Here is a 115,343-nt window from a genome sequence, read left to right as displayed (position 1 = left end):
TGATAAATGTTGTTTAAACAACTTCATTCCAGATGGTTGTGAAAACTGTGAAAGGATTGCAGAGATGAGTGTCACAAAAAACACAATTTTCCACGTTCCAAACATAAGCGTAATTAATACAGCGAATACTGAAATGGAACTTAACGTTTCACACCATATCATTGTCTTCTTTGGCTTCCACCTATCAGCAAAGGTACCGCCAATAAATGAAAAAATAAAAATTGGAGCGAATTCAGCAACTGAAATCATAGAAATAGCAAAAGCATCACCTTTTGTCATTTCCATTACATATAGTAATACCGCAAAGTTTCGAACCCATATTCCTATTTGTAAAAATAATGCTGATGCTAAAATCCCTTGTACAAACCGATTTTTTAATACTTGTGATACCCCATTGTTTTGTTTCGTTACTACATTTGTCGACATAAAAAAGCCTCCTATTTCATGTTCTGAACAGGAGGCAGCACAAATCATATAAAAAGACTATATATTCGCAGAGCGAAATACATCCCTTTTCTATAAATGTACAGACTAACCCTATTCAGAAGAATATTTCGTTTTTTAACGAAGATCTCTTACAAATAGAATTAGTTGATCATTGGGATGTCTTCACCCTTCCGTTTCGAATTTAAATAACACATACATACTCTATGTAAATCATTTTCGATGTATGCATGTCTCCTTTTAACTATTCTAGAAAGTTAAAGGTAATTCCTCTAAAGAACGCATTAAATAGTTACCTTGCCATTTAATTTCTTCACGATTCCCTTTTATTTGTAGTTCAGGCATTCGATTAAACAAAGTAGTAATAGCAATCTTTGCTTCTAACCTCGCAAGTGGAGCTCCTAAGCAGAAATGACTACCATGACCAAAGGCAATGTGACGGTTGTTCTCCCGTGTAATATCAAATATTTCTGGATTTTCAAATACTGTTTCATCACGGTTCGCTGAAGCCAATGCAATAATAACCATATCTCCTTTCTGTATTGTTTGATGGTGAATTTGAAAAGGTTCCGCTGCCCATCTTGCAGTTGTAACCTCAACTGGAGAATAATAACGCAATCCTTCCTCAATAGCCGAATCAATTAGTTTGGGATTATCTTTTAATAACTGTAATTGATTTGGATTTTCAAGAAGTGCTAATACCGTATTTGTAATTAAATTCACTGTCGTCTCATGTCCTGCGACAATTAATAGCATTATCATTGAATATAGTTCCCGAGCGCTAAGTTTATGCCCTTCACTCTCTGCAAGTATTAAAGCACTCACCAAGTCTTCTTTTGGCTCTTTTCTTTTAATATCAACTAAATATTGAAGATATGTAATAAACTCAGATAGTTGTTTTTCGGTCTCTTTTATTTCTTCAGGTGTTTCTGGTGATGCAATAACAGCATGAGACCAAATTCTAAATTTCGCTTGATCTTCTTTTGGAATACCGAGCATTTCACTTATTACAATGATCGGTAAAGGGAATGAATAATCATCCACAAGATTTAATGTACCTTTTCGCTCTATATTACTTATCAAATCATCTGCTATTCTCTGAATTCTTCCGTCTAATTGTGCAATCATCTTCGGTGTAAAAGCTTTTTGAACTAAAGATCGTAAACGACTGTGGTTAGGTGGATCTGAATTTAGCATATGTGTTGTTAAGTGGTCACTATTATCAACGGAAAGATACATGTTCTTTGTATCTTGAGAAAATACATTTGTCCAATCTTTTTTTAAACGATTATCTTTTAAAAGTGGCAGAGCATCTTCATATCTAGTAATGAGCCATTCTTTACCGATTTCAACTTGGTTTACAAATAATATAGGTTGTTTTTTTCGCGATTCTTTATAAATTTCATACGCATCTTCTTTAAATTGAGCTGAAGCTAAATTAATGCCATCCTCTATGCTTAACCCAACTTTGTTTTTCATTGACATTGTATTCCCTCACTCTCATTTGTTTTTGAAAACCAACCAACATATGCATTATACTCTAATAAAAACGTGAAAATTGTAAATTTTTAATCAAAATCTTACTTCGTATATTGAAAAATAAAAAAGTGAGAAAGTAAAATCGTTTCACTCTCCCACTTCTCTTTATGCGAAGCACATAAAATTACTAATTTGTTGATAGCGATAACTTACTTTACGACGACGACCACCCTGCCAAGTGTAACCTGATACTCCGTTTCTTCTCACTTCAGTCGGAAAGAACCATAAATCTCTTCCAAAAGGCCCAGGTCGATGTAAACGTAAATAGCCCCATCTTCCTAAACAGTTACACATCCATGATTTCATATTGCCTGGTTGTGCCGGAGAAGCAAATGTAGACGGTAACGATGGCGCTTGTGACGGTGGTGGTGACGTTGGAGCATCCTCCGCATCATCTGGTCTGTAATCTTCTTGTTCAATATCTCTCACTTCATTTGTAGGTTCATACCCGTAGTTTTGTGGATTATAATACATCGCTTGATCATATGGATAATTTTGTTGGTTATACATATTAACAAATCACCTTCTTTTCATTCATTACCTTTATCATTCATATGTGATATGCCCTCTCTAGGAAGCTTATGTATAGCCCAAATTCAACTTAAAAAGCTCGTATTATTAAAAATACGAGCCTTTCAAAAATAGAATGTGTTTATTATTTCCTTAACTTCACACTATAAAAACGCATTTCATCTAACGAACCTTCAAATTCAAATACTTCTTGTTTAATTAATTGTTTCAAGCGATATTCTAAGAATGTATCTCCAACCAATTGTTCAACAAGACCAAGTGCTTCACCAATTACTCTAGGAGCTTTGAGGAACTCTCGATCAGCACCCACACTTTTCGCGCATTCAATTATAAATTGATCAAAATAATCTTCTTGTACAAAATGCACTTCATTTTCTTTCCACACTCTTAAACATTCTATGCTTTCCGAGAATCTATCCCACTCATGTTCAAACTTCATTCGCTTCTCTTCAGTTAAATAAGGTAACTTTATAAAACTTTTTTGGAATAGAGCTAAACTTTCAGGTGGTAATTCTCCCGTTCCACGAATATCATACTCTTGTTTTAATATTTCTCTACTTGCTTCAGACGTATTAATAACTCGAATGTTTTTCTTATCCTTTAATTGTGCTATTACAAAACTTAGGCCTACATGTTCATGTGCATTATCAGCCTTCCAAATTGTAATAGGTGTTTCAACAGGAATAGTATGTAGTTCTTCTATAGTTGCTATAAATCTTGATAAATATTCTTCTTCAAAATAACTATCATAAGCAGTTAAGTTATTTATTAACCACTCCTGTCTTGCTAGTTGCCCCTCATTCGTATGCAACCTATATATCGGTCCAATTGAAAAAAATTCCGAAAAAGCAACAACACTCTCTTCAAATAATTCTTCTTGACTTGACATATATTTTAAGCAACCAGCCGTTGAATCATCAAAAGCAATATGTACGTGCGTACTTTCTTTTACATTCCTTTTATAAGTAGGATTACTTGTTAATTGTTTCGGAATATCCATCAAATTTTTAATTGTATCTTCACTATAGTTTTCTTCTAATAAGTTTAACTGTATGAGAATACTTTGAAGTAAATCTTTAGCCTCATCTTCGTACATATCCTCTACAGCATTTTTAATTTTATCTATCACACAAATCCCTCTATTCATTTCAAAAATAACGTAGATTATAGTGTATCATTTTAGTATAGTTCTTTAAAGTCAAATCCAGATTACTACAGCAATCTGGATTTTCAACAAAAGCTCTCCTTATATTTTTGAATTGCTAAATATTTTTACTTTGAAAATCCTTGTATCTAAATGTATAATTATATAAAAACAAAAATATAGGAGCTATATTTATGGATAAAGTACTTACAAATTATAAACATTACTTAAAAAATTGGAGATTTATATTTATTTGCATACTACCTGCTATTGCCTTATTCGTTACTTTCGATGTCATCTTTGAACTACTGTTTCATCAAAATTTCTACTTATCTAACTTAATTTCTGCTATCATATTATTTTTAATATTTATTAACGTTAAAGATAAATTTAAAATTAAAGGCTAAAAAACACTATTTCAAAATAGCCCTTTATTATTGCATCCTACTATAAAATAAGGCTCATAGTAGATTTTCATAAAAAATAAGAGCACCCTGCAATTAGCTGCTCTTATGTGATTAGAGGTTTTTTCTGAGTATTAAGTAGGACACGAAGATCTTGTCCTACTACATAATATATGCTTGTACTTATTATTTCGTGCATGTATTAAGCACCATGTTCAGGTACTTAATATATGCACAGTCATTGCTAAAAAATCTACTCAAAATTTCACTGCACAATTTCATATTTATAAATTAAAAAACATCCTCAATGGATGTTTTTTATCTAAAGATTTTAAGCTTCCATAAACTTAGCCGGTACACCAATTTTTTCAACTACAGAAGATATATTAGTAGGATTAATCATTACATTTTCAATACATACTAATTTATTTTCTAATATCCCATTCTCTGTAGTAATAAGTTCTTCAAACCGATCTAAAGTCATTGAGAATTTATGTTCACTTCCACCATTCATACTAACTTTTACATACTTCATAGTGTCACCGCCTTTCATAATAATTTACATTTCGACAAGAAGGCGCTTACATCCTTTTTATTTACTCTTAGATTTCTCACGTTTATATATTTTTTGAGAAAAGAAACTACTATTATTCACTCACAAAATTATTGCTAATAAGAAAGATAAAGATAAAAATGCACAAAGTGGAATATATAAACCGGTATCCATTCTTGCAAAGTGCGTATCTTTTTGTCGTTTAAAGATACCAAAATAGTTAAATTCACCAATTACTCTAATAGAAAAGACGATCATACAAATCCAGGAACCGACTTGAATAATAACATTAGGAACTGCAAAATGAACAATATTTGCTTGTTGCAACAAAATTATTGCTGCCATACTTAATAATAATGCAATGACCAATGTCATTCCGGCACGAGGTGTAAACGCCTTTTCCCCTGCTTTAGTTGGAATAACACTATTTGTCCCCCAATTACCTCCGAAAGCCCAATATACATGTAAAAAACTAACTAAGAATAATATACAAGCAGATATATATGTAATGATAAGCATTTTATCCTCCCCTTATTTCATTTTGGTTCCCACCTATAAAATATGCTGTTCCCCCCCACATTAGCAACCTTCATTTAATTACATAAAAAACCCCGTAATGATTTATCAATATTAAGATAAGTCATTACGGGGTTATTAAACCTCATTATGCATTATACCTATTTCTTCGGCGTTCCATCCTTGTTTGACCTTGAACTGCATTTTCTTTGTATGGATCTATTTGCTCTGTCATTTCATATGTTGCAACTGGTTCTTCGTACTTATACTCATGGATCTTTTCTGGCATTTTACTTTTAGATTCTTTCCCACCAAACTTAAATAGTTTCATCTTTAATTTCGGCAATCTTGGAAGTCGAATCTTAATTGATAATCTTTTGCGTTTCTTTTTTGGTCCAAGTAGATTTATATTTTCTTGATTATCTTTCTCTTTGCGGTGAATGAACATCGCAAGTAATCCTCCTAATACAAGTCCTCCAATTAATAGTAATATATATACATAATGGCTTGTCATTAAACTCGTTATGCGTTCAAGTATGACTAACGACTGTACTTCTTTTATATCCCATAGTAAAGCGGCCCATAATGAGAATAAGCCCAAAGTAAGTCCATATGTACGAAAACGGAATAAACATGGAATTAACGCGACACATGCAGCAATTTTCGCATTTGCTATGATTGAGCTTGTTGCAATATCTTGATGCCAAATAACTAACAGTAGTGTTATAAATGGCGCATACGCTATCCAACTGCATATACGTGAATACATCTTTTTAGCAAAATAACTACCGAAACTAGTAAAAAATAAAAGCCCTCCAATATATATAGATTGTTCTAGAGGGATTTGCTTTGTAAGTCCTGCAATTGGAAAGAGGCCGCTCAATAGCATTAAGAGCACATCTAATTTCTTCACAATTCCCCATTCCTTTCAAATTTTTTCAATTAATAAAAATCGTTTTTCCATATGAAATAGTTTTTGTATTTCTAAAAAACATATTAATCCTGTCTGCACATAAAGTAAATATGTAAACGAAAAGATACTTGACAAAGGATATCCTTATTTACATAAAAAAATGACAAATCCTGATCGATATAACGAGCAGGATTTGTTTACTAGTATTTAAAGTAGAATAATTGAATCTTTCTTTTCTACTTTTACTACATCTACATCCAATTCATCATCAAATTCTTTAAACTCTCTTGCATCTATGTCAGTAATATAACTCTTTATTACTTTTTCCATATGCATGGAATATGTAATGTGTACATTCTTTTTCGAAAGCATACTAGAATTACAGCACATGTAATGTATCATTTTAGCGATATAATCCCTTTCTACAGGTTTTACACCCAATGGTAAAATTTCAAGTATATATCGCTGAAAAATCCCACTACAATTAAGTGAATATTCACCAGTGCTATAATACATCCCTTTTTGATCTGTATATAAGCCAATGCTATCTAGAGCATCATCAGATTCTATTACACCGTAACTTGGTACATCAAAACCTGTATTTATTCTAATAATATTTAAATTTGGAACCTTTAACACCTCTGGAACAATATCAGGTAAAATATCTGTATTAATTTCTTTATTTTGTAACTCTTTTATCCAATACCTTCTCAAATTTGCATCTACAATGAAATAAACTTGTTCATTTTGTTCTTTTGCATATTGTACAATTTCCATTAATGTTTCGGAAACATATTGTTTAAAAAGAGCTCCCATATCATTTCTCTTTGATGGTTGTGGTAAAAATGCATTATGTTTATTTATATTTAATAATACGTAATCAATCGTTTGCCATTCTGTATTCCCATATAATTTATATAAAATTTCTTTTCCTTTTATTTTTGAAAGAATAGGTAAGAAATCAAATTTCGATATTCGTTCAATTGATAAATTAACATATATACAAGGTAAATTTATCTTATTCCAACTACGCTTCAAAAATCCTTTTTGCTCTAATAAACTAAAAACACTATTTACAATTGTTTTACGAGATACACTTTGGCCTATAAATAAATTAATAAATGTTGAAATACGGTTTGCTCGTGCAAATCCCTCTCTAATGATTTGTTTTGGATCAATTTTTTCTCGTCCATCACAATTTTTCAATGCGATTAATGCTAATGTCGCATCACTGCGCTCGCCCGCGGTAGCATAGACAGCTTTCGTAACATCATCTACAAGATTTGTTTTATATTTTTGGCAATATTGCATTTTATATGGATTTTGTAACACCTTTTCAATATTGTATCTCACAATCTTTAATAACACTGGAAAATCTGTATTCAATACATAAGAATTTTCACCAACTTTAGTCAAAACAATTTGACTCTCAAGTAATGTTTGTTCTATTTCCAGCACTATATCTTCAGACCAAACTTCTAATGTTAATGTCTCTAATCCTTTTGGTGCAAATAAAGGAAATAATTCATTTTTGTTATTTGTAGCTACCTTTTTACATTCTGGAAGTATTGTGAAATAAGAGAATTTACGCTGAAATTCTTTAAATAAATACTCTCTTTCCTTTACTGTTATACCCGGTTCTATTTTAGTACCTTGAACTTTATAAATTCTCTCATTGTATGGAAATAACACCCTTTTATTTTCTCCTACAATATAATCTTTCGGATATTGGAGAATATGGTCTAAATCCACCTCTCCCCCTATTTGAAAATCATCTTTTAAATTTCTAAATATCTTAATCCATTTCATGCCGGTTGTAGCTTGTTGTATTTTTAGTTTTACAAACCGTATTTTTTTATTATTTGACGCAAACTCTGAGGTAGAAATCAATATCATGCCTCGTTTCCGTCTTAAAAGTAAAGGAATATCTGGGTGATTATATTCTTGATAAAATCTCCGAATCCCTATTGAAATATTTAATAATGGAGCGTTCTCACCACCGCGGGTTATGCATTCGAATCGATATACATAGGAGAAAAAATCTTGTGTTTTTTCATCTTTTATCGGCCCTGACATCGCCTCACAAATATTTTGTGATCTAAGAGGGGAAAAATAGATTTCTTCTTCATTTGTATTTTTTAAATATATAGGACGCTCACAAAAAATATGTGAGATTAAAGCGGGCACCCACTTAGAATACGTTTCATTATCATGTAGTACTGGCAAATTAGAAATCAAATCGGATTGCCATTCATATTTTGGTGGTTCTACTAATCTATTTGGTTTCCAATCATGAATAATCTCATACCAACTTTGAAAAATATAATCGAGCTGCTCTTGTCTAATAGGTTCTTTCGATACAATCCATGGTGTATTTTCATTTAATACGTATGGGTTATGCTGAATAAACAATATATCCGAAAACATATCATACAATCTTTCATTCAAACGTTTCAACTTACTCGTTAATAAAAATGTCTTATAATGTATCTCTACGATGTCCAGCCATTCAATAGGAAAGTATATAAATGATACCTTTTCATTTAAAAGGGGTTCTACTATATTTTCAAATGTTAGCAGCCTTAATTTTTTCATAAAATGATTCCTTCCTTTCTTCAGTTGTCTTGATTATCAAAAAGCTAGAACAATAGTTACTTAATCTAATCCATTTAAACCAAGTATTTAAAAGAAACGTAAAAACTGTTTATCTACATAAATTATTATCAAACCGACTCTTTTAAAAATTCAAAGTAATTATCATGTATAACACCTCTATTATATTTGAATTTCAATACATTCGAATTATACATTATACTTAATGCATTGTACTTATCATTTACAATATCTTTACAAAAAAACCAAAAAAGAACACCTTAATTCGGTGCCCTTTTTACAAATATCAACCTTTATGTAATTGAACATATAGATAACAGTAACCCCCCAAATGAAATTGCTCCTAGTAAACCTACTACAACTCCTGTTAAACAAATACAATCAGCAAGACAAATAGAAGACTGCGATAATGGAACAAATGACCTACTTGTACTCGAACCATATTGTTTTATTTTCTCATAATTCACATCTAACATTAGATGTAAACATGTTACACCATCCTCAATAGTATGTAGAGGTTCTTTTTCTAATTGCTCCAATAATTTACTATCAAAAGCAACTGCTAGAGGGTACTGCTTATCCGATTTCATATTTTGATAAATTAGTTGCAAACGAGATAATATATTATTTTTCTTCTTTTCAGATGTTACTGTACATTTCATTTTATTAAATTCATTTAATAACAGTGTCAATTCATCTCTTTTTCCGTATAAATCTTTAGCTATTTTTCTCTTTAGTTTATACGAATGGATAATAGATTTTAGTTCAATCATATTCATACACTTCCTAATTACATAGTATTTACCCGATTATTTTATAGATAAACAGTACTTTTTAATCTTATTTAAATTACACTCAAGCATCTTCATTTACTATCGATTAACATTACATTAACCTTACAAAGTTGTAATAAATTCGTTAGCTAGAAGGAAGCAATGCCCAAACTAGACAGATATTTAATGACAAAACCATAAGAAAAAAACAATGATTAGATTTTAAATCTAGTCATTGCTTTATCCATCACATCTTGATTACATCTATATATCTTATTGTTACTCTTTCACTTGAATGATTGAATATATCCATTAATAATGGCTATATTCTTTGTCGGCACGTACATATAACTAATGTTTTTTTATTGATAAAGTGAAACTTTAATCAGCTCTCACCAATCGGGCTTTTATGGGCAGTCCGCCACCTAACTTCTCTTTGCTCTCGCTGAATTTTTGGGGGGATGTTACTGCCCGCAACTAGCAAGATAGATGTTATCAATATTCATACGTTACAATAGTACCAGTAGTATCAGTAAAACCATCAAAACAGTTAGAGCAACCACCACAGCCGCCACAACCGCCACAGCCTCCGCAACTAAAACAACCGAAGCAACCAATACAACGGAAGCCACCACAACGGAAGCCGCCACAACGACCTCCACCACAACCGCCACAACGACCACAACCGCCACAGCGACGAGCAGCATCTTCAATATAGTAATATGGATATTGGTTTTGCTGGTCCCAATAGACAATATTTCCAGACCGGTAATCATTAAGGCTTAACGCTTGTAGTTCTTGTTGAAACTGATTCATTTTCATAACCTCCGTTTATAAAATACAACCTCATCGATACTTCCCTATATTCCTGTTCGTTACATCTAAGTAGAAATAGCGCTATAAACTAAGTTCAATACGTACACCAACAAAGTATGACTTATCACTAGATGATGCACCTTGTTCATATACCTATTTTTACTATGGGCTCATTTTTATAAAGTGAAACTTTAATCAGTGGGGTTTTGTTCATCCCCTACCTAACTTCTTTGCTTCCGCTGAATTTTGAGGTGGGGGGCTTACTGCCCGGCAAATAGCGGGGTAAATAAAAATTAAAAAATATGAATTCTAGCGTCATATCTTCATACTTACTAAGTTCAATTAATTTCTCAATAATTATGATGCCATGTCCTATATATTTCCGTCTGCTGCTTAGATTTTTCTGTACTGTAAATGGCTTTCGCTATAACACCTCCAAGTGACCGGTTTCTATGACGGATATGAAATTCCAACAAAAAAAGCCCTAATTAGGGCTTTTCATTCTATTTCTCCAGCAAAACTCTCTATGAAATTGCTAATTGAAAAAAGACACACTTAGATTGATGCGTCTTTTTGTGATGCCTCTTTTGTGAAATCATATAAAGCAATTGCGCCTAAAAGAACAAGTATACCTTGAGGAACATCTAGCAAAATAGTTTTCCAAATTTCTGGAATTACCCATTTGATATCTGCTGCTGTTTCAAGATATGTTTGGAAATAGCTGATTGTAAAATTAATGATTCCTAAAAATACAAACAACGATAAACCAAATCGAATTAATTTCTTATTTGTAAACATATAACACCTCTCAAAATTCATTGGATATTCCTGCTTTTGCTTCTTTATATTTTCATATCTTTATATCTAATTTTAACACATAAAGAACTCAAAAAAATACGATATGCATATTTGCATATCGTATTAACAACACTCCATGATAATATAGAAATTCCTGCAAAGAAAAAACAACTCCGTTACAGCTAACAGCTCGGGTTTCTTTTCTTATTTAACTTCATACCACCAACATTTACGTTCTTTGATTGTAAAATAAATGTGACAGAAGTTTATCCAGTTAATGCGTAGACAAGTAAATGAGCTAAATTATCGATATTCTATTTCGCCATTTCCGTAGCACTAATGACTTTACGCAAATTTGACAAGAAAAAATATATAGATAGGTATGATCCATACCTATCTATAACATTACTTCTATTCTTTATCCAATTACGTCTTTTACGTCTGTATCCACTGGCCACTTTTCTAATGTATAAGCCATTTCCCAAAATGAATATTCATATTGACTGCTAATAATAAAATGCTGTTTCATACGTTTGCGATCTGCCTCTGTTACTTTTTCAGCGATAGTATCTAAACGTGTAATTTGTTCTTCAACTAGCGTACGGAACCAATCAGATCCATAAGCAGAAATCCATTCGTTATAAATTGGCTCTTCCGGCTGGCACTCTTTTAAGCGTTCGCCAATTTCATAATACAACCAATAGCAAGGTAAAATTGCTGCAATGGTATCTCCTAAATGCCCTTCATACGCAGCACGATACATATGTGAAGTATACGCATATGCAGTTGGCGCAGGAATAAAATTATCTTTTTCTTCTTTCGTTATCCCTAGTTTTTTAGCAAAATTCTCATGTAAAGATAACTCGGCCTCATATGTATTTTGAGCATGATGTGCCATACGAGCTGTCGTCTCTAATTCAAGAGCTTTTGCAGCTCCTAAAGTTTGTACTCTAGCAAAATGACTCAAATAATATGAATCTTGAAGCACATAATAGCGAAAACTAGCTAAATCTAATGTTCCTTCACCAAGTTTTTTTACAAAAGGATGGTTAAAACTCGCTTCCCAAATTGAATCTACTTCTTTACGTAATGATTGTGAAAAAGTCATTTAAATCCCTCCAATAATGTATAAAATATAAGTATTTATCCACAATTATTAAAGCTGTAAAATAAAAAACTTTCTTTACAGGCGTAAAGAAAGTGAAATTGACAGTATTTATTTACTCATTAAATAGCAACGTCTTTCCCACTTCCCTACGCTGGCATTAACCAGATCAGGTACTAAGAGTCTCAAAATCACATTTGATCTCAGCCTATAAAAGGCCCCCCTAGTGGATAAATATTTTGTTTTTAATAATGTATTCATCATAGCATACTTCGTGAAACTGTCAAAAAAATTCGTTATATAATTCCCTTAAAACCCTTCTTCTTTTCTAACTTTTAATGATGTTTCAATAATCATATCTAATAGTTTGCTATAACTAATCCCCGCTGCTTCTGCACTTTTTGGCAATAAACTTGATTGTGTCATCCCTGGTAATGTATTAATTTCCATTACATATGGAATTCCGTCCTTCACCATCATATCAACTCTTGCATAAACACTACATTTTAATGCTTTATAACAAGCAAGTGACGCTTTATTTACACGTTCCTTAATTTCTGCTGGAAGTTCGATAACTTCCTCAACTGTACTAGTATCATCATATTTTGCATTGTAGTCAAAGAACTCGGCTGCATGTCGAATTGAAACTATAGGTAACTGTTTTCCATCCAGAATTGAACATGTAATTTCATCACCTTTTATATACTTTTCAATTACTACTTCAGAATCCCATTCGAATACAGTTTCTAGCATTGAGATCAATTCATTTTTATTATAAACGATTTTCACTCCGACACTCGATCCGCCAGAGTTTGGTTTTACTACTAATGGAAATCCTAACTTATCTAACTCATCAAGATTTAGATCCTCCATTTTTGTAAGTTCAATCCAATCTGGTGTTTCTACACCTTCATAACGTAAAATCTTTTTCGAAATATTTTTATCCATACATATACTGCTAGATAACATATTACTTCCGCTATAAGGAATCCCTAAACTCTCCAGTGTTCCTTGAACTGTCCCATCTTCTCCGTATTTTCCGTGTAATGCGAGCAACGCAAAGTCAATGTCTTTCGCTTTTTCAACTAAATCTATTTTTTCATTTAATGTAATTGGAACTATTTCATACTTATTTTTATCTAAATGAGCAATCATTTCATTCCCCGTCATAATTGAAACTTGTTTTTCAGACGATACCCCGCCCATAATAACACCGATTTTCATTTTCTCAACTCCAAATTTCATTTTTTAATGTATCACCAATTATTTTAATTCCCCGAACTATTTCTTCTTCTTTCAAGCGCGAAAAACCTAATCGGAAAGTGTTCGCTCCTTCTCCATCAGAGTAAAAAACATCTCCAGGTGAAAACGTAACGCCTTTCTCATAACACTTTTGTAAAAGTGTGCGGGCATTCATATGCTCTTCTAGCTCTATAAATAAATGCAGCCCACCATCTCCAGTCATTCTTTTAAAAGGAATGTACTGGTTACATGCCCCGACAGCTAACTCATATTTTTTCTTATAAACAGATCTTGCCTTTTTTAAATATTTTTCAAAATATCCCTCATGTAAATATTGAAACAGAACAGCTTGATCTAGCGTAGATGTGTGAATCGTTCTTGCTCTTTTTACGCTTTCTAAATAATGAATCAGCTCTTTATCTGCAATAATCCAGCCTACACGTAAACCAGGGAAAAGTACCTTTGAAAAGCTACTAATATAAATCACATTATTGCCAGCTCCCGCAAAAGTTAATAATGGAGCTAAATGTGAACCTGAATAACGTAATTCTTCATTAAATCCGTCCTCTATAATAGGAACGTTGTATTTTGAAAATAACCTCATCAATTCCGTTCTTTTCTCTGAACTCGTAACAATACCGGTTGGATTATGATAAGAAGGAATTAAATAAGCAAAATCAAAATCTTTTTCACGCAAACTTTTTTCAACTTCATTCGTATCAATACCATCCTCATGCATATCAATCCCATGAACTTCAAGTCCATGTAAACGGAAAAGCTTAAGTGCAGCATGGTGAGTTGGATTCTCACAAATGACACGACCGGATTTTTTTGATAAAGAAGAGAGTACAATATCCAATCCTTCTGTAAATCCATTTGTAATTAGAATATCTTTATTCGAAATGTCTACACCTTTCATTTCCATGTAATGAAGTAAATAATTCATTAACGGTCTATATCCCTTTGCATATCCGTAGTTCAATACGATGTCCCCTTCAATGGACATACGAGTAAGAAAAGCTCTTTTGAAATTTTCAACATCAAATAGCTTCTCATCCGGGGCTATACTATTAAAAACAATCATTCCCTTTTCCCAACGAACACCATGTTTCATTAAATCTAATTCGTCCGCTAATGCGGTCACTGTATTAAGTTTATTTTTCCAATCTATTTCAACAGACGAAGTGTTAGATATATCCACCTTCGCAACAAAGTTCCCTTTTCCTTTAACTGCATAAATGAGTCCTTCTTGCTCTAAATCTGCATAAGCAGCGAGTACAGTGTTTCTACTCACACTTAGTAATTCACTTAGTTCCCTTGTTGATGGGATTTTTTGATCCCCGAGCAAATGCCCTTTCATAATCATTTTCTTCAAATAATCTTTCAATTGAATATAAACGGGACGTTCTTTAACAACTTTAAAATCCTTAAACAATTTCTTACCCCCTGCAATCATTTTTGCATATTTATTTCATTCTCAAAAGGTCCACGGCATATGTATTTTTTATAAAGGGCGGTACGGTCTTACAAATCTTTTCGATATAAGTTTATTACATCTTTTAAAGCTGCAGCTGCAGCGCCTCTTGGATTAGAAGCTCCACCAATTGTAGTAACTTGTCCCATCGTATCTGTAAAGAACGTAATTCCTTTTTCGGTTCCATTTACTTTTGCTAATGGATGATCTTTTTCTATTTGGCACGGTTCAACATTTAAATTCACATTGCCTCCCTCATCCTTATATGTTGATGCTATTAATTTAATAATTTTATGTTGTTCCTTAGCATTTCGAATTTGCTGTTTTGTAACGTGCTCGATTCCTTTTATATGTATATCAGTAAGTGTTTTCTCTGTTTCCATTAAGCTGTTTGTCAAAAGTAACAATTTACACGCACTATCTGAACCACTTATATCTAATATAGGGTTTGTCTCAGCAATTCCTTTATTTTGTGCTTCTTTCAGTGCTTCTTCAAATGTCATATCTTCCTCATACATTTTCGTAAGAATATAATTAGTTGTTCCATTTAATATTCCTTCTATTTTTTCAATACTGCAACCGGCTAAACTAAATTGTCCGATATCTAGTGTCGGTAGTGCAGCGGCTGTTGCACCGCTATATCGAATTCGTATATTTGCGCTTTTTGCTGCTTCATTTATTTCTCTCCAATTTGTAACGAGCGCACCTTTAGAAATTGCTACTATATCCATCTGTTTCTCAATCGCTTGTTTCATATATTGTTTCCCTGGATTTCCATCTTTAAGATTTGTAACCGTTGATTCTACCAATACAGTACCACTTATGCTAGTTGTTGCACGTTCCTTCGGATGATACTCTAAATATTTTTCAATTGCAGCGGTACCGCCACCATACATCAATAAATGATGAAGAGATAAGCCTTCTTCATTATGTATTGCGATATTTCTCCCTAATACGCCGCTTACAACTAATTGAATCCCATATGTTTCATATATATATGAATATTTTTCATTTAATAATTTTATAAACTCTCTACCTACTGTTCCGTATCCTGATAATACAACTTGAATTTTCATAATATCCCCCCATATTTTTCTACCAAATCCCTCTTTCAATATAATATAAAGCGCTCTCGAATTCCATCGAGAGCGCTTTATTATTACCTATTTCGGTAAACGTGATAGCTTTTCAGCAATTGTTCTATAAAACTCTTGAATGCTAGAAAAACCTAACGAGTCTGAAACACTTAACCCTACCATGTCGAGATGGTCCCAATTCGCTTTCGTTTCGATATGATTCCATTTTCCAATCTGTAATGACTCATTATTATTTACAGTAACATTAGAAGATGGTGCAATCATAGAATTTGTATTTACTACACCATCATTTTGCCACCAAGAAGTATCAACTAGCGGACGGTTTTCTTCATATCTCGCATAAGAACCTAAGAAAAATGCATTTCCCATTAACACTTTATTCATCGTTATATGAGGCAAATGTAAACCTGTTATAGGTGCTGCTTGTGATGCATGTCCACTATAGGATAAATAATACACATCTGGTTGCGTCTTTACCCAATTATTTAACTCCTTTGCACCATCTGTACTTAAATCCCATTGACTTATATCTTTTGTATTTTTCCAAAGTGAACTATTTAGAATACGATTACTATATTGGAAAAAGGACTCTCCAGCATTCTTCTTTATACCCCATTGATCCAATTTAAAATCATATAATGATAAATTATTGTTTCCCCCAAAGCTTGCAGCTGTAATGAGTAAATCTTTAACGAACGGCAGTAGAAGACTACCATCCGCAAGTGTTGTACCGTTGTGAGGGGTTGCTAATGTTGTAACACTATGAACATATGATTTTCCGCCTTCAAATAGTGGTGATATTTTGGTGTCTGGGTGATTTTTCACATAATTCTTTTCTTCAAAACTACCTTCTTTTAATAGCTGTACTAATGTTCTAATCGTTTGTCCACCCATGCTATGTCCAACTAAATGAACTTTATTTGTTTCACTCCAATTCGGCGCAAAACCACTATAAGTTCTGCCAAAACGATTATGTCCATGTTTCTCAGCATGGACTGCACCATAGTCTACTGTCCCACCGCTAATTTGTGCATACAATTCACATGCACGATCCCAGTTACTAGAAACAGGTCCAACAGCTGCGGTATGTACCGTATAACCATTTCGTTTCAAATCTTCCTGTATATCATGAACACCACCCCAATATTTTACGCCAAGCATTTCTTCTCTACCCCATCCAGCAAATCCATTCACTAATATGATAGGATAATTATTTTGTTGCCTCTCTTCAGCGTATGATATTTTCGCTGCGAATGAACATACGGTCACTAATGCAAAAAAACATATTTTTAAAAATAACTTCCCCATACTTTCTCCCCCCTAATAAAACGTTTACATTTTTCTTTTTAACTAATTAACAGAATAATTTAACAACTTAAACATAATGTAAAGTATTTTATATACTTTGTATATATAGAAAACATATACAAATGTTGATAAATATTAATTCAAGTAAATATTTACTTTTTACAATATAACTTGTAAATCTATTTATTTAGATTTATAATTAAATATAGATTCCTCATGTTAAAAAGATTTAAAAACCATAAGAAAACTAATCTCATTGCTTGAAAAGGAGGAAAAATCATGCAAATCGGATCAAATATTCATACATTGTCTCAACCTACTAAAATAACTCCATCTCATCTTGAGCATAATACTATCTCTTCTACTAAACTTGAAAGTAAGAAAATAAATGATCCTATCAAGGATGATATTCGTTTATCTGAAAAAGAAATGAAACAGCCTGAGCATAAATTTAATGAATTAGATTTATGGAAGATGCTAAAAGATAAAGGTGTTCCTTTATGGATTATACTTGAAATGCTACAAAAGGCTCGTAAAGAAAAAGAAGCACAAAATAATTCAGTTCAAAATTCAAATGCGATTGAAGAAACGAGTGAGACTCGATTAAATGAAGTAATGTAAGTTATTTAAACGGTATTAAAAAGAGCTCGAGGTTGATAAAGTATCCATCAACCTCGAGCTCTTTTTTAAGATTTTTCTCCAATCGTTACAAACTGAATTGATACCTCATCTCTATAACCTTCAATTAACTTTCTTACTTTTACTTTTTCATTAATCAACGTATTATCTGTCGATATTTTAGGGTTTTCATCACCTAATGACTTTTTCAAGTGTAGAAGTTGCATATTCGTTTCATTTGCTTTTATTTCTTTATACACACTATTTTTCGCCACAACGATATACCATAGTGCTCCATAGTCACGTTTATTGCCAAGCCAAGCATCACTACCATATGTAACAGGTATCTTGTTTCCTTCTATTTCAATACTTTTTATATTCTTTTCTTCTTCATTTATAAATAATAGGGAACTTTCTTTTGGAAAATTCGGCAACGTATCTAACGTTTTAGAAAGGGATGCTTGATTACGTTTACGAAAAAGCTTTGCATTCATCATCGCTTGTGCAGTAGATTCATTTATTATCAGAACCCTTTTTTGGTCAAATCTACCTGTTTTCACTGCAAAAGCTTCCTGTTCTTTCGTGTTTTCCTTATAACGATTCATAATTGCTCCAGTATGATTCTCATCTCCAATGATTAATACACCGTTAGCTGGAAATCTGTTTTCGTTTTTAGAGCATGCACTTACACTTAATAACAATAATATACTTAATATGAAAATAGATAATTGTTTTTTCATCACAGTTCCTTCCATAACTTCAAATTGTTTTTTTACATGCTTTTCTGCAATCTTACTTGCTGATTTTCTCTATTGTTCCATTGTCTTATGAAGCTTTTGTAAATAACGCCAACGAGTTATAAAGAAATATAAAACTTGTATACATATAAATGAAATTAAAATGACGATAGAGCTATTTAGAATAGAAAAATCGACTAATTGTTGTAATGCCATATAAGCGACTACAGTATGTATTACTGCAACGACAATTGGTAAGAAAAACATTAATAATAACTGTCTCGTTACAACTTTCTTTAGCTCCCGTTTACTTAACCCCATTTTCGAAATCATTTTATACTGCTGTTGATCACGATTCAAATCAGTATATAATCGGAAATAAATAAAACTAGCAGCAAATGTGAAGAAAACGATTCCGACTAAAACACTAGCCATAAGTAATAACCCATTCGTTTGTTTTGCACTTAACAACTCTATAGTTAGAGCTCTAAATTCAAAATGTATATCTCTAGGATCTTGATTAAATATATTATTTAATTGGTTTGAAACCTCTTTCGTTTTTATCCAATCATCTACAACAAATCCGTAAGTACGATATTGAATAATATCTTCATTATCTAGACCACTATTAAGTGGAATTCCATCATATACATGATCTTGAATAGCAATATATATCCCTTTCGTATCATGTGGCAAAACTAAATTATCGACAGTTTTTTTCACATGAAATGTCTTTGTCCAATCGCCTTGAATGACTTCAATATTCTTCTTATAATCACCATTTTTAAATTCTTGTTTTTGTGATACCATTCCAGGAATTAATAACATTTCATCTTCTTTTTCAATCGTTTCTTGTTGATACCCTAGTGCTCTCGCAAGTTCGTTATATTCACTTAATTTCATTACATATACATTACTTTCTGTATATATATATGAAGATGAAGCCATTCGATACGGAATATTAGCATCAGCCAGATGGTTTTTTATAATAGAGAGATGTTTATCCGCTATTTTGTTGTTTTCAGGAGCCATGTATAGTAATGTATACGGATTCGTCATCCTTACTAAATCTTTATTTCCAAGAGCAGCTGTCGTGCCAATTGCTGTAAAAGCAACTGCTGATATAATAGATACAATAAAAAACATCGTTGCATTATCTTTCATACGATAAATTAATTCTGAAAATGTTAGTATATTTGTTCTCTTTAAAAAGAAAGTTTCTCTCCTTTTGGCAAGATGCAATATATAAACGCTACACTGTGTATATAAAAAGTACGTTCCAATAATCACCAGGAATACTCCTATTCCTAGCACAATAAAACTATGATTTGGGATAAAGCGAAATACTAAAATATAGCCATACCCTATACTAAATAAAGAAAAAATTGATAATAAAATTGACGATTTTGGTTCAGGTTTTGGCTTTTCTCCTGCTTGAATCAGTTCCACAAGCTCTGTAACTTTTATCATTTTAAATGTAAATAATGAAACAATTAAAAACAAGAAAAGAAATGTAATAACTGTTAATAATACAGCCCGAACTGGTATATAAAAAGGTAAACCATTATTAATCATTAATACACTTGCACTTATCAATAAGACTAGTTTAGAAAATATGAGTCCAATGAAAATCCCTATACAAATTGAACCAAGTCCAATCAACATATTTTCAATTAATAATAATTTCTTAAGCTGTCTCATTGACATACCTTGCATCATTAAAATGCCAAATTCTTTCTTACGCGTCTTTAAAAACGAACTAACTGAATATAAAATGAAGAAAAATGAAAATACAAAAATCAATCCTTGCGAAACTGAAAATCCCAATGTACCAAATGCACTTATTGTTGCACTTGTCGATTTCAACTCACCTTGTAAATCAGGATGAAATAATAAAAGAGCATACGTAAAGAAAATCATAATAGAAAATGCACTACTTAAAAAATGGGCAGCATATGTACGCTTATTGCGAAAAATATTATTAAATGCGAACTGACGAAAAGTCATGCCTTTTCCCTCCTAACAAAGAAAGGACATCCATAATCTTTTGATAAAACGCTTGCCTGCTTTCACCGCAATAAATTTCGTTATATAGTTGACCATCTTTAATAAAGATTACTCGACTGCAAAAACTCGCTGCATACGGATCATGAGTAACTAACATCATCGTAGCTTTTTCTTCTTTATTTAGAGTATCAAGCATCTCCATTACATCATTTGAAGATTTAGAGTCCAAGTTCCCTGTTGGTTCATCTGCAAGTAATAATTGCGGCTTATGAACGATCGCACGAGCGATTGCTGTTCTTTGAGCTTGTCCCCCTGATATTTCAAATGTTCTTTTATTCAAGATATCTGTAATATTTAACTTCTCTGCAATCTCTTCCAATCGCTTGTTCATTTCTTGCACGGAAACACCATCTAAAGTCATCGGCAATACGATGTTTTCTTTTACAGTAAGTGTGCTAAGAAGATTAAATGATTGAAAAACAAATCCTAATTGCTTTCTGCGGAATAACGCTAAATCTTCTGATGATAATTGGAAAGGATTTGTGCCATTTATTAAAATTTCTCCCGATGATGGAGAATCAATAGTAGATACCATATTTAATAACGTTGTTTTTCCACTACCAGATGGCCCCATAATCCCTACAAATTCACCTTCTTGAATTGATAAATCAATATCAACTAATGCTTTATAAGGTACTTTCCCTTTATATACTTTACTAATACTTTTTGCATGTAAAATTTCCATGTATATTCTCCCTTCATTTGCACGTCTCATAACAGAGTGTAAATGAATTGTCTTACAGCTCATATTGATTCGTCTTTCATTTATCTTACACGCTTGTAAGATTTCTAAAAAAACTGATAATAAAACTATTTTCAAACTAAAATTAACGCATAACTATCTTATAATAATTGTATAGTAGTAGGAAATATAATGTATAATAAAGATTTATTATATAAAGGAGTAAAAGACCGATTGCTATCGGTCTTTTACTACCCAACGTTATATTTTTATCCACTCAGATTTTCTCAATATATAATGATTATATATTTGATTTTCTATCCTCTGTTGGGTCTTATAAATAAACCCGCATTTTTCAATAACTTTATTTGATGCTACATTGTTAATTAAAGCAATTGCGTTAAGGACATTTAAATTTGTTTCTTTAAACAAAAAGTCAATTAAACCTTTAGTCGCTTTTGTAGCATAGCCATGATTTTGATGTTCATTTGAGATAGCATACATTATCTCTCTGTTTGGTGAAGGGAGTTCTTCTTTCATACCTGTGCAGCACCATCCAATAAATTCATTTGTGGTTTTCTTAAATATTCCTAGTCTTAATATGTGATCATCTATGTTAGTCGTAGTTCTCACTGCATGAAGAAACGCTTTATTTTCTGGTATTTCATAATTTACAACCCAATTAACCCTTTGTTCTTTCGTCGATTTCCAGTCCGGTAAAAACTTTTCTATTTCCGGTTGATTGGATATGTTATAAATACTCTCTGCATCTTTGACCGTGAACTCTTGTAGGTATATATCTCCACAATCTATTTTAAATAACTTAGTGAATCTCTCTTCATCCATGTTAATCCCCCTTACTTACATTAAAGCTCCTTAATCTGCTTCGTAAGTTCCATAAACCGTTCATCCAGTGCTTTATATTCTTTGTCGTTAGAAGTTAAAAAGCTTAATTTCCCTAGTACTTCTTGTCTCTCTGTTTCTAACGTTAAACGTAGCTCTTCAATATCATCTCTTGTTTTCGTAGGTTCTTCTAGCTGCTTTTGTATCGTATTGTTTGAAAACACGAGTTTTGTGTTAGTTGTTTTCTCCAAAAAATATCGATCGTGAGATACAATTACTAATGTTCCGTTATACTCAGCTAATGTATTTTCAAGTTGTTCACGTGAAGGTAGATCCAAGTGATTCGTCGGTTCGTCTAAAATGAGTACATCTTTTTCATCTAAAATATAAGCCATTAGCTTACATTTTACTCTTTCTCCCATACTCATATGCTCAATCGGCTCTTTCCATTGAGAAGCTTGGAACCCTAAATGTTTCATTAAATTTTGGACTTTTCCTCTTTCTTCAAACGTCTCTTTAAAAAATAAATTTTCTGGTGTTTTATCAAGCGGTAAATCAAAAACTTCTTGTGTTAAATAGCCGATGTTCGCAGATGGTGAAATCCATATTTCTCCTTCAGCAGTTTCCGTTCCCATAATCATCTTCAGTAATGTTGTTTTCCCACTACCGTTTGGTCCAACAATCGCAACTTTCTCACCGTGCTGAATTGTAAAATTAACGTTTTCAAATAATACTTTCCCATGAAAGTCTTTTTTTAATTGCTTCACTTCTAAAAAACGTTTTCCTACTTTTTTGTTCGCTTGAATAGAAAACTCAACTGAATACTCTTCTTTCACACGTTCTACTTTCGCTTTCTCCAGCTCTTTTTCAAGTCGTTTTCGTTTTGACTTCACTTGTGCATCCATTCGCTTCGCTTTTACACGATAGAATTCTTTCACACCTTCTTGTTTTGTAGACTGCGCGTGTGCCTTTTGTGACCATGAACTCAATTCTTTTATATGTGTTTCTACTTGTTCTATCTTTTTTTGCTGCTTTTCATATTCACGCTGCTGCGACTTTCTTTTTTGCTCACGTGCTTTCATGTAGCTCGTATAATTACCACTATGCTCAATTAATTTTTTGTCCTCAATTGACCATATTTTTGTTGCGACAACATCTAAAAAATATCGATCATGCGATACAACGATAACTGTACCTTTCATGTTTTTTATTTGTTTAATGAGAAATCCCGTACTGATCTCATCTAAATGATTTGTCGGTTCGTCTAATATTAAGACATTAGGATTTTCAGCAAATCCTTTTGCCAATCGAATTTTCAGCTTTTCACCACCACTTAAAGTATGAAAATCGTTCGTTGGCACGCCCCATTTTGCAAGAAGTTCTGCTTCTTTTGCAATTACATCATTACTAATAAAAGATTCTATTTCTTGCTCAACATATGCTGTTGTCATATTCATTTGCATCCATTCAACAGTACCTTTTGAAGGTTCAATCTTCCCATTTATTAATTGAAGTAACGTTGATTTACCAGCACCATTTTTACCGATTAATCCGATAACATCCCCTTGTTTTACTGTCACATTCATTTTCTCTAACAACATATTTTCTTTTATTTCAACATAAACATCATTTAATTTTAATAGTTCTTTCATAAATACCGATCCCTTTCATTAAGGGAGAATAAAAAATCCTCCCAAATAAATTTGGCAGGATTAGTCATTACATTATTTATACCCAAATAAGCTATTGCGCAATATAAATAGCAATACCGTTGTATGGAAATTGGGCAGACTAATCCTATTTTTTAGAAATTGAAATTTATTGAATTTCAACATTTAAAAATAAGATTAGTTAATCATCGTCCACCCATCATTCCTTTCCATCGTTAATAACCATATTGTACCATACTAGTACTGTATGAGTAAATGCAATTATATGTGCTGTTAAAAAGATTGCTTTCTTTTAGGTTTATTTATCATTCCTTAACTTCATGTTGAATAAGCACAAATTACATTGATTGTAATACGTCCTTTAGATTTCCCCAGTAGTAAACTTCTAAGCACTCTCTCTTATATAAAGTGAAACTTTAATTAGTGGGGGTTTTCTTCATCCCCACTGATTATTAGTTGAACCAATCGGACTTTTATGGGCAGCCCGACCCCCACCTAATTTCTTTGCTTTCGCTGAATTTTGAGGTGGGGGTCTTACTGCCCATTAAAGCGGGATAAATTTTGTATAAAAACAAAATATTATTCATTACCCAACAATAGATTATTGTTTATCGATAATTTTTTATTGATTATCCCCTTGTAATAAGCTATTATATTTTTACAGAAAATATTAATGTAAGGATTGATTTTATGGACAGGACATTAAAAATCACAAAGTTAAATATGTTTTTAATGATTTTTCTCATCCCGATTATAGTAGGGATAATTGTTGGTATACTAACTAAATTGGGGCAAAGTATACTTCCTGGACATTGGAATTCATTAGCTAATCTAGGAAGCGTTTGGTTAGTTCCATCCTTTTTTGTGGCTAGCTTTAGTTATTCTAAGCGTACAGCTATACTTTCTGGTATCCTTGCACTATTCGGAATGGTATTAGGCTACTATGGTTATGCAATAGTTATTAAAAATATAGCTCACTCTATTTATTTTATATCTGTATGGATTGTATGTGCATGTATAGGAGGAACTATCTTTGGAATTGCAGGTTTTCTATGGAAAGATACTACAAATCCACTTCATAAATTCGGAAGCTCACTTATTAGTGGAGTTTTTGTAACAGATGGACTTCACATTCTTTTAAATTTTGAAGACTATAGTCACATGTTACCTGTTGGATATACCGAAGTCATAGTCGGGATTATCTTGATTCTTGTATTAGAACGCTCTAATGCTCATCGAATTTCTTCTTTCTTAATGATTATTCCTATCACTATTTTGGGATTAATTGGATATAAATTATTAAGTTTGTTTACTTAATTAAAATTCATAAAGCTAGCTCTTTTAAAGGGCGAGCTTTTTTCTTACAATAAACTATTTATATATTAATAAATTATTAAATCCCTCTCATTTAACAGCCTTATTTATTATTGTGTCATTACACATACTTACACGACCTTTTATTAGAATCATACCAGTCTTGTATATCATTTCATTTAATCCATATAAAGTAAGGCTAAAAAACTTATTTCAAAAGTTCTTTAGCCTGAGTCATTTTACACATTAAAAAATATAATACGTACAACGGTACCTTTACCAACTTCTGAATAGATTTCTACACTATGTCCTAATTGCTTCGTAATTTCATATACGAGATATAGCCCCATTCCAGTTGATTCTTTAAAATCTCTACCGTTTTCTCCTGTAAAGAAAGGTTTGAATACTCTTGGTAAATCTTGCTTCGGTATACCTACACCATTATCAGCAATTTCAAGTATAACATTATTACCTTCCTTACAAGCTTTCACTTTAATCTTCTCTCTACTACCAGATGAATATTTAATCGCATTCGATAGTATTTGTCCAATTAAAAATTGTAACCATTTCGCATCACTTTCTACTGTAATGTCCTTATCAATTTCAATATATGGATATACAAAATTCCGGATAAAGAATCGTTTATGCTCATGTACCGAATCATTCACTATTTTATGTAGTTGTACTCTTTCTACATAAAAATCTTGTGTAAATGCTTCTAAACGTGCGACATACAGAGCCATTTCTAATCCCTTTTTTAATCGATCAGTTTCCTCATTTATACTTTCAAAACGTGAATCTACTTCATCCTGTGTAATTAATTCTATTACAGATAAAGGTGTTTTCATTTGATGAATCCACTGATTCATAAAGGTTAAATGGTCATTATTTTTTCTCTCTTGCATTTGCAGCTGATTTTGATAATGTCGATATTGCACCTCAAGTAGTTCTTGAAGAGCAGCCGATACAGCTGCAAAATCAGATTTTTGAACAGATTCATCCAAAGATTGCATCGGGTTTGCTAAGCGCTCATAAAAAGAACGATGTGTAAAATAACGAAACACTAAATAACTTCCCATAAAGAAAACACCTAGAAACATTGCATATAACGCCGTTGTAATATGATTATGCCCATCAAACCAATATACGAGAAATATAGCTAGTAGTTGAATTATAGTAAAGCAAATAAGTGGTATATGATCACGTATAAACAACCTTATCATTTTTCTATACCAGTATCCCAAGTAATATGCAATCTATATCCAACACTACGAATCGTTTCAATCGCACCTTCTATATGTAACGTTTGTAACTTTTTACGCACACGTGTTGTATTTACACTTAATGTATTATCATCAACATAAGATTCGCTATCCCATAATTTATTTAACAACACTTCCCTACTCACAACACGCGGATAATTTTTCATTAATGTCTCTAATAAAATAGCTTCGTTTCTCGTTATATCAATCTCTTCGTTTCTAAGTTTCAATACAAGTCTTTCAGGATATAAACAAAGGCCTTGTTGCTCAATCATTCGCTCTTCTAGTTTCGGTGCATAATCTCCATATGCACGTCTTAAATGACTACGAATTTTCGCCACTACAACTTCATAATGAAAAGGCTTCGGAATAAAATCATCGCCACCGTTTTCTAACGCCATAACTTGATCCATCGTACCTTCACGAGCCGAAATGAATAGTATCGGACATGTAGAAACACTACGAATTTGACGACACCAAAAGTAACCATCAAAACTCGGTAAATTAATATCTAATAAAACTAACTCTGGTTGTTCATCTAAAAAAATGTCTAATACATTTTGAAAGTCCGATACAATAACTCCTTGATAACCATATTTCGCAACATATGTTGATAATAGTTCTGCAATTTTCATATCGTCTTCTACAATCATAATTTTGACCATTATTGAACTCCTTTTTAATCCACAATCTCAAATATACTTATATAAAATAAATACTACCTCTTTTCACAAAATCCGTAAATTAAAAAAAGGATGCTTTTATACAAAAGTATCCTTCTTCTATTATTCTTACTTAATATGAAAGTTACTGCAATTAAAACCTAGCTTCTCCACATAATCCATACTTAGTTCCATTCGTGCCGTTTTAAGTGGATCCACAACTTGACAAACTTTTAAATCACCGGCAGCTGATGTGTGGCACATGAAATGCTCTCTTCTTTCGGTGCAGTACCAATTACACCGATTATTTGATTAATCAGAATTTATAGTTCATTTGAAAACAAAACATGTTCATTATGTATTAAGACGATTTTTATTGTATTTTCATGTAGATCTTCACCCATTACGCCAAGGTTCACCCCTGTAGTTAAAACACCTTGCTCTGCAATTTTTATCTTTTCAATCGTTACAGCTAATATGTCACCAGGTTCTGCACCACTGATATATACAGGTCCAGTCGTCGGATTAATTCGGTTTCAATCAAATTCTTGAAACGCAACATCTTCAGAGTCAATTTGATTCTCAAAGCAATCATATGTTCCAAATATAAGACGACTCCCAATTTCTACTTCCATATGTTGCTTTGAAATAAACTTTGATTAAACATACCTCACAGACTCGTAATTTATGGTAAACAAGAAGAATTCATTTTGAAAAAAGATTGATCAAAATGAATTCTTATCTAACAAATTTAAGTTTCTATACTATAAAAAGTTTGGTCATTTTCTATCTTTATTCTTCAACAAACGCGCCCTTTTCTTGAACAACATGCATCGTATTATAATTTAGACATAAAGACAAAACCCTAAATTACGAAGTGTCTTATAACTCTTTGGTGTGCTCATACACTACCGATTGATACGTTTCCGGATTAATTCTCAAGAATTTCGTGTAACCTCTCAGCAAACTCTTTATGATGCACTGTGTTATAGCCCACATGGTTTCCTGGAAACTCTGCGAATTCTGTTCCGAGGTGTTCTGCCAAGTTGAATGCGCAATGGTAAGGAAAAAATTCTCGTGAAATACTTCCACCGGCTGGACGTACCTGTATCGATGCAGGTTTTAATGAGCGCTTTAATGCATCGATGTTTAAAGTATAGCTGAGAATTCCCGGGATTTCATACTCAGTGAAATAAAACGAATTGCCGAGTAGTCGCTTTGTTAGCATATCCTTCGATAGTCCGGAATTGCTATCATCGATATTTGACAATAACTTCATGACCTCACTTTTATGATTCCCTTTAAGGTCTTCCATGAAATTTATAGCCTGCTTCAACTCATTTTCAGGTAAAAGTTGTAATAAAACCGGTTCGTGTGGGATTAGTAACTGTACCTGCCCAGGATGGCGTATACACAAATCAAGTCCGATGACAGCACCAGAACTACTTCCGAATATATAAGCCGGTTCATTGGTCAAATTGGCTAGCAGCCGGTGAGCGTCTTCACTATGTGTTTGCACATGGTAATCCTCAGTTTTATTGACGAGATTGCTACGGGAATGACCACGACGATCGTAAGTAACAACGGTATACCATTTAGCAAGATGGTCGGCAATATTATGGAACTTGTCGGCATCACCACCCCCACCATGAATCAAAAGAAGAATTGGACCCGAGCCACGCACCTCATAATAGATGCTTGCTCCAATTACTTGCAATGTTCCGTTTTTTACTATACTCATTTGTACATCCTTCCTTTCTTTTGTCATCTCCCTTAACATTACATGATTGGTGAATGATATAAAATGCAGGAAATAACTAAGAAACAAATTCACCATAAGAAAAAGCAATGTGTGGCTTTAAAATAAAGTTTGATTAAAAATATTGTGTTAAACCGTATTCTATGTTGAATAAAAAGAAACCATTTTGAAAAAAGTTTAATCCAAATGGTTTCTTATCCAGCAGGTTTATGTTTATGTTTCTGTTTTATAAAAAAGTTTGATCATATATTTACAATTCTTTGATTAAAGAGATACAGCATCGCAACTTTATTTCAAAACTACACCATACATGGTTTATTCTCTGATGACATCGCGTAAATAATATGGTCTTTATGAATTCGATACATAATACCTCTCCCTTTTATATTTATCTACTATTACTAATTAGCTTTTTTTATACAAGCTCCTCTTAAAATTAAATGTTATTTTTATGTAAAAAAGCACGCAGATTGTTTTATAACATACACTCTTTACTATAACAGAAAGGTGGTATCACTATGCCCCTTATTCCATACAACGAAAGTGATGTTGATTTACTAGCTCGATTAATTCGTGCTGAAGCTGAAGGCGAAGGTCGCCAAGGTGAGGAGTTAGTTGGATGCGTTGTAGTAAACCGTGTATTTTGTGATTGCTTAGATTTTAAACAACTCCGTACCGTACGAGACGCTGTATATCAAAGCCCCGGCGGATTTGAAGCAGTACAATATGGATATTTTTATCAACGCGCTCGTGAATCAGAAAAAGAAATCGCACGAAAAGTTTTACAAGGTCAATGGCGCTGGCCTGCACGATGGGCTCTTTGGTATTTCCGTCCAGTTGGAGCTTGTCCGCCTGAATGGTATAATCAGCCATTTGTAGGACAGTTTAAAAGCCATTGTTTTTATGAACCAAGTGGTGATGAATGTCCGAAAATGTATTCACGATAGTAAAATTTGCAACGCAAGTACTTAGAAATTTTGGTACTTGCGTTGCTTTTAACTGTGTTTTAGAAATCTAATAGTGTGATGAAATTTTCTATGCCTACTACATGTATTAATAATGGTATACGAGGACCATTTGATTGATTCATAATGAGCTTATATATAATAGTGAATAATTGTTTTTGATTTTCTTTCATTATTTTTTTATTTTCATGATGACAAATCGCATATAATTGCTCCATTAAGTTAGAGTAATCTTTATTAGAACGAAGTATTTTACAAACTTCTACTAGCCATTCTTTCTGCCTTTCATCTAATGTGTAGTAAAACTCTGCATTTTTCTCCTCATTTACCGCGATTAATTTTTCAGATTGAAAGTTTCTTATCCAATACTCTGCGCGATTACTTATCGCTCTCATTTCATCTAATGCATAGCTCCTATCTATTTTCTTTAATATCCCCTGTAAAATAGTTGAATCAAAATTTAATAATGGTAACGTTCCTGCTACTTGATTAAATTTCGGATATTCTTTAATCTCACTATCAACTCTAGAGATTCTAATTGCATCAAATAAATCTTCATTTTTGAGCGTTTTATTTTCATAACTATCTTTCAATCGCTCATACTCTGTATAATTACGAATCACATCTTCATCCAACCCAATATAAAAAGCAGCGCCTGGTTTGTATTTTGCAAACATAAAGAGAATTACTTCTGATATATACACTTTCAATAAATTGCTTAGTGTAATACTATTCCCTGAAGAACTAGACATTTTTTCATGATTCCCTTTAATACCAATAAAATCGTAAGCAACGTAATGAGGCGCTTCTCGATTGAATATTTTCCTTGCAATTTCTTTTGATACATTATAACTACCCGTTTCTGATGAATGATCTCTACCGCCCGGTTCAAAAATAACATCCTCTATCATCCATCTCATCGGCCAATCGATTTTCCAGTTTAGTTTCATTTTATTTGTATTTAATACGGATAACTCTTTTTCATTTCCGCATTCACATTCATACCGGACTGTTTTTAATACTTCATCAAAATGTGTAATAGTTGTTGTATCTTTTCCGCATCTCTCACAATATAATGTAGCTGGATAAAAGCTCTCTCGCTCTTCTTCACTACACTCTCTAGTTTTAAAACCCATTAAAATATCATATATTTCTTTTCGTTTATACAAGGCCTCTAATATATTTTCGTTATACCTTCCGCTTCTATATTCATCATGTTGATAAATAAATTCTACTTCAATTCCAAATGCTTGAAGCGATTTTTCAAACTCTTTTTCAAAATGCTCCGCATACGAGTTATGACATCCATACGGATCTGGAATATCACAGTATGGCATACCAATATACTTTGCAAAAGATGGATCAATATTTTTTGGAACTTTTCTAAACCTATCATAATCATCCCACGAAAATATAAAACGAGTCTTTTTCCCTAAATCTTGAAGTGCTCTTACTACGAAATAAGTCGTTACGATTTCACGAAAGTTCCCAATATGAACAGAACCTGACGGACTAATTCCAGATGCACAAACAAACATTTCTTTATTTGGATGTTTCCTAATTAATTCATGTGCTACTTCATACGCCCAATGCATATATTACTCACCTCAATTATTTTTTGTTTCTCATTTCCAGTTTTATGCAACAAAAAAACTCCCACCCCCAAGATTATTCATCTTGAGGACGAGAGTTGTTAGCTTCGCGGTACCACCTCAGTTTGTTAATATGTCACCATATTAACCTCTTCAGGTACGGCAAAATATGCTTATACCCTATCTCTATAACGGGAGAACCCGTCGCACCATCCCTAAATAAATTAGTTCCTTGCGCAGCTCCAAGTCTTTTTTCATTAAGATGTATACCGCTCTTTCTCAGCTACCAGAGCTCTCTGTACGTATTCTTTCTTAACTACTCTTCTCTTCTATGCCTTAAATATTAGTTTTTTAATATGATAATTTATAACACTTTTATTGTCAAACTTTTCCGAATCGAAATCGTAAAATTATCTAAAAAAATTCTTTATCGCTTCTAATTGAATTTTGTGGCTACACTCATCACAACAATATGCCCCTTTTGGTTTCTCTTTAAATCGCTTATATTTTTCACTGCCTTCGTAAACACGAAATATATTCTTACAAGAAAAGCAAACAATCTCATAAAACATCATATGCATTTTCCTCTCCTTGTTTATACACTTTTTTAATCACTTGAGAAGGTCATTTTTCTACAGTATAAATTTTAATATCCTTTGACTAAAAGGTTTACCTCTATTCTTAGCGAATTATATTAATATCTTATAACGCGAGGTGAACATCTTGTTCAGTAATATAGAATTAGTTTTAGATGCTAAAGCAAGTTTAGCTGAAGGACCATGTTGGAATGGAAAAAAGCAACTTTTATATTGGGTTGATATTATGGAGAGAAAATTATGCATATATAATCCTACCGCTAATACGAACCGAGTAATTGTTCTCAATCAACAAATTGGCTGTGTTGTTCCATATTTAGAGGATGTACTACTCTTAGCTATGGAAAACGGCTTTTATTCTATTAATGTAAATACAGAAAAACTGACACATATTTTTGACCCTGAACCACATTTAATAGAAAATCGTTTCAATGATGGAAAATGTGATCCAGCTGGTCGTTTCTGGGCAGGTTCTACAGATACATACGGTATGAATGCTGCAGGTTCCTTGTATTGTTTACATCATAATTTAAGTGTAGAGAAAAAAGTTTCACATGTAAATACATCAAATGGAATTACTTGGTCACCTGATCATACATACTTTTACTTTATAGATACACCTACTAAAAAAGTGGTTCGCTATCAATATAATATACGTACTGGAGACATTCATAATCCAAGTGATGTAATCAATTTCTCTGAAAATGATGGTCTACCTGATGGTATGACAATTGACGAAGAAGGTTGTTTATGGATTGCACATTGGGGAGGTTCAAAAATAACTAGATGGAATCCCTCTACTGGAGAACAAATATTAAGCATTCCAATTCCCGCGTTATATGTAACATCATGTACATTTGGTGGGCCTAATTTAACAGATTTATATGTTACAACAGCCAGAACAAGAATGAGTGATAACGAATTAAAAGAGTATCCACATGCTGGTGGTATTTTTCGAATTCAAACAAATGTTAAAGGCTGTCCCACCTATTCATTTTGCAATAAAAATATTGGAGCTGAAACAATGTGAACCGTATCGATTACATAAGACAAGAAGAAAAGAAATATCACGACCTTTGCTATGAACAATATAAACTGTTTGAAGCTGGCTCTTGGCTTTTCAAACCAGTTAAAACGGTTATGGACTTGATGAACCACTTTGACGGACAAAACAACTTGCAAGTACTTGACCTTGGCTCTGGCGTTGGGAGAAATAGCATTCCAATTGCAAAAAAAATAAAAAATACTAGCGGCACCGTTACATGTGTTGATTTACTTAATTCCGCTTTAACAAAGCTACAAATTTATAGCAAAGAACATGATGTATTCGAGGCTATAAAAACAGAAGAAGCAGCAATTGAAAACTATCATATTGACTCTAACGCTTATGATTATATCGTTGCAGTATCAAGTTTAGAACATGTCAAATCAGAAGAAGATTTTAAAAATGTACTCCACTCTATGAAAAGAGGTACAAAAAACGGCGGTATTAATTGTTTAATTATTAACTCTAACATACAAGAAATTGATTCAATAACGAATGAAGAATTAGAAGCTTTAATTGAAATTAATCTTTCAACCGAAGAAATGATAAGTACTTTAAAAAGCATTTATAAAGAATGGAAAGAACTAAAAGTTGAAATAAAAGAATTAGCTTATGATATTGTTCGAAATGAAAGACACATTCAATTAAAAACAAATGCTATATCGTTTGTAGTTCAGAAATAATCGTATAATAAAGATATGATTATTTCTCTCATATTTATTTTTATTGCACGAAATTTGCAACTATAAATATTTATGAAACAAAAAATAAAAGAGCACTTGTTTCCGCAAGTGCTCTTTTGGGGATTTTGAGATACCCTATTAACGAAAGTTAAGGTTACTTAAAGTTAAAAGGTATTTATATTATATGCTTGTCCTTTTTATTTGTGCATAATCAATATATAAACATCTTTAATCATTCTTAATAACTTTTAGTTATCGTTCTTTCTTACATTTTATCATTAAGAAATTGATTGAAGGTTTATTTGCCATGTTCTTATTTGGTTCATCAATTTCCGAAACTTGTACTAATCTATATTGATTAAAATCTTTTTTTATAGATTCAGAATCATAAAAGAACATTTTTACACCTTCCATTATCTCATAATAATCTTTATCCAACTGTTTTCCTTTTCCGTACATGGGAGCTTTTTTAGAAACAGTTGTAAAAACCATATATCCGCCTGGTTTTAACTGATTATAACAATCTTCAATAAATTTCTCTCTTTCCTGTTCATTCAACAAATGAAGAAGTGCATGACTAAATATCCCATCATACAGTTTATTATCAAAAGGCATTTCGTTTACTGAACCGTGATACATACTAACATCTTCTAGTCCGTTTTCTCTTGCTAAATCGATTGCTGTTTTCGAAATTTCAATACCTGTTACATTTATACCATTATCGATAAAAACCTTTGCATTTCTTCCATATCCAATACCCGGAACTAATATATTCTTAACGTTCTTTTCAAGAAAAAAATCTTTTGTCAAAATTGCAGATTCTGTAGGTTCAAATCCCCACATCGTTTGTTTTTCGATAAAACTTGATTCCCAAAATTCCATTATGTATCTATCTCCTTATTTTCAATCCATTTTTAGTATCACATGAAAAACTTATAAATTTTAACGCTGCGTCTACCTATGCCAAATTAGTTTTTTACCACATTCACTATAAGTCCATTGAATATAGCACAATTATAAGCCTATATCTATTATAATGATTGGTTTAAAATCCACCCTATTTTATTAATCCTTACGTTTGTAGAAAAATAAAAAAGCCAATACTTCCGTTATAGTATTGGCTTTTTCTCACGAGAAATTATCTTTTTATATTGTACCGATCTAATACTTTTTCTAACATTTCTAAAGTTATTGGTTGTGCTTCTTTTATTAATTGATAACCAATACGACCATTCGGTTCCGCTGTAACTTGCTGTAAACTCTTTACGTCATGAATCCCTTTTTCTCTTAATTGCATATAAAGTTGTTGTTCCGACATTTTTGCCTGCATCAAATTCTCTTTTACAATCTCTCCGTTTTCAACAATTATAATGCTACTTCCATTTAAAAATTGTTCCACCTTCCTTGATTTCAATTCAAAGAAATGAATGATAAGTAATATGCTTGCAAATATGATAGCCGCGAATATAGATGGGACTACTTTTCTACTTAATACAGGTTCTACAATAATACGGCCAATTGATACAACTATAATGATTTCAGCTCTTGTCATTTGGCTCACAGATGTACTACCTGTCATTTTCAAAACAATTATTCCAGTAAAAGTTAATATAATACTTTCCCAAATTATATTCATAATAACCCAATCCTTTAATGGTGTATTTTACTATCATTCCCATTAAAGGTATGTTTTACTTACCTATTAAGTTGTTAAATCCTTCAGACCATGATGGAAATAAAGGTGTCCATCCATACTCTTTACGTGCCTTATTATTGGAAGCTCCTCTTTCCCAACTATTTTTCCCATCTTGAACTTTAGGCTTATGTGCCCCTATCGCTGCTGCATATATTGGTAACCATTCTTTACTAGTTGCTGGATAATTATCTACAATATTTACGATTCCTGAAGGCCAATTAAGGGATAGCATAGTAGCTCTTGCAGCATCTTCAACATGTATAAACGAGCTTATCCCGTCTGATGCGATAATTTCATTATTACGAACTTGATTTGCTATTAATCCGTTTTCCGCATACCATGTTCCTGGTCCGTATAATGTGCCGTAACGAAGTATAACCGATTCAGGTAACTCAGTAACAGCTTTTTCTAATTTCAATATGCCATTAACAGTGACTTGCCGAGGCATAGAAGCAGTAATATGTAGTGAGTCTTTTTCAGTCGCAAATGTATCCCCTGGTTCATACGCCCATGAAATACTTTGAGCGATTATTTTCTGTACCCCTACATTTTTAGCGGCATCGATAAGGTTACGAGTGCCTTTTGTTCTAATTTTTGCATTATCCTCAAAATTCCATGATGACAATGACGTTAATTGATGAATAACTACATCGGGATTTGTTTCTTCTAATACAGAAAATACAGCCTCTCTATTAAATACATCAGCTATTACTGGTATGGCACCCACCCTTTTCATTGCTTCTACTTGCGAAGTATTACGAATCATCGCAAACACCGTATGCCCATTTTTTATTAACATTGGCAATAAAGAACGTCCTATTACACCAGTTGCACCTGCTACAAATATTTTCATATATGTTCCTCCTCATTTAATAATCATAAATGTGACGAAACATTTGTAAGGTATGTGACAAATATTTGCTCATTTTTTCGTTATTCATATGAAACATATACTTTTAATGGTTTAATTATCCCTAAACTCAATTCATCAAAACATTGTATGAGTGAAGTATAATGTATTTCATGTTGAAAGATCTCCTCTATAAATGGTGTTTTTCCTATTTCTTCAAAAAACCAATCTGCATGTTTTTGATAATCGTATCCGTCACTTGATCCAATAATTTGTAATTCTTTCTGATAAAAGTTAGCAGTTAATGTTAGTTCTTCTATATTACCATCAGACAGTATACATATTTTACCATTAGTTTTAAGAGCTTTTTGCAAAGTATGGAACCCACTATTTGTAGCAGAACATTCGAAACCATAATTATATGTTTCTATTATTTTCTCTTCTGAATCATATATGTTTTTCGTACCAAACTTCTTTGCAAAATCTCTTCTATTTTTATTAGGCTCAACAACATCCACATGCTCAATGCCTACATAGTATTTTAAGAAATAACAAGCGAGTAAACCAATAACTCCCATTCCAATTATAAGGACTTTTTCATCCTGTCGCGGGTTTAGTTTCAATACTCCTTTAGCGGCATCACATGAAAGAATAGATAATAAAGCAATTTTAGGTTGTATAGAACTAGGCACTCGAATTACTTTATGCGCCTTAACTATCCCTATCGTTTCATGTCCATAAAAAGAAACTACTTTATCACCTACGTTTACATGTGTTACTTGATTACCAACTTCAATCACTTCACCATAACTTTCATATCCAGTTTTTCTTGGATAAAAAGGATGCGGATCTGTAACATCGAATCCATTATACTGTGGTAACTCGGCCCCAATGCTTATCGATCCTGCGATCGTTTTAACGATAATTTCATCGTCCTGTATGTCCTTAATTTCATTTGTTTCCCACTCAAGTTGTTTAGGCCCTTTTACAATTAACTTATATTGTTCCATTTATATCCTCTCTTTTTATAAAGATGTTATAAGTAATATTGTTATCCATCTAAATTTCGACTAAATTTATTTACCTAATAGATGATAAATTACCCTTGCCCACGTTTATACCTTTAATGCTCCTGTACCTTTCTGTTCAGCGTCTAATACTTCAAGATTACTATTCTGATAACATTTTAAGAAAAGTCGTTGCCGCCCAAATGAAATACGCAAGTTGCGTCACGATATACATCGTAATTTCAAAACCTGTAAGCTTTCTTTCCCTTTTTATTTTCTTTAAATATCTATAAAAACAAAATGAACATAAGATCAGTAAAACAATAGACATTTGATATAGATTATCCACTAAAAGAACTGCCATTTATTTCATCACCTTTCCAATAGAAAGCGAGCTATAGTTCAAGCATACCATAAAAAAGGAATTAATTACCATGTAGTCCAGAGCAAATATTACCCAATTAAAACCAGTCACCTTTTTGAATTTATTCAATACAATGTTATGTAATCGACTACACACGATATAATAGGAGATTACTTTCTTTCACTGCAAATGCTTAGGAGGAAGTTGTACATGCAATTGATTCATAACATAAGAAAGGCATTTAATAACCTATGTAACTACGATACGTTCAATTTAATACACACTATTCAATCATTAAATATTTCACTTCATAAAATAGCTCCTTTTATTACTTCACCAGTTAATCTTGAATACGGAAGGAACGTTATCTATCAGTCTGAATTCGTAGAGATTTTAGTATTAAATTTCCCCAGCAAAGCAAAGACCTTTGTGCACGATCATGGAATATCTGTAGGATGTATACTAATAGTCAATGGTACGTTACAAAATATAACGTACGAAAATAATAGCGAGCGGATTGAAGAGTTTACAGAGGGAAATATTTTCACAGTAAAAAAAGATACTGTGCATAAAATGTATAATGCTACAGATTCAGCAGTAATAACTTTCCACGTATATTCCCCACCATTAAAAGATGTCCAAATATATGAATAGTCTTTAGAAGGAGGAAATATGCAAAATTTGAAAGATTACTATATAAAGAGCTTACAAGATGGTCGTAACGTTTGGCTCTATGGACAAAAAGTAGATGTAACTACAGACAAACATTTTGCAGGAACATTAAGTACCATTTCTAATTTATTTACATTGTTTGATGATCCAATACGAAGAGATTCTGTTGGATATGTTAGTCCAAAAACGAAAGAATTTGTCCATACAGCCTTTTTAGTTCCGAATTCCTATAACGAATTATTAATGAGGAGAACCGCTTTTGAAACGTGGAGTTATGCTACAGACGGTGTAATGAGTAGACTATCTGATTACGCAAGATCGAGACTTACTGGCTGGTACGTATCAAAATATTTTTATAAAAAATTCGATGCACAGTTTCCAGATAAAATTACATCTTATTATGAAGAAGCAAGAGATAATCACTTATTCTTAAGCGTAGTTCAACGTGATCCACAAATAAATCGATCTACAGAATCAATGTTGAATACAAACGACTTAGGATCACTAAGAGTTACGAAAAAAACTTCTGATGGAATTTATTTAAGTGGTGCTAAAATGATTGGTACTGCTTCTCCTTATTCAAATGATTTATTAATCTATCCATTAGCAAAACTGACTGATACTCAAAAAGATTTAGCTCACTTTCTCATCGTGGCAGCCAATTCCCCTGGATTACATATGGTTTGTAGAGAACCATTTGCGAATACACATTCAATTACAGTTGATTCCCCTCTTAGCTCACAGTACGATGAAATGGATGCACTATTAATCTTTGATAATGTATTTGTACCATGGGAACGAGTCTTACTATATAACAACCCTGAAGCATTATGGGCAATAAAGTCAGATGTAGCTTCTAGTAGTTTAGCTTATCACCAAGCAATTGTACGATTAGTAGTAAAGCTAGAATTTATAACTGCAATTGCTTGTGAAATTGCTGAAGCGATCGGTGCTACTACTTATTTGCATGTTCAAGAGAAGCTTGGGGAATTAATTATGCAAATCGAAACAATTCGCGCACTTTTAATTGCTGCAGAAGTTGAAGGTACTACAAATGAAACGAAAACTTATTTGCCGAATTTTAAATATATCGAAACTGCAAGGAATCTTGGTTCCAAATATTATCCCCGTGCAATAGAAATTTTACAATTAATTGGAGCAGGTGGGTTCATTCAACTTCCTTCGAGCTCGAATGACTTCCAAAGTCCGATAGCTAATTTATTGAAAAAGCACTTTAAAGGAACGAATATAGATGCCGAACAACGCACAAAATTATTTAAGTTAGCCTGGGATATCATTGGAAGTCCATTAGGATCTAGACACGAATTGTATGAAAGATTTTATGCCGGAGATCCAATACGAAATACAGCTACGCAATATGTAAATTATGATAAAAATCATTTTAAAAAGATGCTAAGTAAATATTTACATTAATGAAAAAGAGCACTCTTTTCTAAGAGCGCTCTTAAAAAACATATAGTTATTCAGTTACATATATAGTTGCTCCGTCCACAACTGCTACTTTTCTCTGTAATGGTTTCATTTTATTCACCTTTAGTTTTCTTCTTACACATGATTCTTATCATATTTTCTCGTATAGACTTCCCCATTCTGAGTAACTAATTTTAATGCAATTTCACCACAAACTCCATGTGGTATTTCAAATTCACCTTGTGCATTTGAAATACTACGCATCTTACTTTCAATTGAATCTTCATAAATTTTCACATTAGTTATAGGTTCGTTATTTTGATCTACGATAATACCTCTTGAATACTTTGCAACTGCTATGCATTGATTCTCTTTTTTTATATTTAGCCACAACCATTACACCAACTACTATAGCGCTACATACAAACAAGAGAATGATTTTTCGCCTCAAAACCAAACAAACCTCCTAATTCAAATTATTCTTTTCTAAACTGAAAATTAAACTGTCTTAATTGCTTGATTTCCCCAATTACTTTACGAATACCTTCTTCAATCTTATCTTCTTTTACATTCGAAACATTTAATTTTAATAGTTTTTCTTTAGGGAAATTCCTCATATAATTCTTATCAATAGTATCGACACTTATTTGCATGTCACCTAATTTTTGTATAAGTGTTTCTGTAACTGTGTTTTTCTGCATTTCTAAACAGGTGTGTATTCCAAATGTGTTTTGTCTATTATATGTAAATAATGATGGATCTTCATTTTGCACTTTTTCTAATGTTTCTGCTAGTTTTATTGATCTATTATAGTAGGAAGAATTAATTTTACTTTTATGACGTTCAAACATACCGCTCTTTATATAAATTTCTAAAGCCGCTTGAGAAATCATCGGACTATCAATATCTAGTATCTTTTTGTATGTATAGAACGCATTTGCAATGGATGGTGGGATGACTGCAACTCCAACCCGTAAACCAGGAAAAATAATCTTCGAATAACTTTTCAAATATATGACATGACTACAATTATCCAAGCTATATAACGGATCTGCTTTTGAATCAGTTTCTAAATCTGCTAAATAATCATCTTCCACTATAAATACATTGTATTTCTTAGCCAATAGTGCGATTTTTTCTTTCTCATCTTTAGAATAAGAAGTTCCAAGCGGATGATGATATCTCGGTATCGTATAAAAGAATTTTATTTTTCCAGTTTGAAATATTTGCTCCAATTCATTCAAATCGATACCTTCATTCGTACGTTTAATACCGATTACAGGAACTTTATTTATTTCTAGATAATCAATATATAGATGATATGTTGGCTGTTCAATTAATACAGTTTCATTTCCATTCGGAAATGGTATAGAAGTTAATATAGCAAGTGCCTGCTGAACACCTGATGTTATAAAAATATTTTCTTCTTTTGTAAAGACTTGATAATTTGCTAGTTGTTTTTGAATAACTGGTATTAAAGATGGTAAGCCTTTCGGCGTTCCATATACAAACAAATCATTTTTATACGTATCAATAGCCTTATTAATACAATGTTGAAAATCTAAATACGGAAAAACATCTGGATCTGGTGCTGAGGAGGCAAAATCAATTATCTCGTTATTTTCTATAGTACTCTCTGATTTTTTAACAACGTAGTATCCACTTTGAGGGACAGAATATATAATGTGACGCTTTTCTAATTCATGAAGAGCACGTATAACTGTTGCCTTATTACATTCATATTGCGTAACGAGTGACCGTATAGACGGTAATTTCTTTCCTTCTCTTATTTCTCCATTTTGAATCATATTTTCTATGTCGTTTAAAATATGTAAATACTTATACATCTTACACCTCCTTCAGTAATTCTATATTTAATTATATCGATTTTTCATTCATATAGCATTCATTCCTCAATTAGTTAATTTTCCGATCATCTATATCGTAAATCCCAATAGCATATGAATCATTTTCAATCCATTTCTTTACTGCTTCTGTTTTAAGTACCCCTTCAACTTCTTTTTCTATTTTCTGTCCAAGTTCTCTCGCCCCTACTTCATCATCGCTAATCTTAGTTTTTATATCAATGGTAACAGGTTGATTCTTTTTATAATTTATTTGCTGAATACCAAACCCTTCATATCCATTTTTTCTGAATACGTCATCAAATATATGTCCAAAAACTTGATTCCATCTACTCTCTGCCTTTACAACTTCTCTATTTCTTTGAGTTATATTGATTTTATAAGACGTTACACCTTGTATCACCAATCTTTTATTAATATCATTTTTTATTTCGTTACTATCTTCGCTATCAGCAATCTCTAAATCTAATATTCTTTCTTTTTCATCTCTTATAGCAGCACTAAAAAAAGATTCCTCCTTTACCGCGGCTGTAGCAATATCCATCACTATAGACTCTTCACTTTTAGCATCTTCAATGTCATTCTCACAGGCACATAATAAAGCAAGTGGAAATAAAAATACAAGTAACTTCTTTCCCTTTCTCATGCAGCACCCCTCCATATATTTTCATTTACGATAAACTTTTTACTTTGACATATAAATACCTTCTTTAATTATTAAATTTAACATTATTTCACATTTACCCCACTTAACAAGGGAATTACAATTAATAAATAGAATATCTCTATGAATAAATAAAAAGTGAGGGATATATAATGCAACGTGTAAATACGATTGATATTAGTAATGTACTACAATTGGAAAAAACTCTTTCGACTTTATTAAATAAAATGATTTCTTCAAAACTAGACCTTGAAAATTGGTTAAAAGAGCAGTCAAAAGTAATTTGGGACATCGAAGAACAATTAAGATCACATTACATCGCCTTTCAATGTAATACGGATGATAAAGAAATAAAGGATACTTTTGAACATGATCAACAATTTGTAAAGCCACTTTTAAAGCGATACCAAAATTTATTGGATAATAAATATTTAGAGTCACCTTTTCGAATGGAATTAGATTCTAATGTATATGGTTTATTAGATACAAAAATAAAAAATGCTCAAAAGTTATTTTGTGAGGAAAATATCGAATTAGAAATAAAGGAAGACAAATTAGTCACAGAGTACTTTGAAATCACTGGAGGATTAAATGGAATTTGGGACGGAGAAGAAAAAACGATAACAGAATTACAATCCTATTTACAAGATTCGAATCGTGACACCCGTAAAAAGGCAAAAACCATTATTTCTGAACAATTTTTATCTGTTGAAAAAGAACTCCAAAACATATTAAATCAATTAATTGAAATTCGCCATCAAAAAGCAAAAAATATTCAACTAGAGAATTATCGCGATTATATGTTCAAAAAATACGAGCGTTTTGATTATTCAGCGATAGATTGCTATGAACTAGCTGAATCCATACGTAAGTATGTTGTGCCTCTTAAAGATAAAATATTGCTAGAGAAAAAAGATAAACTGCAATTGGATACACTTCGCCCGTGGGATGTATCAGCTGTAACTCCAGATCAAAAAGTACTTAAACCTATTGCAAATGAAAATGATTTAATTGAAAAGAGCACTCATATCTTTAATAAACTAGATGTTGAATTTTCAGCACTTTTAAACCGAATGTATAAACACAATTGTCTTGATTTAACAAGCCGCAAAGGAAAAGCAGCTGGTGGCTTTTGTGAGTACTTACCAGCTTCACAATTATCTTATATTTTTATGAACTTAAATTATACACAAGATGATATTGTCACTTTTATACATGAAATGGGTCATAGTATTCATAACGAACTCATAAAACCATTAAAATTACGACAGTATATAGAAATTCCAGCTGAAACAGCTGAGCTAGCCAGTATGACAATGGAGTTATTCTCGCTTAATTATTGGGATACCTTCTATACAGACAAAAAAGATTTAAAACAAGCAAAAATTAACTTCTTTAAAGATGTTATTTCATATTTACCTATTATGCTTATTGTCGATCAATTTCAACACTGGCTGTATGAAAATCCAAGTCATACTTCTAAAGAAAGAAATGAAAAATACTTACAACTTCAAAAACATTATCAGTCTAGCGTCATACATATTGATGGCTACGAAAACTGGATAGCAACGAGTTGGTTACCTGTACTCCATATTTTTGAAGTACCATTTTATTATATTGAATATGCGATCGCCCAACTTGGTGCATTACAAATGTATAAACAATATAAAGAGGATCCTAAGCAAGCGCTAGAAAATTATAAAAAGGCATTATCACTAGGAAGCTCGCAATCTATAAAAGAAGTGTATGATGCAGCCGGTATTCGTTTTGATTTTTCTGGTGAAACAATTAAAGAACTAATGCTATTTGTAGAAAAAGAATTGGAATTACTTGAGCAATTATAAGAAGAAAGCTGCACCTATATTTTTGGTGTAGCTTTCTTCTTTATTTTATTAATCAGTTCTATGTACTGAGTATCTCCATATCCGATTGTAGGAAAAAGATGAAACAACTTCGTTAATAATTCTTGAGTTGATAAATCTTTATTTTTAGAAATGAATTTCATTACTGCATTATCTTCTGTTAACATTTCTAAAAATAAGTCTATAGCCTGATACATTACAGGTGGTACCTTATGGGAGGTCTTTTTATGGTTTACTAATACTTCATTGTATATAGAAGAATACTTCCCCAATTCAAGTTCAATTTGATTTACTTTAAATTCATCCTCTCTAAAGCTATTTAAGTATACCTTCCCTTCATAAACAGACTGTTCAAGGTGAGAAAGTATGGTAAGTAGGTTCATTTGACAAAACACATCTTCACCAAACCATAAAACAATACATTTATAATTTTTCGTAAAAAGTTTTTCTAACGGATCTATAACCTTTTTTGTATAACTTTCTACGGAACTGTTATGTCCTTCCGCTCTTGTTTTAATAAAATCCTCATCAAAAACTTGTGTAGTAGCAGGGTTCACACACATTGCCTCATTAAATGGTGCATAATCAGAATCACCCATTAGCTTTTCGTTTTTAAATTCTTCATACATAACTTGACCATTTAATATGTTAAGTACCTCTTTATCAAATAGCTCACTCTTCCTATCTCGTAACTGTTCAAACTCTATTTTTCTAGAAATATTCATTTTAAACGCCCCTTCTTTATTTAAATTTAGTTTAACAAATGATTGAATAGGCATTTTGTTAAGTTGATATTCTCTTGGATTCATTCCAAAAACATTTTTACATATTCGATTTAGCCGTTCCTATTTATAGTGCGATATAATATCTATTTTCTGGAAATAGAAATATCGTTGACTATGAGTATTCTATTACAAAAACACTATTTGAAGGCTACCAAGAGGAAAATGAACTACCAAAAGAGATGATAGACAAGTTTCCATTATTTATCAAATTAAAGGAGATTTTTGAATATAGCTTTTTCATTATTTCCCCTGCGTTTATAACGCTTCTTTAATGATGTTTATAATGTTTTGTTTCGTTTGACTTAAATAATTGTTATTTTTAGTAGAAATTAATATACCAATCAGGATTTTAGAATTAAAGTCCTTAATCTTAAAAGATAGTATTTCTTCATTCAAAATTGTACCTTTCGGGATAATTCCTATCGCATTTTCAAAAAGCATTTCTGGAATGAGGTTTAAAGCACTACAGTTGTAAATTCTTTTAAAAAATAAATTGTTTTCCGCCAAGAAAGAACTTACAGATTGATAGGAATAACAATTACTTTCTCCTACAATAACTGGATAATCTATAATATCAAATGCTTCAACGGATTCTTTTTGTAACAAAGGATGCTTGGGATTATTCACTATAAATTCAATCTGTTCATCACATATTGGGATGAATTTTACCTTTGATTTATTTTCATTATTTCCGCACACCGCAAAATCAATCTTATTATGTTCTATCATTTCTGATAAAAGTGCTGTATTTCCCACTACAAAATCACAATGTATATATGGTTTTTCAGCATTTAAAAACTTTAATATTATTGGTATTAACCTTTTAGCAACGGATTCTAATAGGCCTATTCTCAAACTTCCTTTCTCTTCATTACTAATACGTTGTGCTTGAGTTATAGAATATTCCCAATGTGTTAATAAGTTTTCTACTTCCTCTGCAAAAAGTTTTCCTTCTTCTGTTAATCTTGCATCCCATCCTCTTTCAAATAACAGAAAACCAATTTCATTTTCCAGCTTTTTTATATGTGTTGTTACTGTTGATTGTGCATAGTTTAATTTTTTAGCAGCTTGTGAAAACGTACCTTCTTCAATAATTTTTTTAAATGTAAGTAACTCTTTTATTTCCATTTCATACACCACCTTCATCGATTTTATTGATAATCAGTTAATATATTTTCAATTATACAAATGGAAATATTGGAAGTAAAATGAAATAAAAAGGAAAGGAGTCATCTACTATGCCATTTGTCACTGTTTATCATCCTGAAAAATTATCCGATAATAAGTTATTAAAAAATGTAAGCAATCAAATTCACCATTCGTTAATTGAACATTTCAATATTCCTGAAAATGATTATTTTCAAATGTTTTTACCTTATCCTTCTCATCAATTTTTTTATAATTCATCTTATCTTTTAAAAGGTTCGTTAAAACGATCCAATAATATGATTTATATTTCTATTACATGTGGACCTGGAAGAACAATTAATCAAAAAAAAGATTTATATAAAGCTATAGCCACTAGTACGGCTAATATTTTACAAATCTCTACTGCTGATGTTTTCATTACACTACACGAGACACCTATGGAGAATTGGTCATTTGGTCAAGGAATAGCTCAAATGTTAAATCAACATAATAACTAGACTTTAATTTTCCTTAAAACAAAATAAACTTACCGCTTTCTATAACTATATAGAAAGCGGTAAGTTTATTTTACTAGGAATATCGGAATGAAACTCTGGTGTATACACAATAGAAAATGTATATCCCTGCTCAATAAATGATACTTCATTATGTTTACATTCAAAGGGAATATTATTTTTCTTAAAGTTATTTTGGATGCGCCGTAAAAATGCTGGATTCGGTGTTCCAAAAGAAACGTGTACTTTCGGTGGTAAAGCTTTCATCGCGATTGGAATCCAAGGTCGCTGCCACCAAGTCGCGACGATATATGCAGTGCCACCTATAACAAAGTTAAAAATATCCCCATCTTCCATCGTTTTCATATTTAGATTTGATTTTAACCATTCCGTAAAAACAGGTACACTCTTAACGGGAAGACCAATTTCCCTTACATATAAAATGTTTAAAGGTGACTGCGGTACTAATACATCTTCTTTAACATAACTATGCGCGATAATTTCGAGTAGATTTCCATCTCCGTCTTTAAAGTATAAATTGAATCGACCATCCTCTTCATCAATTATATGACCATCTTTCCATTTCACAACGAGTAATCCAGACTCCTCAAGCCATCTTGCTGTTTCATGAAATTTTGAATATGGGATTTCAAAAGCAAAGTGCGCAGGTGCAATTGGTTCATACACTTCTTGAAAAATAATTGTTGTATAAGGTGTTACTTCAAATTGAATGAAGGATGCTGTTTCTTTTTTTATCGGAAAAGATATTTTGAGATATTAACAAAATAAAAAAAGGCATAAAACATGCCTTTTTTTATTACTTATTTGTTTATTGGATAACAAACTTCTGTAACCCACTTATTAGGATCCAATTCCATCGCTGGGCTCACATGATAAATATTAAACATCGGGCCTGTTAATTTGTAACCCTCTGTCTCAATCCATTTTGCCGCAGCCTCATTTACAGCTGTCATCTGTTCATAACTTCCATTAACTGTTATAGAAGCTACATTAGTCGATTCCATATTTTTAAATGTAACGTCTTTTGTATTTTCGTGCTTACCTAGAATACTTAGCTGTATTTCTATATCTACATCATTTTCTTTGTATTCATGATCATGGAAAACCGCAATACTATAACTCGGTTGGGCAATACTAATATTTTTCATTTGAATTTCTTGCATTAATACACTCCATAAATCACCTTCGCAATTATACGATGGAATAATCTTTCTAACACTAGCTACAGTTCTTTCTGGAATTTCTTTTATTGAAACATGATAATTCATCTCAACAACATCCTCTCTCATCGTTTTCATTGAGTCTTCGAGGAGACGTAATTGTTTTTGGAGGTTATTCATGTCTTCTTTAATTTGAGCACTACGATTTAAAAATTGCTCTTTTATGGTATCTATATTATCGCATTCTATTATTTCTTTGATGGTAGCAATATTAAACCCCATAGCTTTTAACGTTTGAATTTGATTTACTTTTTTTAATTGGTCTGCTGAATAAAATCGATATCCACTCTGCTCATCGACTTTTACTGGTTGTAGTAATTCCACTTTATCGTAGTGTCTCAACATTCGTATACTAATGGAAGATAGTTTTGAAAAATCCCCTATTTTAAACATGATTTCCTCCTATAAGTTACATCTACTTTGAAGCTCAACTTTATCTTAAACAATGACATTGTGTGAGGGTCAACTGTTTATAACGTTTGAATTATATTTCTTTAATTATTTACCCTTATACACTCTTCTGTCTTATACCTATAAAGATTGATAATAATCCGTTCACAGCTAATAAAATTACTATAATACTTGTAAGTAAACCTACATCTGCCGCAAATATTTTTATCGTACGCCATGGTGAGCTTGTACAATAAGTAAGAAGTGGGATGAAAATAATAGATAATAGTAGGAATAGAGTCCCTACGAATAACCAAGTTAATTTTTTTACAGTTTTCTTATGTTTATATTTTTTAATTAACATAATTGATGAAATGAAAAGCGCGAGTATAACTGTAGACATAACAATTTGTGTAAATGGTATGCTTTTATGGGGATCAACCGGTTCTTCTTCATTCAAAATATTAATAATCCCCTTTTTTAATACTGAAAGTGCTGGTTCTTCTAATACATGATTTTTATTTGTTAAAATCACACCACCCCAGCCACTTTTATTTAAAGTAAATATTTCTGTACGAGCATCGGGCGTTGATCCTGAATGCCAAATCATCGTTTCGCTTTCATTTATACTTGTTGTTCTTAATCCAAAACCATAGCTTTTTTCTGAATTTATGTTATAAAGTGGTGTAAGATAAAGGTCGATGTTTTCTTTCTTTAAAAATTGAGTATCTTCTTGTCGATTCAAAAACATAATAAATTGAATCATATCTTCCAAATTTGCGGTAATATAACCATACGGTGCCCCGGCATTATCATAGGACACTACACTTTTTCTTGGTATGCCAAACCATGACTGATAACCTGTTAAATAGCCTTTTTCATATGCAGTTTCTTTACTTGCTGCCGCACCATTCATATTTAATAGCTGAAAAACATGTTTTTCCATATATGAGGAATATGTATCATTTGTAATTTCCTCAATAAGTGCACCTAAAACAATATAATTCGCATTACTATATTGATATTTTTCTCCTGGTAGAGCAGTTAATTTTACATTTGAAAGTCTCATTACATTTTCTTTTAATGCTGTAGAACTTTTGGATTGCTTATCTGATATTAATAAGCCTTCATATGTGTTTATTCCGCTTGTATGAGTTAAAAGGTGTTGGATTGTTATAGATGAGGATATTTGAGAATCTTTTAGTTTAAACCAAGGAAGATGTTGTTGAACTGAATCCTCTAATTTTATCTTTTTGTCTTCTATTAATTTCACTATAGCTAAAGCTGTTAAAGATTTGCTTATTGATCCGATTGCAAATGGTGTTTTACTAGTTATTTTTTTTTTCAGATTCCCCAGTAATCCCCCACGTTTTAGTGAAGAATACATCTTTATTATGTACAATTGCAACAGCAGCCCCTGGAATATTCTGTTCTTTTATAAATTTTTCAATATACTTATCTAAAGTAGCTTTAATATCTTGCTGAGCATATGATTTTGGATGAATGATACATAATACTATTACATTACAAAGAATATAGATTTGAAATAGTTTATAGATAGTTTTCTTCATTATACTTTAGATAGCTTTCTTTTTTTATAACTTACTAAGCTAATAAACACTACTACAGAGAGCATAAAGCTAATCATTATTAATAAAACGTTCCACCATTGATTCTCTGATATGCGATATAAAATATTATAATTAAATGTATTTTTGCTATTAGTTGAATTAAATGATTCAGTTAAAAATATTGAAAATGTAGTTTGCGAGATGAGGTAAGTAATAAATGCGATGAATATGCCACGTAAGATAAATGTGTTGAATTTTCCTTTTTCATTTTGAAGTTGTTTCATTTTAACTTGTAAATCAATTTCATTTATTTCTATAAAATCTTTAACAAATAATTGAGGGGTACCTAAATCATCTATACTGTCTTCACCATGTTCACGACACTCTTGAATATGTTCTAATATTTGTCGCTTAATATTTTCCCTTTCTTCTAAACTAATATCGTATTGCTTTAATTCCTTAAGTACGTCTCTTAAAAATTGCTTTTCTTTACCTATCAATTTATTCCTCATTTCAGAAGGTCTCCTTTCAAACCGCTTTTTAATAATGTTTGAATGTCCAATTGCAATTCTAACCACTCATTAATTTTCTTCTCAAGACGTATTTTCCCATTTTCATTAATTTCATAATAAATCCTTACTTTACCACTGTCTGTTACCTCTTGATAAGTATTAACCCACTCTTGATTTTTCAACTTAGTTAAAATAGGATAAATACTTCCTACTCCTTTCAATTTTAAATTGTTTATTTCAAGTTCTTTCATAATCTCATAACCATAACTTTTCTTTTTCGACAAAATAGATAATACACACATTTCTAAATGACCTTTAATTAAACTTGTTCTATCCATAGGATAAATTTAACAGAAATATATACTTCATTCAAGTATATATTTTTGTTAAATTTAAAAAATCAGACAATGCAAAATAGATTAACAAACAAAATATATCACTTACGAACCGTTTTCAACCTTAATTTTAGCTTTTATAATATAATAATTACATAATATATTAATCGTTTATCACTATTAGTTTTTTATCTCTCCTTCCATATTACTTCTTTTCTTATCGAAAAATATTGTATGGAGGCATAAAAATACTAAAAGATCCAATTTCTTAATTTTGATATTAAGAAATTGGATCTTCTTTCATTACCTTCATTACCTTGTATTAATTATACTGCGCTAATATATACATTATAAAGAATATATGTTTTATTAATTTATATTAATAAAATTTACTGATTACTCTCAAGACATTCATAAACCGCCATCATATCTCGTTTATCCAACTCACGTATGCGATTAAAAATTGGTATTTGTCCAACAGCTTCTGTTAATAAGCTTTCATTCACAACATCACTTACTTTTCCAGTTAACCACGTTTGTACATCCACGCCCTCAACAACTTCTTTTAACCCTTCGTCATTAATACCACTTGCATTACAAGTTACACATGGAATTGTTAGTTTAAAGACACCATCATGTAGATTATCTTCGGTTATCACTTTCTTACCTTTACAAAATGGACATGGATTACTTTTTTTAATTTTATTAATTTGAGTAACTAATTTTTTGTATCCAAACGCTTCGTATACATACGTTAGTTTTTTATATTTACCATTTGTGAAATACTTATCTATAATGGCTTCTCTCGTTTCATAAACATTAGGGAAATCACAAACAGTTACCTGATTATTAACACTAATGGATTCGATATTTCCTTTTATTTCGCTCCAGAATGGTAAGACATTTTGTAACACCATTTCATAGTTTGAAAAGCTTGCTTGTTCTAATTCAAACATTTTCAATGCAACTTGTGCTTTTCTTGGCAATAAAGAAACATCTTCCGTCAATACCATATCGCCACCAACAATAGACTTCAATTTAACAAGTGCCGGTAAATCACCTACTGTTTTCAATACTTTATTAATAGGCTGATTGATTATTTCACGAATATCTACGTTACCAAATTTAAGTGGCTTATGATGATTTAAAACCGTCCCCTCACAAATTGGACATTTCATCATTTTTTTTGAACTCTTAATTTCTTCTTTAATAGGTGCTTTTGAAATAACAATATATCCACCAATAATTGTATTAAATCCTACCCATGTTCTGCGTGTCTTTCCTTTTTTATCATAAAATGATTTTTCAAAATATCCGTACCAAAACGTATGCTTTTCTTCTTCTGACATATCATTATAGCTCTTTGACAAATCGTGACCAAGCTCATTTTTTATTTCTTCGAATAGAAATTCTATTTTTTCATGCTGATAAAATTTTAATACCTTCATGATTTCTGGATCGAATAGCCCATCCCAAAATGGAACACTTTTATCTTGAATGGCAATATCTTTATCAAAAACTTCAATTTGAAGACGTCCAGAACAAGATGGACAATGATTGTCCTGTGAATAGAAATCAAAACTTCTCGTATCTTTATTAATTGGATGAGCAGCTACAATATGATTAATTAATCCACCAATCTCATATAAGAAACTATATTGACTATATAAATGTCTTTCAAGATCAATAGCAATAACAGGTGCGATTGTATCAGATTCATATTCACCATAAATTAACCTAGCCATTGATGATAAACTTTTTAAAATACCGCCCTTATAAACATTTTCGGCATTTTTAAAATAGTTAATATGATTTTCTTCTAAATAGTGAACTCCTTTTTTCTGCTTAAGCATTGAAGAGATATTTATTTTCTTTGTGCTATTCACATTACTTTTTTGACGATAGTAATCCTCATGATTAACAACATCCAAATGCTCTACAGATTCATTCTGCCTTTTTCCAAAATCAACTATATAATCAGAGCTTTCTAACATGTAACGATTATGCTCAATCATAATGATAGAAACTGATTCATCTTGCAGAATACCTCTAATACTATCGATAAATTGATTTAAAATATTTTGTGATAAACCTTTTGAAGGCTCATCAAAAATGAATAATGTATGTGGATTTCTAGTGTTTGCAAATAATTCCGAAACTAAATGAACACATTGAAACTCACCTGTCGATAATGTTTGTGTTTTTCTCTCTAATGTTAAATAGCCAAGTCCTAATTTAATTAGTAGGCTCAAACGTTTATAAGCGATATCTTCATTTGGAAGTTCATCAATAATATCCTCAATCGAGCGCTCAAAAATATCATCAATGTCTTCACTATACTTTGTCAGTTTCTTTTTAATATCTAGGAAAGTTGCTACAGTTGATCGACTTGTAATTGATTGATTTCGGTCTTGTCCTACCATAACTAATTTATCTTTTGGATATCGTTTCAAAAAATCTGTAGCTAGACATTCGTTGACAAGTGTAGATTTCCCACATCCTGATTCTCCTGTAACTGTTACAAGCCTGTTTTTAGGAATTTGAAACTCAGCTATTTGGATATTACGGCAATATAAATCATAGAATGTATAAAATTCTGTTGGTATTTCTTTATTTCCATCCCACAGTATTGACTTTGGTCTTGGTGATTCTTCCACAATTTTCCCGCCATATTTTCCGCTACCAGGTCCAAAGAACAATTGCTCATCAGATGTATCTAGTACTGTATCTGAATGATCAATAAGCCAAATTTGATTTTTACACCCTAATCGTTTAATCTCTTCTAAAATTTGTAATAAAGTTTCATGATCAAGTCCAACTGAAATCTCATCAATAATAATTACAGCATTTTCACTTACTGCCATGAATTCGGCCAAATAAAGTCGTGTTAACTCTCCACCTGATAACGTACCCATAATTCGATTTAATGTTAAATAACCAATGTTCATATTAATAATATTTTGCAGTATATGCTGTTTTTCTTCACTAATATTTAACTCTTTTGCTAGTGAAAGAATAGATTCAATACTTAAATCATTAATATTTGAGATTGAATGTGGCTTGTCCAGCAAATTAATTTCATGTTGTTCAATTTCTTCACTATAACGTTTTCCCTTACATTTTTTACACTCAACATTTTTTGTAGTACCACGGCCTTTACAACCAGTACACCAGCCTAATTGATTATTAAATGAAAAGACCTCTGGAGAAAGATTAAATACTTCAGCAAGTTTTTCCCGAACCTCTGTAAAAACACCAGTATGAGTACCAATCGTTGAACGCGGATTAGACGAAATCGATGATTTTCCTAGAAAAAGTACTAAAGGCATTTCTTCCATCTTAATGGCACTAAAATTTGTTTCCATAATGTTAGGAAATAAATATTGATATTCAGCCTTTGGTAATAAAGAAACTAATCGTTTTTTTGATTCTTCACCAATTGTTTGGCAAAAAGTTGTTTTACCCGATCCAGATAAACCAGCAATTCCAAACGATTTATTAAACGGTATAGTTGCATCTAATTTATTTATGTTATTAGCAATTAATTGATTTACTTTCATATTAACCTCTATTCTTATTTATTCACAAAAGCATTTTTACAATATAATAATTACATAATGAATATTACCTATTATGCAATTATCCTCTCACTTCATGAATCTTATCCTTGTATATTTCAAACCACTGTTGCCATTCATCTTTAGAAAATTCTTTCTCTTCTCCTTCTAAAACGAAAGAAAAAAGATTTAAACAAATATGCCAACCAGCTACATCTCTCGGTGTATGATCTGTTAATTCATGAATGTACTCTTTAAGAAGTAAAAGAGTACCATTTTCCTCATTATGTATTTCAAATCTGACACGGTCTTTATCCCAAGTAAATTCAAGTACTGAGTTTAGTTGACACTCTAAAATATCAATATTTATGAATGAACCGTCCATCATGTCGAACTTTATTATTCCAGCAGTTTTAAGGCTTTCAATCTGTAAATTGGGCATCCATTTTTTCAGCTTACTGTTTTCTGTTAATACAGACCAAACTTCTTCTGCCGTATATGGAAATTGGCGTTCAAATTTTACAATATATCCATCAGTTAGTTTCCTAATTTCAGCTATCATTTTGATTGTCTCCTTATATAGAATATATGTTCCCATTTCATTTTACACGAATATAAATATAAAATAAATATTTATGTCAACGAAGTGTTAATTTAAAGTGAATGGTGCTGAGAAAAACTTAAATATTTTCTAAATCGAGTTATATAATATTGAAAATTAAATATAGATTTATGTACAAATAAAAAAGCCGCATTTGCGACTTATGAAATCATAGGATTAACTCCTTTTTTGTTGAATGATTAGCGCTTAATCGCATCGACAATTAGCGATGGAAAACCAAGTTTATCGCCTTTATTTCTAGAATCATACCTTTTCGAACGGAAAATAACACCGTCGTTTGCATCCCATTCGTTGTAATAAAACTGACCATTTTCATCACAATATTCAAGTAAAACTACCTCGAATCCAGCAGTTTCAAACATTTTCGTTAATGTTATATAATTATGAACGATTTTATGACTTGCTGCTGGATGATCTTTCGGACCGGGGCCCCCTATTTGAACTATATTTTGATATGCCTCATCCTGAAAGAATGCATCAGGGACTCCGCATCGAATATGACCAGATGGTTTTAAAAATTCATAACAAATTTCAGCTGCTCTTACACCTTCTTCAAAAGTAAGGTGTTCCCATACATGCTCAGCTAAAATAGCTGAAATAGAGTTGTATTCAAATCTTCCTTCCCACGTAGCTTTATCTAGTAATTTAAGTTCATCTTCTTGCGTTTGAATCCAACCTGGATTATTATTAAACACTCCAGCTCCGACAACTACTTTAATTTCGTCTTGTTTTATTGCCACCATGTTCACCTCTTGAATATTTTAATTCATTAACATATTCTATGTTTACTATTATCCTTCCTCCTTCAACAAATTTAGTAACATGAGTCCAGTACAATACCGAACTCATGTCCTAAAAACTCTCTAACGCAACGATCTGTCTAACTCTATAAAATTAGTTCATAATATACGATTTTTCTTATAGAAATATAGCACAGCAAACATTAGCATAATACCAATTACGTAAAAAATTGTTGTTCCACTCCCACCAGTATTAGGAATTACCCAGTTATTCTTCGCATTTTTCACTGTTATTTTTTGTGTCTTTACTGCTTCTGTAATTTCTATTTCTATTGGATCTCTAAGTAACATGTATCCGTTCGGTGCTTTTATTTCTTTAATCGTATACTTTCCAATTGCTAATTGGTTGGAAATCACCTTTCCTTTTTCATCCGTTATTAATCTACTAACTTCTTTCCCTTCTTTATCTAACACTTGAAATACAGCGCCTTTTAGCTTTAATTCACTATCCATATCATCAACTTTTTCAATTTCAAATTGCCCAGTCGGATCTGGCAATTTCTTATTTCCTATTTTAATTTCTACTACTGCATCTTTTTCTATTTTTACAGTTATTTTTTCTTTTAATAATTCGTAACCTTTAGGTGCTTCTACTTCCACTAAGGTATAGTTTCCTATTGGTAAGTCTTTTGATATTGCTTCTCCTTCTTCATTTGTTACTAGTTCTCCAACTATTTTTCCTTTTGAATCTTCTATTTTAAACTTTGCTCTTGCTAGTTTTTTATTTTTATCACTTATGTCTACTTTCACAAGCTTCATTTTCCCCATTGGATCTGGCAATTTCTTATTTCCTATTTTAATTTCTACTACTGCATCTTTTTCTATTTTTACAGTTATTTTTTCTTTTAATAATTCGTAACCTTTAGGTGCTTCTTTTTCCACTAAGGTATAGTTTCCTATTGGTAAGTCTTTTGATATCACTTCTCCTTCTTCATTTGTTACTAGTTCTCCAACTATTTTTCCTTTTGAATCTTCTATTTTAAACTTTGCTCTTGCTAGTTTTTTATTTTTATCACTTATGTCTACTTTCACAAGCTTCATTTTCCCCATTAGATCTGGCAATTTCTTATTTCCTATTTTAATTTCTACTACTGCATCTTTTTCTATTTTTACAGTTATGTTATCTTTTAATAATTCGTAACCTTTAGGTGCTTCTTTTTCCACTAAGGTATAGTTTCCTATTGGTAAGTCTTTTGATATCGCTTCTCCTTCTTCATTTGTTACTAGTTCTCCAACTATTTTTCCTTTTGAATCTTCAATTTTAAACTTTGCTCCCTCCAATTTTTTATTATCATTATTACTATCAACCTTTTTTATTTTTACTTTTCCTGTACTAGGCTTGTTCCAATGTTGCCAGTTAAATTTGAAATTGTGAAATTCAAATCCACCAGTTTGTTGTACCGCACCGACAAATGCTTGTCCATTAATCGAACCGCCTTTTGTTTCTAATACAGCATTGGGAGCAAACACACTACCAACGACACCATATCCCTCTGTTATAATTTTTTTCGCATTTGGAAAAAACCAAATCACTTTCCCATATAGCTCAGTAAACGGGGAATTAGGAGAATATGGTTGTGATGTAGGAACTATATCTGTAGCCCTTCCAATATTGTTCTTGTCATATAGAATAGACCCATTTTTAAATGTAACCTCTGTTGCATCCGAATACATAACAATAAAATCTTTGTCCTTAGCATTTGGTAAAAATACATCTCTTATATCTAAATTAATTTTCCCTGTCAATTCTGATGAAACATAAATATTAGGATTGTTTATATCTTTTCCGATTCCATGACTCATATTTGGAATTGGGGTATTCGTTTTATATTGACCTGCATTTTTACTGACTTGGTTCACTATATTGCGAAATTCATTAAATTTCGCGTCAATTTCTAGTTTTTCTTTATAAACGATACGATCATAAGAGGATTGTATGATGCGATCTGGATCACTCTCTTTTGTCATTACGACTATTCCGTTTTGAATGATAAAAGATTCTTCTCTTGATTTCTTAAATTTTCCAGACAATAACAAGGACGGATATCCCTCATCACCCCATTTTTCACCTACTATATTAGATGTTCCCGCTGCAGCACCTACAATCGTATACCCCGATGCATCCATATCACCTTGAACCGCAATTGCTCCTTCAATGTCGCCACCTATTGCTTTATGGTTACCAAAGACAACAGCATTATAACGCGATATATCTCCTAGACCTTCTAAGTTAGTCGTGGATCCATATGCTTCTTTTGGTACATATACGACAAAACTTACACTTAACATTAACAAAACAATAAAATGAATACTTACCAGCTTTAATCGTAGCCTCAATTCCTTTGTTCCCACCTTTACCGTATTTTTTCTATAGTCGAATAAAATGAAATTTTTATTAATGATGATTTACTTCAATCCCCTATATACCTTCTTTACTTATCTCTGAATTTACGGTCCCACTTCCCATTAATGCGGGATAAATACATACATTCTATCGAGTAAACCTTTTCTTATAAATTACGACTAGAAACACACATAACAATAGGAGTGGAACTATTACAGTCCACTTATTAAACATAAATATCTCTGTACTCACTTTTGGTTTTTCTTTCTCGTTTAACTCCACACGCTCACCTCGAACTAGCAATCTATTGGTGTTTACTCCATAAGGCGTACACGTAATTAAAGTTGTATAATCTTTATTTTCTACAATTTGTAGATCTTCCATTTCGTGTGGTAACACTACTTTAATTTGATCTACTTTATAAGCAAGAACTTTGTCTAAAGAATGAATATAAAAAAGATCTCCTTCACTCAACTTATCTAAATCTGTAAATAATTTTGCTGATGGTAAACCACGATGCCCTGTTAAAATAGTGTGCGTATTTTCTCCACCTACCGGGAGCGAAGAAAAATCTAAATGACCTATCCCGCGACTTAATACTTCCTCAGAGGTCCCTTGATAGATTGGCAGTTTTATATTAATTTTCGATATTTCAATATACCCCATTACATCTCCTAAATTTAACGCATCAGCATACGCTTGATGATTACTTTTTTTTTCAGAAAATGGATCTGTAAATGTTTTCGCAGAAGTTTGAACTTGTTTATTATATTCGGCTGCTTCTTTTTCCCTACGTTCGACTTCTTTCTTTTGTAATGCTTTAATCTTCTTATCGTAAGAGCTAATCTCAGAATAATGTGCACGGGTCGCCAACCAATTACTAATAGTAGGATATAAAAAAATACCTAATCCAAATAAGAAAATACCTCCCAAAACAAGATTTCGTTTCATATTTCCACCTCTGTATACGCTTAAATATCGAAAAGAGGAAAGCATTTTGCTTCTCCCCTTTTCATATGGTTACATGTTCCTAAAATCTTAATTTCTAGCAAACTTTTTTCTAAAGAAAACAAATGCCGCTGTAAGCATTAAAGTAAGGCCTATTACAGTAAAAAGAGTCGTTCCTATACCACCCGTTACCGGAAGAATCCATCCACTTTTATTATTTTCAATCGTCAATTTAACCGTTTGATTATTTTCACTAATCTTTACATCAATGGGGTCTTTTAATAATTGATAAGATGCTTTTGTACCATCTTCTTTTGTATATGTTGGTGCTTTCGTTTCAAAAATTTGATAGTCTCCATATGGAATGTTAGACCATTTAATAACACCATTTTCATCTGATACACCTGTTACTTCTTTTCCTGCTACGACAACTATTTTTCCATTATTATCTTTAAGTACAAACTCTGCACCTTTTAATTTATTCTTATTAGCACCATCAATTTTTGTTAACTCAATTATTCCAGTTGTCGGAATAACAACTACAGGTTTAGATTCCTTTTCTCCAATTACATCATTTTTATTTGTAAAATGTATTTTTGCTGTATTTAAAATTTCCGAACCAGATGGTACTCCTTCTTTTACTTGGGATTTAATTTGCAAATGAAATTCTTTTTTACCATCTAATTTTGTGAAATCTTTTACTGTAGCTGTTACTTTTTGACCTTCTATAGCTACCTCAACAACGTTTGCATTTACTTCTGCTCCATCAATTTTCACGATTGGCTTTCCTTGAATCACTAAACGATTATCCAAAGTATCTGTTACCACATATTTTTTGTATTCCTTAATGTCTTCTGGAATTAATGTTTTAATATCATAATTATAATTAGTTAACGGATTGATTGGTAACGCTTCCAATTTTCCGTTAATCTTTTTATCAATTGTTGGTTCTTCATAGTTTTTCACTTCTAATTTAACTACTGTACCAGAAGTAATAGTTCCATCTTCATTAATTGTTCCGGAGTTCTTAACAAAAAACTCACGTTTAGTTGGATCTATTACATAGCCTTTCGGAGCTTTTGTTTCTTGGAAATAGTATTCTCCATACACCAATCCTTGCACGCGAATATGACCATTAGCATCTGTTACTAACTCTTTTTTCACTTCTGTACCGTCTTTTTTAAATAAAGAGAATACTGCACCTGCTAATGCTTTTTCATTTACACCAGTTTTTATTAAATCAACTGCACCACGTTTAACCTCATTTTTAGGATACATGTGAACATCATAGTTTAGCACCTTACCCTCTTTATTCGTTAATGGGATATCTACTGTATACGTATTGGGATTTAGATTAACATGTGGAGGTCCTGCCACTTCTTTCACCTCATAACGTCCTAGCGGAAGATCTTTTAATACAGCTTGTCCGTTATCATCTGTTACTACTTGATTGGGAGTGGCTCCCATTACAGGTTTCACGTCTTCTTTTACGATTTTCCCATCGTTTGAAATTTTTTCAAAAGAAGCAACCTTTTTTACTTCAAACGTTACACCTTTTAATGGTTTCGCATCTTTTGGCACCTCTTGATTTGCAGAACCGTCACCTTCTAGTCCCTGCGCTCCATCTTTTTCTTGTTCATACTTATGAATCGTTAAAGTACCTTTAGATGGTGAATCCGCCTTTACTAATACACTAGACCATGTAGAAAATGTTAAGAAAAACACTAAAAGCACACTAAATATTTTTTTCATTTCTCTTATCCCCTTTACTACTTCTATCATTTTAAAAATTTCTTTATTACTATTACCTTCTTAAAAGCAATAGTGTGCCAAGTATCAGATTTAAACGAATAACATAAAACATAGTCGTCCAACAATCCATTGTTTACAATCACTTATTCACTTTTCTTATCTTCTATTATTACGTTGTCTCTCCACATGATATATGTAATTTTCTCCCCTAAATTACACTTATATCCCTATTTCAAGAATCATTACATTTGTTACACAATAGCTTTCACTACTAATTTCGACTAGTCACTTACTGTCAATCTATTCATTTCTCACTTCCTATCCCTATTTAAAATCCAATCTTAATCATTTTTTAATACATATAAGTAATAACCAACAAATAAGTGTGACGATTCATATTTTACGCTACTGTCCAAAACTGTTACCTGTATATTCAAATAATATGTGCTATTCATGTTAAATTATGGTATTATTCTTAGAAGTTTATAACTTTTATTTATATTTTTTATTAATAAAGGTTTTCCGTATCTACTTATGAAAAAGGAATATATGTTTATTTAACTATTACGCATAACTGTAAGGAGGAAGAATATGACTAAAAAACTCAGTCTAGTTGAGATAGAGTACATTTGCAATATGTTTTTTCAATCTTTCGAAATTCCAGTTTGTTTTTTAGATTGTAACAAAAATATTCTTTTAGAATTTAAATCAAAAAATGATTCACATTCGTTATATACATCAAAAATAGAAGAGTTACATATGCTTTTTCAGAGAAATGATACATATAATTCCCCCATCTTCAGAACTCACGAATATCTAGGGCACTTTATTTTAATTCACATAAAGAGCGATTATATGGTGAACGGTACTGTTATTATTGGGCCCTTGACACATGTGAATTCTTCTACAAGTAAAGCGGATAGTAACCTTAATTTTATTCCAAATTATAAAAGAACAAGAGACCATTATTTTTCATTGTCAGTCAAAGATCAAAATTTCTTTGTAAATATAGCGATATTGTTCTATAACATTCTCTATAAAAAAAATTCAGATGTAAGCACCTTTTCAAATAACAGTGACTCACTTCATATAAGTCATAGCAGCATCTTAAACGAAGATGTATATATTTCAATGCAAAAAGACGAATCCATTTATCATAATTTATATATAGAGCAGCAACTACTTAGTTCTATAGAACACGGGGATAAAGAAACCGTACTCAAATATTATTACGAATTCCAACAAGAGACTCTTTCATCTTTATCTTCATTCCATCAATTAAGACGTCATAAAAACATTTGTATTTCATCCATCACGCTCGCTACTAGATATGCGATAAAAGGGGGACTTCCATCTGGGATTGCTTACAAAATTTATGATTTACATATTCAAAGAACAGAAGATTTAAAAGACAAAGAATCTGTTTGGGATTTATTAAAAAATGCTTTTTGTACCTTTGCAGACCGTGTAAAGGCACAAAAAACACAGCAACATTCACAGACTATTGCTATTTGCAAAAACTACATTTTTAAAAATATTTACAATCCAATATCTGTTAAACAAGTTGCTAAATTTGCAAATGTGAATTCAGATTATTTATCTATATTATTTAAAAAAGAAGTCGGTATTTCATTAATTGAGTACATTCAACGTGAACGAATCGAAGAAGCAAAGAAATTATTAACTTTCACCACCTATCCTTTATCAGACATATGCGCTTCGCTTAATTTTAGCGATCAAAGTTATTTCACTAAAATTTTTAAAAAATTCACCAATGAAACACCTGGTAAATATCGAAAATCTCATGTTGTCATTTAGAGTGAAACTTCCATTAAAACAAAATGTTTTCAGTAACTCATCAATGGCAGATTAGAAGCACTCCCAGATTCATGAACTATAGGATTTATGCTTTTTCCAAACCAAAAAACACGTTACTATTCTTTTATTTTAATGAGAATAGTAACGTGTTTTTTATGTAATGTAGTTTTGTAGACAGAACATGATCCAACTACAAATTTTTATAGAAGCCAAATGCACCGCTTAACTACTAAAATCTTATTAAGTAAAAAATCCATATTTTGTTTTACTTACTTTCTACTTTATTTCTTTTGAATAATGAACTCTTTTCTTCAAACGAATGATCCCTACTATTATTTTTGTATCTTTCTAAATTTGCGAACAAAAGTGAGTACTGTGCCTGTAATAATCATCAATATGCCGATTGCTGCACTGTTAGTTGTACTTACACCCGTCTTTGGAAGCTCCTTATATGTATATTCTTTTTTATCGCTATTACTGTTGTTTGAGATATTACTCTTATTTTCCTTATTAGCAAGGCCATTAGCTTTGCTAGTTTCTTTATCTTTCACTAATACTTTTTGTATTGCATTTACCTCATTACCCACGGAATCTCTAACACTATATATTATTTCATAAGTACCAGCTTTAGTTGTATCTATAGTTCCTTCATACGCTACTTTAGAAATAAGGTCACCGTCCTCTTTATCAGTAGCTGATACCCCTACCAATGAATCAAATTGATCACCCTCAGTAATTGAAGTTGTAGCAGGTACTTTTAGTATTGGTTTATCATTTTTAACTTCTTCTCTAACTTTGACCGTTACAGTTTGCTTCGCCGTTACTTCATGACCTTTAGAATCTGTAACCGTGTACGTTAATACGTAAGTACCGGCTTTAGTTGTATCTACTTCACCATCAACTTTGATTTTAGAAGTGAGATCACCGTCTTCTTTATCGATAGCTAATACTTCTGCCATTGGAACAAATGAATCTCCAACATGAATTGTCGCTCCAACAGGCACTGTTAATTTAGGTTCTAAATCTGATGTTTCTCCATTTCCCTCTACAATTACAGTCTGTGTTGCCGTTGCATTCCGTCCTTGAGAATCAACAACCATGTATTCCACAATGTATGTACCTGGTTTTGAAGTATCTACATCGCCTTTATGCTTTACTTTATTTGTTAAATCACCATCTTCTTTATCAACAGCTTTTACATTTCTCATTGAATCAAACGTATCACCTACACGTAGTGTAATCGTAAACGGTACAGTTAACTCTGGAGCTTGGTTTTCTGCTGTTTTTTCGTTCTCTTTCACCGTTCCTGTAATTTTTGCCGCATCAAAAGCATTTTGGACTGCTTGAACTTCAATTGAGTTCGCTCCATATTTATTAGTTGCCACTTTAAGGCATGCCAATTTCAATTCAGAGAAATTAGAAGTCATATTTAATTCATCAGTATTTGCATAATAGAAAATATCAAACATTCTATCTTCACCAATACCATTTACATTTACACCGTTATGAGTACCACCTTGTGCCATTAAATACGCAACTTTATTAATAATACTTGAGTTAAAATGAACGCCTCCATAATCCTCTCCATTTAAATCATTATATTTACTATAATCATCCGGATACGGTAGTCCTTCTGAAAAATTAATTGCAGTTGGATTTTTCATATTACGAAAAGTCGATCCAGTTTGTTCTCCTATTGTCCAGTTAAATTCCCCATTATTTATGTATTTCTCTATAGCCGTTCCCATAATATCCGATAATGCCTCGTTAATTGCCCCAGATTCTCCTGAAAATTCAAGGTTAGATTCACTTGATGTAACTGCATGTGTAAATTCATGACCGGCTATATCGAACGCTTTTACCATGGGATCTCCATATAAAAGCATACTAATGTTATTAATATTAGTACTAAATGCATTCTCCCAATTTTCAGGATCATTTGTTCCTCCAGAATCCCATGCATGTACAACTGAAACTACTTTTTTTCCTTTATTATCAAAACTATTACGCTTATATTTTTCTTTATAAAAATCGTATACCTTTGTTGCTAAGAAATGAGCGCTTACCGCCTTTGGATCATTAAATGTTGTTGAAACACTAGTTGCTAGTATACCAGGATAATAACTTTCTTCATTTGTAATATCTCTATAATTTACATCATATGTCTCAATTCCTTGTCCTCTTGTGTAATCAGCAAGCGCATAATTCCCACTGGTCTGTTTAGAAATACCAAATGTACGAGTTACGCCTAAATCATCTTTTCCCGTTCCAGTTAATGATGTAAAATTGCTAGTTTTATTTTCCTTAACGGATTCAACATACTCTTCACTTATTTTCAAACTTGATTCTTGTACCATATCTTTTAACATTTCACCATTATGAGCATTCACTAAATAAGTTCCAGATACATAATTTGGTGTTGTAGCAGCAAATGTAACTTGATATGCATTGCTAGCCTGCCCATGATTTTCATCAACAAAAATAACTGCCTTAACTTCTGGCTCAGAAATAAATTTAGTATCGTTTCCGTACTTTTTATAAATATATTGTTTTGCTTCTTCTTTTGATAAATTAATAGGTTTCTTTAAATCTTCTTGTGTTAAATTTTGTGCGCTAGCTCCTGAAATGCTTTTAATAATACCTTTTTTATCTACGTGAGCAGTCAACTGGTGGCCATATACTTCTTTTCCTTCATATATTTGTTGCATGCGCACAAGTGTAGTTCCATCATAAGAACCACGTTTTTGAAGAACCTTGTAATCTACTCCTGTTTCTGCACTAACTTGTTTTGGAGACAAAGCATGCTCCGTATTTTCCTTAAGTGCATCTTTCACTACATTCTCTGGTGCCTTTTTTGATGGTTGTGTCAGATCACCTGTACGGAACGAATCCTCTTGAATTTCAACTTGCATTTGACCAGGTTCCTCTGCATGACCTACTCCATATGGTGTTACACTTGTTAAAACGAATCCTGTAGTTAATGCAACTATAGCTATTTCTTTTTTATTTCCCATGATATTTACCTCGTATAAATTTCTATTATTTATATGAAACTGCTAAAATGTATACAATCTATTCCTAACATAAAAAGATGACTTTTGTAATCTACAAAAGCCACCTCTTCAATATGTAATATCCCTAAAATGTTTTTAATACATAATTTCTATACGAACAGAAAAAAGCATTCATTAACGAGCATTTTGCAATACTTTTATTAGGTCATTTATATTTTCAACTTTCTGCTGAAACTGATCAAGTCTGCTATGTAACAATGAAGGATTTTTATCTTCAGTTGAAATAACTTGTTTTAATTCGTTTTCTAATTTATCATACATATCAAAGAAATTATCAAATTCTACACTTACAAGCTCTTCATTTTCGCGATAGAATCTTTTTGCTTCTATATAAGTCATATATGATTTATTTAAAAATCCTAATGAAATTAAATATTTAGAAGTGTTTTCTTGATAAATAGCAATATCACACGCTATTTTAATATCAGAATAAGTCTTTTGAACGAGACAATGCAATTCAAAAATCTTAAACTTTAATCCATTATTCATTTCATCCCCTCTCATCGTATCTATTCTACATAAAATTAGAATATTATACAAAGAAAATTATTAGCATGAAATTGACAATTTAAAAAATAACTTAAGGATAAACAAAATCCCTCTCATTATAAATTATAGTTGCGGAGCATTTACCAACGTAACAGCAAAATAAAAAGCGAAAAGAATAAATCTTTCCGCTCTTAGAGTAATAAATACATTTCATATTGCGCTAAAGAATTCTTTTCAAATCCACATTTCTTAAGAAAACCTTCCAGTAAATTATTGTTAGGAAACCCAATTGATAAACTTGATAAATTTAATTCTTCTCTTGCTATTTGTAATAATTTCATCCCAACACCAATATTTCTATAATCTTTGTCTACGAAAATAAAACTAATTTTACCTTGTTTATTTACACATAGAGAGCCTTTTAAGTCATTATCGACATATGCACCATAAAATACATTATTTGTTTTTTTGATATAATCAATATCATTTTGCCAATTTATATGGAAGTTTAACCATTTCTGAATTTCATCTTTAAAAGTTGGAAATTCTAATTGTTTTACTTCAATATCCTTACAATCTTTATTCATTATTTTAGTCAAATCATTTAAATTATAATAAGAAAGATCGTACACTTTTTCATAGCCCAACTTATTATAAAAATGAATCGCTCGGTCATTTCCTACAATGACTTCGAGAAAAAGTTGCTTACATCCATGTTGAATCGCCTCTTCTTTATGCAGTTCAAATAATTTTTGACTCACACCAATACCGCGGTAATTAGGATGAACCGCTAATGTTCCACAGCGCATAGTCTTAATACTTTCATAATCCTTTATACCACCTAGTATTACGCCAACAGGTTTGCCTTCTTCTAAAGCAAGAAAAGAATGTTCTAGCAAATTACCTTCTGGTCCCAAAAAACGTTGTATAAAATCCCCTTTTGAAACTTCCATTTTAATAATGTAATCTGAAAATCCAACTTTAAAAGCTTCATATACTAAATCAATATTTACATCACTACACCTTTTATATTGAATCATAATATAATTATGCCTCCAATTACTTATGTTAAAACCCTCTAACTATCTATTATTTACTACATTAATCTCATAAACACGTAAAAAGGCAATTAAATGCTCACATGCTCTTTCGCATGCTAGCATTTTAAAGATTTTTTGTTCTTCTTTCGTTTTATCATTTGCTTGATCTGAAGCAGCTTTTAAACAGAGAAATGGTTTTTTATTTATTTGACACACATAGGCGAAAGCTGCTACTTCTTGATCAACTGCCAATGCTCCATATACGGTATGGAGTAAATATCTCATTTCTGAACTACGAATACGTTGATCTCCGGATAAAAATGTACCGAAATGTATTGGATCATATGATCGTATTTTTTTTATTCTTCTTACAAGTGATTTTGTTGTTTCAATAGGTGCTGTTCTACCGTTATATAAATTAAAAACATCTTCCCCTGAGCCAGCTGCAGTAACATCGTGTTGTATTGCGTTTAGTGCCACTACAATATGACCGTTTTTCACCTTGTTTGATAAACTTCCGCATATTCCTGTCATAAACAACTCATCTGGCTGAAACTCACTAATTAACAATTGTACACAACTAGCGCAGCTTACTTTACCGACACCAGTAACAACTGATATAATTTCCAGCTCATTAATAGTATGAAAATGAAATTCCCAAGCTGCTCTTTTTTCAACACGTTCACTCGGATAATGTTGATGCAAATACGTCAGTTCTGGTTCCCATGCAGATACAATTGCAATACGTTTCATTACACGCTTCACTTCCCCTATTGTCATTTAAATAAGTTATCTATACTTTCTCGTTCATAATCTGGAATCCATTCTTTGTATTTCTTATATGAATCTCGTATTATTTCTTTATTCTTCGCAATTACTTCACATCCTCTATCATTATACATAAACATCACAATATCTTTCTTTGCATTTATGAGAAATACATCTGGATAAGAGATTTCTTTTTTTCGTCCAAATCGAAGATACAGATCAGAAAAATCCTCATGATTAGCAGCTTGTATCAGCGGTTCATATTTAATATCTTCCGCAAGACATTTAAAAGAAAATTGATATGTACAATATAAAGTGAAACTTTAATCAGTGGGGGGTCTTACTGCCCGGCAAATAGCGGGATAAATCTGCTTCTTCATCTTCAAATAAAAACGGTAACGTTTCTTATCTTATATGAAATCTTAAATCTCTTTGCTTAATATATTTATTGTATATATTTATTTTCTGTGAAGTTTTTATGTTTTCCTTTTTAAATCTATAAACATTTGTCACTACAAACACTACATCTTCTTTTGAAAATATGTCTTCAAAGTTGAGAAAAGTATTCCATATTTAAATCGTCGGTTCCTTCTACAATTTGATATTTATCTTTTCCGAAATCAAAATGTAAATGATTTTCCCACTGAGAATATAAGTAGGATCCTAATGTAACTCCTGGAAATGTTTGATTCATATATTCTTTTAATTGCATTTCCTTGTCCTTTCTACTGTACAATTCTTTTTAAATCCCAATATGCTTCTTCTAGCCACGGATGTATAACTTTCAATGTATCTTTCCTTTCCCACAAATATGAAATATATACAAAAGCTGCTTTTTCCAAAGATTTTCCCAATTCTTTTTTTATTTCTATTAAATATGGTGGTGTCCCTTTTTGATCCCATTCTATTTTATCTGCAACAAATAATACTAAATCCATCTTCGTTGCATGTTTACGCAACGTTGTATGGCAACAAATTGCATTTAAAATCTCTTCATCTTCGACTTTAAATATTTCTTTTGCGATTACCCTCGATAATTTTTGATGAATAATCATAGGAAACTTTCTTTCCGCTTCCACTATTGCTACACCAAATTCTTCAGCAACTGCAATCCGCTCCTCGTTTGGAAAAATGCCACTAATATCATGTAAATATCCTGCAATTGCTGCTTTTTCTTTATCTACGTGAAACTTTTCTGCAATCTTTTTTGCCTCATTTGCCACACGAATTGAATGTTTATATGTAAACTCTTTATTATATTTTAGTAGAAAAGCTTTAATATCATTGTCTATTTTTCCAGTTAGAGTAAATGAATATATATCATTACATAACATAGAAAATCCCCCTTATAACTAACTTTCATTATAATGTAGAATCTAAATATCCTTGTTATTTTATATTCGTTATTAATCTTTTTACTCCTTTTTAATACGTTACATGAAATTTTATACATAATCATCGCTACAAGTACATAAATGTTTGATATTATAGTAATGTTGATGATTTGTAAGGAAAGGAACTACACAATGAATAAAAATATATTAATTATTGATGATGATAAAGAAATTGTTGAATTACTTGCTGTTTATTTGCGAAATGAAGGCTATAACATTTATAAAGCTTATGATGGCGATGAAGCATTGCAAAAGGTTTCTACATATGAAGTTGACCTTATGATTTTGGATATTATGATGCCAAAACGAAACGGATTAGAAGTTTGTCAGGAAGTGCGTGAAAATAATACTGTACCAATTCTAATGCTTAGTGCAAAAGCAGAAGATATGGATAAAATATTAGGCCTTATGACAGGTGCTGATGATTATATGATCAAACCATTCAATCCATTAGAATTAGTAGCTAGAGTGAAAGCTTTATTACGAAGATCCTCTTTCCAAAATGCTACTTCGCAAAAGAATGAAGATGGTATTATTCGTATTCGCTCTGTTGAAATACACAAACATAATCATACAGTTAAAGTAAATGGAGAGTACATTAAACTAACCTCTATTGAATTCGATATTTTATATTTACTTGCGAGTAATACAGGAAGAGTATTTAGTTCAGAAGAAATTTTCGAACGCGTTTGGAATGAAGATGGTTATGGTTCAAATAAGACGGTAATGGTCCATATTAGCAACTTACGAGATAAACTTGAAACAGTAATAAATGGAGAAAAATTTATTCATACTGTTTGGGGAGTTGGCTATAAAATTGAGAAATGAAGCATTTGATATATTAAAAGATATTCCTAAATGGAAACTTATTTTTTGGCTTTTATTAGCTATCACACTCACTCCTATTACTGAATTAATTATTTATCGCCTCGTTACGAGTGTAATTGAAAGTTCACTTACTCTAACCGAACTCGGTAAAGAATTCATTCGAATTTTTGGTTATGAAAAGTATAAAGGGATTAAAGAGTCTTTATGGATGATGATTGTATCTTATTTGTTTTTATTTTCTATTTTTTCATCCTATCTTTACATTTTTTATCGTCACGAGAAAAAACTTTATTATGAAACTTGTATAAAAAAAATGATAGAAGAAATTCGTTATATTGCAAATGGAAACTTCAATCATAAAGTTTCTATTGTAAATCATAATTATCTAGAAGAATTAGCAATCGGGGTCAATGAAATTGTTGAACAATTAAAAGTCTCCATTGATGAAGAAAGACAAGCTGAACAAGCAAAAAGTGAACTTATTACAAATGTATCACATGACTTACGCACTCCCCTTACCTCTATAGTTGGATACGTAAATTTAATCCATCATGATAATTATAGAGATGAAGTGGAATTGCGATACTATATTCAAGTCATTTACGATAAGGTAACTCGTCTTAATGCATTAATGAATGACTTGTTCGAATATACACGTGTTCAAAATAAAGAATTAAGCTTGTATTCTGTTCCTATTGATATTGTAGAGTTACTTGGACAATTAACTGTTCAATTCCGTATACAATTTCAAGAAGCTAATATAGAATGTCGGCCTTCTTTCCCGTCTCAAAAGCTCATGGTATTAGCTGATGGTGACAAATTAGTGCGTGTGTTTGAAAATCTTATTATAAACGCTATCGCTTATGGAAGCGAAGGTCGCTATATTGACCTTACTGCTTATGAAAGCAATAATATGATTACAATTGATATAACAAATTACGGACAACCTATTCCTAGTACGGATTTACCTCATATTTTTGAACGTTTTTATCGCGTTGAGAAATCTCGCTCTACAAACACTGGTGGATCTGGACTTGGATTAGCAATTGCAAAAAGTATAGTCGAATTGCATAAAGGAACAATTGAAGTATATAGTGATGACGAAAAAACAACATTCACTGTAAAACTACTCCCATACAAATGTTAATATTACAAATAAAAAGTTCAATTTCTTACCATATAAGAAATTGAACTTTTTCCATAATTACCCTAAATTTAATAATCCTTTATAATTCTTTAGAAATTCTTTACCTTTTCTTTCTTCCTAATTAAGCATTCCTTTTTACAATACTATTATTGATGTCATAATAGGAGGATCGCTTATGCAATTCTTAAAGACATTCGCTATTTTATTATTATCTTTTTTTATTACTGCACTTATCGTTTTATATTTTTATCTTTATGTAAATGGTCCGATTATTCAAGCTAAATCAGCTATTTTAATAAATGCTAATTCAGGTGAAATTGTTTATAAAAAAAATGAAGAAACTCCAGTACAATCAGCTGCTTTATCTAAATTAATGACAGAATATATCGTATTGGAGCAACTAAATGATAGAAAAATACAGTTAGATGACTTAGTACAAATAAGTAACGAAGTTTTCCGAGTAGAAACAAGCCCTATACAAGTAACATCGAATGATAAAACAACGGTTCGTGATTTACTTCATGCATTGCTACTGGCAGGGAATAATCGTTCTGCACTCGCCCTAGCAGAACACATTGCTGGAAATGAAGATAACTTTACAGTATTAATGAATAAAAAAGCAAAAGAACTAAAGTTATTACAACCATCTCCATTTCTAAACTCTACTGGAATTAATAATAATACAAATAAACAATCAACTACAACAGCGATAGACGCAGCTAAACTAGCAGCACGATTAGTAAAAGATTTTCCAGATGTATTGAATATTACGAAACTAACCTCTTACCAATTTACCTTCAAAGATTCCCAGGTTTTCAATACGAATAAAATGATATATTCCCTTAATGAAAACATTAAACTTCAAGGTGTTGATGGCTTACAAACTAGTTTTTCAACTAACGGTAATTATAGTTTTGTCAGTACAGCAAAACTTGGAGATACTAGACTAATTTCAGTAATATTAGATGCAGATGAAGAAAACATTTCATTTATTGAAACAAAAAAGTTGCTCCAGTATGGTTTTGATCCTTCCTCGTACTCTGCACTCCAAGCTTTTAAAGACGCCCTTACATCTTGGACAATATTGCTTCAGTTTAAAAATTTAATTATACAAACTATAATGATTTTTTTAATCATTACCACCTTAATGTTTTTACATATACGTCAGAAAAAATCCGAGGATTTCAATTAAGAAATCTTCTTATATATATAAAACCGACTTGCGCTTGAGATGCAAGTCGGTTTTTAATTCTATCATCCTCTTCCAAGCAAATTTGCTGAAACTGGTTGCAAGTTTAACTCTCTCGCCCATATAGATAGCTGACCAATATGATAAATTTCATATCCCATTACATGTCTTAAAACCTATGTTTTTTGAGGCATACATCCATCTCTGTTTCCTTTCGTTGTGTTCGTTTGTTTAGTTTAAATGGGTTAATCTATTAATTCTATTAAATCCAACAATTTAACTATTACACTTTAAAGTTCTACTCATATACTATAGTAGATTACTAGAAAGGAGGCTTAACTATGGATAGTTGCGTTGTATTTGTAAACGGACAACCTTTTTTAGTTCTTTCAGTAGCTGGTATTGAAATTGCTAGATTAGAGATTTCCCTTCAAGTAGCATTAGCTCTAAGAGTGCTTGGGATACCAATCTGTGATTAATTACCAAATTAAAAGAAAAAGAGGGCATTAGCCCTCTTTTTTTATTTTCCTCATATATTTTCTTAACAACAAATAAAATTTTAATTTTTATATTGTAAGGAAATTCCGAAAAATAAACTCATTTTATTCAATAAAAAGAGCACCACCCATACCTCATTATCCGTTTCTAAAAAATTAGAATTCGATTAATTACAAAAAAATTTAAATATACGAACGTTACATAAAATACTTGTTAGAATAGCTGTCCTTCACACTATTTATTTCGCAGACGTTATATAATCAAAGCACCAATGATTAACTTTTTATACGGCTTATTTTAAGTGTGCTAGCATTCTAGGCTAGATGATCATGACTGCAAAAAAAACTTCAAGTTCTCGTTTATATAAATCAGATAACGCTTTCACTTTTTGAATCGATTGATAATCTTTAAATCGCGGTTCGCTATCTTCTTCTCCTTGAAGAGCACTAATCCAACTATACTTGAAATCATGTTTCTAACATACCCCCAGTTTGCAAAGTAAATCTTCCTCTCAAAGTTGTTCACACCACTTAAACCAATCATCTCTTACTTGCCAATTATATTGAAATAAAGTGTACACATTTCTCTCTCCCTTACTTCAATTATCCACCTAACAGCATCTGTTATATAATGTGGTTCATCTTTTTGAATATAATGACCACTTTGTTCTGCAATTATTAGTTTATTTTTGTTTGATAATCTTAATAATTCTTCTTGCAATTGTAACCATTTTATTTGTGCATCTTGCGAATAAAAAGCTTTTTTACCAGCAGCTAACACGACGAGTGGAATATCTCTCGTCGACTGACAATATTTATCTGCTTCACCCAGACTAAACATAAACTCTTCATAAGAACTTTCATGTACAAATTGTTTATAGTAAGCTTCTTGAAATTCTGGAGACATGATTGGCAAAAATGCTTCTTTATAATTTTCTGGTGTCGAATCAACCAAAACTATTCCCAACATATCTTCAGGATAAAAATCAGTAAATAAACGTGCATTTATACCACCAAAAGAATGTCCTACAAAAATATAAGGTGGCTTCAGTTGTAAAAGATTTAAGCATGTTCTCAAATCTTTTACCATTTCAGAACTAATACGTTTCTTGGAACTCTTCCCGCTTTTGCCTAATCCAGCCCGATCGTATGTAAGTACCGTACCATATTCCGTCAGTTCTTCAGCAGTTTGATTCCATGCCTTCGAATAATCACCATAGCCTGATTCCAATATAATAACAGGCTGCTTCTTCTTTCCTTGGAATATTTTCGTATACATTTTAAAATCAGCAACTTGTATATATTCCTCTATACATTTAACCATTGACAATCACTTCTCTTCGGCCAAGTTCCTCTACAGCGTGATTAATTATTTCACTTACAGATAAAGAACCATCCAATATGATATCTGAATTCGGCTTAACAGTATGAATTGCCTCTAAATAAGCTTTTCTCGCATATGTCATGTAATGTTCCAAATCATTATGTATTTCATCTATTGTACCTTCCTTAAAATCTCGCAAAATCCTTCTAGCCATCGCAATATCTAAAGGCGTATCAATAAATATAGTTACATCAATGAATTTTCGCATCTCACTATTTAAGTATGCAAAAGGATAATCTACAATAATATAGTCTAAGGTATTATTTTGTATAAGTTGCTCAATATCATGAATTAATGGTGTTAATACCCACTCGTCGTAATTCGCCCCATCATCAATCCATTTACAAATATCAGCAGGAGAGTTATCAAATGTATAACTATCAAAATATAGAGCTTTTGAGTTTTTAAACTTATGCTTTAATCTTTCTGTAATTGTAGTTTTACCTCCCCCTGAAACAGCTGCAATTGAAATTATTTTTGTTTTATTATCCACTATACCCACCAAGCCCCTTTGTTAACATAATATAATTATAAATTACTATTGTTGCTACTTCTTCCATTCATATTCTAACATACTCATTTCCCATAAATTCCAATACGTTTCTCCTACTCTTTTTGACTCTCTTAATAAGCCTTCTTTTACAAACCCTATTTTTTCGTAACATGAAATGGCCGATGTATTAAAATCATACACACCAAGAGTTACTCTATGTAGTTTTAATTCGTCAAAAGCAATATGAAGTACTGCTTTCATCATATGTTTTCCTATAGAACGTCCTCTCATCTTCGTATTACCAACTAATACTTTTCCAATTCTAGCGGACTTATTAATATTATCTATTTGCCCAAGCGAAATATGACCAATAACGTCTGAAGTCTCTTCATCTACCACTTTGAAAGCGAGTGTATTTGCACTTTCTATATACTTCTCTAATTGCTGTTCGTCTAAAGGGAATGTGAATGCATTTCCTGACCATTGTATTAGAAATTCTTCGGAATTAATCCAATTTATTAATTGTTTAAAATCAGATTTCTTAAAACTTTCTAGTTTAATCACTTCCTTGCTCCTTTCGTACATCATGCTTTATAACCTCAAACTTATTTCTATATAAAGAATATATTCTCCTTTTATATGAAATTAAAATAAAGCCATTCATGTGAATGGCTTTACAAAAAAGCAGCATAATTATGCTTTGTTTGCTACATCAATACCATTAAAATCAAAGTCAGCAGTAACCGTTGTAACAGGTGGGAAGATTGCTTCAATTTTACAAATGGAAATAATTACTCCAACCGATCCAGGAATAGCCGCAAGCCTAACTACATCACAACTGACAGACGAAACAGTACCTACATAAGTACGTCCCTCTGTATTAATTTGAACTGTTCGATTAATTAATTTCTTAAGTTCATCTCTAATTCCTTGTACACAAGAATTATCACATTTCTCATGCTGTTCTTTTTTACACTCTTCGAATACTTCCCAACAATCATCTTGTTTACATGTACACTTCTTTTTACAATTATTAAATCGAGAACCCAATACCTCACCCCCTAATCCTTTCTATTAGTAAAGTATGTCCACTAGCTTAAAAGGGTACGAGGCAAACACATAAAAAGAAAAAAACAAACAATTGTACCAAACTTTCTTTTCATTATTCATTATAAAAACAGACTTCTCCTAATTAAAAGCTTTTTAATGAGCGGCCGTGAATTTAGTCCTACTCCATTTAATGTTTAGACACCACTTTCTAAAACAAACCTTTTTTTAAAATAAGACGCCCCTTAAAAACACACTAGATTTTCCCATTAACTCACATATACATAGACTTTATTTGTGGATTTCCCATTTTTCATTGTGAAATATACATTTAAAAAGCGTACTCGAAAATAAGATATTATTTGTAATCAGAACATTTTCTTCAACAAGTGTTTATTGAAAAATACCATAACTAGTAGTAGTTCTCTCCACTTTCTCTTAAAAATTAGCATAGTTTGTATGAATTCTATATCGAGTAGAAGACACTCTATCATATAAAGATAAAATAGTAGGTTAATAAACAAGCCATTTTTTTATTAAAACATAGAATAATATGAACACTATTGAAAGGAGGTAGAAATAAATGTCCTGGAAAAATGATTGCTGGAGTTCTCAGAAAAAGCATTGCTGTGATGATTGGTGGAAATCTAAAGAAAAGCATCATTGTGATGATGATTGGAGTTCTCAGAAAAAGCATTGTAATGATGATTGGTGGAAATCTAAAGAAAAGTGTCATTGTGATGACGATTGGAGTTCTCAGGAAAAACATTGTAATGATGATTGGTGGAAATCTAAAGAAAAGTGTCATCGTGATGATAATTGGAGTTCTAAACGAAATAAGTGTCGTTGTAAATGTTTCTTTATTTGTTGCCATTGTAAAAGAAAAAATTAGTAATATTTTTAATGTCAACGTAAAGGAAAGAATATGTCTTTTGGAACCAATCGGGCTTTTCCGGAAAGTTGATCCCTCACCTACTTCCTTGCTTTTGCTGAATTTTTAGATGGGGGCATTACTGCCCGGCAAATACTAGAATGTAATATATAAAAAGCTGACTGCTTATAGTCAGCTTTTTATATATTAACACGTAAAGGTTTAAACAGACATATAAGCAGTCACGCTTTGTCATCACCTTGTTGTTGTAAATTAGTATTTCTACATTGAATAGACATTCCATAATATCGTATTTTGATTAAAACTAAAAAACATACTTAACACTAATAGTAAAATTTTTCTTCTTCATCAAATTCACTTCTTTTCTTTTTATAAACATAAAAAAAGGATCTCTATTTATATAGAGATCCTTTCTAACTTTATAATTTACTAGACTGTAACCCCTGAATAAACGGAACAACTTCAGGATTTACAAGCGATGATAAATCACCTAATTCTTTTCCTAAGTAAGCTGCTTTAATAACACGGCGCATTACTTTAGAATTACGTGTTTTCGGTAAATCTTCTACAACGTGGATGTCTTTAGGACACAACGCTTTTCCAATATGAGAGTTTACTAAACTCATTAATTCTTTCTTTAATTCTCCTGTGAATGTTACATGATCTCTTAACACTACAAAACAATGACAAACTTCACCTTTTACTTCGTCAGGTACACCAATTGCAGCAGCTTCGATTACATCGTTATGTTTCACAAGAATAGATTCATATTCAGCAGGTCCAATACGTTTACCTGCAATATTTAACGTATCGTCTGAACGCCCTGTGATGATATATTGTTCACCATCGTAAATGACCCAGTCACCGTGGACCCATTTATTTTCAAAACGCGACCAATATGTGTTTACGTAACGTTCATCATCTTCCCAGAAGCTTTTCGTCATACCTACCCAAGGTTTCTCTAAGCATAATTCTCCGACTTCATCTCGAATTGGTTTACCTTGATCATCCAGTACGACAGCTGCCATTCCTGGTAAAGATGCGTTAAAACTAATCGGTGCTATTGGCTTAATAAGAACATTACCGAAAATCCCACCAGAGATTTCAGTTCCACCTGAGTAGTTACAGATTGGGACATTTCCTTTTCCAACCGTTTCAAATAGCCACATCCATGGATCAGGATTCCAAGGTTCTCCTGTTGATGCGAATACTTCCAAACTCTTTAAAGAATGTTTATTGACATACTCATCACCTTTTGCCATCAATGCTCGGATTAACGTTGGCGAAATACCTAGATGAGTAATCTCATATTTATCAACTGTCTCCCATAACCGGTCTGCTTCTGGGAAGTCTGGAACACCTTCGTACATAACCATCGTTGCTCCATTAATGAGTGAACCGAATAATAGAAACGGCCCCATCATCCAGCCCATATCAGTTACCCATAATACACGATCACCTTGTTTAATATTCATTCCAAATCCTGCATCAAAAGCTGCTTTCAAAGGAAATCCTGCATGCGTGTGTACTGTTCCTTTCGGCTTACCAGTCGTTCCTGATGTATAAATGAGCATTAATGGATCATCACTTTGCATTTCCTCGGCATGTATGAATGGTTTTTCTTTTTCTAGCGTACTCCACGAAAAGTCATAGTTATGTGGTGTAAAATCATTTCCTGCATGACGAACGATAACAACTTTTTCAACAGTTGGGCAATGTTCACAAGCTTTATCTACTTCATCTTTTAAAGAAACAATTTTACCTCGGCGTGAAAATCCATCTGCGGTAATAATCATTTTTGAACCTGCCGCTTGCACACGTGTCATGACTGCATCAGACGCAAAGCCTGAGAATATTGGTGAAATAATTGCTCCGATTTTCATTACAGCTAGCATCGCAACAACTGTTTCTGGAATCATCGGCATATAAATTGTTACACGGTCACCTTTCTCAATACCCGCGTGTTTCAAACCATTTGCAACACGACTTACCCAGTTGTCAAGCTCTTCATATGTAAATGATTTTGAAGTTCCATTTTCCCCTTCGTACTGAAGTGCTGGCTGTATTCTCGTCTCTTCATCCGCAAGCCAGCGGGATAAAGCTGATTCTACAACGTTACATGTTCCGCCATTATACCACTGTGCAAACGGTGTACCATTTTCTAAATCTAACACGTCTGTATAAGGTTTCATCCATTGATAGCCTATTGCCTTTTCTGCCTCTCCCCAAAACCAAGCTGTTTCCTCGATAGATTTATTATAAAAAGTTTCATAATCTTCATATCCCAATGATTTCATCCAACCATATAAACGTGTTTTTTCCTTGTACTCTTCTGTTGGAAACCAAACTGCTTGTTTCAATATTTTCCCCTCCTTAACTTTTTGAGCAAGAAAGCCCTAAATAGGGCTTTTAAACTGGATATACAGGATGTTTACGATCCGTGAATACTTGATATTTACTCATATACATTTCGAAACGTCCTTTTAATTCTTCACGTAAATTGTTTGGATGAACAATACCATCAATCACCATCTCTGATGCTAAATGATAAATATCAATATCTTTCTTATACTCTTCACGTTTTTCAGCAATGAAGCTAGCACGCTCTTCTTCTGGTAAAGCTGCAATTTTATTTGCATATACAGCATTAACCGCAGCTTCTGGACCCATTACCGCAATAGAGGCTGTCGGTAATGCCAGGCAACAATCTGGTTCAAATGCTGGACCTGCCATCGCATATAAACCAGCACCATATGCTTTACGAACAACGATAGAAATCTTCGGTACAGTTGCTTCACTCATTGCAGAAATCATTTTTGCACCATGGCGAATAATACCAGCACGCTCTACTTTTGTTCCAATCATAAATCCTGGTACATCCGCAAGGAATAATAATGGAATATGATATGCATCACATAAATTAATAAACTTAGCAGCTTTATCAGCTGAATCATGGAATAATACGCCGCCCTTCATACGCGGCTGATTTGCAATAATACCAACAGGCTTACCATCAATACGTGCTAAGCCTGTAATTAGCTCTTGAGCAAATAATTTTTTTACTTCATAGAATGAACCTTCATCAATAACTCTATTAATGAGATCTTTCATATTGAAAGGAGCATTTTGATTTTCTGGAATGATTTGTTCTAACGTTTTATCGAATTGTTTCGGTTCTTGAGGTGTAACCAATGGAGTCTTTTCTAAGTAGTTATTTGGAAAATATGAAATGTATTGTCTTGCTTGTGTAATCGCATCTTCTTCTGTCTTGCATAAAACATCTCCGCATCCTGATACAGAGCAATGCATACGAGCTCCGCCCATCTCTTCTAAAGTTACCTTCTCACCGATAACCATCTCAGCCATACGAGGAGATCCTAAATACATAGATGCATTTCCTTCTACCATCATTACAACGTCGCAAAAGGCTGGAATATAGGCACCACCAGCTGCAGAAGGTCCAAATAATAAGCATACTTGAGGAACTTTACCTGATAATTTCACTTGATTATAGAAGATTCTTCCTGCACCACGGCGCCCTGGGAACATTTCTACTTGATCTGTAATGCGCGCTCCAGCAGAGTCGACTAAATAAAATAACGGAACACGTAGTTTTTCAGCTGTTTCTTGAATACGTAAAATCTTTTCAACTGTGCGTGATCCCCATGATCCAGCTTTTACAGTAGAATCATTGGCCATTACACATGCAGTACGACCATGTATTTTACCCGTTGCCGTTACAACGCCGTCCGCAGGTAAGCCTGTTTGTTCACAGTTAGCAAATAATGCATCTTCTACATATTCGCCATTATCAAATAGAAGCGCTAAACGATCTCGAACAAATAATTTTCCTTTTGCTTTATTTTGTTCATGATACTTTGGTGCGCCGCCTTGTTTAATCGTTTCAACTCGTTCTTCAAATGAATTAGATTGTTGTTTTTGATCTAACATATTTACTCCCCCTTATACGTTGGTGTGCGTTTTTCCTTGAATGCTTGTAATCCTTCTAATCTATCTTTCGTATGGATTACACCTTCATACGCTTGTTTTTCCATTTGTAATCCGGTATGTAAATCAACTTGAATACCATTTGAAATTGCCTCTTTTGCTAATCGAACAGCAATAGGTCCATTACTAGCAATTTTCTCTGCTATTTCAATCGCTTTCTCTTCAAGTAAATTAGCTGGTACAACAAATTCTACTAAACCATATTCTTTTGCTTCTTGCGCTGAAATACGTCTACCTGTATAAATTAATTCTTTCGCTCTACCAACACCAATTAATCTCGGTAAGCGCTGTGTACCACCCGCTCCTGGTATAATTGCAAGTGTCGTTTCAGTAAGACCAAGACTTGCAGATTCAGCAGCAATTCTAAAATCACAAGCTAAACTTAATTCCGTACCACCACCAAGTGCGATTCCATTTATAGCAGCAATAACTGGCTGTGGTAATTGTTCAACCATCTCCATAGTCGTGCGAATCATACTAACAGCATGGCGAACTTGTTCCTCATTCATACCAGCACGTTCTTTTAAATCAGCACCAGCACAAAATGCTTTTTCACCAGCACCTGTTAGAATAACTACACGCGTATTGGACTCTTCACTTATTTGAGTTAATATGTTTTGTAACTCTTCTAATAACGCTAAAGATAATGAGTTTGCTTGTCTTTCACGATATAACGAAATCTTTACAACGTGAGGTGTTACATAATCAACTGAAATGTTTTGTAATTGTAGCATCTTCTCACCTACTTATCGTTTTATGTTGAAGCGCTCTATACACATGACTCGGTAATTGGATATTTAGCTTACTTTGAATAAATTGACTAGCTCGCAATAACTTTTCTTCGTCTATATTCGTTTGAACTCCTAATTTATGGAGCATATGTACTAGGTCATCAGTAGCAACATTACCTGATGCTCCTGGTGCATAAGGGCAGCCCCCGAGTCCACCACAAGAACTATCAAATGTTGTAATACCGTATTCTAATGATTTAACTACATTTGCTAGAGCCATTCCATACGTATTATGAAAATGCATGGCAAACTGCGAAGCATCATACTTCTTTAATAGATGTTCTAATACTTGTTCTACTTGTAATGGATTCGCTACACCGATTGTATCCCCAAGAGAAACTTCATAAATGCCGTATGAAAATAGTTGATTACATAATTCGTCAACTGCTGTGACACTTATATCCCCTTCATAAGGACATCCAAATACAGTAGAAACATAACCTCTTACCTTTTTCCCTTCGAATAATGCCTGTTTTGTTATATCTTCGATTACAACTAACGCTTCTTTAATCGATTTATTAATATTACTTTTATTATGAGATTCACTTGCTGATAAAAAAACATTCACCTCATCTACATTTTGCAAAAAAGCTCGTTCCAAACCATTTTGGTTCGGAACAAGCGCAGCATATGTAACATTTGGATCCCTTTTCAGCTCAGAAAACACATCATTTGCATCCGCTAATGCTGGGACCCATTTTGGGTGAACGAATGAGGAAACTTCAACATACGACAATCCTGCTTCTGTAAGTAGTTGAATCCATTTTACTTTATCTTTTGTGCCAACAATCTTTTTTTCATTTTGTAAACCATCACGTGGTCCTACTTCTTTAATGACAGCAAAATTAGGTAGTTTCAATTCGCTTCCCCCTATATCTCCCTATTCAATTTCTAATAATACATCTCCTTCATTTACAAAATCGCCTTCTTGCACATTAATTTTCATAACTGTGCCGGCTTCTTCTGAAATGATTGGAATTTCCATTTTCATAGATTCTAAAATGACGACATCCTGCTCTTCCTCTACTGTATCTCCTACTCCTACAACAATCTTCCAAACGTTTCCTGCCATCGATGCGTATACTTTCGTCATCATTTTTTCCCCCTTAATATTGTTAGATCTTATTTTTTAACGAGTTGTTTCGTTACAAAACCCGTTGTATAAATACCCGCTTTGAACACTTCGTCTTCCAAAACTTGCAGTAGCATTGGCGTGTTCGTTTTAATACCTTCTACTTTTAATTCTTCTAGAGCATCATGTAATTTCGAAATTGCTTCTTCACGAGTCTCGCCATGTGCAATGACTTTCGCAATCATTGGATCATAGAAAGGTGTAATCGTTACATGATTTTCTAAGAAGTGATCAATTCGTACATTTGACGGTAATGTTAAATCTGTAATTTTCCCAGGTGACGGGAAGAATGTTTTCGGATCCTCTGCATAAATACGAGCTTCAATGGCATGACCACTACGTTTTACATCATCCTGAGTAAATGATAGTTTCTCTCCACTTGCGATAAGGAGTTGCTGTTCTACAAGGTCTAATCCCGTAATTTCTTCTGTCACTGGATGCTCTACTTGTAATCTCGTATTCATTTCTAAGAAATAGAAATTTTTCTGATTATCTACAAGAAACTCAACTGTACCTGCATTTGTATAGCCAAGTGCTTTGGCAGCTTGTACAGCAACTTCTCCCATCGCCTTTCGTGTACCTTCATCTAAAAATGGTGAAGGTGCTTCTTCGATTACTTTTTGATTTCGGCGCTGTACCGAACATTCACGCTCCCATAAATACACTGTGTTACCATGTGTATCTGCTAAAAGCTGAATTTCAATATGATGCGCATCTGCTATATATCGCTCTAAATACATTTCTCCGTTACCGAAGAAGTTTTGCGCTCTTGTTTTATTACTTTCAAACGCTTTGGTGAGCGTTTGCTCAGTTTCCATCAACTGCATACCAATGCCTCCGCCGCCTGCGGATGCCTTAAGCATTAATGGATAACCAATTTGTTTTGCAATTTCAATTGCTTCTTCAGCAGTTTCAATATTTGTAGTAATACCTGGGACTACTGGGACATCTGCTGCTTGCATTGCGATACGTGATTCAATTTTACTTCCCATCTTCGTAATGATTTCTTCTGAAGGACCGATAAATACGATTCCTTCTTCTTTGCAGCGAACCGGAAAAGACGGATTCTCTGATAATAAACCATAACCCGGATGAATGGCTTCTGCATTTGTCTTCTTAGCTATTTCAATAATTTTTTCAAGGTTTAAATAGCTTTCTTGAACACGCGGTCCACCTACTAAGTAAGCTTCATTTGCCATTTTCACATGAAGGGCATTTTCATCTGCTTCAGAATAAATAGCAACAGTGCGAATGCCAAGTTTTTGACAAGTTTTCATAATACGAACAGCGATTTCCCCGCGATTCGCAATTAATATTTTTTGAAACATAGTGATTCCTCCCTTTTATCTACATCCTAAATGTCTAGCAATTACGAGACGTTGAATTTCAGAAGTTCCTTCACCAATTTCTAATAGTTTCGCATCACGAATATGTCGTTCAACTTCATATTCACGCATATAACCATATCCACCATGAATCTGTACTGCTTGATTCGCAATACGGCTTGCTGCTTCCGATGCAAATAGTTTTGCCATTGCCGCTTCTTTGCCGAAAGGTTTATCGTTATCTTTTAACCAAGCTGCTTTATGTACTAAATTGCGTGCTAGCTCTACTTCAGTCGCCATATCAGCTAATTTAAATTGAATCGCTTGGAAATTAGAGATTGACTTTCCAAATTGTTGACGTTCTTTCGCATATTGTAATGCACGTTCAAAGGCTGATTGCGCAATACCAACTGCCAATGCTGCGATTGAAATACGCCCTCCATCAAGTGTATATAAAAATTGTTTAAAGCCTTTATTTACATCACCAAGAATATTTTCTTTCGGTACACGAACGCCATCAAGTACGATTTCACAAGTATTAGAAGCGCGAACACCCATCTTATCGTAAGGACTTGAAATCGTTAATCCTTCACTCGTAGTAGGCACGATAAATGCAGAAATACGTTTTCTACCATTCTCTTCAATACCGTTGACAGCGGTTACAATAATTGTATTTGCATACTCTGCGTTTGTAATCCAACACTTCTCACCACTGATTACATACTCATCACCATCTAATACCGCTTTCGTTTGAGTACCACCTGCATCTGATCCAGCATTCGGCTCCGTTAATCCGAAGGCACCTAATGTTTTACCTGACGCCATTGGAACTAAATACTCTTGTTTTTGTTCTTCTGTACCGAAATAATAAATTGGAGAAGCACCTAATGAAATTGTTGCAGCATAGCTTAAACCGGTGCCACCACAAGCGCGACCAATTTCTTCAACTGCTAACGCATACGATACCGTATCGCCACCTGAACCTCCATACTCTTCTGGGAATGGGATGCCTAATAATCCTAGTTCGCCCATTTTTTGAAATGTTTCATATGGAAACTCTGCAGTTTTGTCATAATATACAGCTTTCGGTGCGATTTCCTTTTCAGCAAAGTCACGTACCATTTCTTTAATCATTTGTTTTTCGCGAGTTAGAGTAAATTCCATTCCGCTACACACCCCTTATCGAATATTGAGTTTCGACAGCGTGCGAGTTTCTACTACAAACATAACAACTTAAAAGACAAGAATATTAGTTAGACAATTGCTACAATTCTGTCATAACTTAATTTTAAAACAGATTCTGTACTAATGCACAAAAAAATTCCTACATTGTTCTACAACAACATAGGAGGTTTTGTGTCGAATTATGTAATTTATTGTTTAATAATCTCTACCTTTTCCCGAATCAGAAATTTCTACTAATGCTTCAGGGTATGGTTCGAAATACGTTTGTCTTAATAAATACTTTTCATCAAATCGAATAGCCCATGATTTTAATATTGTAAGTAAACTACTAAGTGGTATTTTCTTTTCTGCATACTTTTGTAACAGTTCTATAAAATGATCTTTTTCTTGTTTTTTTAACTTTGTTTTAAAATATCCAAAAATGTGCTCGCATACATTTACATTCGATGTATAACGGGGCGCACGCATAAATAATTCATATAAAGTCTTCTCATAGTTTTCAAATACCACTTCAATCTTTTCATTTTTTTGATTTGCAATTATACGCCCTAATTCCTTTTGTTTCACCTGATTATATGCCATAAATAAATATTTATTGTCCGACTGAAACGATACAAGTTCTTTCATATTTTTATTGTGTTTAATCATTTTGTAATATGCGATTGTAAATAACCTTGTAAAGAAATGCTCTCTAATAATAAAATTCGACAATCTACCTTCCTCTTCAATAGGAAGATGCGAAAATTTTTTTACTACTGCTCCGCCAAATAAGCCAGCTCCTTTTCCCTTTGCTGGCGCTTTTTCAAAACCAGAATAAATTTTCACATCACGCGTACCACAACTTGGTGAACGATTCTTTAAAATAAAACCATCCACATCCGGTATCGTTTGTAAAAAGTCATTTGAAAACTGCTCCATTTTTTCAGTTACATCTTCTCGTGTCGACGGTTGCACAAGTCTATTCTCACCATTTTCTTCTACAATTCGTATCGTTTCACGAGGAGTCCCCAATCCAATCTCCACTTCTGGACAAACAGGTATAAATGTAACAAATGGCTGCAAATTTCGTATTGTTACATCTGGAATCATCTCTCCATTATAACGACAAGCATCAAATTCTAAACACTTACTTACGACGATTGTAGGTTTTGCAAATTGTCGCATCTTATTACCTCCTTATTGCTAGCCCGTATAATATAAATTGTACTAAGATTAACATTTTAAGCAAAGTTTGATTCAGTTATTTTTATGAGAAATATATATCCAATGATATATTAACAATCATTCAACTCTATTTTCTATAAATGTGCGCCCTATTAATGAGGGTTTAGATATTGTGAAATGAATAATACACACATGCTTCGGAGAAATTAATGATTAAGAAAGGAGGGATTGTTATGAAAAAGAAATTATCATCTATCTTAAGTGTTTTAGCACTATCTATTATGTTTTTAGGTACATCTACGCAAGCTGAATACGATGGAAATAATATGAATAGAGTTAATAACACTGATATTTCAACTCGAGTAAATGACAATAACTTAGACAGAGTTAATAATGATGTAAGAACTCGAAATGTAAATACAACAAATGATTTAAATGATAATCGTGATAAAAATAATAATTGGGCTTGGCTTGGTTTATTAGGACTAGCAGGATTATTAGGTCTTAGAAAAAGAGACAAAGAAACACGCTGATTTAGAATGTTTTTAGTAAACAAGTACTTATTTATCAAAAATATATAATGAAAATAAATCGCCTTTTTAAAGGCGATTTATTTTTACTTAAAAGTAATGTATGTAATTCACACTTCAACGATTAAAATCGTGGAGTTAATCCATACAATATAAATTGAATCGTATTTTCAATTTCCGCTTCATCATTCCATTTTTCTTCAGGCAATAATAAAAATCGTGTTAATAATAAACCTAATACAGCTGATAAAGTAAGACGTAGTACGGAAGATGGTGGTATCTCAATAATTTCCCCTTCTTCTTGAAATTTCACAATCAACTTTTTGAAATGTGAAAACAGTTCTGTTTCTACTAATTGCTGTATTTCATTTTTCAGTTCTGGTTGGAATGGCACCTCTTGAATTAATATTTTTATCATAGGAAAGTGTTTTTGAGCAAATTTAAACCTATTATGAATTACAACCCTTAAAAGTCCTTCGTATGATTCATAATCCGATTTAAATATTTCTTTTGCAAAGGTTTGTACGAAAAATGGTGCAGCGAACTTAGTTAAAGTTGGCATTACGACCGCTAGTAATAAATCTTTTTTTGTTTTATAGTAGCGGAAGATGGTTCCTTCCGCTACACCAGCACGCTTTGCAATTTCACTTGTTGAAGTTGAAGCGTATCCTTTTTCTCCAAACATATCAACAGCCGCCTCTAATATTCGCATTTGACGTTCATTTCGTTTATCCGTATTAGTTGCAGCTATTAATTCCTCCAGCCAATCCTTCTGCATTTATAAAGCTCCTTTTTGTCATTATTATATTTTGCGATGTTTCTTTAAAGCAAATACATTTCCTACTGCAAATAATAGTGAAAAAAGTAATAATACAGTAAGATCTAATACAATCTCTGTAAACCCTTGATTCCGAATCATCACTTGTCTCATTGCGTCAGCGCCGTATGTGAGTGGAAATACTTTCCCTAACATTTGTAGGTTCATAGATTCCATTGGAAACAATCCAGAAAAGAAGATTTGTGGCACAATAACAAGCGGTATAAATTGAATCATTTGAAACTCATTATTTGCGTATGCCGATAAAAACGTACCTAATGTTAGTGCAGTTAAAGAGAGCATACATGTAATAAGTAACGTTAGCCATATGGAGCCAGCTACGTATAAATCTAAAATATAAACGGAAAAACTTACGATAATAATGGATTGTATAAAGGCAAAGATTCCAAAACCAATAATATAACCTGCGACTATTTCCCATCTTCTTACTGGGGTGGATAATAACCTTTCTAGCGTACCACTTAAACGTTCTCTTACGAAAGATACACCTGATAATATAAATACAAAGAAAAATGTAAAGAAACCAATTAATACAGGACCAAGCCCATCAAACATCGTAAAGTCTTTAGAGCCATGTAAATAATTTACTTCAGGTTTCATAATCGATACATCATTCTTCTCTGTGCTTTTTTGCAATACTTGAAGTACAGCACGATTTTTTGACGAATCACTACCTTCCAACAGAAGTTTCATTTTTCCATTCTCTATTCGAAATACTGCATCTACCTTTTGTTTTTCCAACTCAGAAATCGCCTTTTCCTTACTGTATTCATAAATTGACGCTTCTTGATTTTTCATCACTTTTACTATTTGAGCGGGCATATCAACAACAGCAATTTGCGGTATATAGTCTTTCTGTGTAAACACTAGTGACAAAAGCCAAAGTAATAACATCGGTGCTCCAAACATCATTGCTAACGAACGCTTATCTCGAAAAAATTGACGAATAATACGTATGATTACACCAGTAACTCTCATGATGGCACCACCTCTTCTAGCAAAAAGACATCCTCAATCCGTCCAGATGACACGCGTTTTTTCAATTCTTCAGTTGTTCCAACCGCAACTAGTTTCCCTTCTCTAATTAACCCTAGACGCTCACAAAATTCAGCTTCATCCATAATGTGCGTCGTTACAATAATCGTTGTGCCTTTCTTTTTAAGATCATAAAATTTTTCCCAAATCGTTTTTCTAAGAAGCGGATCTATCCCCACTGTAGGCTCATCTAAAATTAATATTTCTGGTTCGTGAAGGAGCGCTATTGCTAATGATAAGCGTTTTTTCATTCCACCTGAAAATTGTTGTACTTGCTTTTTCATATACTGTGACAATTGTACAAGTTCAAAAACCTCTGCAATTCTTGTCTTTTTACGTTTTCCCTTTAGTCCATACATCGTTGCTATAAAATCTGCATTTTCATATGCTGATAATTCTTCGTATAATGCATCCGCCTGGGCCATATAACCAATTCGTTTCATTTCATTTAAATTAGGCATATTAGTATTATTAACAAGCACTTCACCTTTCGTTGCCTCATTAATACCTGCAATCATTTTAATGAGCGTTGTTTTCCCCGATCCAGAAGGTCCAACAAAACCAAAAATCTCTGCTTTTTCAACTTGCAATGAAAGATTGTGTAACACTTCTTTTTTTCCAAAACTTTTTGATACAGTCCGTAAAATAATTGAAGGTTGTTGCACGTTTCATCCTCCTTTTCTAATAAAAATGAGTGAGTACTCACTTTTATTTTACTCTTGCTTAATTATATGTCAAACTTCGTTGATTAGTATGTATGTTCAATCACCGATATTAAACAATGAAACAGAGTCGACATTAGAATTTCATTTCCTAAAGTCGACTCTGTTTCATTTAAACTATAAATTTCACTTTACGTTTTTAAATTCATATACTTCCGAATTCTAGCAACGTCTAAAGAATATTCGATAACTAATTGCTGTAACGGTAAAATAACTGTGTCAGGATATAAATGTGCATATTGTAATGTTTCTGCATATTTTTCTAACCTTTTTTCTAAATACTTTATTATTTGATCAGGATGACTTACTAATAAACATTTACAATAATAATGGATTTGTTCCTCAATCGCCGTGTATTCTTCAATTTCATATTCTTTATGCATGTGTACACCCCTTTAAGTTTTTTATATGAATTACTTATCACAATTTTCACTCGACAAATTTTAAGTTTTTTGATTATTTACACTATAACAAACACTGAGGGTCAAATTTTGTTACTTTATGTAACGTAGAAAATTTTTAACAAAATTGTAATGTTTACTCCTGCAAAATACAGAAAGCCCCTTTACTCATTTTTGTATAAAAAAAATCGTACAGCTTAATTTAGCTGCACGACTACAATTTCTGGCCTATTCAAAATCCTTTGCGGAATGATACTATTTCCTAATCCTCTACTCACTACCATTGATGTATTTTGTTCTACATATAAACCCGCTGTATATTTAGGTAAAACACCTTGATTTGGAGCAACTAATCCACCGATAAATGGCAATCTAACTTGCCCTCCATGAGCATGTCCCGATAAAACCAAATCCAACCGCTCATTCGTATATTCCTTTATAAATTCAGGCCTGTGGGATAATAATACATTATATCTATCTGGCTGCATTTCAATTTTTGCTTTTTTAATTTCATCTATTATAATATTTCCTTCATCACGGTTTCCAGTACTAAACTCTGGATCATCAATACCTAGCAAGTTTATCTCTTGCTCACCCTTTCGAATGCCTACATGTTCATTCCTTAAAACATTGACACCATATTTCTTCAACTCTTTTTCTAAACTGTTATACTTTCCAGACCATTGTTCATGGTTTCCTGTCACAAAATATACAGGATACTTCTTTACCATTTCTCGTATTAATTGCATACTAACTTCTGCATCGTATGATTTACTGTCAATTAAATCACCCGTAATTGCAATAATATCTGGGTCTATACTTTTCATTTTTTGAATTAACACATCTTGATTATCGCCAAATTTTTTATTGTGTAAGTCTGAAATTTGTAGAATTTTATACCCTTTAAAAGAGGATGGTATTTTACTAGAGGTTATTTTAATCTCAGTTATACTTATTAAATTGTTCTGTAAATATAAAAAGATTGTAAAACCTACTAATATACAAATAATCATTACAATTCTATTAATCTTCTTTTTCATATTTTCTCCTTTACATTCTCATCAAACACTTCTATATGCTAACTGAATTATATTATACTTTCTTGAAATTTATTTAAATTAATAAAATAATACAATACATGAAATTTCATATGAGATATGTCATATATATTCGTTATATTTTTACTTTTACCTTTTTAATAATAAGAATACAAAAACGACTCTTATCACACGAAAAGAGTCGTTTTCTAACTTTATACTTTTAATACTTTCATGTTAAAAATGCGAAAACTAAAATACTATTACCTAAGAGCCTTAACTATAACTTTAGTTGCCTCTGCAATGAGTTGATTATCATAAGTTGCCTCTTTCTCATCTTTACTAGATAAAATTGCGATGATAATTGGTGCTCTATTTGGAGGCCAAACGATAGCAATATCATTTCTTGTCCCGTAACTGCCAGCACCTGATTTATCTCCAACTACCCAGTCAGTTGGTACGCCTGCACGAATAAGTTTGTCTCCTGTAGCATTTCCTTTCATCCACTCTGTAAGAATTTTACGTTTTTCAGCAGGAAGTGCATTTCCGACCGTAAAAGCTTTAAGATTCGTAGCAATAGCTTTCGCTGTACTAGTGTCACGAATGTCTCCTGGAATAGCTTCATTTAATTCTGTTTCAAAGCGATCAGACATAGTAATCCGATCCCCCATATGCCTAAGCGCTTTTTCATATCCTTTAGGTCCTCCTATTTCATTAAATAAAATGTTCCCTGCAGTATTATCACTTGAACGAACAGCTGCCTCAGCAATTTCTCCTAGTTTCATTCCAGTATCTACATGTTTCTCTGTAACAGGTGAATAATCCACTAAGTCTTCTTTCGTATATGTGATTACTTCATTTAATGAATCAATTGAGTTTTGCTGTAGTAATACTCCTGCTGCTAAAGCCTTGTAGGTTGATGCGAAGGCAAATCTTTCGTTAGATCGATAAGAGATTGTTTGATTTGTACCAGTATCAATCGCATATACACCTAATCGAGCATCAAATTTTTTCTCAAGTTGAGAGAACTCTTTATGCGTCGCCTGATTTTTATGTTTCACTTGTCCAGTCTTTTCTTTCGCTTCAACTTGCAGTGCCCCTCCTGTAAAAGCTTCTAGGCTTGTAATACTTAAACCTAATATACCAACGCATATTCCTATTTTTAGCATCCTCTTATTTTTCAAAATCATCATTCCTTCCAAATTTTTAGTACCTTTTTATACGTACACATAATAGACAATCACCGAACCAAATTTGTTCCATAAACTGAAAAAAATTTTATAGCTAGTATGAGAGTTATTAACAAAATAAGAGATAGTAGCTATGATCGCCGCTATCTCTTATTTCACATTTCATTTTTTCTTATAAATGGCTTTATACAAACAGGTTCTCTTCCCTGAGAAAAGTATCTTAATTTTGCTTAGAACTACCTGTACTAGTAGCTTCACCATGTATACGTTGCTGTTTTAAATCAAAGTATACATCTAATACTTCCTTTCCAATTATAGAATTAATTCCATTTTTATCATCATGAAGCCATGGAACTACTACGGAAAATGCTACTTCTGGATTATCATATGGAGCATATCCAATTAACGTTAAGTTGTAACATTCCATACGTTCTCCTTTTGCATTTCTGCCAATCGGGTCATCTCCACCATATACAGTTTGGGCTGTCCCTGTCTTTCCTGCTGGTTTATATGGCGCGTTTTTGAAATACTTCACGCCAGTTCCATCACCTTCTTGGAATACCCATCTAAACCCTTCTTTTATCCGATCAATATGTTCTTTCTTCATATCAATTCGATTTAATACGACAGGCTCTATGGACCGTATAACTTTGCCAACCTCTTCTTTTATTGATTGTTCTCGTATTTCTTGTACAATTTGAGGTTGCATTCTATAACCACCATTCGCAATCGTTGAAATATATTGTGCTAATTGCAACGACGTATACGTATCATACTGACCGATAGAAAAATCTAGTAAAAAACCAGGTTGACTATCTACTTTTCTCGTTTGTCCCATTATTTCATTCGGTAAATCAATACCTGTTGGGACACCTAAACCAAATTGCTTGAAATAATAGCGCATCGTATCAAATGCTCCTTGTTTAATATCCAATGAGCCATTTGGTACGTAATTAACTCCCGCAATTTTTAAAGCTGTTTGGAACATGTATACATTCGAAGATACTTGTAAAGCCCGTAAATCATTAATATTACCAAATCCGGATACATTCCACGATTTCTTAGCTTGTGTACCTTTAAATTTCATCGGCGCGTCATAAAATTGATCTCCTGGATGTATTGCCCCTGTCTCATATCCAGTTAATAAAGTAGCACCTTTTACAGCTGACCCTAGCTCATACGAAGTTGTCATGTTACCTAATGCCAAATCCTCAACCTCTATTCTTCCTTCTTTTTCTACAATCTTTTTGCCTGCCATTGATAAAATTTGTCCGTTATTTGGATTCGTCATGACAACAAAAGCTCGATCGAGCAGTGGCTCTGAACTCTTAAAAGCTCTCAAGTTTTTCTCTATACTTTCTTCCACTTTCTTTTGTAATTCCATATCAATCGTTAATGTTAAACTATTACCACTTTTTCCTTTAGAGATTATTTCTGTGCTAACAATGTTTCCTGATTTATCAGTAATATTTTTCACTTCTTCTTTTGTGCCGTGTAATACATCTTCATATCGTTGTTCAATATAACTTTTTCCAACACGATCATTACGGTTATATCCACGTACTAAATAAGAATCTAAATTTTCTTTCGGTAATCCTTCTTCACTACTCGTAATATTTCCTAATACAGAACGAAATAAATTACCATTTACATAATTACGTTCCCAATCAACAGTTGCATCTACTCCTGGAAAATTCGCAAGGTTTTCACTTATCCGCGCATACTCTTCATCTGTTACATCTTTTTTAATAATTTGTGGTGTTAGTTGATAACCTGAACTCATTTTACTTTTAATAGCTAACACCTTTAAATCTTGTGCTGTTAATTCTGCTAATTCTACCTCTGTAACACGACCTCGTCTTAAGTCTTCTATTTTTTTATCTAACTCTTTTCCCTCTATACCCTTTTCTTTAAACTTTTCTATATCTTTCTTAGTAATCTTTGTCTCCGCACGTTTCAAATTCAACTGCATCCAAAAATCTTTTTTATCGATATCTGTTAATTTATTTATATCTTGTTCAGGCATTTCAAGTACTTTCGCCAAGTCTTTTGCTGTTTTTAAAATATCTTCACTCGTAATTCCCTTCACCCTTGTATACGTAATTGTGCGAAGAGATTTATTATTAACAACTGTTTTCCCTTCTCGATCTAAAATTTGTCCACGTGGAACTGGAATACTAGTTATTGCATTTTGACTACTTTCCACTTGGTTCTTATAAGCCTCTCCCTCAACGATTTGTACCTTTCCTAGCTGCATAATAATAGCTGAGAATAGTACAAATATACAAAGGAACATTATATTTAATCGAATAGATATATATGTCTTCTGCTTCTTGCCTTTTTGTTCTTTCATAAATCCTCCATTTAATCCTTTCAGGAATTGCTACAAATACTAAAAGCATTCCTTATATATTAGATACCGATAATCGGTTATAAATATCGCCTCATTTTTTTGCTTAATCCTTGTAAGCATCCATTCCTTTTCGTTTAACTATGGAATTAATAACTCTCCCTTCTTGTTTACTCTCTATTTTTTGCCACTTGCATTAGAAGTGCTAAACTGTATAATGACTCTTATTAAACTTACATATAGACGTGCTAGTAATTTTTCATGCTAATTATTCCTTTCTTCATGCTGTAATACTTAATAGACAACCTAAACAATACAGTTGTTCCACATTTACAAAAAAAATAATTAAATATAAGATGAAGTAGGCTACATAAGGGAGGGTTATATGTTACATACAAAAAGATGGAGATTATTTGCGGTTCTTTCTATTGTAGGTTTGATTTTACTAATTTTATTAAAAATCAACTTCATTTCAATTACTATCGCAACTTCTTCAGCTGAAAGAGGAAAGATTTTTGATCAAAATGGTGCAATACTAGCTACAAATAAGAAAGTTAAGTCTCTATATTGCACTTCTAATGATGAAAAGCTATCGAAACAAGATACATCAAGCACATTAGCTTTTTTTAATCAATTTTCAAGCGAGTTTCAACATGATATTTCTACAGAGAACATAAAATCTCAATTACAACAATCTTGTAAAAAGCAGACTATGAATGATATACCGTTATACTCTGATATAACTGAGAATGAACTTGCATTCATAAACAAAAACAAACCCAATAATGTAATAATTAAAGATGAATGGATTCGATATTATCCTAAACACGAAATTGGTTCACAAGTAATTGGGTATGTAGAAAATGACCTTAATTCAAAGCATATGGCTGTTGGAAAAAGCGGGATTGAGCTGCAATATGAAAATGATTTAAAAGGAAAACCAGGTAAAACTCTTATTTTTAAATTGAATAATAAAAAGTTCTTATGGAACATTCAAAAAGTACAAAAAGGAAAAGATGTACGGCTAGCTTTAGACTCTGAGTTGCAGCAAAAGGCAGAAGAAGCATTAAGATCGCAAATTAAGAAAACACCTGATGCTAAAGCTGGTTATGCTGTAGTGAGCGATGCAAAAACTGGCGCGATTTTAACTATGGTCAACTCGACAGTTTTTGATCCAAATATATTAAATACACATGTATCTTCTAGAAAAGAAAATATTAAATCTCTTTCGCAAAATAAAGCGATTCAAAAATTAAAGTATGGTGAATCTTATGTAAATATGGCTTCTACTATAAAACCACTTACTATTTTAATTGGATTAAACGAAAAACTTTTTCAACCCGAAGATACTTATTTAGATAAAGGTACTTTTCAGTATGATAATCAAAATAACATTACGAATGCACCTGGAACACCAACAGGTGAGATTACACCGAGGCAGGCTATCATTAATTCATCTAACACATTTATGACAGCAAAAGTAGCTCTGCCCTTATTCAACCAAAATAATGGAAATATAGAAAAAGTGGCACATATATGGACAGATTATTTAATGCAATTCGGCCTACGTTCTAAAACCGGGATTGATTTGCCCTTTGAAGAAGACGGACAATATGAATTCCATCCATCTAATAAATTTGAAAATGGGATTTCTGCTTTATTAAATGCCTCTTGGGGAGGAAATGAAGTGCATACTCCTCTTCAACTCGCTCAATATGCAGCAACATTGGCAAGTAAAGGTGATAAATATAAACCTCAAATCGTAAGTGCGATTATTGGTCAAGATGGTAAGGAAACCAAAAAGTTTAAAACCATTTTAGAAAGTTCAAATCGTTACCCGATGAACTTTTGGAGTGTCGTGCAAGGTGGAATGAGTCAAAATATAGAGGAAATTAAAAAGTTGCCCTTTGACGTCGCAGGTAAAACAGGTATTACAGGTTTTCCAAATGAGCAAGAAAGAATGATAAATCATTCTCTTTTCATTGCATATGCTCCTACTGAAGATCCACAAATTGCTATTTCTGTCGTTATTCCTGGCAGTAATTCCGAAAAAAACATTGCCGCTCTCGTTACATCAGAAATTTTAGAGTACTGGAATACTCTTCAAAAAGAGAATAAAAACAAAGAGGAAGGTTCATTAAAGTGAACCTTCCTCTTTTACCATATAGAATCTATATTTATTATTTTCCATATACCTTCATTATTCTTTTCGAACATAAATGAATATTTAATATCAGTTAAAACGTACTCTTTCTGTACATATCCAGTATTACCGTTAATTGTCGATATTTTTATATATCCATCATTCTGCACTTTTTCTGGAATCCAAGCTTTTACCATTTCATTAGATACTTCATATAAAACTTGTGATTCTCGCTTTGGTTCTGCTAAAATTTTTGTTTTATTTCCAGTAACAGTTGCATATATAAAATGTGCTTGCTTTCGTTGGTTACTTTCCGTCAATCCACTTGGTACTTTATATACTTGCTTTGTATCATTTGCAAACTCTCCCCCCATTGTAAGGGCGACTTGCAACTCATGAAAAATATCTTCATCAAACTTCAGTTCATCCTTCTTATAACTCTTCCCTTTAAATAGAACTTCATCATTTAACGCTTTGTACAGGTCATTTTCATTTTTTGAGTTCGTACTTTGATATAGTTCATTCATAAATTGTTTTAATGATGGATCTTGAGCAGACTCATCTTTTGTTTTAGGCTTAATTTGAGTACTACTTTGTACTGGTGATTCATTATCATCAAGCCAAGGTTGTTGAACAATGAAAAATAACATTGTACAAACTAAAACAACTACAATAGGTAATGCTTTTTTACGAAATGGTCTTTTATGTTTTACAAAATCCACTTCATTATTTTCGTATATAGACTGCTTTATTTTAGAAATAAATTCTTCTTCATCTTTACGATTCTCCATTGGGCCTTTTTTTATTTTTCTATACCAGTCAGGATTTTGTTTATTGTTCATCACTACTACCCTCCCCTATTAATTTTGAAACCTTACTTCTCGCTCTACTTAATCTCGATTTTACAGTTCCAATGGATACTCCTAATGTTTCAGCCATTTCTTCATATGATAATTCATATTTTGCGTCCAATATAATTATTTCACGGTGCTTTTTAGGTAGTTTTAATACAACCTTCCACACCTCATTCATCTCTTCTTGGTTAAAAAATTCTTGTTCTGCTGACAGGGATTGCTTATCGTCACTAAAAAATCCTATTAAAGATATCCTTTTAAAATAGGAGGATTTCAAATAGTTTATTGCCGTATTTCTTGTGATTTTTAAAATCCACGTTTTAATAGATGACTCCTTTCGAAATGAATTCCAATTTTTAAACACCTTTATAAATACATCTTGCGTGATATCATCTGATAAGTGTGGATCTTTCGTAATAATAAATGAATAATTCCATACATCTTGCCAATAGTCTTTTATAACATAGTCCAGCTCATCATGATTACACTTTTCAATAAACGTCTGTTCCATTTCCACACCTCAAACTTATTTGAATAAACATAAAAACTGCCCTCACTTTTATTATGGTTTCAATATATAGACAAGATACAAGTTTCATTTGTTCCATTGTTTATCTTTTTTCAAGCAGAATAATACTACTAAAAAACAAGTAAAGCATACAATGATAAAATTCTACTCATGAAAATCTGTTTTTTGAATTTAACGTAACACTCCACTTGTCCATTTCAATTTGCTATACTCTTTCTATTTACCATTAGCAATGCCAACTTTTCAGAAATGAAAATTAAGATAAGGTATTAACTTTCTAGAGTCGCAGCAAAAAAGCATTCTCGATTAGAAAGAATGCTTCTTTGAAATTTAATTGTTCTATATTCCCCCAATTTATATCTTTGAGTTAAGCAAACATGTAATAAATGTAGTCAAAAAATTCACCTTATAATTAAGTATTAATTCTGAAATACATGTTTTACTTTTTCACCTGGAACGTTACTTCCTCCTCTTCCTTTTACATCTTCAATCATCATGGTAACAATCATGTCTGGCGCATTTGCATCGAAAGCTGCGAACCATCCCAGTTCTTTTCCGTCTGCTTCTTTAGACTCTTTCAGTTCTGCTGTACCAGTTTTACCAGCAAGCGTAACACCATCAACCTTTGCAATTCTCCCTGCGCCATCAGGGTCATTAATGACTTTGATTAATGCACTCTTTAATATGTCTTGATTCTTTTTAGAAACCACATTTTCTTTCCAATTCCCCGCTACTTTTGTTTCTTTTAAAAGATGTGGCGACGGAATATTCCCTTCATTCACAATCGGTGCATATGTTAATGCTAAATGAAGTGGCGTCATTAATACTTGTCCTTGTCCATAGCCCGTGTCTGCTAGTTGAATATCGTTTTTTATCCCATCTTTTGCAATGATTGAAATAGGAAATTCGTATTCGATTGGTAATTTTTCATAAAATCCGTACTTTTTAAATTCCTTTACATACTGATCTTTTCCCATTTTCAAAGCTTGTTGAGCAAAATAAATATTATCAGAATACTTCATTGCCTTATCAAAATCAATTGGACTTGCATCCTTTACACGCGTTACATAGTAATTTCCCCAAGATGAATCTTTTGTCCACTTCAATCCTTGAATTTTAAATTCTTCCTTCGGATTTATTGTGTTTGTTTCCAAACCAATTGCACCTGTGATCGTTTTAAATACGGAACCTGGTACAAATGCTTGTGTAAAGCGATTTGTCATTGGTAGTTTCGAGTCGTTACTCCATGCTTCTCGTTGGGCTTTCGATGCTCCTCTAACTATTATATTTGGATTATAAGCAGGGCTACTTACAAGTGCGATTGTTTCACCTGTTTTAGGATTGACCGCTGCACTAGACCCTGCTTCAGTTTTCATCTCATTAAAGATTTTTTCTTGAATTGCAGCATCAATTGTTAACGTAACATTTTCTCCTTCTTTTGCTTCTTTTTTTGCTACGTTTTTAATCTCTTTCCCCTTCTCATCTTCTATAAATACGCGTCCACCCTTTTCACCACGCAATTTATTTTCTAACACTTTCTCTAAACCAGTCTTACCTACTAAATCATCTGCTTGATAACCTTGTTTTTGAAGTGATTTTAACTCCTCCGCATTCACCTTTCCTATATATCCAGTTAAGTGTGCCGCTGCTTCACCTAATGGATACGTACGAATATTTACTGGGTGAGATGAAACTCCTTCTAATTCAATATAATCATTCTGTCTGGTTCCCTCTTTTAAAATGCCAATTGGTACAAAGGAGTCTGGTTTTATCCATTTCGCTGTGAGCTTTTGTTCGACCTCTTCTATAGACATATCAAGTAATTGTGCTACTATTTCTTTCGTTTGCGCTGCTGTTTCGCCTAGTTTCTCTGGAATAATTCCAACCTCAGTCGCTTTACCATTCGTTGCAAGCCCTTTTCCATTTCGATCATATATTTCTCCGCGTTTTCCTTGCTCTATTTGCATACGTACTTTGTAATCTTTTTTCATACCTGGGAAGATGAAGTCTGGTGTCCAATCTATTTCCCAAGACTCTTTATCTTTCACAAGTTTTGCTTCATGGATGAATGAAACTGGTCCTACATCCGTATCCATCTTAACTTCAAAAAGAAAAAGCTCTTTATCTTTCGTATTCTCTCCTTTCATTTTAACTTTTAAATTATTAGCTCCAATCCCCTCATAGATTTTTTGATATTTTTCTGTGAATTCTTTTTTAGAAATCGATTTTTTGGCATGGTCTGATAAATGATCATACATATTTGCAAATTTTCTATCATTCCATAAATTGATATATTCTTCAAATGCTTGTTTTGGTGGTTCGTTTTTATTACATCCTACCAACATAACTGCGAAACAAATGAAAAACAGCATCCATAATTTTTTCAATTCAATCTTCTCCCTTAATTAAAAATCATTATTCCTTTCTTAATTTATTAAATAAAAAATGTTTCAACGCTTAATAGACATTGTAAGTAATGACATTGTTCCATATTTACAAAAAAATTAATATCTATGTTCATTTTAATACAAAAAAGCAGGCATAAATATATGCCTGCCTTCCGTTCCCAAAATCAATTACACCTAAAACAACTTGTGGTTAACCAAATCCAGATACTCTCCTACACTCTATTTTTTACTTTTCTAAAATAATTCCCGCTATTTCATTAGCATATTTTTTAGAGTCAAATCCATCATAGTTACTTAGTACTACAACAGTCAAATATTCTTTTGGAAACCGCATGAAGTATGAACGATAACTTGCCCAGCTACCTGAATGTTCCAAGTATCGACAGTTAAAACCTTCTGCAAGCCTTAGCCCAAAAGCATAATCTTCATTGTCAATAATTGTTTCCCCAGTTGGAGAAATTTCCGGACCTATTTCGCTCATTCTTTTAACAAGTTCTTTTCCGCCAACGGTACCTGTAGTTAAATTTTCTCCCCACTTTACCAGGTCTTCGACTGTTGCATGAACTGCCCCATCACCTGTATGTTCCCAAGGGCTTTCATAGACCATATATGCTCCTTGTTCATTCTTTGAATACCCCCTAGCAATTGATATAGTAGTTGGGTAGCAATCTACAATTGTTGTGTCTTTCATATTTAAAGAATCAAAAATACGTTCTTTTGCAAACTGACGTAAAGACTTCCCGCTTACCTTCTCTACCACCAATGACAATAAAAAATATCCTGTATTGCTATACTCAAATTTTGTGCCAACAGGGAACCTTGCAATTTGATGACCATTAAGGTGTTTTAGCGATTGTTCCACAGTTAATATATCAGTAAATTTAATATTTTCTGCTTGAGCCAATTCCATATAATCAACTAGTCCGCCAGTATGATGAATTAGATGCCTCAATGTTACTGGTTCAGCATATGTTCCTATAGAAGGGGCAAACTTTACAATTGAATCATCTAAACTCAATCTTCCCTCTTGTTCTAAGAGTAATATAGAAAACGCTGTAAATTGTTTAGAAACTGAAGCGATATTAAAAACGCTCTTTGTGGTTATCGGTAGATTTTCCTCTATAGAAGCTAAGCCAACTGCACCTTTATACGTTACTCCGCTATCAAAACTGGCCATATATGCAAAGCCAGGAACTTTTGGTGAAAACTTTTTTAATAATTGTTTAATCAATGTATGCGTCTTTTCATTATATGTATTATTCACCTTAATCACATCCCCTTCCCTTTAAATGATTAGAAATATATTATCCTGTTATCTTTTTCAATTACACATCTTACTTCAACTCAAAACAACATATTTTATATTTGACTACAATCAAGCACCGTCACACTGATTTCTTTAGTTTCTAAATTCTTCTCTTTATAGAGAGCTTTAATTTAGTGAGTACTATTATCCCGAATTTACGAAATTCCCTCTTTCAATTCTAAAATTACTCATGGCAACTTAATAGATATTTTCTAAATTGAGTCAATAACATCTAAATCAAAGATGTTATTGACCCAAATACCTATTTTACTTTTAAATTTAGAACCGATGTACTAACAAATATGAAAACTATTTACCAGTCCTTTGTAAAGATAGGTTTCAATAAAACATTCATCTACCTTAAACCTTGTTTCAAATTTAGTTATAGTCTACACATTTTATAGTCTTCGTCTATAGTGTTTTACTTTTTCGATATGAGAATCCAAATAACCTTTTTAAACAACTTTGTTCACAAAAAAGTAGAAGCGTTCCAAATCTTTATTTTTCATTGTAGTTTCAAATTTGGGATTGGGTAGTGATGTTCTGCATTATCTGTAAGTTCCCCATTAACTTCAGCTAACTAGTTCAAGTAGGAGAGTCATGAAAGTAATCCTATATCTTTTGCCTTTTGTACTGCTTCTTCTCGATTTTTAACTCCTAGCTTCTCATAGAGATTGGAGGCATAATTTCTTACTGTTCCGTTTGACAAGTAAAGTGTCGAAGCTATTGTTTTATAACGGCTTCCTTGTGATAATAGTTCCAAAATCTCTAATTCTCTTTTCGACAAGCCATACTCTATTCCATCTGATCGTGATTCAAATAATCCTGTTTCTTTATTCTCTTCCCACATCCTATGGAATAAGTCATGAGTAATCATCGCCCCTCCTCGATAGACTAGACGAATTGATTCAGCTAGTTCACGCGAATCTATGGATTTCAATACATATCCATCCGCACCATTTCGTATGATTTCTTTTGCCCTTTCTGTATTCTGGAAGGTTGACAGAATGAGTACACGAATCTCCGGCCATCTTTTCTTAATCATTTTAGTTGCATGAATCCCATCCAGATTTGGCATCTCTAAATCCATTAATACTACATCTGGTTTTAGTCTCCCGCACAATTCCAAAGCCTGTTCTCCATCTTCAGCCATTCCCACTACTTGTAAATCCTCCAGTCCACTCAAAATTGTATGAAGACTTTCTCGGATAAAAGAATGATCATCGACAATACACAGACGAATTTGTTTATTAGAAAGTTGTACTTGTTTCGGTAAAACACATGAAATGGTTCTCAGATCCGCTACCCCAGCAGCATAACTCCACGTTTTTCTATCCTTTGAAATTTTGGCGAGTATCCCTGGGTATCCAAGTTGTAGTGTATCCCGCATTGCTTTCTTGACGGAAGTACGATCTCTTTGAGTATTTGTTTGTAACGAATTAGATACATTTTGATTGGGCTCTGCTTTTACAATTGAGCTTGGTGTTGTATATAACAAAGAACTTCCAGCCATTAAAAGGGTCAGACTTGCACTCGTAATTTGCCTACTTGTTTTCATAAGATTCTCCCTCTCCTCTATTCATATTGTGTAGATGGTTATTAGTTGTTTCATACTAAGCACACAGCTATCACCTCTATTAAAAGTTCAATATTACATTTGTAATTATCTTGCTAATTATTTTTTCATAAATGCAATTGTATTCTAACAAACGATAAATCCCTCTTTTTCCGCATGTATGTTAACCCTAGAAGAACCACTCTTATTACTGGTTTGTTTTTCATAAATAAATCATGCCTATTTCCCCTTTCACGCCTCATTATATTTTTTAACATACACAATGTAGATCTCCCCTCCCCATTTATTGTTAATGCGTTAAAAACTGCTCCTTGATTCTAAATGTTTTTCTGTCACACACGGTAGTGTCAAAATGTCATGACTTTTATGACATAACTATTAATACAGCCTTATCCACTCAATTTTGTTCTCCTTTATAAATATGACAAAAACTCACTACCTACTATGACTGGCCTCTTGCTACACTCTGTTCATACGCTAACGGGTGCTAACTCGTTTCGCTAACAAAAAAATCAATTAAAGGAGCTTACAAAAATGAAACAAGCAATTAACAAACTGGGGATCGTTGCAGTTCTTCTTTCTTCTTCAACAATGATTTCTGCGTGTTCCCAACAATTATTAGAAGCTGAAAAATCAAAACCATTAGCATCCTCAACTAATATTCAAATGATGGAAGGACCTAATAATAAAAAAGAAATAGAATCTTTTGCAGACCCGTTATTTGAAGAAAAAATGAAGAAGTATAATGTGAACGGTTCTAGTTTTGTCGTCGTTCATGATGGAAAGGTCGTTGTCAATAAAGGATATGGATATGCCAATAAAGAAAAGAAAATCCCTGTCACTAAGGACACGGTCTTTCAAATCGCTTCAGTCTCAAAAACCTTTACTGCTTTGGCTGTGATGCAGCAAGTCGATAAAGGAAAGCTTAAACTAGATCAAGATGTACAAAAATACCTTGGTGGATTACAAATTCCTAATCAAACAGGGAAACCTCTCACCCTGTTTGATATGCTTACTTATACTAGCGGGGTAGATTTTCCGGATCTCACAAATATAACTGGACCCGAATACGTTCATAATAGTATACCAATGAAAGAATTTTTCTCTAAGCATATGCCAACGGTGATACGGCCACCAGGGGAAGTTTATACGTATGACAACGTCTCATTTGCGCTCGCAGGGTTTGCAGTAGAAAATGCTACTAACACCCCTTTCTCAAAATATATGGAAAAAAATATTTTCAAACCATTAGATATGGAATCTACGAGTATGAGCTTTACGCCTGACCTTCTCAAAAGAATGGCTACACATTATGGTCCCACTGGCGATCCGATTCCAACAAGTGGGAGCGGTTTAAGGGATACACCACAAGGAGGCATTTTATCTACTGCGGAAGACATGTCAAAATACATGATTATGCAACTACAGAAAGGAACGTTTAAAGACAAAGAAATTATAAGTAAAAAAGGCATAGATATGATGCATGCCTATCAAGTTTTTGATGATAAGACAGTCCCTGTTGCGACAATTGGATTTGAAACGCCTTTTAATAAATTTGCTAACGGTCAACATGTTGTAATGAAAGGTGGAAGTATGCCTGGGCATCAATCACTGCTGATTTTAGTGCCTGAACAAAAAACAGCATTCTTCATGTCTTACAATAATGATTCAATGATGAGTATAGACATATATGAAGCTCTCATGGATCACTATTTCCCCGCTAAGAAGAATGAAGTAAAAACAAGTTATCTCCCGTTAGAGGAAAAAGAGGCTCATAAATACTTGGGTTTATTCCAGAACACGCGTTTCGCTGCCATTCGCACTCATTTTACTTATGAAAATGGGAATTTGATCATGGAGGGTGGAACAACGGGAAAACAAGTTCTCAAAATGATTCATGCATTGTTATTTGAGGATTCAGAAGGCAATAAAGTCGCTTTCAAAAAGAATTCAGCAGGAGAAATCACATATTTTCACTACACCTCTCCTAAAAGCCTTGATTTTGTAGCAGATGCTCAGAAAATTAACAACAAATCACCGTTTGATGACGTGCCAGCAAAGAGTAAATATAGAAGTCACATTGATAACCTTCATGCTCTAAACATTATGGGTGCTAAAACAGATAATCTATTTAATCCGATGGACACCATGACACAAGGAGAATTTGCGGATATGCTGTTACTTGCTCACGGATGGAACGGTTTTCCAGACGAATCCAAGGAGGCCAGGGAAAAAATGATGAATGGAATTCCAGAGTATAATCGTGCTACCCCGATTACACGACAGGTCGCAGCAACCATGATTCAAAACGTAAAGCAAATTCAAGACTTGAAAATGATTCAAAATGATAAATCTAGTAAAGTTAAATTACTTGATGCCGCAGATGATTGGGCAGTCCAATCTATTCAAGCACTTGCCTCCCAAGGAATTCTAGACCCTGATACTTCCATCAATGCTGACGGATCTTTTATGTTCCGTCCGAAAGATGTGTTACTGCGTCAAGAAGCAAGTTCCTTGCTGGATTTAGCTTTTGGTTATTATTCATTACCTATTAAACGACAGTAGATATTTATTCTAATTTAAATAATAAAAAAATAGGATGCTAGTACCTTATCAATATAAAGCTAAAATAAAACAAGAAATTTAACTTTATAAGATTTTTATAAAAATACAAACGATTCGAAGCATAACTCTATATATTTGAAATTTTTGTATTAAAAAAGGAACCTATTAGGAAATATGATAGGTTCCTTCCTTTAATTTAACAGACGTTATACACTGTAAATATGGTGAGTTAGATCTTCAACCTCTTCTAAAACAATTCTCTTAAAAGATAGAAATCTTACATGCTTGTAAGGTAAATGTAAGACAATTCAATATGAGGACTATAATACTTTAGATTAAATTATATATAACCAATAAAAGAATAGGAGATAACAACTATGAGTATATTAACAGTCCGTAACTTAAGTAAAATTTATAATACAGGAAAAGTATCTTATAAAGCTCTTTCCAATATTGATTTGACAATACAAAAAGGAGAATTTGTAGGAATTATGGGAGCATCAGGAAGTGGCAAATCAACTTTACTGAATATGATTTCTACTATTGATGCACCAACATCAGGAGAAGTATTTATTAACGAAAAAAATCCCCATTGTTTATCTTCTAATGATTTAGCATTATTTAGACGCCGTGAACTAGGGTTTGTCTTTCAATCCTTTAACCTTATGAATACTCTAACTGTAAAAGAGAATATTGTTTTACCACTTACATTAGATAATATAAGTTTGAATGAAATGAACAACAAAGTAGAAGTCATTTCCAAAAAACTAGGGATTGAACAGATTTTAAATAAAAGAACCTATGAAATTTCAGGAGGACAAGCTCAACGAACCGCCATTGCTCGTGCCCTTATTCATTCTCCTCAATTAATATTAGCAGATGAACCAACAGGAAATTTAGATTCAAAAGCGGCAAATGATGTGATGGAACTCCTAAAGAAATTAAATCAAGATCAACAAGTAACTATGATGCTAGTGACACATGATCCCGTAGCTGCGAGTTACTGTGATCGAGTAATCTTCATTACAGATGGATCTTTTTATAATGAAATTTATTGCGATGACAATCGTTCAAAATTTCACAAAGATATTACAGATGCACTATCTTTACTAGGAGGTAATTAACATGAATTTTCGTCAACTTGTATATAATAATGTCACTCGTAATAAACGATTATACCTTGGACATTTTTTGAGTAGTACATTTGCCGTGATGATTCTATTTACTTTTGAATTGCTTGCATTTCATCCTAATTTCACTGGAAATCTTGTATCGACCAGTGAGACCATGAGTTCTTTAAGTACAAAAGGATTTAAAATTGCTCAATATCTAATTATATTTTTCTCCTTCTTTTTCATTCTCTATTCTATTACTATGTTTTTAAAAACAAGGAAAAAGGAATTTGGGATTTTATTACTCCATGGCATGTCTAACGCACAATTAAAAAAGCTAATTTTCATGGAAAATATGTTAATTGGATGTTCTGCAATTATTGTTGGGATTGGACTTGGATTAGTTTTTGGAAAATTAATCTTACTAATAAGTGGTTCCCTTTTCCTGTTAAAAGGTGGGCTTCCATTTCATTTTCCTACTAATGCAATTTTAGTGACATCTCTTATGTTTTTTATTTTATTTATACTTGTCTCTTTTTTCACTGTACGAGTAATGAAGGTATCACAGCTAATTGAACTCATGAAATCTGAAGAAAAACCAAAAGCGGAACCAAAGTCATCTAAATGGCTAGCTTTCTTCTCAATTCTTTTTATTTGCATTGGATATGCCTCAGCGTTTTATTTGGATATAGCATTAAAAAAAGGAATTGAGATTTATGTTCTATTACTATGTGTTTTCTTAACTGTATTAGGAACATACTTTTTATTTACTCAGCTCAGCTTTTATGTCATTACAATATTGAAAAATCGTCAATACACTTTCTTTAAAAAAACCAATATGTTAATGATTTCAGAGTTAACATATCGAATGACAGATAACGCAAGAACACTCTTTCTAGTAAGTGTACTTTCCGCAGTTGCCTTTACCTCTATTGGTGCTTGCCTTTCTATTGGAAATGGCGCATTAGCGGAAGTTAACAGTCCTTATGCATTTGAATATAAATCATATAAACACAACAAGGAGGAGGCATTTCATATTTCTCAAATAGAGAAACAATTACATAATGATGGATTCTCATATAAATTAGTAACTTCTACTGGTTTTGATACAACAAGTCACGCAACACCAATTATGAAACTGACTGATTACAACGCAACTGCAAAAACACTAGGATACTCAGCAGAAACGTTAAATAAGGAAACAGACAGTCTAATCCTACCATCAAAAATATATTTGAGAGCAGCTTCTCAAGAGGAATTAAAGAAAATGTCTTCATCCCTTACACTGGAACACGGTAATATGAATTATAATTTTTCTGGTAATAAAATATTAATGGATAATATTATCAGCCCATCTAATAATTTTTCTGTCGTTGTTTCGGATTCAATGTACGAAACAATTCTAAATACACCGTTAGAAGAAGCAAAGGTCGATCAGTATATAGACTATCGTTTCTTAATTAAAAACATGTATGAAACAGCAGATGTGGCTAAAAAACTTACAGAGATAATTCCAAATGATTATAGAAACGGACGCCCACCATTTATATTTGATTCCCCGGTATTAAAATGGTTAGAAGGTAAACAAGTGAATGCGATACTATCTATTCTTAGTGTACTAGTAGGAGTTGTATTTTTCGTGTTTACAATTAGTTTTCTTTACTTCCGTTTATTTACAGATTTAGATCGAGATAAAAGCCAATTTCAAATGCTTTCTAAATTAGGGTTAACTAAAAGAGAGATAAAAAAAATTGTAACCCAACAAATTAGTATATTATTTTTTATACCTATTGTGATTTCTGTTCTTCACAGTAGCGTGGCTTTCTTGGCAATAAGGTTTTTAGCACAGAGCAGGCACATAGACTTACCTATTGCAGGAAATTCTATTTTCATCTTCACGAGCTTTATTAGTGTACAAATAATTTACTACCTTATTATTAGAAGAAATTATTTGCGTCAAATACTGAAGTCCATATATTAAAGTGGAAAATGAGAGAAATGCTGGTGGTATTCTGTATATATACCTCTTACTTAAAATCAATTTTTTAGTAAGCTAATTAAATTCTTTATTTTACCAATGGAGTAACAACATATCTCTATCAAGCTAAGAAAATAAAATTCCTCTTAAAATGAAAAAATACGTTATTCCTTCTGCATAATTAGAGAAAGGAATAACGTATTTTTTACTTTATGGATAGTGTAAAATCTTAGCTTGAAGTCGATGTGATGTGCTCCTTTTTTTATTGATTCATGTTTATTCATTATCCGTGCAATCTTTTTTATCTATTATTCTTTATAAATTGCAAAATTTAAAACAGGCAAGGAATTCTATTTTTTATAAACAGGTGGAATACTTTATGGAAAATTGAAAATATCTTCTGGATCGTATTTAGCTTTCACTTGAGTCAATCGTTTGAAGTTTTCACCATAATATAAATCTGACCAATCTTTCATTATTCAAGGTGAAATAAAATTGTTTGCAAAGAGATTCTTCCGATATTTGGTATCATATACCTTAGCTAAATTAGGTAGAGAAATAGAATTTTTTTAACAGGAAAATAATTTATAGTAGGAAGAATATAATTATATTAATGTGTTTTGAATTGTACCTTTAAGGAGACGTTGTCAATGAGAAAATATTTCTATTTCATTGAGCGAAAAAACAAGTGGATAACGTATCACTAACCCATAAACTACGTGGTTCCTCCTCAACATTGGAAGGAGAGTATCAGATTGAAGAAAATTTATTTAAAGGCTATTGACAAAAGTAATTGGAAAGAAGCAATTAGACTTTCTGTTAAAAAAGAACAACAAACATTTATTGCATCCAACCTTTATTCTATTGCAGAAGTTCAATTTCTAGATAACTTCTATGCAAAAGGTATTTATTTTGATGAGAAAATGATAGGATTTACTATGTTTGGGATAGACCCTGATGATAAAAATTATTGGATTTATAGACTTATGATTGATGAAGAATTTCAAGGGAAAGGTATAGGCAAACAAGCTATATATCTAATTATTGATGAGATAAGACGAAATAATTACACCAATATTCCGTTAATCATGATTGGATATAATCCTGAAAACCTTACTGCAAAATTTGTATATAAAAAAGCAGGATTTATTGAAACCGAATTATCATCTTGGGGTGAACAGTTAGCTGAGTATTCCCTATAAGCACTTAAATTTTCCACAATGACTTTTAAACTTAAAGTAATGGGTCAAATAGTTGAGCAATATAAGTAGAAATGATTAAACTTTTTATAAAAAATAATCAACTGAAAATATTAAGAACGTGTTTTGGTTATTTTTTTCAAAACACGCTCTTTTCTTTGTCTACCTGCTAGATTCAGCAATGAAAATATTTTTAAAAGGATTTGGACTGTTAGCACTACACATACTGTTTAAACTGACAGCCAACGTATGTTTACCGCCAAGTGTACCTTTAGTAAAAGTAATGAATCCTGGAATGTCACCTGTATGTTCCCATATTGGGACACTGCTTGGAAGCTTAGTTTCATAGATTCCAAGACCGTATGAATAAAAAAACAGAAGGAGTCTATCGTGACAGACCCCTTCTAAAAAAAACAATGATTATATACATATTGGAAATAAATTTATTTTACTAATAGTGAATATTCACCATTTTTATCATCAAATTTATACACATTCAGATAATATTTCCCTGGTTTCGCTACGAATTTCCCCTTTATAGTATTTCCTTCATCTTCACCACAAGCTACATAATTTTGCATATCTGATTCATGATAAAGTACCCATGTCATCCCAATATTTTGTTCATTTACCACAGAAATCTCTACTTCTTTTGGATCTGTAACATTAAACGTATAAACATCTGTTTGATCAGGAGTAATCAGATTTCCTTTTACAAGTTTATTAAACGGGAGTACCTTCTCCTCTTCAAGGGATTCACCTATTTGCGGATCTTGTTTTACAGTAATTTTTGTTTGTTCTTTGCTTTCTTTACCTCTACTATCTTTTACTGTTAGTTCCACAGTATAAGTTCCTTTTTCTCCATATACATGGGTAGGATTAGCTTCTGTACTTGTTGTACCATCTCCAAAGTTCCATAGGTAAGAAATAACTTTTCCATTTTCACTTTTTGTACCATCGCTATGAAATTGAATCTCTTCATTTACTATCCCGCTGTATGGTCCATTCATATTTACTATAGTAGTCGTTTTTTCTTTTTCCTCTGTCGCAACACCATGAAAAATAATATCATATTCAAACTGGTTAGCTGCATTTACACGATAGTTTACAAAATAAGCTGTAACTGTTTTATAGCCGCTCCACCCTTTTTGGGATAACTGCTCTAAAGTTTGGTTTACTTGTTTACTCATCGCTTTCCAATCTTCAGACTCACCTTTTGATGTACCACCTGTGTACTTGCCTTCCACAATAAATGTATTAAAGAATTGCGACTCATATTTTGTAATTTGTGCATCTTTTATATTTGCTACATCCACAATTTCATTTTTCACTTCAGCTAACGGCTTCGGTGCGTGTTGAATTAAATAATCATTTGTTACTTGCGGTATATTATATTTATCTTGATTATCAATCAACTGCTGCATATACGCTTGATATTCTGCATTCAATTGTGTATTGTTGCTCAATGATTCACGATACGAGTCATACTTTTTCACATCATTTGCACGAATTAAATCTTGAAGCTTATCAAATGTTTCAAATTGATGATTATACAAATATGACTGTAGTGCAAAGGAATACTTATAAAAGTCCCATGATCCATATTTTGAGAACAAAGTTTGCTTTACTGTATAACGGCTTGCTGGATCAGATGATAAACCACTTATCATACTTTTACGCGGAACAACATTATTTGTACGTGTAGATCCTGCAAAAAATTCTGCATTCCCTTCTTGGAACCAAGTTAATCGTTCATTTTGATACATTTCTCCGCTTCCAAATAAACCAGGAACCTCATATCTTCCTTGTAAATAGTGAGTGAATTCATGACGGAACAACTCTTCTAAACTATAAATACTCTGCTTTGGCGTACGCTCATATGTAAAGAAAGTCCCCTTCTCTTCAATATAAATTCCACCGTTGTTTGTTTCATATCCATATAATTGTCTATTTAATTGATATTCATCTGGATTATTATAAATTACTATTGTTAGTACATCATCAGCATTACCCGGTTCTAGTGCTTTATCATTTCCAATTACACGGTGATATTGTGCTTTTACTTCCTTGGCTGCCCAATATAATCTCTTAATTTTTTCTTCTGTTACTTTATCTCCCGTCTTAAAGACAATAGATCCGTCATCAAATGTATATGTTTTAGGTAAGTATTGTTGTTTCCCTTCTTCACGTATTTTCTGTAAATCTACTGCATTTCCACTATAATCTTTTCCACCATAGTTTGTTTTCATTTGTTCTACTGCTACAAAATAAGCTCCACTTAAACGAGGATACAAGTTCATCGCTTGTGTAATAACTTCCAATCCTTTGTTTGGATTACTATGAAATTTCCCTAAACGTCCTGCATAATAAATGCCATTATTAATTAACCAACTATTTTCATTTGTTATATTCCCCACGAGAGCAATTCTACTAACCTCATTTATAAAGTTATCAATCTTTCCATACCACATTGTTTCATTAAGTTTCTTATTCGTATCCTGTAAATAAGACTGTATATCATAATCAATTCCTTTTACAATTTCATATACAGCTTGTCCTTTCGCATAATCGGTTACATACGTAGAAAGGTTATCATTATATTGTTTTAAAACATTTACCACATACTGTACTGTTTCAGTATCACTAGAAGCATTACCAATTAATTTTCCATACGCAGCTACTACTCTATCTTGCTCGGCTGTACCTAATGTAAAGCTTGGATTTTTTGCAATTGCTTTTAATGCTGGTAAACACTTGTCATGGAAGCTTCTCTCTTTTAAGTAAGTTAATTCATTATTATAATATCCCACATAAAAAGCGGAACGTAATACTTCAACAAATGTTTCAATACCCTTTGAGTCCTCTTTCGTAAACGCCCTTCCTCGCTGTCCTAATTCATCAATGATAACGTTCATACGTTCTTTATTCTGATAAAAAGCTTTGGTATCTTGATTGAATTGAAATAAATCAGTAATTTGATTCCAAGAAATTTTTGATAGTGTATCAATGAGTTCGCTATCAGGCATTTTATTTAGTTCTGCCAGCGTATAGCTTTTCTTTAATTGACTTTCATCACGTTTCATAACCGGAGTAGGTCGTTGTGAAAAATCGCCTACTTTTAATCGCTCTTCAAAAGTCAATGTTTCGTCTGCTTTTGTAGCATGTACAATTTCATCTTTTGAAGTTTCTGTGCCCATTGGTTTCACTTGTAACACATTATACGGTGCTTTTTCCTCTGCTGATACTTGCGTTTGAATACTTCCAATTGATAATGCCATTGTACTAATACCAAGTATCAGTTGAGTAAATTTCAAATTCTTGTTCATGATGTTTCCTCCAATTATATATTCCATCAAAGAATATAACATTTTATATACACTAATTAGTTGAATATGTAATATTTCATATTACATTACATGCATTTATTGATAATATAATTCAAGGAGTAACATTATTGAATTACTTTCTTCTTCCCAACCTTTCATATGAATTATTTTAATTTTTTTGTTTGGTATTTACATATTCGTTATACGAATCCAATATCTCTAGTAAGGTCTCGTTAGATATTTGGAGATAATAGTTATAATTCATCAAATAAAATATACCTAATCACATATCTATATAGTGAGATACTACCTCATGTTTGTATACACACAATTTACAATATGCATACTGTTTTAAGAGTCCTCCTATGATATAGGAGTCTTAGTCACTTACTCTGAGAAATTAAAAAATCAACACCCATAAATACATCTGTAGGTGTTGATTTTTGGCTTTATTTAGAAATGTAAAATGTTTAAATCTCTACCTAATATAATTTATAAACTTACAAATTATAACGTAACTAATCCTATTCAACACATACACATGGCACTAGCAGTTTTTAATTTTTTATCATCTAAAAAAAGAATTATGTACTTTTATACCGATACATTCTAAATAATAGCACTTACAATTATTTAAGGATGTGAAATACCAGTGGGTATAACTGCAAATACTTTTTAGTAATTTCATGAATCGGGAAATTGAATCAGTTGTAGATTCATTTTTAAATAAGGGATATTTTATAATGTAGGATTATGTATTAATGAAGAAATAATTCTATTTACAAGATCATCTGTTATGCACTCTGTTTGCATATCGTCGGAATCACTTTGATTCATCGAATCAATAAACTTTTTAAATTTCGGAAATAAGACTATGGAGGTAATCCAATAAATAGCATGGTTTGTCGAAAAGAAATGAAAAACCCCTTGTTCCTTCCCTTCCAATAAGATTTCTTTTAATTGTCCAAAATTCCCAATAATATATGGTTTTATTTTTTCCAATTGTGAACTTTCTTTGATAATTGCCTCATATGCAAGCGTTCCAATTTCAGGATGTTGTTTTATATGTGTAATAAAGAAATTTAAATATTGTCTTAGAGCAGTTTTAGGATTATGTTTCGTTTCTTCAAGAAAATTCGGTAGTTTTTTTGCAAAACCATATTTTTTAAATACCTCTAAGTAAAGATTCTCTTTTCCGTTAAAGTAATACGAAACCATAGCAACATTCACCTTTGCTTCTTTTGCAATTTCTTGGATACTTGTACCATCATATCCACTCTCTCCAAATTTTTTCTTAGCCGCTTCTAAAATATTTTCAATTGTTTGTTCGCGAGATTTCCCCATTCTCTACACCTCATATTAAAATTAATGAATTTCAAAAAAATATTATGTGCTTTATATCAAAACTTTTCCATAAGATTTAATTATATATTTCGAATAATAATTTAACAAATAATTGAATATTAAGCACTCCTTATAAAACCCTTTTCTCCCCACTAATAAAAAAAGGCTGGAGACTATCTATTTCAATAGTTAATCTCTAGCCTTTTACTGGAATAATTAAAAGTTAAAGGATATTGGATTTTTTAATCTCAATTATTTATTTTACCACTTGTACAGATGCTGGTTTCCACCCTTGATTCTCTACCCAATCAATATTAACCTTATATTTTTTATTACTTTGTTTATCTCGTACATTACCGTAGGCTTTATTATTACCATTATTTCCAATAAAATCGAAAATTAATTGGCTCTCTGGAACATCAACAGCATAAGAGATTGCTTTTTTCATCTCACTCCAATCTACTGTTCCTTCTTTAAATTTCATATCAGGTTTTGCTCCTTGCTCTGTACCAATTGGCTTCCATGAAGGATTAGTTTGAGGATCCTTTTCTTGAGATAC

At 32.3% G+C, this 115,343-nt stretch carries 97 protein-coding genes, 12 pseudogenes, 1 riboswitch and 1 other annotated feature (1 of these 111 running past the window's edge); of the genes and pseudogenes, 23 read left to right on the top strand and 86 right to left on the bottom strand.

The features are described from left to right. The 4 genes from BLT20_RS23950 to BLT20_RS23930 form a co-directional block, all read right to left on the bottom strand. Window positions 1–426, bottom strand: partial view of an MFS transporter gene (locus tag BLT20_RS23950; protein WP_000106396.1) — the beginning only. It extends 858 nt beyond the left edge of the window; only the first 426 of its 1,284 coding nucleotides appear in the window; it begins with the start codon at window positions 424–426; its stop codon lies beyond the left edge, outside the window. A gap of 267 nt (window positions 427–693) precedes the next feature. Continuing rightward, on the bottom strand, window positions 694–1,929 hold the full coding sequence (locus BLT20_RS23940; RefSeq protein WP_000062133.1) for a cytochrome P450 family protein: 1,236 nt from the start codon (window positions 1,927–1,929) through the stop codon (window positions 694–696). Window positions 1,930–2,088: 159 nt separating this feature from the next. Beyond that, window positions 2,089–2,493, bottom strand: coding sequence for a hypothetical protein (locus tag BLT20_RS23935; protein WP_000282687.1), 405 nt, complete (start codon window positions 2,491–2,493; stop codon window positions 2,089–2,091). Window positions 2,494–2,638: 145 nt separating this feature from the next. Then, complete coding sequence (locus tag BLT20_RS23930) at window positions 2,639–3,643, bottom strand: DUF1835 domain-containing protein (protein WP_000565691.1); 1,005 nt, start codon at window positions 3,641–3,643, stop codon at window positions 2,639–2,641. 209 nt (window positions 3,644–3,852) lie between these two features. On the opposite strand from BLT20_RS23930, the gene BLT20_RS23925 reads away from it, so the two are divergent. Continuing rightward, window positions 3,853–4,065 carry a hypothetical protein gene (locus BLT20_RS23925; protein WP_000362067.1) on the top strand — a complete coding sequence of 71 codons (213 nt, stop codon included), beginning with the start codon at window positions 3,853–3,855 and terminating at the stop codon, window positions 4,063–4,065. Between the two features lie 328 nt (window positions 4,066–4,393). Here BLT20_RS23925 and BLT20_RS23920 read toward each other — a convergent pair whose 3' ends face one another. The 13 genes and pseudogenes from BLT20_RS23920 to BLT20_RS23860 form a co-directional block, all read right to left on the bottom strand. Beyond that, a complete protein-coding gene (locus BLT20_RS23920; RefSeq protein WP_000878369.1) occupies window positions 4,394–4,597 on the bottom strand; it encodes a hypothetical protein in 204 nt (67 codons plus the stop codon). 120 nt (window positions 4,598–4,717) lie between these two features. Continuing rightward, window positions 4,718–5,134 (bottom strand): DUF3995 domain-containing protein, encoded by a 417-nt coding sequence (locus BLT20_RS23915; RefSeq protein ID WP_000905568.1) that lies wholly within the window; start codon window positions 5,132–5,134, stop codon window positions 4,718–4,720. A 145-nt stretch (window positions 5,135–5,279) separates the two neighbouring features. Further along, complete coding sequence (locus BLT20_RS23910) at window positions 5,280–6,044, bottom strand: DUF3959 family protein (protein ID WP_000732180.1); 765 nt, start codon at window positions 6,042–6,044, stop codon at window positions 5,280–5,282. A gap of 207 nt (window positions 6,045–6,251) precedes the next feature. Further along, window positions 6,252–8,639 carry an RNaseH domain-containing protein gene (locus BLT20_RS23905; RefSeq protein WP_000736209.1) on the bottom strand — a complete coding sequence of 796 codons (2,388 nt, stop codon included), beginning with the start codon at window positions 8,637–8,639 and terminating at the stop codon, window positions 6,252–6,254. Between the two features lie 311 nt (window positions 8,640–8,950). Further along, the gene (locus BLT20_RS23900) at window positions 8,951–9,436 is read right to left on the bottom strand and encodes a hypothetical protein (RefSeq protein ID WP_002025857.1); all 486 of its coding nucleotides are present in this window, start codon (window positions 9,434–9,436) and stop codon (window positions 8,951–8,953) included. Between the two features lie 209 nt (window positions 9,437–9,645). Continuing rightward, window positions 9,646–9,780, bottom strand: a pseudogene (locus tag BLT20_RS30825) (site-specific integrase); the annotation flags it as partial. A gap of 145 nt (window positions 9,781–9,925) precedes the next feature. After that, the gene (locus BLT20_RS23895) at window positions 9,926–10,246 is read right to left on the bottom strand and encodes a heterocycloanthracin/sonorensin family bacteriocin (protein ID WP_001071367.1); all 321 of its coding nucleotides are present in this window, start codon (window positions 10,244–10,246) and stop codon (window positions 9,926–9,928) included. Window positions 10,247–10,801: 555 nt separating this feature from the next. Continuing rightward, window positions 10,802–11,065, bottom strand: coding sequence for a DUF3937 domain-containing protein (locus tag BLT20_RS23890; protein ID WP_002082716.1), 264 nt, complete (start codon window positions 11,063–11,065; stop codon window positions 10,802–10,804). Window positions 11,066–11,462: 397 nt separating this feature from the next. Beyond that, window positions 11,463–12,152 carry a thiaminase II gene (tenA, locus tag BLT20_RS23880; RefSeq protein ID WP_000144518.1) on the bottom strand — a complete coding sequence of 230 codons (690 nt, stop codon included), beginning with the start codon at window positions 12,150–12,152 and terminating at the stop codon, window positions 11,463–11,465. A gap of 126 nt (window positions 12,153–12,278) precedes the next feature. Then, window positions 12,279–12,384, bottom strand: a riboswitch (TPP riboswitch). Window positions 12,385–12,458: 74 nt separating this feature from the next. Further along, on the bottom strand, window positions 12,459–13,373 hold the full coding sequence (locus BLT20_RS23875) for a D-alanine--D-alanine ligase (RefSeq protein ID WP_002025855.1): 915 nt from the start codon (window positions 13,371–13,373) through the stop codon (window positions 12,459–12,461). Window positions 13,374–13,377: 4 nt separating this feature from the next. Further along, window positions 13,378–14,826, bottom strand: coding sequence for a MocR-like pyridoxine biosynthesis transcription factor PdxR (locus tag BLT20_RS23870; RefSeq protein WP_000471644.1), 1,449 nt, complete (start codon window positions 14,824–14,826; stop codon window positions 13,378–13,380). Window positions 14,827–14,915: 89 nt separating this feature from the next. Then, window positions 14,916–15,941, bottom strand: coding sequence for a homoserine dehydrogenase (locus tag BLT20_RS23865; RefSeq protein WP_000701771.1), 1,026 nt, complete (start codon window positions 15,939–15,941; stop codon window positions 14,916–14,918). A gap of 87 nt (window positions 15,942–16,028) precedes the next feature. Next, window positions 16,029–17,270 (bottom strand): esterase/lipase family protein, encoded by a 1,242-nt coding sequence (locus BLT20_RS23860; RefSeq protein WP_000517071.1) that lies wholly within the window; start codon window positions 17,268–17,270, stop codon window positions 16,029–16,031. Window positions 17,271–17,549: 279 nt separating this feature from the next. Here BLT20_RS23860 and BLT20_RS23855 point away from each other — a divergent pair, with 279 nt between their 5' ends. Continuing rightward, window positions 17,550–17,891 (top strand): DUF3914 domain-containing protein, encoded by a 342-nt coding sequence (locus tag BLT20_RS23855; protein WP_001165489.1) that lies wholly within the window; start codon window positions 17,550–17,552, stop codon window positions 17,889–17,891. 65 nt (window positions 17,892–17,956) lie between these two features. Here BLT20_RS23855 and BLT20_RS23850 read toward each other — a convergent pair whose 3' ends face one another. The 5 genes from BLT20_RS23850 to abc-f all read right to left on the bottom strand — a co-directional run bounded on the left by BLT20_RS23850 (window position 17,957) and on the right by abc-f (window position 23,869). Further along, window positions 17,957–18,628 carry a lipoprotein BA_5634 family protein gene (locus tag BLT20_RS23850; protein WP_000744469.1) on the bottom strand — a complete coding sequence of 224 codons (672 nt, stop codon included), beginning with the start codon at window positions 18,626–18,628 and terminating at the stop codon, window positions 17,957–17,959. 69 nt (window positions 18,629–18,697) lie between these two features. After that, window positions 18,698–20,632, bottom strand: a complete 1,935-nt coding sequence (locus BLT20_RS23845) for an ABC transporter permease (RefSeq protein ID WP_000144148.1) — start codon at window positions 20,630–20,632, stop codon at window positions 18,698–18,700. Further along, on the bottom strand, window positions 20,607–21,377 hold the full coding sequence (locus BLT20_RS23840; RefSeq protein ID WP_000404282.1) for an ABC transporter ATP-binding protein: 771 nt from the start codon (window positions 21,375–21,377) through the stop codon (window positions 20,607–20,609). The genes BLT20_RS23845 and BLT20_RS23840 overlap by 26 nt, the downstream gene beginning before the upstream one ends. 258 nt (window positions 21,378–21,635) lie before the next feature. Then, window positions 21,636–22,220 carry a GNAT family N-acetyltransferase gene (locus BLT20_RS23835; RefSeq protein WP_000343080.1) on the bottom strand — a complete coding sequence of 195 codons (585 nt, stop codon included), beginning with the start codon at window positions 22,218–22,220 and terminating at the stop codon, window positions 21,636–21,638. A gap of 20 nt (window positions 22,221–22,240) precedes the next feature. Beyond that, the gene (abc-f, locus tag BLT20_RS23830; protein WP_000661373.1) at window positions 22,241–23,869 is read right to left on the bottom strand and encodes a ribosomal protection-like ABC-F family protein; all 1,629 of its coding nucleotides are present in this window, start codon (window positions 23,867–23,869) and stop codon (window positions 22,241–22,243) included. A gap of 708 nt (window positions 23,870–24,577) precedes the next feature. Between abc-f and BLT20_RS23820 the strand changes: the two genes are divergently transcribed. Then, entirely contained in the window at window positions 24,578–25,204 is a 627-nt protein-coding gene (locus BLT20_RS23820; protein ID WP_000376263.1) for a DUF6518 family protein, read from the top strand. Between the two features lie 236 nt (window positions 25,205–25,440). Here BLT20_RS23820 and BLT20_RS23815 read toward each other — a convergent pair whose 3' ends face one another. The 4 genes and pseudogenes from BLT20_RS23815 to BLT20_RS23800 all read right to left on the bottom strand — a co-directional run bounded on the left by BLT20_RS23815 (window position 25,441) and on the right by BLT20_RS23800 (window position 28,866). Next, window positions 25,441–26,424, bottom strand: coding sequence for a sensor histidine kinase (locus BLT20_RS23815; protein ID WP_013141965.1), 984 nt, complete (start codon window positions 26,422–26,424; stop codon window positions 25,441–25,443). Beyond that, complete coding sequence (locus BLT20_RS23810) at window positions 26,421–27,128, bottom strand: response regulator transcription factor (RefSeq protein WP_000239008.1); 708 nt, start codon at window positions 27,126–27,128, stop codon at window positions 26,421–26,423. Before BLT20_RS23810 ends, BLT20_RS23815 begins: the two co-directional genes overlap by 4 nt. Window positions 27,129–27,254: 126 nt before the next feature. Beyond that, window positions 27,255–27,760, bottom strand: a pseudogene (locus BLT20_RS23805) (acetamidase/formamidase family protein). 296 nt (window positions 27,761–28,056) lie between these two features. Further along, window positions 28,057–28,866, bottom strand: a complete 810-nt coding sequence (locus tag BLT20_RS23800) for an alpha/beta fold hydrolase (protein ID WP_000029414.1) — start codon at window positions 28,864–28,866, stop codon at window positions 28,057–28,059. A gap of 536 nt (window positions 28,867–29,402) precedes the next feature. Between BLT20_RS23800 and BLT20_RS23795 the strand changes: the two genes are divergently transcribed. Further along, window positions 29,403–29,831: a cell wall hydrolase gene (locus BLT20_RS23795; RefSeq protein ID WP_001128402.1), complete on the top strand. Its 429-nt coding sequence runs from the start codon at window positions 29,403–29,405 to the stop codon at window positions 29,829–29,831. Window positions 29,832–29,890: 59 nt separating this feature from the next. Here the strand turns inward: BLT20_RS23795 and lysS are convergent, their stop codons facing one another. Next, the gene (lysS, locus tag BLT20_RS23790; protein WP_000558594.1) at window positions 29,891–31,444 is read right to left on the bottom strand and encodes a lysine--tRNA ligase; all 1,554 of its coding nucleotides are present in this window, start codon (window positions 31,442–31,444) and stop codon (window positions 29,891–29,893) included. 81 nt (window positions 31,445–31,525) lie between these two features. Further along, window positions 31,526–31,782: a binding site (T-box leader), on the bottom strand. Between the two features lie 69 nt (window positions 31,783–31,851). Beyond that, the gene (locus BLT20_RS23785) at window positions 31,852–32,022 is read right to left on the bottom strand and encodes a DUF2197 domain-containing protein (protein ID WP_000551042.1); all 171 of its coding nucleotides are present in this window, start codon (window positions 32,020–32,022) and stop codon (window positions 31,852–31,854) included. Between the two features lie 142 nt (window positions 32,023–32,164). Here BLT20_RS23785 and BLT20_RS23780 point away from each other — a divergent pair, with 142 nt between their 5' ends. Further along, the gene (locus tag BLT20_RS23780; RefSeq protein WP_000492434.1) at window positions 32,165–33,067 is read left to right on the top strand and encodes an SMP-30/gluconolactonase/LRE family protein; all 903 of its coding nucleotides are present in this window, start codon (window positions 32,165–32,167) and stop codon (window positions 33,065–33,067) included. Next, window positions 33,064–33,765, top strand: a complete 702-nt coding sequence (locus BLT20_RS23775) for a class I SAM-dependent methyltransferase (RefSeq protein WP_001079449.1) — start codon at window positions 33,064–33,066, stop codon at window positions 33,763–33,765. The genes BLT20_RS23780 and BLT20_RS23775 overlap by 4 nt, the downstream gene beginning before the upstream one ends. A gap of 252 nt (window positions 33,766–34,017) precedes the next feature. Here the strand turns inward: BLT20_RS23775 and BLT20_RS23770 are convergent, their stop codons facing one another. The 5 genes from BLT20_RS23770 to BLT20_RS23750 form a co-directional block, all read right to left on the bottom strand. Beyond that, on the bottom strand, window positions 34,018–34,647 hold the full coding sequence (locus BLT20_RS23770) for a class I SAM-dependent methyltransferase (RefSeq protein WP_000397612.1): 630 nt from the start codon (window positions 34,645–34,647) through the stop codon (window positions 34,018–34,020). 256 nt (window positions 34,648–34,903) lie between these two features. Further along, window positions 34,904–35,401 carry a DUF421 domain-containing protein gene (locus BLT20_RS23765; protein ID WP_001021703.1) on the bottom strand — a complete coding sequence of 166 codons (498 nt, stop codon included), beginning with the start codon at window positions 35,399–35,401 and terminating at the stop codon, window positions 34,904–34,906. Between the two features lie 55 nt (window positions 35,402–35,456). Further along, window positions 35,457–36,314 carry an NAD-dependent epimerase/dehydratase family protein gene (locus tag BLT20_RS23760; RefSeq protein WP_000689437.1) on the bottom strand — a complete coding sequence of 286 codons (858 nt, stop codon included), beginning with the start codon at window positions 36,312–36,314 and terminating at the stop codon, window positions 35,457–35,459. Between the two features lie 80 nt (window positions 36,315–36,394). Further along, window positions 36,395–37,321 carry a zinc-binding dehydrogenase gene (locus tag BLT20_RS23755; RefSeq protein ID WP_000438847.1) on the bottom strand — a complete coding sequence of 309 codons (927 nt, stop codon included), beginning with the start codon at window positions 37,319–37,321 and terminating at the stop codon, window positions 36,395–36,397. A gap of 160 nt (window positions 37,322–37,481) precedes the next feature. Further along, on the bottom strand, window positions 37,482–37,682 hold the full coding sequence (locus BLT20_RS23750; protein ID WP_000279689.1) for a hypothetical protein: 201 nt from the start codon (window positions 37,680–37,682) through the stop codon (window positions 37,482–37,484). A gap of 210 nt (window positions 37,683–37,892) precedes the next feature. On the opposite strand from BLT20_RS23750, the gene BLT20_RS23745 reads away from it, so the two are divergent. Together BLT20_RS23745 and BLT20_RS23740 are read left to right on the top strand one after the other, a co-directional pair. Further along, a complete protein-coding gene (locus BLT20_RS23745; RefSeq protein WP_001176009.1) occupies window positions 37,893–38,336 on the top strand; it encodes a cysteine dioxygenase in 444 nt (147 codons plus the stop codon). 18 nt (window positions 38,337–38,354) lie between these two features. Continuing rightward, the gene (locus BLT20_RS23740) at window positions 38,355–39,788 is read left to right on the top strand and encodes a 4-hydroxyphenylacetate 3-hydroxylase family protein (RefSeq protein WP_001180385.1); all 1,434 of its coding nucleotides are present in this window, start codon (window positions 38,355–38,357) and stop codon (window positions 39,786–39,788) included. A gap of 132 nt (window positions 39,789–39,920) precedes the next feature. On the opposite strand, the pseudogene BLT20_RS23735 reads toward BLT20_RS23740, so the two are convergent. The 3 genes and pseudogenes from BLT20_RS23735 to BLT20_RS23725 form a co-directional block, all read right to left on the bottom strand. Beyond that, window positions 39,921–40,236, bottom strand: a pseudogene (locus BLT20_RS23735) (hypothetical protein). Between the two features lie 25 nt (window positions 40,237–40,261). Beyond that, the gene (locus BLT20_RS23730) at window positions 40,262–41,632 is read right to left on the bottom strand and encodes an aminotransferase-like domain-containing protein (protein ID WP_000280122.1); all 1,371 of its coding nucleotides are present in this window, start codon (window positions 41,630–41,632) and stop codon (window positions 40,262–40,264) included. Between the two features lie 70 nt (window positions 41,633–41,702). Beyond that, window positions 41,703–42,296, bottom strand: a complete 594-nt coding sequence (locus BLT20_RS23725; protein ID WP_001225387.1) for a DUF4030 domain-containing protein — start codon at window positions 42,294–42,296, stop codon at window positions 41,703–41,705. 170 nt (window positions 42,297–42,466) lie between these two features. Between BLT20_RS23725 and BLT20_RS23720 the strand changes: the two genes are divergently transcribed. Next, window positions 42,467–44,158 (top strand): M3 family oligoendopeptidase, encoded by a 1,692-nt coding sequence (locus tag BLT20_RS23720; RefSeq protein ID WP_001190032.1) that lies wholly within the window; start codon window positions 42,467–42,469, stop codon window positions 44,156–44,158. Between the two features lie 14 nt (window positions 44,159–44,172). On the opposite strand, the gene BLT20_RS23715 is transcribed toward BLT20_RS23720, so the two are convergent. Further along, window positions 44,173–44,985, bottom strand: a complete 813-nt coding sequence (locus BLT20_RS23715) for an AraC family transcriptional regulator (protein WP_100655412.1) — start codon at window positions 44,983–44,985, stop codon at window positions 44,173–44,175. A gap of 2 nt (window positions 44,986–44,987) precedes the next feature. On the opposite strand from BLT20_RS23715, the pseudogene BLT20_RS30300 reads away from it, so the two are divergent. Further along, window positions 44,988–45,194: pseudogene (locus tag BLT20_RS30300) on the top strand (aminoglycoside phosphotransferase); the annotation flags it as partial. Between the two features lie 22 nt (window positions 45,195–45,216). Here the strand turns inward: BLT20_RS30300 and BLT20_RS23710 are convergent. Then, a complete protein-coding gene (locus tag BLT20_RS23710; RefSeq protein WP_000403092.1) occupies window positions 45,217–46,089 on the bottom strand; it encodes a LysR family transcriptional regulator in 873 nt (290 codons plus the stop codon). A 110-nt stretch (window positions 46,090–46,199) separates the two neighbouring features. Here BLT20_RS23710 and BLT20_RS23705 point away from each other — a divergent pair, with 110 nt between their 5' ends. Next, complete coding sequence (locus BLT20_RS23705; RefSeq protein WP_001117407.1) at window positions 46,200–46,607, top strand: tautomerase family protein; 408 nt, start codon at window positions 46,200–46,202, stop codon at window positions 46,605–46,607. A gap of 45 nt (window positions 46,608–46,652) precedes the next feature. Here BLT20_RS23705 and BLT20_RS23700 read toward each other — a convergent pair. The 11 genes and pseudogenes from BLT20_RS23700 to BLT20_RS23650 form a co-directional block, all read right to left on the bottom strand. After that, window positions 46,653–47,372 (bottom strand): annotated as a pseudogene (locus BLT20_RS23700) (glyoxalase/bleomycin resistance/dioxygenase family protein); the annotation flags it as partial. Window positions 47,373–47,425: 53 nt separating this feature from the next. Then, on the bottom strand, window positions 47,426–48,238 hold the full coding sequence (locus tag BLT20_RS23695; RefSeq protein ID WP_000472637.1) for a MerR family transcriptional regulator: 813 nt from the start codon (window positions 48,236–48,238) through the stop codon (window positions 47,426–47,428). Between the two features lie 115 nt (window positions 48,239–48,353). After that, a pseudogene (locus BLT20_RS23690) lies at window positions 48,354–49,806 on the bottom strand (serine hydrolase domain-containing protein). After that, window positions 49,806–50,318: a DUF1700 domain-containing protein gene (locus tag BLT20_RS23685; protein ID WP_001244707.1), complete on the bottom strand. Its 513-nt coding sequence runs from the start codon at window positions 50,316–50,318 to the stop codon at window positions 49,806–49,808. The pseudogene BLT20_RS23690 and the gene BLT20_RS23685 overlap by 1 nt, the downstream one beginning before the upstream one ends. Then, entirely contained in the window at window positions 50,315–50,656 is a 342-nt protein-coding gene (locus BLT20_RS23680; RefSeq protein ID WP_000376286.1) for a PadR family transcriptional regulator, read from the bottom strand. The genes BLT20_RS23685 and BLT20_RS23680 overlap by 4 nt, the downstream gene beginning before the upstream one ends. A gap of 386 nt (window positions 50,657–51,042) precedes the next feature. Continuing rightward, window positions 51,043–54,213, bottom strand: coding sequence for an ATP-binding cassette domain-containing protein (locus BLT20_RS23675; RefSeq protein WP_000867755.1), 3,171 nt, complete (start codon window positions 54,211–54,213; stop codon window positions 51,043–51,045). 79 nt (window positions 54,214–54,292) lie between these two features. After that, window positions 54,293–54,772, bottom strand: a complete 480-nt coding sequence (locus BLT20_RS23670) for an SRPBCC family protein (protein WP_000559863.1) — start codon at window positions 54,770–54,772, stop codon at window positions 54,293–54,295. A gap of 239 nt (window positions 54,773–55,011) precedes the next feature. Beyond that, on the bottom strand, window positions 55,012–55,575 hold the full coding sequence (locus BLT20_RS23665) for a class I SAM-dependent methyltransferase (protein ID WP_000225719.1): 564 nt from the start codon (window positions 55,573–55,575) through the stop codon (window positions 55,012–55,014). A 156-nt stretch (window positions 55,576–55,731) separates the two neighbouring features. Then, on the bottom strand, window positions 55,732–57,969 hold the full coding sequence (locus BLT20_RS23660) for an MSCRAMM family protein (RefSeq protein WP_090869579.1): 2,238 nt from the start codon (window positions 57,967–57,969) through the stop codon (window positions 55,732–55,734). A 154-nt stretch (window positions 57,970–58,123) separates the two neighbouring features. Next, window positions 58,124–58,927: a class C sortase gene (locus BLT20_RS23655; RefSeq protein ID WP_002197786.1), complete on the bottom strand. Its 804-nt coding sequence runs from the start codon at window positions 58,925–58,927 to the stop codon at window positions 58,124–58,126. Between the two features lie 87 nt (window positions 58,928–59,014). Then, complete coding sequence (locus BLT20_RS23650) at window positions 59,015–60,676, bottom strand: SpaA isopeptide-forming pilin-related protein (RefSeq protein ID WP_000719298.1); 1,662 nt, start codon at window positions 60,674–60,676, stop codon at window positions 59,015–59,017. 591 nt (window positions 60,677–61,267) lie between these two features. Here BLT20_RS23650 and BLT20_RS23645 point away from each other — a divergent pair. After that, entirely contained in the window at window positions 61,268–62,494 is a 1,227-nt protein-coding gene (locus tag BLT20_RS23645; protein WP_000162828.1) for a helix-turn-helix domain-containing protein, read from the top strand. Window positions 62,495–62,826: 332 nt separating this feature from the next. Here BLT20_RS23645 and BLT20_RS23640 read toward each other — a convergent pair whose 3' ends face one another. The 6 genes and pseudogenes from BLT20_RS23640 to yqeK form a co-directional block, all read right to left on the bottom strand. After that, entirely contained in the window at window positions 62,827–65,508 is a 2,682-nt protein-coding gene (locus BLT20_RS23640; RefSeq protein WP_000527068.1) for a M4 family metallopeptidase, read from the bottom strand. A gap of 174 nt (window positions 65,509–65,682) precedes the next feature. After that, on the bottom strand, window positions 65,683–66,057 hold the full coding sequence (locus BLT20_RS23635) for a hypothetical protein (protein ID WP_001059022.1): 375 nt from the start codon (window positions 66,055–66,057) through the stop codon (window positions 65,683–65,685). Window positions 66,058–66,248: 191 nt separating this feature from the next. Continuing rightward, window positions 66,249–67,097 carry a GNAT family N-acetyltransferase gene (locus BLT20_RS23630; protein ID WP_000617039.1) on the bottom strand — a complete coding sequence of 283 codons (849 nt, stop codon included), beginning with the start codon at window positions 67,095–67,097 and terminating at the stop codon, window positions 66,249–66,251. 42 nt (window positions 67,098–67,139) lie between these two features. Further along, a complete protein-coding gene (gene mtnN / locus BLT20_RS23625) occupies window positions 67,140–67,877 on the bottom strand; it encodes a 5'-methylthioadenosine/S-adenosylhomocysteine nucleosidase (protein ID WP_000151939.1) in 738 nt (245 codons plus the stop codon). Beyond that, window positions 67,874–68,577: pseudogene (locus BLT20_RS30295) on the bottom strand (DUF3885 domain-containing protein). Before BLT20_RS30295 ends, mtnN begins: the two are co-directional and overlap by 4 nt. Before the next feature lie 13 nt (window positions 68,578–68,590). Then, entirely contained in the window at window positions 68,591–69,199 is a 609-nt protein-coding gene (yqeK, locus tag BLT20_RS23610; RefSeq protein ID WP_000882439.1) for a bis(5'-nucleosyl)-tetraphosphatase (symmetrical) YqeK, read from the bottom strand. Window positions 69,200–69,391: 192 nt separating this feature from the next. On the opposite strand from yqeK, the gene BLT20_RS23605 reads away from it, so the two are divergent. The 3 genes from BLT20_RS23605 (at window position 69,392) to BLT20_RS23595 (ending at window position 72,426) form a co-directional block, all read left to right on the top strand. After that, entirely contained in the window at window positions 69,392–70,087 is a 696-nt protein-coding gene (locus BLT20_RS23605; protein WP_001038807.1) for a response regulator transcription factor, read from the top strand. Beyond that, window positions 70,077–71,234, top strand: a complete 1,158-nt coding sequence (locus tag BLT20_RS23600; RefSeq protein ID WP_001243307.1) for a sensor histidine kinase — start codon at window positions 70,077–70,079, stop codon at window positions 71,232–71,234. Before BLT20_RS23605 ends, BLT20_RS23600 begins: the two co-directional genes overlap by 11 nt. A gap of 175 nt (window positions 71,235–71,409) precedes the next feature. Further along, window positions 71,410–72,426, top strand: a complete 1,017-nt coding sequence (locus BLT20_RS23595; protein WP_073340092.1) for a D-alanyl-D-alanine carboxypeptidase family protein — start codon at window positions 71,410–71,412, stop codon at window positions 72,424–72,426. A gap of 62 nt (window positions 72,427–72,488) precedes the next feature. On the opposite strand, the pseudogene BLT20_RS30290 reads toward BLT20_RS23595, so the two are convergent. After that, window positions 72,489–72,599 (bottom strand): annotated as a pseudogene (locus BLT20_RS30290) (damage-inducible protein DinB); the annotation flags it as partial. A gap of 165 nt (window positions 72,600–72,764) precedes the next feature. Here BLT20_RS30290 and BLT20_RS23590 point away from each other — a divergent pair. Next, window positions 72,765–72,902: a DUF3956 domain-containing protein gene (locus BLT20_RS23590; protein WP_000376554.1), complete on the top strand. Its 138-nt coding sequence runs from the start codon at window positions 72,765–72,767 to the stop codon at window positions 72,900–72,902. Window positions 72,903–73,252: 350 nt separating this feature from the next. Here the strand turns inward: BLT20_RS23590 and BLT20_RS23585 are convergent. The 5 genes and pseudogenes from BLT20_RS23585 to BLT20_RS23565 all read right to left on the bottom strand — a co-directional run. Next, a pseudogene (locus BLT20_RS23585) lies at window positions 73,253–73,501 on the bottom strand (damage-inducible protein DinB); the annotation flags it as partial. Beyond that, the gene (locus BLT20_RS23580) at window positions 73,468–74,244 is read right to left on the bottom strand and encodes an alpha/beta fold hydrolase (RefSeq protein ID WP_000237651.1); all 777 of its coding nucleotides are present in this window, start codon (window positions 74,242–74,244) and stop codon (window positions 73,468–73,470) included. The gene BLT20_RS23580 and the pseudogene BLT20_RS23585, both read right to left, overlap by 34 nt. After that, complete coding sequence (locus tag BLT20_RS23575; protein ID WP_000513268.1) at window positions 74,237–74,806, bottom strand: nucleoside/nucleotide kinase family protein; 570 nt, start codon at window positions 74,804–74,806, stop codon at window positions 74,237–74,239. The genes BLT20_RS23580 and BLT20_RS23575 overlap by 8 nt, the downstream gene beginning before the upstream one ends. A gap of 45 nt (window positions 74,807–74,851) precedes the next feature. After that, entirely contained in the window at window positions 74,852–75,385 is a 534-nt protein-coding gene (locus tag BLT20_RS23570) for a GNAT family N-acetyltransferase (protein ID WP_000990082.1), read from the bottom strand. Between the two features lie 105 nt (window positions 75,386–75,490). Continuing rightward, window positions 75,491–75,847 carry a hypothetical protein gene (locus BLT20_RS23565; RefSeq protein ID WP_000535577.1) on the bottom strand — a complete coding sequence of 119 codons (357 nt, stop codon included), beginning with the start codon at window positions 75,845–75,847 and terminating at the stop codon, window positions 75,491–75,493. A 593-nt stretch (window positions 75,848–76,440) separates the two neighbouring features. On the opposite strand from BLT20_RS23565, the gene BLT20_RS23560 reads away from it, so the two are divergent. Continuing rightward, entirely contained in the window at window positions 76,441–76,845 is a 405-nt protein-coding gene (locus tag BLT20_RS23560; protein WP_000560130.1) for a hypothetical protein, read from the top strand. Between the two features lie 310 nt (window positions 76,846–77,155). Here BLT20_RS23560 and BLT20_RS23555 read toward each other — a convergent pair whose 3' ends face one another. The 8 genes from BLT20_RS23555 to BLT20_RS23520 form a co-directional block, all read right to left on the bottom strand. Further along, window positions 77,156–79,096, bottom strand: coding sequence for an AMP-binding protein (locus BLT20_RS23555; protein ID WP_000806468.1), 1,941 nt, complete (start codon window positions 79,094–79,096; stop codon window positions 77,156–77,158). Window positions 79,097–79,145: 49 nt separating this feature from the next. Next, window positions 79,146–80,687, bottom strand: coding sequence for an acyl-CoA carboxylase subunit beta (locus BLT20_RS23550; RefSeq protein WP_000886744.1), 1,542 nt, complete (start codon window positions 80,685–80,687; stop codon window positions 79,146–79,148). A 2-nt stretch (window positions 80,688–80,689) separates the two neighbouring features. Next, window positions 80,690–81,478 (bottom strand): enoyl-CoA hydratase, encoded by a 789-nt coding sequence (locus BLT20_RS23545; RefSeq protein WP_000939818.1) that lies wholly within the window; start codon window positions 81,476–81,478, stop codon window positions 80,690–80,692. Between the two features lie 4 nt (window positions 81,479–81,482). Beyond that, the gene (gene mvaB, locus BLT20_RS23540) at window positions 81,483–82,394 is read right to left on the bottom strand and encodes a hydroxymethylglutaryl-CoA lyase (protein ID WP_000775436.1); all 912 of its coding nucleotides are present in this window, start codon (window positions 82,392–82,394) and stop codon (window positions 81,483–81,485) included. Between the two features lie 21 nt (window positions 82,395–82,415). Continuing rightward, a complete protein-coding gene (locus BLT20_RS23535) occupies window positions 82,416–82,631 on the bottom strand; it encodes an acetyl-CoA carboxylase biotin carboxyl carrier protein subunit (RefSeq protein ID WP_001987345.1) in 216 nt (71 codons plus the stop codon). Between the two features lie 26 nt (window positions 82,632–82,657). After that, the gene (locus BLT20_RS23530; protein ID WP_000486749.1) at window positions 82,658–83,995 is read right to left on the bottom strand and encodes an acetyl-CoA carboxylase biotin carboxylase subunit; all 1,338 of its coding nucleotides are present in this window, start codon (window positions 83,993–83,995) and stop codon (window positions 82,658–82,660) included. Window positions 83,996–84,010: 15 nt separating this feature from the next. Continuing rightward, a complete protein-coding gene (locus BLT20_RS23525; RefSeq protein ID WP_000397258.1) occupies window positions 84,011–85,156 on the bottom strand; it encodes an acyl-CoA dehydrogenase in 1,146 nt (381 codons plus the stop codon). Between the two features lie 216 nt (window positions 85,157–85,372). Further along, on the bottom strand, window positions 85,373–86,341 hold the full coding sequence (locus BLT20_RS23520; protein ID WP_001248638.1) for a YbgA family protein: 969 nt from the start codon (window positions 86,339–86,341) through the stop codon (window positions 85,373–85,375). Between the two features lie 233 nt (window positions 86,342–86,574). Between BLT20_RS23520 and BLT20_RS23515 the strand changes: the two genes are divergently transcribed. Next, the gene (locus BLT20_RS23515; RefSeq protein WP_000728156.1) at window positions 86,575–86,874 is read left to right on the top strand and encodes a WGxxGxxG family protein; all 300 of its coding nucleotides are present in this window, start codon (window positions 86,575–86,577) and stop codon (window positions 86,872–86,874) included. 121 nt (window positions 86,875–86,995) lie between these two features. Here the strand turns inward: BLT20_RS23515 and BLT20_RS23510 are convergent, their stop codons facing one another. From BLT20_RS23510 to BLT20_RS23480, 7 genes are all read right to left on the bottom strand, one after another. Continuing rightward, a complete protein-coding gene (locus BLT20_RS23510) occupies window positions 86,996–87,649 on the bottom strand; it encodes a TetR/AcrR family transcriptional regulator (RefSeq protein WP_001168184.1) in 654 nt (217 codons plus the stop codon). 24 nt (window positions 87,650–87,673) lie between these two features. Next, window positions 87,674–88,687, bottom strand: a complete 1,014-nt coding sequence (locus BLT20_RS23505) for an ABC transporter permease (RefSeq protein WP_001266730.1) — start codon at window positions 88,685–88,687, stop codon at window positions 87,674–87,676. Further along, window positions 88,684–89,409, bottom strand: a complete 726-nt coding sequence (locus BLT20_RS23500; RefSeq protein WP_001187071.1) for an ABC transporter ATP-binding protein — start codon at window positions 89,407–89,409, stop codon at window positions 88,684–88,686. Before BLT20_RS23500 ends, BLT20_RS23505 begins: the two co-directional genes overlap by 4 nt. 188 nt (window positions 89,410–89,597) lie before the next feature. Then, entirely contained in the window at window positions 89,598–89,849 is a 252-nt protein-coding gene (locus BLT20_RS23495) for a hypothetical protein (RefSeq protein WP_000548621.1), read from the bottom strand. Between the two features lie 215 nt (window positions 89,850–90,064). Next, the gene (locus BLT20_RS23490) at window positions 90,065–90,907 is read right to left on the bottom strand and encodes a metallophosphoesterase (protein ID WP_000727182.1); all 843 of its coding nucleotides are present in this window, start codon (window positions 90,905–90,907) and stop codon (window positions 90,065–90,067) included. Window positions 90,908–91,167: 260 nt separating this feature from the next. Then, the gene (gene bla, locus BLT20_RS23485) at window positions 91,168–92,094 is read right to left on the bottom strand and encodes a class A beta-lactamase Bla1 (protein ID WP_013141957.1); all 927 of its coding nucleotides are present in this window, start codon (window positions 92,092–92,094) and stop codon (window positions 91,168–91,170) included. Between the two features lie 220 nt (window positions 92,095–92,314). Further along, window positions 92,315–94,447, bottom strand: a complete 2,133-nt coding sequence (locus tag BLT20_RS23480; protein WP_000662986.1) for a peptidoglycan D,D-transpeptidase FtsI family protein — start codon at window positions 94,445–94,447, stop codon at window positions 92,315–92,317. 382 nt (window positions 94,448–94,829) lie between these two features. Here BLT20_RS23480 and BLT20_RS23475 point away from each other — a divergent pair, with 382 nt between their 5' ends. Next, window positions 94,830–96,590 carry a peptidoglycan D,D-transpeptidase FtsI family protein gene (locus BLT20_RS23475; RefSeq protein ID WP_000903358.1) on the top strand — a complete coding sequence of 587 codons (1,761 nt, stop codon included), beginning with the start codon at window positions 94,830–94,832 and terminating at the stop codon, window positions 96,588–96,590. 11 nt (window positions 96,591–96,601) lie between these two features. On the opposite strand, the gene BLT20_RS23470 is transcribed toward BLT20_RS23475, so the two are convergent. The 5 genes and pseudogenes from BLT20_RS23470 to BLT20_RS23450 form a co-directional block, all read right to left on the bottom strand. Continuing rightward, complete coding sequence (locus BLT20_RS23470) at window positions 96,602–97,429, bottom strand: SH3 domain-containing protein (protein WP_001060757.1); 828 nt, start codon at window positions 97,427–97,429, stop codon at window positions 96,602–96,604. Further along, the gene (locus tag BLT20_RS23465; RefSeq protein WP_000438330.1) at window positions 97,419–97,952 is read right to left on the bottom strand and encodes an RNA polymerase sigma factor; all 534 of its coding nucleotides are present in this window, start codon (window positions 97,950–97,952) and stop codon (window positions 97,419–97,421) included. The genes BLT20_RS23470 and BLT20_RS23465 overlap by 11 nt, the downstream gene beginning before the upstream one ends. A gap of 437 nt (window positions 97,953–98,389) precedes the next feature. Continuing rightward, window positions 98,390–100,357, bottom strand: coding sequence for a penicillin-binding transpeptidase domain-containing protein (locus BLT20_RS23460; protein WP_000737735.1), 1,968 nt, complete (start codon window positions 100,355–100,357; stop codon window positions 98,390–98,392). Between the two features lie 247 nt (window positions 100,358–100,604). Beyond that, window positions 100,605–101,642 (bottom strand): serine hydrolase domain-containing protein, encoded by a 1,038-nt coding sequence (locus tag BLT20_RS23455; protein WP_001066663.1) that lies wholly within the window; start codon window positions 101,640–101,642, stop codon window positions 100,605–100,607. A 640-nt stretch (window positions 101,643–102,282) separates the two neighbouring features. Next, a pseudogene (locus tag BLT20_RS23450) lies at window positions 102,283–102,972 on the bottom strand (response regulator); the annotation flags it as partial. Window positions 102,973–103,794: 822 nt separating this feature from the next. Here BLT20_RS23450 and BLT20_RS23445 point away from each other — a divergent pair. The 3 genes from BLT20_RS23445 (at window position 103,795) to BLT20_RS23435 (ending at window position 108,918) form a co-directional block, all read left to right on the top strand. Beyond that, window positions 103,795–105,825, top strand: coding sequence for a serine hydrolase domain-containing protein (locus tag BLT20_RS23445; protein WP_000806259.1), 2,031 nt, complete (start codon window positions 103,795–103,797; stop codon window positions 105,823–105,825). 377 nt (window positions 105,826–106,202) lie between these two features. Next, entirely contained in the window at window positions 106,203–106,949 is a 747-nt protein-coding gene (locus BLT20_RS23440; RefSeq protein WP_000025975.1) for an ABC transporter ATP-binding protein, read from the top strand. Between the two features lies 1 nt (window position 106,950). Beyond that, window positions 106,951–108,918 carry an ABC transporter permease gene (locus tag BLT20_RS23435; protein WP_001011440.1) on the top strand — a complete coding sequence of 656 codons (1,968 nt, stop codon included), beginning with the start codon at window positions 106,951–106,953 and terminating at the stop codon, window positions 108,916–108,918. A gap of 374 nt (window positions 108,919–109,292) precedes the next feature. On the opposite strand, the pseudogene BLT20_RS23430 reads toward BLT20_RS23435, so the two are convergent. Further along, a pseudogene (locus BLT20_RS23430) lies at window positions 109,293–109,391 on the bottom strand (BBE domain-containing protein); the annotation flags it as partial. Window positions 109,392–109,670: 279 nt separating this feature from the next. Between BLT20_RS23430 and BLT20_RS23425 the strand changes: the two are divergent. Beyond that, entirely contained in the window at window positions 109,671–110,117 is a 447-nt protein-coding gene (locus BLT20_RS23425) for a GNAT family N-acetyltransferase (protein ID WP_000725627.1), read from the top strand. A 159-nt stretch (window positions 110,118–110,276) separates the two neighbouring features. Here the strand turns inward: BLT20_RS23425 and BLT20_RS31150 are convergent. From BLT20_RS31150 to BLT20_RS23405, 4 genes and pseudogenes are all read right to left on the bottom strand, one after another. Continuing rightward, a pseudogene (locus tag BLT20_RS31150) lies at window positions 110,277–110,477 on the bottom strand (peptide hydrolase); the annotation flags it as partial. 80 nt (window positions 110,478–110,557) lie between these two features. Further along, on the bottom strand, window positions 110,558–113,440 hold the full coding sequence (gene colA, locus BLT20_RS23415; RefSeq protein WP_001038972.1) for a collagenase ColA: 2,883 nt from the start codon (window positions 113,438–113,440) through the stop codon (window positions 110,558–110,560). Between the two features lie 738 nt (window positions 113,441–114,178). Further along, entirely contained in the window at window positions 114,179–114,784 is a 606-nt protein-coding gene (locus BLT20_RS23410) for a TetR/AcrR family transcriptional regulator (RefSeq protein ID WP_000520480.1), read from the bottom strand. Between the two features lie 256 nt (window positions 114,785–115,040). Then, a partial coding sequence (locus BLT20_RS23405; protein WP_141769991.1) for a YrrS family protein occupies window positions 115,041–115,343 on the bottom strand: 303 nt, incomplete at its 5' end.

The organism is Bacillus sp. cl96, assembly GCF_900100505.1.
GTDB classification, from domain to species: Bacteria; Bacillota; Bacilli; order Bacillales; family Bacillaceae_G; genus Bacillus_A; species Bacillus_A cereus.
This window is presented reverse-complemented; position numbering and strand designations above follow the sequence as displayed.

Excerpts from the sequence above, each read along its gene's own strand:
- BLT20_RS23940 (WP_000062133.1), bottom strand. The coding sequence starts at position 1,929 with ATGTCAATGAAAAACAAAGTTGGGTTAAGCATAGAGGATGGCATTAAT.
- BLT20_RS23935 (WP_000282687.1), bottom strand. The coding sequence starts at position 2,493 with ATGTATAACCAACAAAATTATCCATATGATCAAGCGATGTATTATAAT.
- BLT20_RS23925 (WP_000362067.1), top strand. The coding sequence starts at position 3,853 with ATGGATAAAGTACTTACAAATTATAAACATTACTTAAAAAATTGGAGA.
- BLT20_RS23920 (WP_000878369.1), bottom strand. The coding sequence starts at position 4,597 with ATGAAGTATGTAAAAGTTAGTATGAATGGTGGAAGTGAACATAAATTC.
- BLT20_RS23915 (WP_000905568.1), bottom strand. The coding sequence starts at position 5,134 with ATGCTTATCATTACATATATATCTGCTTGTATATTATTCTTAGTTAGT.
- BLT20_RS23905 (WP_000736209.1), bottom strand. The coding sequence starts at position 8,639 with ATGAAAAAATTAAGGCTGCTAACATTTGAAAATATAGTAGAACCCCTT.
- BLT20_RS23900 (WP_002025857.1), bottom strand. The coding sequence starts at position 9,436 with ATGAATATGATTGAACTAAAATCTATTATCCATTCGTATAAACTAAAG.
- BLT20_RS23895 (WP_001071367.1), bottom strand. The coding sequence starts at position 10,246 with ATGAATCAGTTTCAACAAGAACTACAAGCGTTAAGCCTTAATGATTAC.
- BLT20_RS23890 (WP_002082716.1), bottom strand. The coding sequence starts at position 11,065 with ATGAATTTTGAGAGGTGTTATATGTTTACAAATAAGAAATTAATTCGA.
- tenA (WP_000144518.1), bottom strand. The coding sequence starts at position 12,152 with ATGACTTTTTCACAATCATTACGTAAAGAAGTAGATTCAATTTGGGAA.
- BLT20_RS23875 (WP_002025855.1), bottom strand. The coding sequence starts at position 13,373 with ATGAAAATCGGTGTTATTATGGGCGGGGTATCGTCTGAAAAACAAGTT.
- BLT20_RS23865 (WP_000701771.1), bottom strand. The coding sequence starts at position 15,941 with ATGAAAATTCAAGTTGTATTATCAGGATACGGAACAGTAGGTAGAGAG.
- BLT20_RS23860 (WP_000517071.1), bottom strand. The coding sequence starts at position 17,270 with ATGGGGAAGTTATTTTTAAAAATATGTTTTTTTGCATTAGTGACCGTA.
- BLT20_RS23855 (WP_001165489.1), top strand. The coding sequence starts at position 17,550 with ATGCAAATCGGATCAAATATTCATACATTGTCTCAACCTACTAAAATA.
- BLT20_RS23850 (WP_000744469.1), bottom strand. The coding sequence starts at position 18,628 with ATGAAAAAACAATTATCTATTTTCATATTAAGTATATTATTGTTATTA.
- BLT20_RS23845 (WP_000144148.1), bottom strand. The coding sequence starts at position 20,632 with ATGACTTTTCGTCAGTTCGCATTTAATAATATTTTTCGCAATAAGCGT.
- BLT20_RS23840 (WP_000404282.1), bottom strand. The coding sequence starts at position 21,377 with ATGGAAATTTTACATGCAAAAAGTATTAGTAAAGTATATAAAGGGAAA.
- BLT20_RS23835 (WP_000343080.1), bottom strand. The coding sequence starts at position 22,220 with ATGGATGAAGAGAGATTCACTAAGTTATTTAAAATAGATTGTGGAGAT.
- abc-f (WP_000661373.1), bottom strand. The coding sequence starts at position 23,869 with ATGAAAGAACTATTAAAATTAAATGATGTTTATGTTGAAATAAAAGAA.
- BLT20_RS23820 (WP_000376263.1), top strand. The coding sequence starts at position 24,578 with ATGGACAGGACATTAAAAATCACAAAGTTAAATATGTTTTTAATGATT.
- BLT20_RS23815 (WP_013141965.1), bottom strand. The coding sequence starts at position 26,424 with ATGATAAGGTTGTTTATACGTGATCATATACCACTTATTTGCTTTACT.
- BLT20_RS23810 (WP_000239008.1), bottom strand. The coding sequence starts at position 27,128 with ATGGTCAAAATTATGATTGTAGAAGACGATATGAAAATTGCAGAACTA.
- BLT20_RS23800 (WP_000029414.1), bottom strand. The coding sequence starts at position 28,866 with ATGAGTATAGTAAAAAACGGAACATTGCAAGTAATTGGAGCAAGCATC.
- BLT20_RS23795 (WP_001128402.1), top strand. The coding sequence starts at position 29,403 with ATGCCCCTTATTCCATACAACGAAAGTGATGTTGATTTACTAGCTCGA.
- lysS (WP_000558594.1), bottom strand. The coding sequence starts at position 31,444 with ATGCATTGGGCGTATGAAGTAGCACATGAATTAATTAGGAAACATCCA.
- BLT20_RS23785 (WP_000551042.1), bottom strand. The coding sequence starts at position 32,022 with ATGCATATGATGTTTTATGAGATTGTTTGCTTTTCTTGTAAGAATATA.
- BLT20_RS23770 (WP_000397612.1), bottom strand. The coding sequence starts at position 34,647 with ATGGAATTTTGGGAATCAAGTTTTATCGAAAAACAAACGATGTGGGGA.
- BLT20_RS23765 (WP_001021703.1), bottom strand. The coding sequence starts at position 35,401 with ATGAATATAATTTGGGAAAGTATTATATTAACTTTTACTGGAATAATT.
- BLT20_RS23760 (WP_000689437.1), bottom strand. The coding sequence starts at position 36,314 with ATGAAAATATTTGTAGCAGGTGCAACTGGTGTAATAGGACGTTCTTTA.
- BLT20_RS23755 (WP_000438847.1), bottom strand. The coding sequence starts at position 37,321 with ATGGAACAATATAAGTTAATTGTAAAAGGGCCTAAACAACTTGAGTGG.
- BLT20_RS23750 (WP_000279689.1), bottom strand. The coding sequence starts at position 37,682 with ATGGCAGTTCTTTTAGTGGATAATCTATATCAAATGTCTATTGTTTTA.
- BLT20_RS23745 (WP_001176009.1), top strand. The coding sequence starts at position 37,893 with ATGCAATTGATTCATAACATAAGAAAGGCATTTAATAACCTATGTAAC.
- BLT20_RS23740 (WP_001180385.1), top strand. The coding sequence starts at position 38,355 with ATGCAAAATTTGAAAGATTACTATATAAAGAGCTTACAAGATGGTCGT.
- BLT20_RS23730 (WP_000280122.1), bottom strand. The coding sequence starts at position 41,632 with ATGTATAAGTATTTACATATTTTAAACGACATAGAAAATATGATTCAA.
- BLT20_RS23725 (WP_001225387.1), bottom strand. The coding sequence starts at position 42,296 with ATGAGAAAGGGAAAGAAGTTACTTGTATTTTTATTTCCACTTGCTTTA.
- BLT20_RS23720 (WP_001190032.1), top strand. The coding sequence starts at position 42,467 with ATGCAACGTGTAAATACGATTGATATTAGTAATGTACTACAATTGGAA.
- BLT20_RS23715 (WP_100655412.1), bottom strand. The coding sequence starts at position 44,985 with ATGAATCCAAGAGAATATCAACTTAACAAAATGCCTATTCAATCATTT.
- BLT20_RS23710 (WP_000403092.1), bottom strand. The coding sequence starts at position 46,089 with ATGGAAATAAAAGAGTTACTTACATTTAAAAAAATTATTGAAGAAGGT.
- BLT20_RS23705 (WP_001117407.1), top strand. The coding sequence starts at position 46,200 with ATGCCATTTGTCACTGTTTATCATCCTGAAAAATTATCCGATAATAAG.
- BLT20_RS23695 (WP_000472637.1), bottom strand. The coding sequence starts at position 48,238 with ATGTTTAAAATAGGGGATTTTTCAAAACTATCTTCCATTAGTATACGA.
- BLT20_RS23685 (WP_001244707.1), bottom strand. The coding sequence starts at position 50,318 with ATGAGGAATAAATTGATAGGTAAAGAAAAGCAATTTTTAAGAGACGTA.
- BLT20_RS23680 (WP_000376286.1), bottom strand. The coding sequence starts at position 50,656 with ATGGATAGAACAAGTTTAATTAAAGGTCATTTAGAAATGTGTGTATTA.
- BLT20_RS23675 (WP_000867755.1), bottom strand. The coding sequence starts at position 54,213 with ATGAAAGTAAATCAATTAATTGCTAATAACATAAATAAATTAGATGCA.
- BLT20_RS23670 (WP_000559863.1), bottom strand. The coding sequence starts at position 54,772 with ATGATAGCTGAAATTAGGAAACTAACTGATGGATATATTGTAAAATTT.
- BLT20_RS23665 (WP_000225719.1), bottom strand. The coding sequence starts at position 55,575 with ATGGTGGCAATAAAACAAGACGAAATTAAAGTAGTTGTCGGAGCTGGA.
- BLT20_RS23655 (WP_002197786.1), bottom strand. The coding sequence starts at position 58,927 with ATGAAACGAAATCTTGTTTTGGGAGGTATTTTCTTATTTGGATTAGGT.
- BLT20_RS23650 (WP_000719298.1), bottom strand. The coding sequence starts at position 60,676 with ATGAAAAAAATATTTAGTGTGCTTTTAGTGTTTTTCTTAACATTTTCT.
- BLT20_RS23645 (WP_000162828.1), top strand. The coding sequence starts at position 61,268 with ATGACTAAAAAACTCAGTCTAGTTGAGATAGAGTACATTTGCAATATG.
- BLT20_RS23640 (WP_000527068.1), bottom strand. The coding sequence starts at position 65,508 with ATGGGAAATAAAAAAGAAATAGCTATAGTTGCATTAACTACAGGATTC.
- BLT20_RS23635 (WP_001059022.1), bottom strand. The coding sequence starts at position 66,057 with ATGAATAATGGATTAAAGTTTAAGATTTTTGAATTGCATTGTCTCGTT.
- BLT20_RS23630 (WP_000617039.1), bottom strand. The coding sequence starts at position 67,097 with ATGATTCAATATAAAAGGTGTAGTGATGTAAATATTGATTTAGTATAT.
- mtnN (WP_000151939.1), bottom strand. The coding sequence starts at position 67,877 with ATGACAATAGGGGAAGTGAAGCGTGTAATGAAACGTATTGCAATTGTA.
- yqeK (WP_000882439.1), bottom strand. The coding sequence starts at position 69,199 with ATGTTATGTAATGATATATATTCATTTACTCTAACTGGAAAAATAGAC.
- BLT20_RS23605 (WP_001038807.1), top strand. The coding sequence starts at position 69,392 with ATGAATAAAAATATATTAATTATTGATGATGATAAAGAAATTGTTGAA.
- BLT20_RS23595 (WP_073340092.1), top strand. The coding sequence starts at position 71,410 with ATGCAATTCTTAAAGACATTCGCTATTTTATTATTATCTTTTTTTATT.
- BLT20_RS23590 (WP_000376554.1), top strand. The coding sequence starts at position 72,765 with ATGGATAGTTGCGTTGTATTTGTAAACGGACAACCTTTTTTAGTTCTT.
- BLT20_RS23580 (WP_000237651.1), bottom strand. The coding sequence starts at position 74,244 with ATGGTTAAATGTATAGAGGAATATATACAAGTTGCTGATTTTAAAATG.
- BLT20_RS23570 (WP_000990082.1), bottom strand. The coding sequence starts at position 75,385 with ATGATGTACGAAAGGAGCAAGGAAGTGATTAAACTAGAAAGTTTTAAG.
- BLT20_RS23560 (WP_000560130.1), top strand. The coding sequence starts at position 76,441 with ATGATTGCTGGAGTTCTCAGAAAAAGCATTGCTGTGATGATTGGTGGA.
- BLT20_RS23550 (WP_000886744.1), bottom strand. The coding sequence starts at position 80,687 with ATGTTAGATCAAAAACAACAATCTAATTCATTTGAAGAACGAGTTGAA.
- BLT20_RS23545 (WP_000939818.1), bottom strand. The coding sequence starts at position 81,478 with ATGCTACAATTACAAAACATTTCAGTTGATTATGTAACACCTCACGTT.
- BLT20_RS23535 (WP_001987345.1), bottom strand. The coding sequence starts at position 82,631 with ATGATGACGAAAGTATACGCATCGATGGCAGGAAACGTTTGGAAGATT.
- BLT20_RS23530 (WP_000486749.1), bottom strand. The coding sequence starts at position 83,995 with ATGTTTCAAAAAATATTAATTGCGAATCGCGGGGAAATCGCTGTTCGT.
- BLT20_RS23525 (WP_000397258.1), bottom strand. The coding sequence starts at position 85,156 with ATGGAATTTACTCTAACTCGCGAAAAACAAATGATTAAAGAAATGGTA.
- BLT20_RS23520 (WP_001248638.1), bottom strand. The coding sequence starts at position 86,341 with ATGCGACAATTTGCAAAACCTACAATCGTCGTAAGTAAGTGTTTAGAA.
- BLT20_RS23515 (WP_000728156.1), top strand. The coding sequence starts at position 86,575 with ATGAAAAAGAAATTATCATCTATCTTAAGTGTTTTAGCACTATCTATT.
- BLT20_RS23510 (WP_001168184.1), bottom strand. The coding sequence starts at position 87,649 with ATGCAGAAGGATTGGCTGGAGGAATTAATAGCTGCAACTAATACGGAT.
- BLT20_RS23505 (WP_001266730.1), bottom strand. The coding sequence starts at position 88,687 with ATGAGAGTTACTGGTGTAATCATACGTATTATTCGTCAATTTTTTCGA.
- BLT20_RS23495 (WP_000548621.1), bottom strand. The coding sequence starts at position 89,849 with ATGCATAAAGAATATGAAATTGAAGAATACACGGCGATTGAGGAACAA.
- BLT20_RS23490 (WP_000727182.1), bottom strand. The coding sequence starts at position 90,907 with ATGAAAAAGAAGATTAATAGAATTGTAATGATTATTTGTATATTAGTA.
- bla (WP_013141957.1), bottom strand. The coding sequence starts at position 92,094 with ATGATTTTGAAAAATAAGAGGATGCTAAAAATAGGAATATGCGTTGGT.
- BLT20_RS23480 (WP_000662986.1), bottom strand. The coding sequence starts at position 94,447 with ATGAAAGAACAAAAAGGCAAGAAGCAGAAGACATATATATCTATTCGA.
- BLT20_RS23475 (WP_000903358.1), top strand. The coding sequence starts at position 94,830 with ATGTTACATACAAAAAGATGGAGATTATTTGCGGTTCTTTCTATTGTA.
- BLT20_RS23470 (WP_001060757.1), bottom strand. The coding sequence starts at position 97,429 with ATGAACAATAAACAAAATCCTGACTGGTATAGAAAAATAAAAAAAGGC.
- BLT20_RS23465 (WP_000438330.1), bottom strand. The coding sequence starts at position 97,952 with ATGGAACAGACGTTTATTGAAAAGTGTAATCATGATGAGCTGGACTAT.
- BLT20_RS23445 (WP_000806259.1), top strand. The coding sequence starts at position 103,795 with ATGAAACAAGCAATTAACAAACTGGGGATCGTTGCAGTTCTTCTTTCT.
- BLT20_RS23440 (WP_000025975.1), top strand. The coding sequence starts at position 106,203 with ATGAGTATATTAACAGTCCGTAACTTAAGTAAAATTTATAATACAGGA.
- BLT20_RS23435 (WP_001011440.1), top strand. The coding sequence starts at position 106,951 with ATGAATTTTCGTCAACTTGTATATAATAATGTCACTCGTAATAAACGA.
- colA (WP_001038972.1), bottom strand. The coding sequence starts at position 113,440 with ATGAACAAGAATTTGAAATTTACTCAACTGATACTTGGTATTAGTACA.
- BLT20_RS23410 (WP_000520480.1), bottom strand. The coding sequence starts at position 114,784 with ATGGGGAAATCTCGCGAACAAACAATTGAAAATATTTTAGAAGCGGCT.